106 protein-coding genes, 3 rRNA genes, 3 pseudogenes and 1 riboswitch (1 of these 113 cut by a window edge) are annotated in these 112216 nt (G+C 70.7%); of the genes and pseudogenes, 57 read left to right on the plus strand and 55 right to left on the minus strand.

Features of this window, described 5'->3' with window-relative positions; translation table 11 throughout:
• Positions 1–107: 107 nt before the first annotated feature.
• Positions 108–1331, minus strand: coding sequence for an IS110 family RNA-guided transposase (locus K9S39_RS33310; RefSeq protein WP_248861321.1), 1224 nt, complete (start codon positions 1329–1331; stop codon positions 108–110).
• Between the two features lie 383 nt (positions 1332–1714).
• On the opposite strand from K9S39_RS33310, the gene K9S39_RS33315 reads away from it, so the two are divergent.
• The 6 genes from K9S39_RS33315 to K9S39_RS33340 all read left to right on the plus strand — a co-directional run bounded on the left by K9S39_RS33315 (position 1715) and on the right by K9S39_RS33340 (position 6305).
• Entirely contained in the window at positions 1715–2035 is a 321-nt protein-coding gene (locus K9S39_RS33315) for a DMT family transporter (protein WP_248867035.1), read from the plus strand.
• Positions 2035–2580 carry a TetR/AcrR family transcriptional regulator gene (locus K9S39_RS33320; RefSeq protein WP_248867036.1) on the plus strand — a complete coding sequence of 182 codons (546 nt, stop codon included), beginning with the start codon at positions 2035–2037 and terminating at the stop codon, positions 2578–2580. Before K9S39_RS33315 ends, K9S39_RS33320 begins: the two co-directional genes overlap by 1 nt.
• 124 nt (positions 2581–2704) lie before the next feature.
• Entirely contained in the window at positions 2705–3712 is a 1008-nt protein-coding gene (gene dapD / locus K9S39_RS33325; RefSeq protein WP_248867037.1) for a 2,3,4,5-tetrahydropyridine-2,6-dicarboxylate N-succinyltransferase, read from the plus strand.
• 374 nt (positions 3713–4086) lie between these two features.
• Complete coding sequence (locus K9S39_RS33330) at positions 4087–4326, plus strand: hypothetical protein (protein ID WP_248867038.1); 240 nt, start codon at positions 4087–4089, stop codon at positions 4324–4326.
• The gene (locus K9S39_RS42525; protein WP_319949597.1) at positions 4323–5177 is read left to right on the plus strand and encodes a hypothetical protein; all 855 of its coding nucleotides are present in this window, start codon (positions 4323–4325) and stop codon (positions 5175–5177) included. Before K9S39_RS33330 ends, K9S39_RS42525 begins: the two co-directional genes overlap by 4 nt.
• Before the next feature lie 63 nt (positions 5178–5240).
• Positions 5241–6305 carry an EI24 domain-containing protein gene (locus tag K9S39_RS33340; protein ID WP_248867039.1) on the plus strand — a complete coding sequence of 355 codons (1065 nt, stop codon included), beginning with the start codon at positions 5241–5243 and terminating at the stop codon, positions 6303–6305.
• 86 nt (positions 6306–6391) lie between these two features.
• Here K9S39_RS33340 and K9S39_RS33345 read toward each other — a convergent pair whose 3' ends face one another.
• Positions 6392–6538 carry a hypothetical protein gene (locus K9S39_RS33345; RefSeq protein WP_248867040.1) on the minus strand — a complete coding sequence of 49 codons (147 nt, stop codon included), beginning with the start codon at positions 6536–6538 and terminating at the stop codon, positions 6392–6394.
• Positions 6539–6652: 114 nt separating this feature from the next.
• Complete coding sequence (locus K9S39_RS33350; protein ID WP_248867041.1) at positions 6653–8491, minus strand: endonuclease/exonuclease/phosphatase family protein; 1839 nt, start codon at positions 8489–8491, stop codon at positions 6653–6655.
• 224 nt (positions 8492–8715) lie between these two features.
• Between K9S39_RS33350 and K9S39_RS33355 the strand changes: the two genes are divergently transcribed.
• Positions 8716–10242: a cytochrome P450 gene (locus tag K9S39_RS33355; RefSeq protein ID WP_248867042.1), complete on the plus strand. Its 1527-nt coding sequence runs from the start codon at positions 8716–8718 to the stop codon at positions 10240–10242.
• Positions 10243–10490: 248 nt separating this feature from the next.
• Positions 10491–11969, plus strand: coding sequence for an alkaline phosphatase PhoX (locus K9S39_RS33360; RefSeq protein WP_248867043.1), 1479 nt, complete (start codon positions 10491–10493; stop codon positions 11967–11969).
• Here the strand turns inward: K9S39_RS33360 and K9S39_RS33365 are convergent.
• From K9S39_RS33365 to K9S39_RS33380, 4 genes are all read right to left on the minus strand, one after another.
• Positions 11941–13035 carry a class I SAM-dependent methyltransferase gene (locus K9S39_RS33365; RefSeq protein WP_248867044.1) on the minus strand — a complete coding sequence of 365 codons (1095 nt, stop codon included), beginning with the start codon at positions 13033–13035 and terminating at the stop codon, positions 11941–11943. The two genes, K9S39_RS33360 and K9S39_RS33365, sit on opposite strands and share 29 nt — an antisense overlap.
• Positions 13036–13335: 300 nt before the next feature.
• A complete protein-coding gene (locus tag K9S39_RS33370) occupies positions 13336–14607 on the minus strand; it encodes a TerD family protein (protein ID WP_248867045.1) in 1272 nt (423 codons plus the stop codon).
• A 98-nt stretch (positions 14608–14705) separates the two neighbouring features.
• Entirely contained in the window at positions 14706–14978 is a 273-nt protein-coding gene (locus K9S39_RS33375; protein WP_248867046.1) for a GlsB/YeaQ/YmgE family stress response membrane protein, read from the minus strand.
• Positions 14979–15095: 117 nt separating this feature from the next.
• Positions 15096–15908 (minus strand): NAD-dependent epimerase/dehydratase family protein, encoded by an 813-nt coding sequence (locus tag K9S39_RS33380; RefSeq protein ID WP_248867047.1) that lies wholly within the window; start codon positions 15906–15908, stop codon positions 15096–15098.
• A 344-nt stretch (positions 15909–16252) separates the two neighbouring features.
• Between K9S39_RS33380 and K9S39_RS33385 the strand changes: the two genes are divergently transcribed.
• Entirely contained in the window at positions 16253–16582 is a 330-nt protein-coding gene (locus K9S39_RS33385) for a hypothetical protein (protein ID WP_248867048.1), read from the plus strand.
• Positions 16583–16656: 74 nt separating this feature from the next.
• On the opposite strand, the pseudogene K9S39_RS33390 reads toward K9S39_RS33385, so the two are convergent.
• From K9S39_RS33390 to K9S39_RS33415, 7 genes and pseudogenes are all read right to left on the minus strand, one after another.
• Positions 16657–17310 (minus strand): annotated as a pseudogene (locus K9S39_RS33390) (class F sortase); the annotation flags it as partial.
• A 113-nt stretch (positions 17311–17423) separates the two neighbouring features.
• On the minus strand, positions 17424–18035 hold the full coding sequence (locus tag K9S39_RS33395) for a hypothetical protein (protein ID WP_248867049.1): 612 nt from the start codon (positions 18033–18035) through the stop codon (positions 17424–17426).
• Positions 18036–18333: 298 nt separating this feature from the next.
• Entirely contained in the window at positions 18334–19074 is a 741-nt protein-coding gene (locus K9S39_RS33400; protein ID WP_283113140.1) for a response regulator transcription factor, read from the minus strand.
• Complete coding sequence (locus K9S39_RS42205) at positions 19071–19199, minus strand: hypothetical protein (RefSeq protein ID WP_283113141.1); 129 nt, start codon at positions 19197–19199, stop codon at positions 19071–19073. Before K9S39_RS42205 ends, K9S39_RS33400 begins: the two co-directional genes overlap by 4 nt.
• Positions 19200–19283: 84 nt before the next feature.
• On the minus strand, positions 19284–20471 hold the full coding sequence (locus K9S39_RS33405; RefSeq protein ID WP_248869075.1) for a sensor histidine kinase: 1188 nt from the start codon (positions 20469–20471) through the stop codon (positions 19284–19286).
• 44 nt (positions 20472–20515) lie between these two features.
• The gene (locus K9S39_RS33410) at positions 20516–20671 is read right to left on the minus strand and encodes a hypothetical protein (RefSeq protein ID WP_248867050.1); all 156 of its coding nucleotides are present in this window, start codon (positions 20669–20671) and stop codon (positions 20516–20518) included.
• Positions 20672–21129: 458 nt separating this feature from the next.
• Positions 21130–21900, minus strand: a complete 771-nt coding sequence (locus tag K9S39_RS33415) for an IclR family transcriptional regulator (RefSeq protein ID WP_248867051.1) — start codon at positions 21898–21900, stop codon at positions 21130–21132.
• A gap of 46 nt (positions 21901–21946) precedes the next feature.
• On the opposite strand from K9S39_RS33415, the gene K9S39_RS33420 reads away from it, so the two are divergent.
• Complete coding sequence (locus tag K9S39_RS33420) at positions 21947–23824, plus strand: aldehyde dehydrogenase (NADP(+)) (RefSeq protein ID WP_283113142.1); 1878 nt, start codon at positions 21947–21949, stop codon at positions 23822–23824.
• 7 nt (positions 23825–23831) lie between these two features.
• On the plus strand, positions 23832–24377 hold the full coding sequence (locus K9S39_RS33425; protein WP_248867052.1) for a GNAT family N-acetyltransferase: 546 nt from the start codon (positions 23832–23834) through the stop codon (positions 24375–24377).
• Here K9S39_RS33425 and K9S39_RS33430 read toward each other — a convergent pair.
• Both K9S39_RS33430 and K9S39_RS33435 read right to left on the minus strand, forming a co-directional pair.
• A complete protein-coding gene (locus tag K9S39_RS33430) occupies positions 24328–25008 on the minus strand; it encodes a class I SAM-dependent methyltransferase (protein ID WP_248867053.1) in 681 nt (226 codons plus the stop codon). The two genes, K9S39_RS33425 and K9S39_RS33430, sit on opposite strands and share 50 nt — an antisense overlap.
• A 69-nt stretch (positions 25009–25077) precedes the next feature.
• Positions 25078–25401 carry a nuclear transport factor 2 family protein gene (locus tag K9S39_RS33435; RefSeq protein ID WP_248867054.1) on the minus strand — a complete coding sequence of 108 codons (324 nt, stop codon included), beginning with the start codon at positions 25399–25401 and terminating at the stop codon, positions 25078–25080.
• Between the two features lie 378 nt (positions 25402–25779).
• Between K9S39_RS33435 and K9S39_RS33440 the strand changes: the two genes are divergently transcribed.
• The gene (locus K9S39_RS33440) at positions 25780–26862 is read left to right on the plus strand and encodes an aminotransferase class V-fold PLP-dependent enzyme (protein WP_248867055.1); all 1083 of its coding nucleotides are present in this window, start codon (positions 25780–25782) and stop codon (positions 26860–26862) included.
• Positions 26863–27069: 207 nt separating this feature from the next.
• Here the strand turns inward: K9S39_RS33440 and thpD are convergent, their stop codons facing one another.
• The 4 genes from thpD to ectA all read right to left on the minus strand — a co-directional run bounded on the left by thpD (position 27070) and on the right by ectA (position 30495).
• Positions 27070–27969 carry an ectoine hydroxylase gene (gene thpD / locus K9S39_RS33445; RefSeq protein ID WP_248867056.1) on the minus strand — a complete coding sequence of 300 codons (900 nt, stop codon included), beginning with the start codon at positions 27967–27969 and terminating at the stop codon, positions 27070–27072.
• A gap of 112 nt (positions 27970–28081) precedes the next feature.
• Positions 28082–28486, minus strand: coding sequence for an ectoine synthase (locus K9S39_RS33450; protein WP_248867057.1), 405 nt, complete (start codon positions 28484–28486; stop codon positions 28082–28084).
• Positions 28487–28532: 46 nt separating this feature from the next.
• On the minus strand, positions 28533–29801 hold the full coding sequence (gene ectB, locus K9S39_RS33455) for a diaminobutyrate--2-oxoglutarate transaminase (RefSeq protein ID WP_248867058.1): 1269 nt from the start codon (positions 29799–29801) through the stop codon (positions 28533–28535).
• Between the two features lie 127 nt (positions 29802–29928).
• On the minus strand, positions 29929–30495 hold the full coding sequence (gene ectA, locus K9S39_RS33460) for a diaminobutyrate acetyltransferase (protein ID WP_248867059.1): 567 nt from the start codon (positions 30493–30495) through the stop codon (positions 29929–29931).
• Positions 30496–31010: 515 nt separating this feature from the next.
• On the opposite strand from ectA, the gene K9S39_RS33465 reads away from it, so the two are divergent.
• Together K9S39_RS33465 and K9S39_RS33470 are read left to right on the plus strand one after the other, a co-directional pair.
• The gene (locus tag K9S39_RS33465) at positions 31011–32102 is read left to right on the plus strand and encodes an amidohydrolase family protein (RefSeq protein WP_248869077.1); all 1092 of its coding nucleotides are present in this window, start codon (positions 31011–31013) and stop codon (positions 32100–32102) included.
• A 275-nt stretch (positions 32103–32377) separates the two neighbouring features.
• On the plus strand, positions 32378–33538 hold the full coding sequence (locus K9S39_RS33470) for an SCO1860 family LAETG-anchored protein (protein ID WP_248867060.1): 1161 nt from the start codon (positions 32378–32380) through the stop codon (positions 33536–33538).
• A 168-nt stretch (positions 33539–33706) separates the two neighbouring features.
• Here K9S39_RS33470 and cobC read toward each other — a convergent pair whose 3' ends face one another.
• The 8 genes from cobC to K9S39_RS33510 all read right to left on the minus strand — a co-directional run bounded on the left by cobC (position 33707) and on the right by K9S39_RS33510 (position 43426).
• Positions 33707–34834, minus strand: a complete 1128-nt coding sequence (cobC, locus tag K9S39_RS33475; protein WP_248867061.1) for an Rv2231c family pyridoxal phosphate-dependent protein CobC — start codon at positions 34832–34834, stop codon at positions 33707–33709.
• Positions 34818–35759 (minus strand): sirohydrochlorin chelatase, encoded by a 942-nt coding sequence (locus tag K9S39_RS33480; RefSeq protein WP_248867062.1) that lies wholly within the window; start codon positions 35757–35759, stop codon positions 34818–34820. Before K9S39_RS33480 ends, cobC begins: the two co-directional genes overlap by 17 nt.
• Positions 35760–35913: 154 nt before the next feature.
• The gene (locus K9S39_RS33485) at positions 35914–36387 is read right to left on the minus strand and encodes a cobalamin biosynthesis protein (protein WP_248867063.1); all 474 of its coding nucleotides are present in this window, start codon (positions 36385–36387) and stop codon (positions 35914–35916) included.
• Positions 36388–36479: 92 nt separating this feature from the next.
• Positions 36480–37931 carry a cobyrinate a,c-diamide synthase gene (locus tag K9S39_RS33490; protein ID WP_248867064.1) on the minus strand — a complete coding sequence of 484 codons (1452 nt, stop codon included), beginning with the start codon at positions 37929–37931 and terminating at the stop codon, positions 36480–36482.
• Positions 37925–38524 carry a cob(I)yrinic acid a,c-diamide adenosyltransferase gene (gene cobO / locus K9S39_RS33495; RefSeq protein ID WP_248867065.1) on the minus strand — a complete coding sequence of 200 codons (600 nt, stop codon included), beginning with the start codon at positions 38522–38524 and terminating at the stop codon, positions 37925–37927. The genes K9S39_RS33490 and cobO overlap by 7 nt, the downstream gene beginning before the upstream one ends.
• Entirely contained in the window at positions 38524–40695 is a 2172-nt protein-coding gene (locus K9S39_RS33500) for a putative cobaltochelatase (protein WP_248867066.1), read from the minus strand. The genes cobO and K9S39_RS33500 overlap by 1 nt, the downstream gene beginning before the upstream one ends.
• Positions 40695–42428, minus strand: coding sequence for a cobyric acid synthase (locus tag K9S39_RS33505; protein ID WP_248867067.1), 1734 nt, complete (start codon positions 42426–42428; stop codon positions 40695–40697). The genes K9S39_RS33500 and K9S39_RS33505 overlap by 1 nt, the downstream gene beginning before the upstream one ends.
• Positions 42425–43426: a cobalamin biosynthesis protein gene (locus K9S39_RS33510; RefSeq protein ID WP_248867068.1), complete on the minus strand. Its 1002-nt coding sequence runs from the start codon at positions 43424–43426 to the stop codon at positions 42425–42427. Before K9S39_RS33510 ends, K9S39_RS33505 begins: the two co-directional genes overlap by 4 nt.
• Before the next feature lie 164 nt (positions 43427–43590).
• Positions 43591–43744, minus strand: a riboswitch (cobalamin riboswitch).
• A 208-nt stretch (positions 43745–43952) separates the two neighbouring features.
• Here K9S39_RS33510 and K9S39_RS33515 point away from each other — a divergent pair.
• The 3 genes from K9S39_RS33515 to K9S39_RS33525 all read left to right on the plus strand — a co-directional run bounded on the left by K9S39_RS33515 (position 43953) and on the right by K9S39_RS33525 (position 45999).
• Complete coding sequence (locus K9S39_RS33515; protein ID WP_248867069.1) at positions 43953–44408, plus strand: hypothetical protein; 456 nt, start codon at positions 43953–43955, stop codon at positions 44406–44408.
• A 184-nt stretch (positions 44409–44592) separates the two neighbouring features.
• Positions 44593–45162 (plus strand): substrate-binding domain-containing protein, encoded by a 570-nt coding sequence (locus K9S39_RS33520; RefSeq protein WP_248867070.1) that lies wholly within the window; start codon positions 44593–44595, stop codon positions 45160–45162.
• Positions 45163–45501: 339 nt separating this feature from the next.
• Entirely contained in the window at positions 45502–45999 is a 498-nt protein-coding gene (locus K9S39_RS33525; RefSeq protein ID WP_248867071.1) for a type 2 periplasmic-binding domain-containing protein, read from the plus strand.
• Between the two features lie 91 nt (positions 46000–46090).
• Here the strand turns inward: K9S39_RS33525 and K9S39_RS33530 are convergent, their stop codons facing one another.
• Positions 46091–46336 carry a hypothetical protein gene (locus tag K9S39_RS33530; RefSeq protein WP_248867072.1) on the minus strand — a complete coding sequence of 82 codons (246 nt, stop codon included), beginning with the start codon at positions 46334–46336 and terminating at the stop codon, positions 46091–46093.
• 23 nt (positions 46337–46359) lie between these two features.
• A complete protein-coding gene (locus K9S39_RS33535) occupies positions 46360–47640 on the minus strand; it encodes an inorganic phosphate transporter (RefSeq protein ID WP_248867073.1) in 1281 nt (426 codons plus the stop codon).
• 505 nt (positions 47641–48145) lie between these two features.
• On the opposite strand from K9S39_RS33535, the gene K9S39_RS33540 reads away from it, so the two are divergent.
• The 3 genes from K9S39_RS33540 (at position 48146) to K9S39_RS33555 (ending at position 51952) form a co-directional block, all read left to right on the plus strand.
• The gene (locus tag K9S39_RS33540; protein WP_248867074.1) at positions 48146–48814 is read left to right on the plus strand and encodes a class II aldolase/adducin family protein; all 669 of its coding nucleotides are present in this window, start codon (positions 48146–48148) and stop codon (positions 48812–48814) included.
• Positions 48815–48968: 154 nt separating this feature from the next.
• Positions 48969–50096: an alpha/beta hydrolase gene (locus K9S39_RS33545; RefSeq protein WP_248867075.1), complete on the plus strand. Its 1128-nt coding sequence runs from the start codon at positions 48969–48971 to the stop codon at positions 50094–50096.
• Positions 50097–50509: 413 nt separating this feature from the next.
• A complete protein-coding gene (locus K9S39_RS33555; protein ID WP_248867076.1) occupies positions 50510–51952 on the plus strand; it encodes a hypothetical protein in 1443 nt (480 codons plus the stop codon).
• 167 nt (positions 51953–52119) lie between these two features.
• On the opposite strand, the gene K9S39_RS33560 is transcribed toward K9S39_RS33555, so the two are convergent.
• A complete protein-coding gene (locus K9S39_RS33560) occupies positions 52120–52539 on the minus strand; it encodes a VOC family protein (protein WP_248867077.1) in 420 nt (139 codons plus the stop codon).
• Positions 52540–52850: 311 nt separating this feature from the next.
• Between K9S39_RS33560 and K9S39_RS33565 the strand changes: the two genes are divergently transcribed.
• The 3 genes from K9S39_RS33565 (at position 52851) to K9S39_RS33575 (ending at position 55900) form a co-directional block, all read left to right on the plus strand.
• Positions 52851–54449, plus strand: a complete 1599-nt coding sequence (locus K9S39_RS33565) for an ABC-F family ATP-binding cassette domain-containing protein (RefSeq protein ID WP_248867078.1) — start codon at positions 52851–52853, stop codon at positions 54447–54449.
• Between the two features lie 336 nt (positions 54450–54785).
• Positions 54786–55007 carry a helix-turn-helix domain-containing protein gene (locus tag K9S39_RS33570; RefSeq protein WP_248867079.1) on the plus strand — a complete coding sequence of 74 codons (222 nt, stop codon included), beginning with the start codon at positions 54786–54788 and terminating at the stop codon, positions 55005–55007.
• Between the two features lie 113 nt (positions 55008–55120).
• Positions 55121–55900, plus strand: coding sequence for an enoyl-CoA hydratase/isomerase family protein (locus tag K9S39_RS33575; protein WP_248867080.1), 780 nt, complete (start codon positions 55121–55123; stop codon positions 55898–55900).
• 254 nt (positions 55901–56154) lie between these two features.
• Here the strand turns inward: K9S39_RS33575 and K9S39_RS33580 are convergent, their stop codons facing one another.
• On the minus strand, positions 56155–56883 hold the full coding sequence (locus K9S39_RS33580) for a hypothetical protein (RefSeq protein WP_248867081.1): 729 nt from the start codon (positions 56881–56883) through the stop codon (positions 56155–56157).
• A gap of 186 nt (positions 56884–57069) precedes the next feature.
• Between K9S39_RS33580 and K9S39_RS33585 the strand changes: the two genes are divergently transcribed.
• The 5 genes from K9S39_RS33585 to amaP all read left to right on the plus strand — a co-directional run bounded on the left by K9S39_RS33585 (position 57070) and on the right by amaP (position 59543).
• Positions 57070–57531 (plus strand): Asp23/Gls24 family envelope stress response protein, encoded by a 462-nt coding sequence (locus tag K9S39_RS33585; protein ID WP_248867082.1) that lies wholly within the window; start codon positions 57070–57072, stop codon positions 57529–57531.
• A gap of 36 nt (positions 57532–57567) precedes the next feature.
• Positions 57568–57765 carry a hypothetical protein gene (locus K9S39_RS33590; protein ID WP_248867083.1) on the plus strand — a complete coding sequence of 66 codons (198 nt, stop codon included), beginning with the start codon at positions 57568–57570 and terminating at the stop codon, positions 57763–57765.
• A 6-nt stretch (positions 57766–57771) separates the two neighbouring features.
• Entirely contained in the window at positions 57772–58164 is a 393-nt protein-coding gene (locus K9S39_RS33595) for an Asp23/Gls24 family envelope stress response protein (RefSeq protein ID WP_248867084.1), read from the plus strand.
• 99 nt (positions 58165–58263) lie between these two features.
• The gene (locus K9S39_RS33600; protein WP_248867085.1) at positions 58264–58929 is read left to right on the plus strand and encodes a DUF6286 domain-containing protein; all 666 of its coding nucleotides are present in this window, start codon (positions 58264–58266) and stop codon (positions 58927–58929) included.
• 8 nt (positions 58930–58937) lie between these two features.
• Positions 58938–59543, plus strand: coding sequence for an alkaline shock response membrane anchor protein AmaP (gene amaP / locus K9S39_RS33605; RefSeq protein ID WP_248867086.1), 606 nt, complete (start codon positions 58938–58940; stop codon positions 59541–59543).
• A 195-nt stretch (positions 59544–59738) separates the two neighbouring features.
• On the opposite strand, the gene K9S39_RS33610 is transcribed toward amaP, so the two are convergent.
• The 6 genes and pseudogenes from K9S39_RS33610 to K9S39_RS33635 all read right to left on the minus strand — a co-directional run.
• Positions 59739–60494, minus strand: coding sequence for an SDR family oxidoreductase (locus K9S39_RS33610; protein WP_248867087.1), 756 nt, complete (start codon positions 60492–60494; stop codon positions 59739–59741).
• A 113-nt stretch (positions 60495–60607) separates the two neighbouring features.
• On the minus strand, positions 60608–62380 hold the full coding sequence (locus tag K9S39_RS33615; RefSeq protein WP_248867088.1) for a glycoside hydrolase family 15 protein: 1773 nt from the start codon (positions 62378–62380) through the stop codon (positions 60608–60610).
• Positions 62381–62435: 55 nt separating this feature from the next.
• Positions 62436–63251 (minus strand): SURF1 family cytochrome oxidase biogenesis protein, encoded by an 816-nt coding sequence (locus K9S39_RS33620; RefSeq protein WP_248867089.1) that lies wholly within the window; start codon positions 63249–63251, stop codon positions 62436–62438.
• A gap of 116 nt (positions 63252–63367) precedes the next feature.
• Positions 63368–63601: a hypothetical protein gene (locus tag K9S39_RS33625; protein WP_248867090.1), complete on the minus strand. Its 234-nt coding sequence runs from the start codon at positions 63599–63601 to the stop codon at positions 63368–63370.
• Between the two features lie 62 nt (positions 63602–63663).
• Positions 63664–64713 carry a DEDDh family exonuclease gene (locus tag K9S39_RS33630; protein ID WP_406708061.1) on the minus strand — a complete coding sequence of 350 codons (1050 nt, stop codon included), beginning with the start codon at positions 64711–64713 and terminating at the stop codon, positions 63664–63666.
• Positions 64714–65010: 297 nt separating this feature from the next.
• Positions 65011–65556, minus strand: a pseudogene (locus K9S39_RS33635) (TetR/AcrR family transcriptional regulator C-terminal domain-containing protein); the annotation flags it as partial.
• 188 nt (positions 65557–65744) lie between these two features.
• Here K9S39_RS33635 and K9S39_RS33640 point away from each other — a divergent pair.
• Entirely contained in the window at positions 65745–66674 is a 930-nt protein-coding gene (locus K9S39_RS33640) for a sterol desaturase family protein (protein WP_248867092.1), read from the plus strand.
• 32 nt (positions 66675–66706) lie between these two features.
• Positions 66707–67396 (plus strand): lysoplasmalogenase, encoded by a 690-nt coding sequence (locus K9S39_RS33645; protein ID WP_406708180.1) that lies wholly within the window; start codon positions 66707–66709, stop codon positions 67394–67396.
• A gap of 51 nt (positions 67397–67447) precedes the next feature.
• Here K9S39_RS33645 and K9S39_RS33650 read toward each other — a convergent pair whose 3' ends face one another.
• A complete protein-coding gene (locus tag K9S39_RS33650) occupies positions 67448–68962 on the minus strand; it encodes a S8 family serine peptidase (RefSeq protein WP_248867094.1) in 1515 nt (504 codons plus the stop codon).
• 220 nt (positions 68963–69182) lie between these two features.
• Entirely contained in the window at positions 69183–69377 is a 195-nt protein-coding gene (locus K9S39_RS33655; RefSeq protein WP_248867095.1) for a hypothetical protein, read from the minus strand.
• A 197-nt stretch (positions 69378–69574) separates the two neighbouring features.
• Here K9S39_RS33655 and K9S39_RS33660 point away from each other — a divergent pair, with 197 nt between their 5' ends.
• From K9S39_RS33660 to moaA, 3 genes are all read left to right on the plus strand, one after another.
• Complete coding sequence (locus K9S39_RS33660) at positions 69575–69919, plus strand: DUF485 domain-containing protein (protein WP_248867096.1); 345 nt, start codon at positions 69575–69577, stop codon at positions 69917–69919.
• Positions 69916–71553 (plus strand): solute symporter family protein, encoded by a 1638-nt coding sequence (locus tag K9S39_RS33665; RefSeq protein ID WP_248867097.1) that lies wholly within the window; start codon positions 69916–69918, stop codon positions 71551–71553. Before K9S39_RS33660 ends, K9S39_RS33665 begins: the two co-directional genes overlap by 4 nt.
• 185 nt (positions 71554–71738) lie before the next feature.
• Positions 71739–72728: a GTP 3',8-cyclase MoaA gene (gene moaA / locus K9S39_RS33670; protein WP_248867098.1), complete on the plus strand. Its 990-nt coding sequence runs from the start codon at positions 71739–71741 to the stop codon at positions 72726–72728.
• Positions 72729–72767: 39 nt separating this feature from the next.
• On the opposite strand, the gene K9S39_RS33675 is transcribed toward moaA, so the two are convergent.
• Positions 72768–72998, minus strand: coding sequence for a hypothetical protein (locus K9S39_RS33675; protein ID WP_248867099.1), 231 nt, complete (start codon positions 72996–72998; stop codon positions 72768–72770).
• 229 nt (positions 72999–73227) lie between these two features.
• Positions 73228–73590 (minus strand): DUF3099 domain-containing protein, encoded by a 363-nt coding sequence (locus K9S39_RS33680; RefSeq protein ID WP_248867100.1) that lies wholly within the window; start codon positions 73588–73590, stop codon positions 73228–73230.
• 214 nt (positions 73591–73804) lie between these two features.
• Between K9S39_RS33680 and K9S39_RS33685 the strand changes: the two genes are divergently transcribed.
• The gene (locus K9S39_RS33685) at positions 73805–74083 is read left to right on the plus strand and encodes a GlsB/YeaQ/YmgE family stress response membrane protein (RefSeq protein WP_248867101.1); all 279 of its coding nucleotides are present in this window, start codon (positions 73805–73807) and stop codon (positions 74081–74083) included.
• Between the two features lie 114 nt (positions 74084–74197).
• On the opposite strand, the gene tyrS is transcribed toward K9S39_RS33685, so the two are convergent.
• The 3 genes from tyrS to K9S39_RS33700 form a co-directional block, all read right to left on the minus strand.
• Positions 74198–75601: a tyrosine--tRNA ligase gene (gene tyrS, locus K9S39_RS33690; protein ID WP_248867102.1), complete on the minus strand. Its 1404-nt coding sequence runs from the start codon at positions 75599–75601 to the stop codon at positions 74198–74200.
• 159 nt (positions 75602–75760) lie between these two features.
• Positions 75761–77209, minus strand: a complete 1449-nt coding sequence (locus tag K9S39_RS33695; protein ID WP_248867103.1) for a metallopeptidase TldD-related protein — start codon at positions 77207–77209, stop codon at positions 75761–75763.
• 103 nt (positions 77210–77312) lie between these two features.
• Complete coding sequence (locus K9S39_RS33700; protein ID WP_248867104.1) at positions 77313–78872, minus strand: TldD/PmbA family protein; 1560 nt, start codon at positions 78870–78872, stop codon at positions 77313–77315.
• 230 nt (positions 78873–79102) lie between these two features.
• On the opposite strand from K9S39_RS33700, the gene fabG reads away from it, so the two are divergent.
• The 3 genes from fabG (at position 79103) to K9S39_RS33715 (ending at position 81077) form a co-directional block, all read left to right on the plus strand.
• The gene (gene fabG, locus K9S39_RS33705; protein ID WP_248867105.1) at positions 79103–79807 is read left to right on the plus strand and encodes a 3-oxoacyl-[acyl-carrier-protein] reductase; all 705 of its coding nucleotides are present in this window, start codon (positions 79103–79105) and stop codon (positions 79805–79807) included.
• A gap of 5 nt (positions 79808–79812) precedes the next feature.
• Positions 79813–80583, plus strand: a complete 771-nt coding sequence (gene fabI / locus K9S39_RS33710) for an enoyl-ACP reductase FabI (RefSeq protein WP_248867106.1) — start codon at positions 79813–79815, stop codon at positions 80581–80583.
• Between the two features lie 143 nt (positions 80584–80726).
• Positions 80727–81077: a hypothetical protein gene (locus K9S39_RS33715; protein ID WP_248867107.1), complete on the plus strand. Its 351-nt coding sequence runs from the start codon at positions 80727–80729 to the stop codon at positions 81075–81077.
• Here K9S39_RS33715 and K9S39_RS33720 read toward each other — a convergent pair.
• Positions 81055–81738, minus strand: coding sequence for a FadR/GntR family transcriptional regulator (locus tag K9S39_RS33720; protein WP_248867108.1), 684 nt, complete (start codon positions 81736–81738; stop codon positions 81055–81057). The two genes, K9S39_RS33715 and K9S39_RS33720, sit on opposite strands and share 23 nt — an antisense overlap.
• A gap of 61 nt (positions 81739–81799) precedes the next feature.
• On the opposite strand from K9S39_RS33720, the gene K9S39_RS33725 reads away from it, so the two are divergent.
• The 4 genes from K9S39_RS33725 (at position 81800) to K9S39_RS33735 (ending at position 84803) form a co-directional block, all read left to right on the plus strand.
• A complete protein-coding gene (locus tag K9S39_RS33725; RefSeq protein WP_248867109.1) occupies positions 81800–83173 on the plus strand; it encodes a CynX/NimT family MFS transporter in 1374 nt (457 codons plus the stop codon).
• A 508-nt stretch (positions 83174–83681) separates the two neighbouring features.
• Positions 83682–83798 carry an SGM_5486 family transporter-associated protein gene (locus K9S39_RS42210; protein ID WP_283113144.1) on the plus strand — a complete coding sequence of 39 codons (117 nt, stop codon included), beginning with the start codon at positions 83682–83684 and terminating at the stop codon, positions 83796–83798.
• Between the two features lie 188 nt (positions 83799–83986).
• Complete coding sequence (locus tag K9S39_RS33730; protein ID WP_248867110.1) at positions 83987–84196, plus strand: hypothetical protein; 210 nt, start codon at positions 83987–83989, stop codon at positions 84194–84196.
• Positions 84197–84284: 88 nt separating this feature from the next.
• The gene (locus K9S39_RS33735) at positions 84285–84803 is read left to right on the plus strand and encodes a SixA phosphatase family protein (RefSeq protein WP_248867111.1); all 519 of its coding nucleotides are present in this window, start codon (positions 84285–84287) and stop codon (positions 84801–84803) included.
• A 595-nt stretch (positions 84804–85398) separates the two neighbouring features.
• Here the strand turns inward: K9S39_RS33735 and serB are convergent.
• Positions 85399–86646 (minus strand): phosphoserine phosphatase SerB, encoded by a 1248-nt coding sequence (gene serB, locus K9S39_RS33740; protein WP_248867112.1) that lies wholly within the window; start codon positions 86644–86646, stop codon positions 85399–85401.
• A 777-nt stretch (positions 86647–87423) separates the two neighbouring features.
• Here serB and K9S39_RS33745 point away from each other — a divergent pair.
• Entirely contained in the window at positions 87424–89937 is a 2514-nt protein-coding gene (locus K9S39_RS33745) for an ABC transporter ATP-binding protein/permease (RefSeq protein WP_248867113.1), read from the plus strand.
• A gap of 101 nt (positions 89938–90038) precedes the next feature.
• Here the strand turns inward: K9S39_RS33745 and K9S39_RS33750 are convergent, their stop codons facing one another.
• Complete coding sequence (locus tag K9S39_RS33750) at positions 90039–90770, minus strand: transglycosylase SLT domain-containing protein (RefSeq protein ID WP_248867114.1); 732 nt, start codon at positions 90768–90770, stop codon at positions 90039–90041.
• Positions 90771–91085: 315 nt separating this feature from the next.
• A complete protein-coding gene (locus tag K9S39_RS33755; RefSeq protein WP_406708181.1) occupies positions 91086–91733 on the minus strand; it encodes a nitroreductase family protein in 648 nt (215 codons plus the stop codon).
• A gap of 52 nt (positions 91734–91785) precedes the next feature.
• Here K9S39_RS33755 and K9S39_RS33760 point away from each other — a divergent pair, with 52 nt between their 5' ends.
• From K9S39_RS33760 to K9S39_RS33780, 5 genes are all read left to right on the plus strand, one after another.
• Positions 91786–91923, plus strand: a complete 138-nt coding sequence (locus K9S39_RS33760) for a hypothetical protein (RefSeq protein WP_248867116.1) — start codon at positions 91786–91788, stop codon at positions 91921–91923.
• Positions 91924–91993: 70 nt separating this feature from the next.
• Positions 91994–93139: a GAF domain-containing sensor histidine kinase gene (locus K9S39_RS33765; RefSeq protein ID WP_248867117.1), complete on the plus strand. Its 1146-nt coding sequence runs from the start codon at positions 91994–91996 to the stop codon at positions 93137–93139.
• On the plus strand, positions 93132–93779 hold the full coding sequence (locus K9S39_RS33770; RefSeq protein ID WP_248867118.1) for a response regulator: 648 nt from the start codon (positions 93132–93134) through the stop codon (positions 93777–93779). The genes K9S39_RS33765 and K9S39_RS33770 overlap by 8 nt, the downstream gene beginning before the upstream one ends.
• 176 nt (positions 93780–93955) lie before the next feature.
• A complete protein-coding gene (locus K9S39_RS33775; RefSeq protein ID WP_248867119.1) occupies positions 93956–94357 on the plus strand; it encodes a chaplin in 402 nt (133 codons plus the stop codon).
• 60 nt (positions 94358–94417) lie between these two features.
• Positions 94418–94657, plus strand: coding sequence for a chaplin (locus K9S39_RS33780; RefSeq protein ID WP_248867120.1), 240 nt, complete (start codon positions 94418–94420; stop codon positions 94655–94657).
• A gap of 139 nt (positions 94658–94796) precedes the next feature.
• Here the strand turns inward: K9S39_RS33780 and K9S39_RS33785 are convergent, their stop codons facing one another.
• Positions 94797–95603, minus strand: coding sequence for a hypothetical protein (locus K9S39_RS33785; protein WP_248867121.1), 807 nt, complete (start codon positions 95601–95603; stop codon positions 94797–94799).
• 107 nt (positions 95604–95710) lie between these two features.
• Here K9S39_RS33785 and K9S39_RS33790 point away from each other — a divergent pair, with 107 nt between their 5' ends.
• The 4 genes from K9S39_RS33790 to K9S39_RS33805 all read left to right on the plus strand — a co-directional run bounded on the left by K9S39_RS33790 (position 95711) and on the right by K9S39_RS33805 (position 98872).
• Complete coding sequence (locus K9S39_RS33790; RefSeq protein WP_248867122.1) at positions 95711–96502, plus strand: ABC transporter ATP-binding protein; 792 nt, start codon at positions 95711–95713, stop codon at positions 96500–96502.
• A gap of 69 nt (positions 96503–96571) precedes the next feature.
• The gene (locus K9S39_RS33795) at positions 96572–96982 is read left to right on the plus strand and encodes an NfeD family protein (protein ID WP_248869078.1); all 411 of its coding nucleotides are present in this window, start codon (positions 96572–96574) and stop codon (positions 96980–96982) included.
• A 104-nt stretch (positions 96983–97086) separates the two neighbouring features.
• The gene (locus tag K9S39_RS33800; protein WP_248867123.1) at positions 97087–98019 is read left to right on the plus strand and encodes an SPFH domain-containing protein; all 933 of its coding nucleotides are present in this window, start codon (positions 97087–97089) and stop codon (positions 98017–98019) included.
• An 85-nt stretch (positions 98020–98104) separates the two neighbouring features.
• Positions 98105–98872, plus strand: a complete 768-nt coding sequence (locus K9S39_RS33805; protein ID WP_248867124.1) for a sulfite exporter TauE/SafE family protein — start codon at positions 98105–98107, stop codon at positions 98870–98872.
• Between the two features lie 30 nt (positions 98873–98902).
• Here the strand turns inward: K9S39_RS33805 and K9S39_RS33810 are convergent, their stop codons facing one another.
• From K9S39_RS33810 to K9S39_RS33820, 3 genes are all read right to left on the minus strand, one after another.
• Positions 98903–99409: an HNH endonuclease gene (locus K9S39_RS33810; protein WP_248867125.1), complete on the minus strand. Its 507-nt coding sequence runs from the start codon at positions 99407–99409 to the stop codon at positions 98903–98905.
• A 424-nt stretch (positions 99410–99833) separates the two neighbouring features.
• Positions 99834–100373 carry a YbhB/YbcL family Raf kinase inhibitor-like protein gene (locus tag K9S39_RS33815; protein ID WP_248867126.1) on the minus strand — a complete coding sequence of 180 codons (540 nt, stop codon included), beginning with the start codon at positions 100371–100373 and terminating at the stop codon, positions 99834–99836.
• A 42-nt stretch (positions 100374–100415) separates the two neighbouring features.
• A complete protein-coding gene (locus K9S39_RS33820; RefSeq protein ID WP_248867127.1) occupies positions 100416–101198 on the minus strand; it encodes a sporulation protein in 783 nt (260 codons plus the stop codon).
• 188 nt (positions 101199–101386) lie between these two features.
• Here K9S39_RS33820 and K9S39_RS33825 point away from each other — a divergent pair, with 188 nt between their 5' ends.
• The 6 genes and pseudogenes from K9S39_RS33825 to K9S39_RS33850 all read left to right on the plus strand — a co-directional run bounded on the left by K9S39_RS33825 (position 101387) and on the right by K9S39_RS33850 (position 109810).
• Complete coding sequence (locus K9S39_RS33825) at positions 101387–102037, plus strand: DNA-3-methyladenine glycosylase (RefSeq protein ID WP_248867128.1); 651 nt, start codon at positions 101387–101389, stop codon at positions 102035–102037.
• A 618-nt stretch (positions 102038–102655) separates the two neighbouring features.
• A 16S ribosomal RNA gene (locus tag K9S39_RS33830) occupies positions 102656–104184 on the plus strand.
• 306 nt (positions 104185–104490) lie between these two features.
• Positions 104491–107611: ribosomal RNA gene (locus K9S39_RS33835) — 23S ribosomal RNA — on the plus strand.
• Positions 107612–107722: 111 nt separating this feature from the next.
• Positions 107723–107839 (plus strand): 5S ribosomal RNA (gene rrf / locus K9S39_RS33840).
• The 16S, 23S and 5S rRNA genes sit together here, the layout of an rRNA operon.
• 126 nt (positions 107840–107965) lie before the next feature.
• A pseudogene (locus K9S39_RS43400) lies at positions 107966–108604 on the plus strand (tetratricopeptide repeat protein); the annotation flags it as partial.
• A gap of 351 nt (positions 108605–108955) precedes the next feature.
• Complete coding sequence (locus K9S39_RS33850) at positions 108956–109810, plus strand: tetratricopeptide repeat protein (protein WP_406708182.1); 855 nt, start codon at positions 108956–108958, stop codon at positions 109808–109810.
• A gap of 88 nt (positions 109811–109898) precedes the next feature.
• Here the strand turns inward: K9S39_RS33850 and K9S39_RS33855 are convergent, their stop codons facing one another.
• Positions 109899–111122, minus strand: a complete 1224-nt coding sequence (locus K9S39_RS33855) for an IS110 family RNA-guided transposase (protein ID WP_248861321.1) — start codon at positions 111120–111122, stop codon at positions 109899–109901.
• A 238-nt stretch (positions 111123–111360) separates the two neighbouring features.
• Positions 111361–112216, minus strand: partial view of an IucA/IucC family protein gene (locus tag K9S39_RS33860; RefSeq protein ID WP_248867129.1) — the 3' end only. Its footprint extends 950 nt past the window's final position; 856 of the gene's 1806 nt are visible here — the last part of the coding sequence; its start codon lies beyond the right edge, outside the window; the stop codon is at positions 111361–111363.

Below are 112216 nucleotides of genomic sequence, written 5' to 3' on the forward strand. Positions count from 1 at the left end.
TTCATCTCCTCCTCAGTGGCCTTGTAGGACCGGATCAGCACTCCTCGCTGTCCTCGTCCAGCCAGATCGTCGGCGAGTCCGTGTCAGACACCCCATGTCGTTGAAGGTCAAGCGGCATGGGGTTGGGCGTGGTGCGACCATGCGGTCGCTTCGTCGTAGCGGGTTCGTGTTTTGAGGCAGCCGTGGAGGATGCCGACGAGGCGGTTGCCGACCTGTCGCAGGGCCGGGTTGTAGTCGATGTCACGGGCGCGTTGTTTGTCGTAGTAGCGGCGGGCGCCGGGGGACGCCCGCAGGGCGCAGAACGCCTGGCGCTGGAGGGCATCGGCGAGACGGTTGTTGCGGACGTATCGGGCCTGGACGGTGCGGCTCTTGCCAGAGGCCCGGGTGACGGGGCTGGTCCCGGCATAGTTCTTGCGTGCCTTCGCGGAGGCGTAACGGGTGGGATCATCTCCGAACTCGGCGAGCACCCGGGCCCCGGTGATCTCCCCGATGCCGGGCATCGAGAGGTAGATCTCAGCGTCCGGGTGCGCGAGAAAATGCGCCTTCACCTGCTCTTCCATCCCGGTGATCTGCTCGTTCAGCGCGATGATCAGCCGCGCGTGAGCGGTCACGGCTGCCGCGTAGGCTGCGGTGACCTGCCCGGGCAGGGCGAGCTGTCGCTCGCGGAGCGCGGCCTGGATGGTGGCCGCCTTCGCGTCGCGGTTGCGTCGGCGATGCCGGGCCAGGACGGCCGTGACCTGAGTGCGGGTCAGCTTCGCCGCCGTGGCCGACGTGGGCGCCTTGATCAGCAGTTCCATGGCGTCGGAGCTGGTCAGAGTCAGGTCGGCGTAGGCGGTCAGGGCGGCGGGAAAGTACTCGCGCAGCGTGCTGCGTAGCCGCTGGAAGGTGCGGGTTCGTTCCCAGATCAGGGTCTGGTGGGCGCGGGCGACGACCTTGACGGCCTGGGCCTGGCCGCTGTCTCCGGCCACCGGCCGCAGCTGGTCGCGGTCGATGCGGACCATGTCGGCGAGCGCGTGCGCGTCACCCTTGTCGCTCTTGGCCCCCGAGGAGGCGTACCGCTCCTTGAACCGGGCCACCTGCCGGGGATTGATCGCGTAGACCTGGTAGCCGGAGGCAACCAGGGCCTGGACCCACGAGCCCCGGTCGGTCTCGATCCCGACGACCACCTCCCCAGGATCCAGCTCACCGCCGTGACGGGCGATGAGTTCGTGGAGCCTGGCGATGCCGGCGACTCCTTCGGGCAGGTTCGCGGTGGCCAGCTTGCGGCCGGCCTCGTCCTGGAGCTCGACGTCGTGGTGGTCTTCGGCCCAGTCGTCACCGATCAGCAGCAACAAACCCTCCCCAAGTGTGTTCTCGTTGCGCGTCGTAGCCTGCGGAAGGCACGGCGCGCGGCCTAATGGATCCAGTGCTCACGCCCCGCGGGGCGGGCACGCCACCCCATCAGCGGTCTGGCCTCCCGGCCACCAGCAGGGGCACGGTCTGACACCAGAACTCGACTGCTTCCGGCGGCGATAGTGCTCACCTGCTGGCGGCTACGGAACCGAGCATTCCCCGGCCCCGTAGCTCCCATTAGGCGTGTTCGGGACGATCCCGAGAACGCCCAGGACGTGAACATCGCCGGGTATGGCCAGAAGCCCGGTACCCATGCCCGGCAAAGGGAGTCGGGTTACCGGGTTATGTACGCCCGTACGCAACCATGTGTACGCTCGTACACATGGTCTACGTGACGCTGGCAGGGGCGATACTTTCCGAGATTCTGGCGACCACCGCGATGAAGTACGGCGAGGGCTTCAGCCGGCTGTGGCCGTCGGTGGGGACCGCGGTCGGGTACCTGCTCGCGTTCGCGCTGCTGGCGCAGACGCCGAAGTCGATGAGTGTGGGGACCGCGTACGCCATCTGGTCCGGGGCCGGAACGGCCGTTGTCGCGGCTATCGGGATGGTGTTTCTCGGGGAGAGCACCAGTGCGCTGAAGATTCTTGGGGTGCTGCTCGTGGTCGCCGGGGTTGTGGTGCTGAATCTGGGCGGGGCGCACTGATGGGGCGGCGGCGGTACGACCCGGAGCGGCGGCAGAGGATCATCGATGCGGCGATCGCTGTGGTGGGGGAGCGGGGGATCGCGGGGCTGAGCCATCGGTCGGTGGCCGCGGCGGCGGATGTGCCGCTGGGGTCTACGACGTACCACTTCGCCAGCCTGGACGACCTGCTGGTTGCGGCGTTGCGGCAGGTCAACGGGGAGTGCGTGGCCGACTTCGCGCGCTGGGTGGAGCGGATGGATCCCGCGGTGCCGCTCGCGGACCAGGTGGCCGCGCTGGTCGAGGAGACGCTTGCCGGCGATCGCGCGCGGATGGAGCTGGAGTACGAGCTGTATCTGACGGCGCTGCGGCATGCGGCGGTGCGGCCGATCGCGGCGGAATGTCTGGATGAGATGGTGCGGGTGCTGGGCGCGAAGATCGGTGATCTGGCGACAGCGCGGGCCGTGGTGGCGTTCGTCGACGGGCTGGTGCTGCAGCATCTGCTCACCGGGCAGCCCTTTGACCGCGGCGCGGTGCGGACGGCGGCCGCGGGCTGGTCCGTCGGCTGAGTCCGGGCCGGTCGGTCGGCCGAATGCGGGCGGTGGGTCGGGTGGGTCCGGGCAGGCTGGGCGGCTGAGACCGGTCGCTGAGACCGGTTCGCATCGGCGGGGGCCCTCCGGTTAGGTTTCCAGCATGACCGATGCTGCTGTTTCTGCTATCCGCACCACCGGCGCCGTCGCCGCCGGGCTCGCCACCGTCACCTCCGACGGCACCGTTCTTGACACCTGGTACCCCAAGCCCGAGCTGGTCACCGTGGCCACCGAGGGCCCTGGCCCGGCCGGTACCGAGCGCTTGGACGACGAGCGCGCCACCGAGCTGCTGGGCGCCACCGTGCTCAAGGCGATCGGTCCCGACCCGATCCGTGATGTCGAGGTCGTCCCTGTCCGTACCGTCATCGCCTCCCTGGACGACAAGCCGCTGGACACGCACGACGTGTATCTGCGGCTGCATCTGCTCAGCCACCGGCTGGTCAAGCCGCACGGGCAGAACCTGGAAGGCGTCTTCGGGCTGCTGGCGAACGTCGCCTGGACCTCCCTCGGCCCGGTGGCCGTCGACCGGCTGGAGGAGGTGCGGCTCAACGCCCGCGCCGACGGCCAGCATCTCCAGGTCACCAGCGTCGACAAGTTCCCGCGGATGACCGACTACGTCGCGCCGGCCGGTGTGCGGATCGCGGACGCCGACCGGGTGCGGCTGGGCGCGCACCTCGCGGCCGGCAGCACCGTCATGCACGAGGGCTTCGTCAACTTCAACGCCGGCACGCTGGGCACCTCCATGATCGAAGGCCGGATCAGCGCGGGCGTCGTCATCGGTGACGGCTCCGACATCGGCGGCGGGGCCTCCACGATGGGCACCCTGTCCGGCGGCGGCAAGCAGATCATCTCGATCGGCGAGCGGTGCCTGCTCGGCGCCGAGTCGGGCATCGGCATCGCGCTGGGCGATGAGTGTGTGGTGGAGGCCGGTCTGTACCTGACCGCGGGCACTCGGGTCACCATGCCTGACGGCCAGATCGTCAAGGCGCTGGAGCTGTCCGGTGGTGACAACATCCTCTTCCGCCGCAACTCGACCACCGGCGCCGTCGAGGCCCGGCCGAACAAGGCGGCCTGGGGTGGGCTCAACGAGATTCTGCACAGCCACAACTGACAGCCGGGTGCGCGGCTGACAGCGGGATGCGCAACGGATAACGCGACGACCGGTGTGGCGGCTTCGCCGTGCCGCGCGGGTGTCGGGCGCCCCTTCATGGACCTGGTGACGGGTTGTGGAGGGGCGCTCTGCTGTGTGCCGGGTCGTTGTGCGGTTCATCTTCGGTGTCGCCTTGTCGGTGTCGGTGTCGGGTCCGTCAGGCCGTCCCGTCGGTGTCGTCCTGTCGGTGTCGCCCTGTCCCGTCGGCGTGCGCGGGCGTGGGACGGAGTGTGCCCCGGGCGCGGAGCGGTGGGCAGGATGCGCTGGTGCCAAGCGGGCCGGGGCTGGGCCACCATGGCGAGGTCGGTGTCCAACGGACCGTAACGGGAGGCGTCATGAGGCTCGGCAAACCACTCGCTGTGGGCATCGCGGAGGAACGGGACGCCGGGAAGCGGGACGCCGGGAAGCGGGATGCCGGGAAATGGGAAGCCGGGGAGGGGAATGCCGGGAAGTGGAACGCGGAGAAGTGGGGTGCCGACGGGGGCGAGGCCGGGGCGCGGGAGGCCGCCGGGGTGGTGTCCGCGGGGCCGGCAGCCGAGGGGCGTCTCGTCGTTGAGGCGTTGGCCGGGCGATGAGGCTGCGGCTGCCGAGGGAGCGTCCCGCCGAGCCGCCGCGCGGGTACAAGCTCGCCCATCCGGTGCTGTCCCATGATGGTGAACGGATCGGGTTCGCCGGAGTGTCGATCGGCGGCGTGGCCGCGTACGGCGTGCTCGACGAGGCGCGGTGTGTCTACGGCCGTCGGCATCGCAGCCCCGCGCTGCGCTGCGACTGCGGCTTCTACTGTCTGCACACGCTCGCCGACGCCCTGGCCCTGACCTGCGCCGATGCGAACCGTCGGGCGGCGCTCCTGGAGGTCACGGTGCTCGGCGTCTATATCCGCTTCGAGCGCGGGATGCGCTATGCGCGGCAGCGGGTGCGGGTGGTGCGTGTCGGGCCGTGCTGCTGCGGGCTGCCGCCGGAGGTCCTGGCGGACGCGGGCTGGGGCCGGGCGGGGTGGCAGGTGCTGACCGGGGCGTGTGCGGGCTGTGTGGCCGGGCGTGACACGGTGAGTTTCGCGGGGTTCGCCCGGATTGGTGGCGGGGGGCTGCGGGTGGTCCCCGGGCATCTTCAGGGGGAGGACGGCACCGGGCAGAGGGAGGGCGGCACCGAGCCTGGCGATGGGTCTGTTTTATGTGGCGGGCCCGGGCCGGACGCTGGGGGCGGCCTGTGCGCCGGGCCGGATGTCTGTTCTGGCGGTTCCATCGGCCTTGCCCCGTATACCGGCCCGTCCGCCGGTTCCGCCGCTCCCGCCGCTCCCACTGTTCCCGCCTGTCCCGCCACTCCCGCGCTACGCACCCTCGCCGGAATGACCGCCGAGGCGGCCCGTGAGCAGGCCCGGATCGACCGGTTCCACGGGCAGCTCGCGCGGCTGACCGGTGGGACGTAACGGATCCGCGTGTAGCTGGCATGCTCGTGACATCCGACCGCCGTCCGCCGTTAGGCTTGGCGCATGCGTGATCTTGTAGCGGGGATGCGGTACCTGGGCAAGGGCCAGCGGTGGGTCGCCGGGCACGGCCGGTGGTGGGGCTTCGGCCTGATCCCCGCCCTGATCACCCTGGTGCTCTACGCCGCGGCGCTCACCGTCCTCGCGCTCTGGTCCGGTGATATCGCCGCCTGGGCGACGCCGTTCGCGGACGACTGGGGCTCGCCCTGGCAGACGCTGCTGCGTGGGCTGTTCGTGGTGCTGCTGTTCGCCGGTGGGCTGATGCTGTCCGTGCTGACCTTCACCGCCGTCACCCTGCTGATCGGCGACCCCTTCTACGAGTCGCTGTCGGAGAAGGTGGAGGAGAGCGAAGGGCACTGCCCGGAGGGCCCGGACCGGCCGTTCTGGCAAGAGATCTGGATCTCGCTGCGGGACAGCCTCCATGTGCTGCTGCGGGCCGCCGGCTTCGGGGTCCTGCTGTTCGCCCTCGGGTTCGTGCCGGTCATCGGGCAGACCGTGATCCTGGCCATCGGCTTCTGTGTCTCCGGGTTCTTCCTCGCCGTCGAGCTGACGTCGGTGGCGATGCAGCGCCGGGACGTCCCGGTGCGCGAGCGGCTGCGGCTGCTGCGTGGTCGCAAGGCGCTCGCCATCGGCTTCGGCACCCCGATCGTGCTGCTGTTCCTCATCCCGTTCATCGCCGTGATCCTGATGCCGGGCGCGGTGGCCGGCGCGACGCTGCTCGTACGGGATCTGGTGCCCGGTCAGGAGCAGCCCCCGGGAGACGGCGAGAGCGGGAAGGGGCAGCCGGCGGTGCCGTACGGGCAGACCGCGCCGGGACCGGTGACGCCGGGGGACGTCGCGCCTGGGCGGACCGCGCCCGGGCACATCGCACCTGGTCGGGCCGCACCTGGTCAGCCCGCGCCCGGCGGCTTCGGCCCGGCGCCCGCGCCGTACCCGCCATACCCGGGACAGCCGCACCAGCCACCGCAGCACCAGCAGCCGCCACCGCAGCACCAGCCAACGCCGCACCGGCAGCAGCCCTCGCCGTACCCCCAGCACCTCCAGCCACCCCAGCCGCCGGCCGGCTGGTGAGCCACCCGGCAGCCGGGCAGCACACAGCGGAGCGGCCGCCGTCTACCGGTTCGGCGGCCGCTCCGGGCTCATGCGCCCATCACGCCTCAGTCGGGCATGGTGTGCGACCGGGGTTCCAGGTCCTGTGTCCGTTCGGCGGCGGACTCCTCGGACATCTTCTGCTTCCGCTCGCGGTCGGCGCGCTGCTTGGCGGCGCGTTCCTTGCCTGACTTACGGTTCTGCGATTTGGGCATGGTGCTTTTCCTTGTCCGGCCGACATGGCCTGCCTGCAAGTGCCTACCTGCTCAGTAGCGCACTCTCCGTGGGAGTGCGCGAGCTGAGCGTGGCCGGAAGGGTGACGGACCCCGTCACGGCCGGATGCGCAGCACCTGCGGGTCGTGGTCGCTGGCCTGGTCCGCGTACTCGGCGTTGATGTGGACGATGTCGTAGTCGGTACGGGCCAGATGGCGGCTGGTGAGCATGTGGTCCAGGACCTGGGAGTTGCCGTTGTAGACATAGCCGTAGCGCTCGGCGCGCGGCAGGCGGCCGACGAGGTCGGTGAGCACACCGCCGTCGGTCAGGGTCTTCAGGGCGGGGGAGAACTGGTAGTCGTTCAGGTCGCCGGCCACCACCACATCGGCCTTGGGGTCCTTGGCCAGCAGATCCTTGACGAAGGCGTTGACCAGCCGGGCCTGCGCGATGCGCTGGGTCTCGGAGGTCCTGGCCGGTGGCTGGAAACGGCTGTCCAGCCCCTGGTCGCCGCCCTTGGAGTTGAAGTGGTTGGCGACCACGAACACCCTGCTGCCCGGACGGCTCTTCAGCGAGAACTGGCCGACCAGCGGTTTGCGGCTGTCCTGCCATGCCTTGTCGGTGGGGGCGATCCGGCCGGGTGAGGCGGAGAGCGCGGCCTTGCCGTGGTCGTCGACGACCTGCACCGGCGTGGTGGCGTCGCCGCCCTTGACGTCCGTGAACGCCACCCGGTCGGGGTTGAAGAGGAACGCGACCCGGATGTTGCCGCCGGGCTGCCCGCCGTCCTGGCCGTTCACCGGGTCGATCTGCCGCCACTCGTACGCCGGGCCGCCGGCCGCCTTGATGGCGTCGGTGAGCTTCTTCAGGGTGGCCCCCGCGGAGACCACACCGTCGTCGGTGGCGCCGCTGTCGTCCTGCACCTCTTCCAGGGCGACGACATCGGGGGCGGCCAGGTTGTGCACCAGCCCCTTCGCCAGCCGGTCGAACTTGGCCTGCGGGGTGGTGGGGGCGAGGTTCTCGACGTTGTACGTGGCCACGGCCAGCTCGTCGGAGGTCTGCTCGCGGGTGGTCTCCGGCGCCGGGCCGTGGTCGGTGACCTTGCCCAGCTCGGTCGCCCGGAGGGTGTAGCCGCCGTAGTTGGTGTAGTCCAGGGGCCCGGCGGTGGTGCCGGTCAGCTCGTCGCCGACATCGGCCACCGGGAACGGCCGCTCCGCGGAGGGGATCAGGGAAGCGACCTTCACCCGGCCGGAGTTGGGGTCCCCGTAGGAGGCGTAGAGCGTGCCGCCGCGGACCGTGCGGTTGTGGTGCGGTTCGGCGGTGACCCACAGCTCGTGGTAGGCGCTGGTCGGGCCGACGACCGGGGCGTCCTTGACCGAGACCCGCATGCCCTCCAGGGACTCGTAGCGGTCCAGCGCGTACGCACGGGGGCGCAGCGGCAGCGACTCGATGTTCTCGCCGTCCGCCTTGGGGGCGTAACGGCCGGGAACCGACGCCGGGTTGAGGGTGAAGGCGGCCGGAAGCGGGGCGCCGGAGGAGGCGATCTTCCAGGTGGCGTCGGTGATCTGGGTGACGGACTGGAGGCCGGCGTCCTTGCCGCCGGGGTAGTACTCGCCGACCGTGCCGGCGAAGGTGATCGCGTCACCGACGTCGACCTTCGGCGTCTCCTTGCCGGTGAAGACGAAGACGGCCTCGCTGGTCGCCGCGTCGCCGTCCGGGTGCGGGTCCTGCACCCAGAAGCCGCGCGCCGAACCGTACCCCCGGACCGCGGTGACCGTGCCGGGGACACCGCTGACCTGCTTCCCGGCGAGCGGGGATATTCGGGTGGTGCCCTGGATGTGGTGGATCCGGGAGCCCGCGGCGGACGCGGACTGCGGGGCGGTGAGCAGTCCGGTGGCGAGGGCGGCACAGGCCACCGCGCCGACGGCGGCGGGCCTGCGGAGCGAACGACGGGACGGCATGCATGCCTCCGAGGGGGAGAGGGGGTGGGGGGTGAACCGGAAGAGGCGCGCACGTGCACCCGGCGGCCTCTACGCGCGTCAATCTCTTGTGCGGGCAAGGGAGTTGTCAAGGTTCGCCGGGCGACGGATGCCTGACGGGTGGGTGAACCGCCCGAGATACCCGGAATTCCGTCTACGCTGGGTCGTCGCACCAGCCGTAGTCCGTTCGAGGAGCTGAGCCCGAGATGTCCGCAGACCGCCCCACCCTGCCGCCGGTCCGGCTGCACTCCGAAGCGGAGCTGGCCCGGGACGTGCTGAGCGCGCCGCTGATGGCCAGGGCCGCGAAGCTCGCCCGCTGGGCCGAGCCGGGCGTTCCCGTCGGCGTCGGCGGGGAGCTCCTCCAGGAGCCGCTGGCCGCCGCCACCGAGCACCTCGGCCTGGCGGGCGACGAGGACGGCCCCGCGTACACGGCCGAGGCGTGGCAGCTGGCGGTGGACACCGGGCTGGTGGAGGTCGAGGAGACCGCCGAAGCGGCGGACGGCGAGACCGCCGACGACCTCCCGGACGACACCGCGGCCGGCACCGCCACCCCCGGCGAGGAGCTGCGCCTGCTCACCTCCGCCAGCCCGCAGGACGTCCTGGAAATCTGGCTCGGCGGCCTGGACACCGTGCTCGCCGACGCGGCCGCCCCCGACCTCTCCGGCATCGCCGAGCAGCTCGCCGACGGTGGCGAACTCGACCTGGACGCGATCGACTGGAACCCGGAGGAGGAGGCCGAGCTGCTGGACGGCATCCTCGGCAACCTCTATCTGCTGACCGCCCTGAGCGAAAGCCCTGACCAGGACGTTCCGCTGCCCGCCCTGGCCGCCTCCATGATCGTCCCGGACGATATGGACGAGCCGACCGACGACATCCTCGAAGAGGTCTCCGAGGCGATGATGCGCCTGGACGACCAGTTCCGGGTACTGGAGCCGATCGGGCTGGTCGCGTACCGGCCGGTGGACGAGGCGCTCATCGAGGAGCTGGACGAGGACGGCGAGACGGCGCTCCCGGGCTCCGGTCCAGAGGGGACACCCGGCGCGGAGCCGCTCGCCGACGAGGACGTCGCCCGTTACGGCCTGGTCCGTCTCACCCCGCTCGGCATCTACGCCGTACGCGCCCGCATGCTGGACGCCGGGGTGCACGCCCCGGCCGTCGGCGACCTCACCGACAAGGGCGCCGATGTCCTCCTCGACGCGCTGCCCGACTACCCCGAGGCGCTCGCCCAGGCCGAGTCCGAGCAGTGGCTCGCGGCCCGTACGCCCGTGGACGCCGCCCGGGATCTGCTCTCGGCCGCCCGCGGCGACGACGAGCGCGCCCCGCTGCGCCGGCTCGCCGCGCAGCAGACGCTCTCCCTGGTCACGCTGGACGCGGAGGCCGCACTGCGGGAGGTCCTCGACGACCGGCAGCTGGGCGGTCTGGCCCGGGTCTGGCTCGCCGAGCGGGCGGTCTCCGACATTCCCGAGCCCTCCCAGGACATGATCTTCTGGCTGACGGTGGACACCCTCGCCGCCCAGCTGGGCAGCGCGGACGACGAAGCGGCCGCCGAGCTGCGCGACCTGGTCCGGGGCCTGACCGAGCAGCACAGCGGGTTCTTCGATGCGGCCTGGCGAGTGGACCACCCGGCCACCGCCGAGGTCCTGGAGGCCATGGGCCGGCTGCACCCGGACCGTAAGGCCGCCAAGGAGGCCCGTAAGGCCGCGTTCAAGGCGCGCTCCCGGCAGGGCGGCTGAGCTCGGGGCATCTCGGGTGTCTCGGGGGCGTCTCGGGCGTCCGCATCTCCGGGCGTCTTGGGGTCCGTATCCCGGGGTGTCCCGGGGGCGCCGCGGTCTCGGTTGCGAGTGGGGTCAGGGCCTGACCCATGCATGGGACAGGCCCTGACCGCTTCCTGGATGTCGGTACGCGTTCAACCGGAGTTCGAGGACGCGGGGAAGGGTTTCCGGCGCAGGCACAGGGGACCTCAGGCCATCCAGGAGATGACATGCCGCTCACCCGCAGAGACTTCGCCAAGCGTTCCGCCCTCGCCGGTGCGGGCGTGGCACTGGCCGGCAGCGTCGGGGTGCTGGCCACCGCGCCCGGAGCCATCGGCGGGGAAGCGACGGAGGGCGCCGACGACGGCACGGCGGACGGCACGCTCGGCTACGGCCCGCTGGTCCCCGACCCGGACGGCATCCTCGCACTGCCCGCCGGCTTCTCGTACCGGATCATCACCCGGACCGGTGTGACCAAGCTCGACAGCGGCGAGTCCACGCCCTCCAACCACGACGGCACCGGCACCTTCGAGGGCACCCGCGGCAGCACCCTGCTCGTCAACAACCATGAGCTGAAGGGCCCGCGCGCCGACTGGCCGCACCCGGTGCCGCTCGCCGAGGGACTCGTCTACGACCCGGCGGCGTCCGGCGGCTGCACCGTCGTGGAGGTCGCCAAGGACGGTACGCCGGTCGGCGAATGGGTCGGCATCGCCGGCACCTCCACCAACTGCGCGGGCGGGACCACCCCTTGGGGAACCTGGCTGACCTGCGAGGAGAACGAGGACAAGGCCGGCGAGCACGGCATGACCAAGGACCACGGCTATGTCTTCGAGGTCGACCCTTCCCCAGGCTCTCAACTGCGTTCGAGCAGGGGAGGCCCCAATGCCGTCGAGGCCGGCCGTGAGCCCAAGCCCCTCAAGGCGCTGGGCCGTTACGCCCACGAAGCGGTGGTCGTCGACCCCAAGCGCGGCCACCTCTTCCTGACCGAGGACGCCGACGAGCCCAACGGCCTCTTCTACCGCTGGAGCCCGCCGCAGGGCTTCCGGCACGGACGCGGCAAGCTGCGGACGCTGGCCGACGACGCCGGTGTGCTGGCCGCCCCCAAGTGCTTCGACTCCGGCGGCCGGTTCGTCGACGATCTGTCGCGCGCCACGAAGACCGGCACCGTCTACGGCGTCGACTGGATCGAGGTCCCCGACCGCGACGCCCGTACGACATCGGTGCGCAAGCAGTTCGCCGACGATGAGATCACCCGCGCCCGCAAGCTGGAGGGCATGTGGTGGGCGGACGGCGGTGCGTACATCGTCTCCTCCTTCGCCCGCGAGGAGAGCCCGGTCCAGCACGACGGGCAGGTCTGGTTCTACAACCCGTCGCGGCGGACCCTCACACTGAAGGTGCTGCTCGGCGTCAACCCGGACCCTGCCGAGGACGGCGCGCTCGACGGCCCCGACAACATCACCGTTTCCCCCTACGGTGGCCTGATCATCGCCGAGGACGGGGAGGGCGTCCAGCATCTCTTCGGGGCCACCGAGGACGGCCGGACCTACCCGATCGCGCGCAACGAGGTGAACGTCGGTACGGCCGAGGAGCCGGAGTTCGGCGAGTTCACCGGGCCGGTCTTCTCCCCGGACGGGCGGACGCTGTTCGCCAACATCCAGGATCCCGGGATCATGCTGGCGATCACCGGGCCGTGGAAGCGGCAGCGGTAGGGGTAGCGGAGGGGGTTCCGTCGGTGGTTTTCGCGGTGGTTTCCGAGGCGGTTTCGCCGGCCGGGGGCTCAGGGGCCGTTGCCGTGATGACGTAGTAGTCCAGGAGACCGGCCTTGTACGCCGTCAGATAGCGGCGCGCCCACTCGTCGCGGAGCTCCGGCTGCTGGGCCATATAGCGGTCGTACGGCTCCCAGACCGCGTCGCCGATCGCCCGCACCTGGACGTCCCTCAGGCCCGCCGTGACCAGCGCCGTGGCGACGTCATCGATCACATGGGGGACGTCCAGGCCGTCCGCGTACGAGGGCAGCAGCTCGGGCAGTGCGCGGGCGGCGTCGTGATCGCGGGCGAAGAACGTGGTCAGCGCCAGCCGGCCGTCCGGGCGCAGCACCCGCGCGGCCTCGCGCGCGAAGGCGGACAGATCGCGGAAGTGCTGCGCGGCCTCGACGGAGTAGAGACAGTCGATGGCGGCGTCGGGGAGCGGGATGCGCTGGGCGGCGCCTTGGATGAAGTCGAGGGGGGCGGGGGCTGCGTTGGGCCCGGTGGAAGGGCCGTTCCCGCTGGTGGTGCCGTTTCCCCCGTCGGGGGGTGAGAGCAGCGCCGCGTGGGTGCGGCGGGCGCGGGCGATCTGGTCCGGGTGGGCGTCCAGGCCGATGACCTTGCCCAGGCCGAATTCCTGGAGGGCCAGTACGCAGCCCAGCCCCCGGCCGCAGCCGACCTCCAGGGCGGTGCGGTCCTGCGGCCGGTCGAAGGTGCCGAGCACCAGACGGTAGAGGTCCTGTTCGCTGCGGACGCGGTCGGCTTCGGTGAACGGGCGGTCGGCGATGTCGGGCAGCCGTGCCCAGTAGCCGAAGTTGATGAAGCCGCCGGCGAAGGCGGGGACGGTGCTGAGGTCGGCTTCGCCGTAGGTGATCGCTACCCGGTCGGGGAGCGAGTCCGCCTCCCCGGCGGTTGTCCGGCCGGGCGAGTCCGCTTCCGCGGCGGTTGTTCGGTCGGGGTGGTTCGTTCGGCCCGCGTCGTCGGTTCGGCCCGGCTGGCCGGGGGTGCCGGTCGGGGGCTGCTGCGTCATGGAACGCTCCTGGTGGTGTCGCTGCGCTCTGCCCGGGCCGACTTGGCTGCTTGCCGTTATCGGCCGGCCCCCGTGGGGGTTTCGATGTTCGCGGCACGTTGATCGCCACGTTATCGGCTGTCCCGCCGTTGTGCCTGCGGTGGGCTGTTGCCGCTGCGCGGGGCTGTTCGGCAGCGGTGCCGGGCTTACACGGCTCCGCCGCTACAGCCCGGCCCCTCCCGAGGGTGGTGGGGAGGGCGCGTCAGCCCCCACCGGCCTCCGCCCGTAGGCGTCTGCGGGCCGGTGGGGTTGCGCGCGGTGTCAGAGCGCCGCGGCCGCGGGCTTCTGCATGCCGCGTACGGTGCGTGCGTCGACGAATTCACCCATGGCCGTCATCTCCCATTCGCCGGAGAACTGGCGGATGAGCTTGACCATCATGACGCCGGTGCGCTGCTCGGAGTTGGTGAGGTCGAAGCGGACCAGCTCCTCGCCGGTCTGTGCGTCGGTCAGGCGGCAGTACGCCTTGGCGACATCCGAGAACTTCTGGCCGGAGAACGAGTTCACCGTGAAGACCAGGCCGGTGACCTGCGGCGGGAGTCCGCCGAGGTGGACGGTGATGACCTCGTCGTCGCCGGAGCCGTCGCCGGTGAGGTTGTCGCCGGAGTGCTGGATCGCACCGTTCAGGATCGACAGCTTGCCGAAGAAGCAGTTGTCGATCTTCTTGCGATCGGGGCCGTAGGCGATGACGGAAGCGTCCAGGTCGATGCTCTTGCCGCGGTACGCGGGCTCCCAGCCGAGGCCCATCTTGACCGAGGTGAGGACCGGCTGACCGCCCTTGACCAAGGAGACCGTCTGGTTCTTCTGGAGGCTGACGCGGCCCTTGTCCAGGTTGACCTTGCCGAGGGAGGGGAACGCCGGGCTGGGCTGGGTGGAAGAAGCAGCAGCGGCGGGGGTGGCGGGCTGGGCCGGGGGAGTGGCTGCCGGTGGCGGGGCGACGGGGGCGGGGGTGCCGGCGGGCGGGCCCCACTGGGCGGCCGGGGAGGGGGGCGGTGCCGCCGGAGGAGCCGGGGGTGTCTGGGGGGCGGCGGGGGCGGACGGCTCCTCGTCCACGCTGACGCCGAAGTCGGTGGCGATGCCCGCCAGGCCGTTGGCGTAGCCCTGGCCGACGGCGCGGACCTTCCACGCGCCGTTGCGGCGGTAGATCTCCATGACGATCAGCGCGGTTTCCGTGCCGAGCTGGGGCGGGGTGAAGGAGGCGATGACACCGCCGGTCCCGGCGTCGCGGACCGTGCCGGTCGGCTCGGTGCCGGCGAAGGTCGCGCCGGGGGCGTCCAGGCTGGCGGTGACGACGACCTTCTGGATGTCGTCGGGCACCGCGGCGGTGTCCACGGTGATGGTGTCGCCGGTGCCGCCGGCCGCGGCGGTGTGGGTCACACCGGGGCCGCTGGGCTGGTTGTAGAACACGAAGTCGTCGTCGGAACGCACCTTGCCGTCGGCGGTGAGCAGCAGGCCCGACACGTCGAGCCGCACGGGGGCGGTGACGTCCACCGCCACCCGCGCGGAGGTGAGCGGGAGGTTCGAGCCAGGAGTCATAACGGTCATGCCAGCAGTAACGAACGGCCCGCCTTTGCGGTTCCATTACCCGTACGCGGATGGCCGCCCGGTACGGAGGGCCGCCCGGTTCGGGGTGATCAGCGGCGTTCGCGTGAATTGCCGAACAGCAGCCGGTAGATGATCAGCAGCACCAGGGCCCCGGCGACCGAGGCGATCCACATGGACGGCTCGCCGAAGTCCTTCGGTATCGGGCGGTCCAGGAACTTGGTGGACAGCCAGCCGCCCATGAAGGAGCCCACGATACCGATCAGCGTGGTGCCGATGAGCCCGCCCGGGTCGCGTCCCGGCAGCAGGACTTTGGCGATGACGCCGGCGACCAGTCCCAGTACGAGCCAGCTGACGATGCCCATGATGCATTTCCTCGTTCCTGCGCGGTAGATGCGCCGCGCTATGTCTTCTCAAGACGCAGTCCGGCGGCGTGGAGTTCCGTGCGGAGGCGGAAAACCGCTGGTGCGGGCGGATTCGGTTCAGTGGGGCCAGCGGGGCGGATCGGTGCAGAACGCGCCGCCCAGGTGGGTGTGTTCCGGGTTGTCCCAGGAGAGTTCGCCCTGTGCGGCGATCAGTTGGGCGGCGTAGGTCTCGGAGTCGTCCTGGGGGTCGTAGCCGAGCGCGCGGGCGGTGGAGAGGTCCCACCACAGGCGGGTGTTGGCGGAGGAGGCGTAGGCGACGGTGTGGCCGACGTCCTTGGCGGTCAGGGAGGCGTGCAGCAGGCGGGCGCAGTCGGCCGGGCTCAGCCAGATGGAGAGCATGCGGACGCTGGTGGGTCGGGGGTAGCAGGAGCCGATGCGCAGCGAGGCGGTCTCGATGCCGTGCAGGTCCCAGTAGAGCGAGGCGAGATCCTCGCCGAACCCTTTGGACAGGCCGTAGAAGGTGTCGGGGCGGTGGGGTGTGTCGACGGGGATGGCGGCGGAGCCGTCCGCGGGGCGGGGAGTGAAGCCGACGGCGTGGTTGGAGGAGGCGAAGACGACTCGGCGTACGCCTTCCTCGCGGGCGGCTTCGTAGAGGTGGTGGGTGCCCTCGATGTTGGCCCGGAGGATCTGCTCGAACGGGGCCTCCAGGGAGATGCCGGCCAGATGGATGATCGCGTCGACGTCACGGACCGCCTCGCGCAGCGCCTTCCGGTCGGCCAGATCGGCGGTGATGGCGTCCGGTTCGCCGTCGATGGGCCGCTGGTCGAAGAGTCTCAGCCGGTATCCGTAGGGCGGCAGCAGCTCGCGCATCAGGGTGCCCACGCCACCGGCGGCTCCGGTGAGCAGGACGGTGCGGGGTGCTTCGGTCATGGGCGGGATGCTTCCGGGTGGGGCTGATGGTCGAGCTGCCGGGGTGCATGGCTGCATGGATGCAGGTGCGGATGGTGTTCAGATGAGTGGAACGCTAGAACGGTAGGGAGCCGGGTGATGGCGGGTCAAGAAGCTTGATTCACTGGGGAGAGGCGGTTGTGCGGTGGGGCTTCGTCGCCACTCCTCCGCCGTCTCCGCCTTCGCCCGGAGATCGCCCTCGCCTTCCGCCGCGCGCTGGACCCGGCGACGAGGCCCCTGCGTACCGGCGCGTTCCTCTACCCGTGAGATGCCGTCGGCGCCCCGGATGCCGCTCGCCGCATCGCCCGACTCGGGGATCCGTACCCTTGGGCGCCGCGCACCGCTGCGGCGCCGACGCCGGTGTGGATCCGGCGGACGTCCCCGCGCACGCCGACGGCGTGGTGGTCCCTGCACCGGTGACGCCGCGGCCCGCGCCGATGCGCCCGGCCCGCTCGGGGACGGCGATCCTCGCCGCCGATCTCACCGTCGTCTCCGGTCTCGGCGGCAGCCCCGGCACCCTCGCCGCCGATGCCGCCCACGCCGCCTCGCCGGGCGTGGGCGCACTGCGGCGCTACCACGCGGGCCTGGCGAGCGACCAGGATCAGTCCGCCGTACCGGCCGCGCTGCGCGACACCGCGGGGAACACCGCACGCTGAAACAGCCGGGCGTGCCGCGCCGGTCCGCTCGGTCCGCCCGGTCCGGTCGGCTGTGTGGAGGCGGCCGCGTCCGTGGCGCCGGTGAGATGTGCGAAGACGACGACATTGCCGAGGTATTCCTGCGTGTCGGCGTCGAAGTCGCCGCCGCAGGTGATCAGACGGAGTTCGGGCCGGTCGGCCTCCCCGTAGACCTTGTCGTCCGGGAAGTCCTCGCCGTCGTAGACCTCGACCGCGTCGACGGTGAAGACCGCCGTCCGGCCGTCCTCGCGCAGGATCTCGATGGGGCTGTGCTTCTTCAGGGAGCCCAGGCTGTAGAAGACGGCGGGCCCGGAGTGGCTGTCGACATGGCCGGCGATGAGGGCGGTGCCCCGGCTTCCGGGGGCGGCGCCGTCCTTGTACCAGCCGGCCAGGTTCTTGGTGGCGTCCGGTGGCGCGTCGAGGCTGCCGTCCGGGGTCAGGCCCAGCTTCATCAGGGGTGCGTCGATCTTCACGGACGGCACGGTGACCCGGACCGGCTCCGACGCGGGCAGTGGCGGGATGGCCGGTACGGCGGGTACCGCGGGCCGGGTGCCCGGCGGACCGGCGCCGAACCCCTGGGCGGCGGACGGCTGGGGCGGCGGTCTGGTCTCGGTGCCGTGGCTGAGCAGCCAGAGGCCGGTGGCCAGCGCGAGCGCGGTGATGCCGGCTATGACGGGTGTGCCGCCACGGGCGGGGCTGCGGGGTCCCATCGCTGTGCGCACTCCTCCCGGGAAGCGGGATTCGGTCCGCGGACCGGCCCCCCGGCTGCCTCGCAGGCATCCGGCCGTTGCTGCTCACGGCGGCCGGCCGGGGCAGGTCCCCCTCAGGAGCGGCCCCCCTCGCGACGGCGGCGCAGCATCCAGATGCCCCCGGCGACAGCGGCCATCACCAGGGCCGAGCCCGAGGCGATCTCGGAGGCGCTGGAGCTCTCGGCCGTGGTGCCGGCACCGGTCTTCGCCTTTCCCTTGGGCGCCGGGGTGGCACTGCTGCCGGCGGTGGCGCCCGGGGGGCCGCCCCCGGCGCCGTGCTCGCTCACCGTGCTGCCCTCGCCGCCCTTGGCCGTCTTGCCCACCTTGCTGATCTTGCTGACGCCGACGGTGCCGGTGAGCTCCTTGCCGTGGGAGCAGATACCGCCGAGGCCGTAGTTACCGGGCCGGGTGCCGGACGGAATCCGCAGCGTGCCCTGCACGTTCCCGGAGTGCGCCCGTCCCGTGGACGAGAGGTGGATGATGCCGGCGCCCAGCGCGCTCGCGTCGACCCTGGCCGAGCCGTTCTTCCCGCAGGCGTTGCTGGTCAGACTGACCGTGGAGCCCGCCGTGGCCGCGCCGGGGGAGGCCTCGATGGTGCCGAAGTCACCGGCGGACGCCGCGGTGGTGGAGAGACTTAGCGCGGCGACGGACAGCGCGGCACCGGTGAGTACTCGACTGGAACGCATGGTGACGAACCTCCACGAAGCGCGGACCGGGCACGCCGTTGTGCCACGAGAAGAGTTGACGGAGTTCCACGCTTCCTGATTCCGAGGTAAGCGGCCCGGCGCCGACCAAGCCTGCTGACATGCTGTCAGAACATGCCTCGCCGGTCGACGGCCGTCCCGCATCGCCAGGAAAAGGGCAGGTCGGGGCGGGATTTCCGGTGAGAGTCGGTAATCTGGCGCGTTGGGGTGATCGGGTGACGGGGTGTGGCGGTGCTGGGTTGCGTCGTGCCGGTCATCCCCCTGCCCAGGCCGGGCGTGCCTACCCCGGCCGTACGAACCCGCATTCGTACGCGGCGATCACCGCCTGGGTCCGGTCCCGCACCCCGAGCTTGGCCAGCACCCCCGCGACATGGGTCTTGACCGTGGCGGGGCCGACCCCCAGCCGGTCCGCGATCTCGGCGTTCGTCAGCCCGCCCGTCATCAGCCGCAGCACCGCGCCCTCCCGCTCCGACAGCCGGTCCCGCAGCGCCCGCGCCGCGTCGTCCGCCGCCCGCTCCCCGGCGTGCCGGGCGGCCAGCGCGCGGACCGCCGCCGGGAACAGCAGCGAATCGCAGCGCGCCACCAGCCGCACGGCCTGGACCAGCTCCTCCGCGCCGGACCGCTTGAGCAGAAACCCGCTGGCCCCGGCCCGCAGCGCGTCATAGACATAGGAGTCGTTCTCGAACGTCGTCACCACGATGATGCGGGGCGGCTCGGACATCCCGGCGAGCACCTGCTCGGTCGCACGGATACCGTCGATCTCAGGCATCCGGACGTCCATCAGTACGATGTCCGGGCGCAGTTCACGGATCAACGGCACCGCCTCCGCGCCGGTCGCCGCCTCGCCGATCACCTCCATATCGGCCTCCGCGCCGAGGATCGCGCGTAGCGCCGAACGCACCATCCGCTCGTCGTCGGCGAGGACGACACGGAGCGCGCGGGCGCCGCCGGCCCCGGGAGGCGGAACGGTTTCCGTACCCGTCGCGTCCGCCTGCTCGCCGTTGTTGCGCATCCCGCTCATTCCCGCTCGCCTGCCCTGTCCTTGCTGAGCTCGCTGTGTTTGCCGTGCTCGACCCGGTTGATTCGGTGGATCCGGCCGACCCGGTGGACCCGGCGGACCCGGGTCAATTCGGTGGACCCGGTCATCCGGCCCCCCGCCCTGTCCCACCCGGCCGACGATCGCCCGGCTTACCGTGCCGCCTGTCCCGCCCACGGTGCCGTCCGTCCCGCTCACCGCGCCGCCCCCAGCGGCAGCCGGGCGGTCAGCCGCCATACGCCGCCGCGCGCAGCGGCCGTCGCATTGCCGCCCAGCAGCCGGGCGCGCTCACCGATACCCCGTAGCCCGCGGCCCCCGCCCGTACGAGCCGCCGGGGCAGCGGCGTCCGCCGTATCGTCCACCGTCCGCTCCGCCGTCAGCGGGTTCTCCATGGTAAGCGTCAACTCCCCCTCATAGATGTGGAGTTGGAGCTCGACGTCCACCGGACCGGCATGCCGCAGCGCGTTGCTGAGCCCCTCCTGCACGATCCGGTACGCCTCCCGGGAGACCATCGGCGGCAGCCCGGCGCGGCTCCCCTCGATCGTTGTCCGGATGTGCAGACCCACCGCGCGGGTACGGTCGAGCAGCGTGTCCAGGCCGTCCAGGGTGGGCGCCGGAGCGGTCGGCCGAGCGCCGTCCTCCTCGCGCAACAGCCCCAGGACGGTGTCCAGTTCCGCGACCGCCTCACGGGTGGTCTCCTCGATGGCGGTCAGCGCCTGGCGGGCGAACTCCGGGTCCGCGTCCAGGACCCGGCGGGCCGCGCTCGCCTGGAGGGTGACGGCGCTGAGCGCGTGCCCCACGGAGTCGTGCAGCTCGCGGGCCAGCCGGTTGCGGGAGGCCAGATCGGCGGCCCGGCGCTCGGCGGCGGCCAGCTGGTCGGCGGGCGTCGGCCCCAGGAGCAGCGGTGCGCAGCGGGCCAGCAGCGCCCCGGCCGCCCAAGCGGTGCCGACCAGCAGGGCCAGCAGCATCAGACCGGCGAGCGGGCCGAGCGCACGGGGGACGGGCTGCCACCACCACAGCGAGGCGTACCGGTCGGGGCCGGAGTACGGCAGCGCCAGCAGCACGATCGCGGCCGGCGGTACGGCGAGCGTCATCCCGCTCACGGTCCCGCCGATGCCCACATGCATCACGAACCACAGCGCCGCACGCCGCCTGGCCGCCCACGAGTCGGCCGGCCCGTCGGCCAGCAGTTCCTCGGGCACACCGCACAACGACCGTACGGAGCCCACCGAGACCGGCCGCGCCTGCGGGACAAGCACCACCAGGGCGGCGAGCGGCAGCGCGCCGCCGAATGCCAGGAGCTGGGTCGTGAGATCGCGCCACGGATCGGCGCCGGGCACGATCAGCGAGAGAACGACCGTCATCAGCAGGAAGAACGGCATCAACAGCGCGCCGCCCTGCACCAGATGGCTCCAGCGCCCGACGATCAGTTGCACCGCGCGGCCTCGCGTTCGGCGAAGAAATGGGCATCGGCGACTGCCGCGAGTATTCCGACCAGCATCTGCACAGAGTAGGCCAGGCCCAACCAGGGCGTGGCGAGCCGCGGATCGACGGCGGGCACCGAGAGCGTGGTGAGCGTCATCCAGCCGCCCCAGCAGGCCGGCGCGCCCGAGCCGGTCCGGGCGGCGGCCGGCGGCAGCAGGAGCGGGACGTGGCGGCCGCGCCATCAGCACGGTCAGCGCGTTCAGCGCCATCAGGGAGTTGCCGTCCTGGCGCAGCGCGCTCGCCTCGGGAATGCCGATCCGGCTGCCCGCGACCCGGGCGGTCTTCAGCGAGAGGTAGGGGACGCAGGCGACCAGGGGGCCGCCCGGAGGAGGGAACGGGTGCGCTGCGCGGTCATGCCCTCAGACTTCCGGCGTCCCGGCCCGGCCGCCTCGCCCTCGGTGACGATCCTCCCCCCATTGCCTGAACGGCATGGGAGGTACCCCCATCGCCGGACGGGGGGAGCCGTACGACGGAAGCGGAGGAGAGGGTTCCGGGGCGGAGGTGGGGAGGGAGAGTCGGGATGCCGCCGGGCCGGACGCCGCGCCGGAAGGTGGCTCAGAGCCGCCGGGTGGCCAACGTCAGCCGGTCCCGCGCGTCGAACAGCGCGTCCCTGATGGTCTGTTCATGGGCCGGCGTGAGCCGTGCCACCGGCACCGAGCAGCTGATCGCGTCCCGCGCCGGGGTGCGGTACGGGATCGCCGCACCGAAACAGCGCAGGCCCAGCGTGTTCTCCTCGCGGTCCACCGCATAACCCCGCTCGCGCACCGTGTGCAGCTCCTCGATCAGCTGCTCGCGGTCGGTGATGGTGCGCTCGGTCAGCGCCGTGAGGGTGGGCGGCAGCAACGCGCGGACCTGGTCGTCGGTGTAGGTGGCGAGCAGCGCCTTGCCCAGCGAGGTGGAGTGCGCGGGCAGCCGGCGGCCGACCCGGGTGAACGGCCGCAGATAGTGCTGCGACTGGCGGGTGGCGAGATAGACGACATTGACACCGTCCAGCCGCGCGAGGTGGATCGTCTCGGTGGTGTCGTCCGCGAGCCGGTCCAGCGCCGGGCGGGCGGCGGCCACCACTTCGTCGCCGTCGATGTACGACGTGCCGACCAGCAGGGCGCGGACGCCGATGCCGTAGCGGGTGCCGGTGGCGTCCGTCTCGACCCAGCCCAGGTCGACGAGGGTGCGCAGCAGCATGTAGAGGCTGGACTTGGGGTAGCCGACGGCTTCCTGGACCGAGGCCAGGCTGTGCATGCCGGGGCGGCCCGCGAAGTACTCCAGCAACTCCACCGTCCGCACCGCGGACTTGACCTGCGATCCACCGGAATCGGCAGCTGACATCGCCCTTGACCCCTCTGCTCGGACAGTCATAGAGTCCCATATGTTCATGATCCGGGACGATGTTCAGCATATCGAACGCCGTACGGGCTGCGGCAAGACCGGGCACGCTCCGACCCGTCCCGGTCATACTCGATACGGCTCGATACGGCTCGGCTCGTACGGTCGGCACGGCATCGCCCGGGAGGAATGCACGGTGGCAGCAGAGGCAGCACCAGTCTGGAGTGTCGACCCCCGAACCGGGAAGCCACGCGAACAGGTTGCGGTGGAGTCCACAGCGGCCGAGGTGGACGCGGCGGTACGCACGGCGCACGCCGCCTTCGCCCCGCTCGCCGACCGCACCGTACGCGCCACCTTCCTGCGCCGCGCCGCCGGTCTGCTCGACGAGGCGGGCGAGGCGGTCATCGAGGCCGCCGACGCCGAGACCGCGCTCGGCCCCGGCCGGCTCACCGGCGAACTCGCCCGCACCACCTACCAGTTGCGGGCCTTCGCGGACGGTGTGACCGAGGGCGCGTTCCTCGACGTACGCATCGACCACGCCGACCCCGACCGCACCCCGCCACGGCCCGACCTGCGCCGCTACAAGATCCCGCTGGGCACCGTCGCGGTCTACGCCGCCAGCAACTTCCCGCTCGCCTTCTCCGTCCCGGGCGGCGACACCGCCAGCGCCCTCGCGGCCGGCTGCCCCGTCGTCGTCAAGGCGCACCCCGACCACCCCGCCACCTCCGAACTCTGCGCCGCGCTGCTGCGCCGCGCCGCCACCGACGTCGGCCTGCCCGAGGGGGTGGTGAACCTGGTGCACGGCTTCCAGGCGGGCATCGACCTGGTGCGCCACCCACTGATCTCCGCCGCCGGGTTCACCGGCTCGGTGCGCGGCGGCCGTGCCCTGTACGACGCGGCCGCGGCCCGCCCGCACCCCATCCCCTTCCACGGCGAACTGGGCAGCCTCAACCCCGTCGTGGTCACCGAGGCCGCGGCCGCGGAACGCGCCGAGCAGCTCGGCACCGGGCTCGCCGCCTCGATGACGCTCGGCGTCGGCCAGTTCTGCGTCAAGCCCGGCCTCGTCCTGGCACCGGCCGGCGACACCGGCGACCGGCTGCTGAAGTCGCTGACCGCCGCGGTCAGCGACACCGAGCCGGGGGTGCTGCTCGACCACCGGATGCGGGACGCGTTCCTCGACGGCGTCCGCACCCGCGCCGAACTCCCCGACGTCCAGGCGCCGGTGACCCCGGGCGCGGGCGGCGAACACACCGTCAGCGCGGGCTTCCTCACCGTCCCCGCCGCTCGCCTCGCCACCGAAGGGCCGCACGACCTCCTCCTGGAGGAGTGCTTCGGCCCGGTGACCGTCCTCGCCCGCTACACCGACGAGTCCGAGATCGGCGCCGTACTCGCCCGGCTGTCCGGGAATCTCACCGCGACGCTCCATCTGGGCGACGCGGAGAGCGCGGGGACCGATGCTGCCGTGGGTACGGAGAGCGCCGCGACCGGTGATGTGGCAGGCGACGCGGGTGACGCTGGGGATGGTGGTGACGGCGTCGGCCTGGGCGCCCGTGGCGCTGCGGACAGCAACGACGGCATCGGCCTGGGTGCCCGACTGCTCTCCGCGCTCACCCCGCTGGCCGGACGCATCGTGGTCAACGGCTGGCCGACCGGTGTCGCGGTAGCCCCCGCCCAGCACCACGGCGGCCCCTACCCGGCCACCACCTCCACCTCGACCTCCGTCGGCGGCACCGCCGTCGAACGCTGGCTCCGCCCTGTCGTCTACCAGGACACCCCGCCCGCCCTGCTCCCGCCCGAGCTCCGTGAGGACAACCCTCCCCCTGGGGGCACCTCCCGGCGTCAGCCGGGGGACTTCGGCCGGGGGGACCCCCATCTCGCTTCGCTCGGCCTGCCACGTCGTGTCGACGGCCGTGCCGAGGGCGCGTAGCGGCACCGTGCACTCCGCCTCCGGCCTCCGGGTCCGTGCCGCCACCCCCGCCGACCTGGAGACGATTGCCGCCGTGCACACCCGCGCCCGCGCGGCGTACGCCCGTGCACGGGTCCCGGACGCCCCCTTCGACGCGCCGGCCGAACACGCCCGCCGGCGCGCCGCCTGGGCACACGTCCTGGGCCGGGCCGACACCGCCGGCCTCTGCGCCGAACGCCATGGCACGGTCGTCGGCGTCGCCTCCTACCTCGCGTGCCCGGCCACCTGCGGCCACCGGCCGGCGGGCACCGTCACCCTGCAGCAGCTGCATGTCGACCCCGGCCACTGGGGCACCGGCGTCGGCCGTGCACTGCACACCGCCTGCCTGCACGCCTGGCGCGCGGCCGGCCACTCCCGTGCCGTCCTCGACGTGCTCTGGCACAACCACCGTGCCCGCGCCTTCTACGCCGGCCTCGGCTGGCGCCCCGCCCCGGACCGCCGCCCGGCCCCCGATGCCAGCCACCTCACGCTGGTGCTGCCCCTGGCCCCGGACGTCCCTCCCGCCGGGCGATGATCTGCAGCCGTTTCGCGGTGTGCCCGTTCAGCGTCGCGACCGACCCCACCCGCTCTCGCAGCACCGAGAACCCCGCCTCGCGCACCAGTCCCCGCAGCCGCTCCGGCGCATGATGGCGGAACACCCCGCCATCGGGCGTCGTGAACACCCCATAGATGCCGCACTCTTCCCGCCACCGCCCGTACCGCTCCTTGTGGTACGCGTCGTACTGCAGCGGCACATCGCTCAGATACAGCACCCCACCCGGCCGTACCAGCCGCCCCAGCTCCGCGACGATCGCCGACTGCGCCGCGTCCTGCGGAACGCACGTCAGCACCGCGAACAGCAGCGCCGCGTCAAACTCCGCGTCGTCGAACGGCAACGGGAAGTCCACCCAGCGCATCAGATCCAGCCCGGGGTGTTCGCGCCGCCCGCGCTCGATGAGTGCCGCCGAGACATCCACCCCGAGCAACGACCGATAACCGAGCCCGGCCAGCTCGGCCGTCAGCCGTCCGTAACCGCAGCCGTAGTCCAGCACCCGGGCGGTACGCGGCAGATAGCCGTCCAGCAATTCCGTATCGAGCGGATGGGTGAAGGTCTTGGCGGAACCGGTCGTTTCCCAGAAAGCGAGAAGATCCTGAGGTGAGGTCATAACGGGACCGTACGTCCTTGCCGTTATGTCTGTCCTGCTCTGCGCCTGTCTCGTCTGCGCCTGTCCTGTCTACGCCTGTCTCGTCTCGAAACGGATTACCTTGCCGTCCTGGACGGTGAACCGCCAGCGGGTGCGCATATCGCCCCAGGTGTCATTGCTGTAGCGGGCCAGCAGTGAAAGCCCGTCATCGGTCTCCGACTCCACCTCCATATGGCCGTTCGAGGAGAAGATCTCCTGCTCGGTCCACTGCCTCAGATCGCGGTCGGTACCGTCGTCGGACATCGTCGCATCCGGTGCCAGCGCGGCCTGGAAACCGCTGCGGTCATGGGCGTTGAGCGCGGTGACGAAGGCGCGTACAACGGGGTTGGTCAGGCTTTCGGCGGGAATGCTCACGACCATTCCTTCAATTCGGGGAGCGTTCGGGGAGGCTTTCGCGAAGGGTTCGGGAGGCTTTCCGGAATCGTTCGGGAGGATCCCGGGAATCCCCCTGGAAGAATCTTGGAGAATGTTCGGGAAGCGGGAAGCGGGAAGCGGGAAGCGGGAAGCGCGGGACAGGGAATCCCCGGCAGGATAATTTCCGGAGGGCTCCCGCCGGGCACCGGCGGCGTGTCGAGCGTGCCGCGGCGCTGCTGACGTCGCTTCCCCGCCGGGTGTTGAGGGAGCGTTGCCCCGTCCGCGTCCCCCGCTGACCTGCGCGGATAAGGGATGCTTGCGGAACGGCGAAGAGAATTTGTCATAGACGGGGAGCCGGACGCCGAGCAGAGTGGGGGCATGCAGCGACCTGAGCCATGTGCCTCACTCGGCGGGAGCGAATTCGCTCCCGAGACGACCTATCTGAATTCCGCCTCCAGCGGACTCCTCCCGGCCCGCACCGCCGCTGCCCTGCGCGCGGCCCTCGACGAATCCACCTCCTACGGCACCATGGGCCGCGACTACTTCGGTCCCGCCGCGGCCTCCCGGGCCGCCTTCGCCCGGCTGTTGGACGTCCCCGAGGAGCGGGTCGCCCTCGGCAGCTCGGTCGCGGTGCACTCCGCGTTCGTCGCCGGCACGCTCCCACCGGGCGCCGAAGTGCTGGTCCCGGAGGGTGACTTCAGCTCTCTGGTCAATCCGTTCGCCGCGCGCCCCGGCATCAAGCTGCGCACCGCGCCGCTGGCAGACCTCGCCGAGGCGGTGCGTCCCGGCACCGCGCTGGTCGCGTTCAGCGCCGTGCAGTCGAGGGACGGCCGGATCGCCGACATGGCCGCGGTACGGGAGGCCGCGCGGGCCCATGGGGCGCGTACCTTCCTGGACGTCACGCAGGCAGCCGGCTGGCTGCCGTTGAGCGTCGCCGGCTTCGACTACGTCACCTGCGGGGCCTACAAGTGGCTGCTGTGCCCGCGCGGCGCCACCTTCATGGCGTTCGGCGGGGACGCGGCCGAGGGCGGCGCCGGGGCCTGGCCGGACCCGCTGCACGCGGGCTGGGTGGCCGGTGAGGACTTCGACGAGTCCTGCTACGGCCCGATCCGCCGGCCGGCCACCACCGCCCGGCGCTTCGATGAACCGCACGCCTACTACGCGTACGTCGGCGCCCAGCACTCCCTCACCCTCATCGACGAGATCGGCATCGCCGCCATCCACGCCCACAACACCGCGCTCGCCGACCACTACCGGGCCGGTCTGGCCGGGCTCGGCCGCACCCTCGTCCCGGCACCCGGTTCGGCGATCGTGTCCACCCCGGGACTCGCCGGCGCGGAGAGCCGGCTGGCCGAGGCGGGCGTACGGGTCTCGGTGCGCGACGGGCAGCTGCGCGCGGCCTTCCACCTCTACAACTCCACGGATGACGTGGACCGGCTGCTGGGACTGCTGCGCCGGTAGGGAATGAAGTTCCCCTGAGCTCCGCGCGACCGGCGCTGCTTCTGCCGGTGTCGTGGCGTCTCGTTCCGTGCCGTGCTGGAAGGGGCTTCTGGTAGGGGGCCGCCATGCCGTACGTCCGCCTCGCGGCGCGGCCGCCGCACAGACCCACTGTGCGGCGGCCGCGCCACCGGTGCTTCCGCATGCCCTCAGGCCACGGGGTTCGTCGCCCTACTTCACGGGGGTGAAGTCCCGCGCGCCGATGTACTCCGGCCGCCGGACCGGCGCCGCGAACGGCTCCACCGCCGTGTTCTCCACGCTGTTGAACACGATGAAGACATTGCTGCGCGGGTACGGCGTGATGTTGTCACCGGAGCCGTGCATCGCGTTGCAGTCGAACCAGGTCGCCGAGCCGGCCTTGCCGGTGAACAGGCGGATGCCGTGCTCGTCCGCCATGTTCGTCAGGATCTTGTCCGACGGGATGCCCGCGTCCTGCATCTGCAGCGACCGCTTGTAGTTGTCCTTCGGCGTCTCACCCTCGCAGCCCACGAAGTGCCGGTGCGACCCGGGCATGATCATCAGCCCGCCGTTGGTGTCGTAGTTCTCCGTCAGCGCGATCGAGACCGACACGGTGCGCATGTTCGGCAGACCGTCCTCGGCGTGCCAGGTCTCGAAGTCGGAGTGCCAGTAGAAGCCCGAGGCACCGAAACCGGGCTTCACATTGATCCGTGACTGGTGGACATAGACGTCCGAGCCCAGGATCTGCCGGGCGCGGCCGACCACCCGCGGATCGGCGACCAGCTTGGCGAACACCTCGCTGATCTTGTGCACCTCGAAGACGGACCGGACGCTCTGCGACTTCGGCTCGACGATGGAGCGCGGGTTGGCGCGCATCGCCGGGTCGAGAACGAGCCGGTCCAGTTCGGCGCGGTACACCGCGACTTCTTCCGCCGTGAGCAGTTCCGGGATGGCGAAAAAGCCGTCGCGTTCGAAGTCGCTCAGCTCGGACGGCTCGAAGGGGCCGGCCGCTCCGGGCTGCGACCACACCACCGGGTCCTTCCGCGGGGTGATCACCTCAGCGGTCCCACGGGTCGGGTACAGGTCGGCGGTGCGCTCGGGTGCGGTGGTCATGGTGTTGCCTTCCTCTCCTCTCGTACGTGCTCTTCTTACCTGCGCGTGATGCGTGCCTTCCTCAGCTGCCGGACGGGGCAGCCGACTGCCGGACGGGGCAGACGGATGCGGCTCAGCCCAGTTCGGGCTCGGTGAGCAACGGGTAGACCCCGTTCTCGTCGTGGTCCTCACGGCCGGTGACCGGAGGGTTGAACACACACACGCAGCGGAAGTCCTGCTTGATCCGCATGGTGTGCTTCTCATGCCCGTCGAGCAGGTACATCGTGCCCGGCGTAATGGTGAATTTCTCGCCGGTCTCGTCGTTGGTGAGCTCGGCCTCACCCTCGACGCACAGGACGGCCTCGTAGTGGTTGGCGTACCACATCGAGGTCTCGGTCCCCGCGTACAGGGTGGTCTCGTGCAGGGAGAAGCCGACGCCCTCCTTGGCGAGCACGATGCGCTTGCTCTCCCATGTGCCGGACTGGGACTTGACGTGGCGGTCGGTGCCCTCGATGTCCTTGAACGAGCGGACGATCACGGTGAGTCGTTGCCTTTCTGTGAAACGGTCGGGAACTCCGCGCCGGTCAGGCGCAGTCGCGGGTCGCGCGGGCGAGGATCCGCAGACCCTCGTCCAGTTCCTCGGGGGTGGTCGTCAGCGCCGGGAGCAGCTTGACGACCTCGCTCTCCGGGCCGGAGGTCTCGATCAGCAGACCCAGCTCGAAGGCGCGCTTGGCGATCTTGTTGGCGAGGCTCTTGTCCACGCACTCCAGGCCCCACACCAGACCGCGGCCGCGGTACTCGGTGAAGGCCCCGGGGTGCTCCTCGACGATGGCCTTGAGGTGCTCCTCGACGATCTCACCCCGGGCCAGGGTCTGCTTCTCCATCTGGCCGTCGGCCCAGTACGTGTCCAGCGCGGCGGCGGCCGTGACGAAGGCCGGGTTGTTGCCCCGGAAGGTGCCGTTGTGCTCGCCCGCCTCCCAGACGTCCAGCTCCGGCTTGAACAGGGTGAGCGCGAGCGGCAGGCCGTAGCCGCTGATGGACTTCGAGACGGTGACGATGTCCGGCACGATGCCCGCCTCCTCGAAGGAGAAGAAGGCACCCGTTCGGCCGCAACCCATCTGGATGTCGTCCACGATCAGCAGCATGTCGCGGCGCTTGCACAGATCGGACAGGGCGCGCAGCCAGTCGGCGCGGGCGACGTTGATGCCGCCCTCGCCCTGGACCGTCTCGACGATCACCGCGGCGGGCTGGTTGAGGCCCGAGCCCTGGTCCTCCAGCAGCTTCTCGAACCACAGGAAGTCCGGGATCTGGCCGTCGAGGTAGTTGTCGAACGGCATCGGGGTGCCGTGCACCAGCGGGATGCCCGCGCCGGCCCGCTTGAAGGCGTTGCCGGTCACGGCCAGCGAGCCGAGCGACATGCCGTGGAAGGCGTTGGTGAAGGACACGATCGACTCGCGGCCCTTGACCTTACGGGCCAGCTTCAGCGCGGCCTCGACGGCGTTGGTGCCCGTCGGGCCCGGGAACATGACCTTGTAGGGCAGGTCACGCGGCCGCAGGATGATGTTCTGGAAGGACTCCAGGAACGCCCGCTTGGCCGTGGTGGACATGTCCAGGCCGTGGGTGACGCCGTCCCGCTCGATGTAGTCGATCAGGGCGCGTTTCAGCACCGGGTTGTTGTGGCCGTAGTTGAGCGAGCCGGCGCCGGCGAAGAAGTCGAGGTACGTGTGGCCGTCCTCGTCGGTCATACGGCTGCCCTGCGCGCGGTCGAAGACGGTGGGCCAGCCACGGCAGTAGCTGCGCACCTCCGACTCCACGGTCTCGAAGACGCTGAGGTCGGGCTGGGTGATAGTCACAGCATGCTCCAGGGAGATGAGTGCGAAAGAGGGGGGAAGACTGAGGGGGCCGATCGATGCCGGCCGCGTGGGGTGCGGGGACCCGTGGGTGCGCATGCGGCAGTACGGCCGCGGGGCACGCGGGACGTCACTGCCCGGTACCGGCCGGTACGTCGAACGGGCCGATGAGGTGCAGGACCTCCGGCTCGTGGCCCTGTTCCGGGAACAGTCCCGCGTCGAAGAGGACCTCACGGCCCAGTGCCACTCCGTGGCGCTCGGCGAACGACGCGAACAGCTGGTTCGAGGCGGCGTTGTCGGGCGTGATGGTGGTCTCGACGAATCTGATGCCCAGCTCATGCGTGGCGCGGGTGGTCAGCCCGTCCAGGAGTGCGGCCGCCAGCCCCTGACCACGGTGCGCGTCGTCGACGGCGACCTGCCAGACGACGAGTGTCTCCGGGCGGTCGGGGCGGATGTAGCCGGTGATGAAGGCGGCCGGCTCGCCCTCCGTGTCGCGGGCGACGACGGAGGTGGCGGCGAAGTCGCGACACCACAAGAGGTAGCTGTAGGAGGAGTTGAGGTCCAGCGCCTTGGAGTCGCGGGCGATGCGCCAGATCGCGGCTCCGTCCTCCACGCGTGGGGTGTCGAGCTTGAAGCCCTCCGGCAATTCTCTGATATCGGTGCGGGCACGTGCATGGTCTGCTTGTGCGGCGGTCATGGAAATCAAATTTACCCAGGGAAAAACGAAATTGCATCGCGGGCAGGGGTTACGCCGACGGCTTGGTTGTGTTATCGCGCGGGGGCGCCCGAGCGCGCGGATCCATCGCGGGATGTCCCGATTTGACCAGGAGATTCGGGGTGAAACGGACACATTGTGTAGTCGGTCACAGCTCCGTAACGTCATGGAGACGCGTCCGAATTACGGTACTTGACGCTAGCGAAATCTTGGCGTTTGAGGTGCGGAAAACCGGGCAGAAGAATACGGGAAGCTGTGCTTCTGAAGAATTGGGAATTCGCAAGTGGAAGGTCTCCCGGAAGGCATCCGGGAGAGAAAGCGGGGCGGCCGCGGGGGTTTCCGCGAAACGTCCGGGATAACGCCCGGGAAGCCGCAGAAGCGGCCCACGGACGGCGCGGAACCAGCCCCCGGGCGCTCGGTGGACCGCTGGGGGACGGCCGGGAGAAGGCCCTCTCCGCCCGCCGCGGCACCCGGCATACAGTGCCTGCATGACGTCCATGAGTGAGGGTGCGGTGCTGCACCTCAAGGGGAGGGTCCTACTCGGGCCGGACGACGTACGCGACGAGCTGTGGGTCGTCGGCGGTCGGGTGACGTATGAGCGGCCGGCCGGGGCGCGGGAGGTCACCACCGTCCAGGGCTGGGCGCTGCCGGGCCTGGTCGACGCCCACTGCCACGTGGGGCTGGACGCCCACGGCCCGGTGGACGACGCCACCAGCGAGAAACAGGCGCTGACCGACCGCGACGCGGGCACCCTGCTGATCCGGGACGCCGGATCGCCCTCGGACACCCGCTGGATCGACGACCGCGAGGATCTGCCGAGGATCATCCGCGCCGGCCGGCACATCGCCCGTACCAAGCGCTACATCCGTAACTACGCGCACGAGATCGAGCCGGAGGACCTGGTCGCCTATGTCGCCCAGGAGGCCCGGCGCGGCGACGGGTGGGTCAAGCTCGTCGGTGACTGGCTCGACCGCTCCACCGGCGATCTGGGGTTCTGCTGGCCGCGCGGCGCGGTCGAGGCGGCCATCGCCGAGGCCCACCGGCTGGGCGCCCGGCTCACCGCCCACTGCTTCGCGGAGGAATCCCTGGGCCCGCTCGTCGAAGCCGGCATCGACTGCGTCGAGCACGCCACCGGCCTCACCGAGGACACCATCCCGCTGTTCGCCGAGCGCGGGGTCGCGATCGTCCCCACGCTGGTCAATATCGCCACGTTCCCGCGCCTGGCCGACTCCGGCGAGACGAAGTTCCCGAAGTGGGCGGACCATATGCGGCGACTGCACGCACGCCGCTACGACACCATCGGGGCGGCCTACGACGCCGGGGTGCCCATCTACGCCGGTACGGACGCCGGCGGCTCGCTCGCGCACGGCCTGGTCGCCCAGGAGGTCGCCGAGCTGATGAAGGCCGGCCTCCCCGTCGAGGCCGCGCTCTCCGCGACCACCTGGGGTGCCCGGGACTGGCTCGGCCGCCCCGGCCTCACCGAGGGTGCCCCCGCCGACCTGGTGGTCTACGAGTCCGATCCGCGCGCGGACGTCCGGGTGCTGGCCGCCCCGCGCCGGGTGGTCCTGCGCGGCCGGGTGGTCGGCTGACGGGGCGTCATGCGTCTCGTCACCGCCCGCGTCCCGTCACCCGTCCCGTCAACACATGTGTCCCGCACGGTGGTACGGCTGTGACTGAGGGAAAGTCTCCTGCCACAGGAGTCGATTCAAGCCACAACACCAACTCATAAGAATGAATTTACCTTGTGAGGATGCGCGTTCCCCCAAAAGGTAGACACGATGTGCGCGTCAAGGCTGTTCGGCCCGCGCGATGTCCCCCATTGGCGCGCCGACGGCTCCGTTTCTCTCGTAAGGGTCCCACTCACGTGTCCACCAGCTCCAGCCATTCCTCCGGCACGCCCACGCGCCGTGCCTCCCGCCGGCTCGCCGCCACCTGGGTCGCCGCCTCCCTCACGGCCGGTCCCGCCGTACTGCTCGGCGCCGCTCCGGCGCACGCCACCGGCGACCACGGCACCTCCGGCGCGGCCATCCTGCGCGCCGACCTCAACGTCGGTCTGCTCCACAAGACGGCCGAAGTCCCGCTGAAGGCCACGCTCAACGAGGTGCACGCACCGGCCTCGGCCGAGAAGACCGCGCTCTCCGTCCAGCTGGACGGCGTCAACCACGGCAAGTCGTTCAACATGCTGCGCGCGAACGTCGCCACCGCGCGTGCCACTGCCGACGGCCACAAGACCGAGGGCTACGCCAACCTGGAGCACGCCGAGGTGCATCTCCCGGCCCTTGCGTCGCAGTCCCTGCTCGAGGTCAAGAAGGTCACCTCCAAGGCGATATGCACGGCGGGCGAGCGCCCGCGGGCCGAGTCGAACATCCTGGGCACCGTCCGCGTCCTGGGCAAGGAGGTCACCCTCCGCGCCGACGGGACGAAACAGGTCAAGGTGCCCGGTGTGGGCGAAGTACGACTCGACCTGTCCAAGAAGAGCGTCACCTCCAAGAGCGCCGCGGCCACCGCGCTCGATCTGAACGTCTCCGTGAACCCGCTCAAGCTCAACGTCGCGGACGTCAAGGGACACATCAAGCTCGCCGAGGCCAGCTGCACCACCGGCAAGGGATCCGGTGACGGCGGCACGTCCGGCGGCAGCGGCGGCCAGACGGGCGGCGGCAGCGGCGGTCAGACCGGCGGCGGCAGCGGCGGTCAGACCGGCGGCGGCAGCAGCGGCGGCAGCGGTGGTCAGGCGGGCGGCGGCAGCGGCGGTCAGACCGGCGGCGGCAGCGGCGGCAGCGGCGGTCACTCGTCCGGCGGCCAGACCGGCGGCAGCTCCGCCGGGCAGGCCTCCGGCGGGGCGTCGGGCGGCGGCAACGACACCCATCCGCAGACCGGCACCAAGCCCGCCGGCGACAACCTCGCCGAGACCGGCAGCAGTTCGGCCACCCCGTACCTCGCCGGTGGCGCGGCCCTGCTGCTCTTCGCGGGCGCCGGATCGCTCGGCTACGCACGACGCCGCCGCAACGCGGCACAGGGCGGCTGACCGACCCCGTACTCCGCGCCGGTGTCGTGGGGGCGCCGGACCCGCTGGGTACGGCCCGAGGCACGCCGTACGGCGTGCCTCACCCCTCGCCGGGGCCCCGTCGAAGCGTGGATCGACGGGCGCCCCGGCGGGGCCTCTCCGGTGCTTACAGGGCTGCCCTGTAAGGGACTACGTGGCCGGGCCCTGCTCCGCGAGGACGTCGGCCAGGGCGGCCACGAAGCGGTCGGTCGTGGCCCGGTCCCGGACCGCGAGCCGCAGCCAGTCCCGGCCCAGTCCCGGAAAGGTGTCGCCGCGGCGCGCCGCGAAGCCGCGGGCCCGCAGGCCGGCCCGCACCTCCGCCGCGCCCGGCAGCCGGATCAGCACGAACGGCCCCTCGGCCGGCCGGACGGCCCGTACCTCCGGGAACCCGTCCAGCCGGGCCAGCAGATGGGCCCGGTCCCCGGCGGTCTCCTCGGCCGCCGCGGCCGCCTCCGCCAGCGCCGCCGGCGCACAGCACGCCTCGGCCGCGGCCAGCGCCGGGCTGGACACCGGCCACAGCGGCTGCGCCCGTTCCAGCGCCGCGACGGTGCCGGGCGCGGCCAGCACATAGCCGATCCGCAGGCCCGCCAGCCCCCACGTCTTGGTGAGGCTGCGCAGCACGACCAGACCGGGCAGATCCGTCCGCCCGGCCAGCGACGCCCGCTCCCCGGGCACCGCGTCCATGAACGCCTCGTCCACCACGAGGGTCCGGCCGGGACGCGCCAGCCGGGCCAGCGCCTCGGCGGGATGCAGAACCGAGGTGGGGTTGGTCGGATTGCCGACGACGACCAGATCGGCGTCCTCCGGAACGGCCGCCGGATCCACCCGGAAGCCGTCCCGCTCACCGAGCAGCACCCGCGTCACGTCGTGCCCGGCGTCCCGCAGCGCCGCCTCCGGCTCGGTGAACTGCGGGTGCACCACCACGGGCCGCCGAGCCGGTACGGCCCGCGCGATCAGCACGAACGCCTCCGCCGCCCCCGACGTCAACAGCACCCGCTCGACCGGCAGACCGTGCCGTACGGCGACCGCCCGGCGTGCCGCCCGGCCGTCCGGATACGCGGCGAGACCGTCCAGCGACGCGGCGATCCTGGCCTTCAGCCAGTCCGGGGGAGTGTGGGCGCGGACATTCACCGCGAGGTCGGTCAGATCCGTCGAACCGCCTTTTGTGCCCCGGACTTCGGCGTCGCCGTGGTGTCGCAGGTCCGGCTCCGGGGGCTGCCCGGTCCCGTCGGACGGCGCCGGCTCCCGGAGCCGCGCGGGCTCAGCGGGCGTCGGCATGCTCACCGTGCCCCTCGCCGCCCGGCGCCCAGGCCCCGCTCCGCCCCGGTGCGCCGTCCGTTCCCCGGGTGTCCCCCTCGGCCGCCCGGTCCCCGTACGCCGCACCCGTCAGCAGCGGAACGCCCGCCACCATCTCCAGATAACGCTCCACCACGACCTCGGCCAGCTCCGCCCCCGGGCCGATCATTTCGGCGCCGTACACCTCGATCCCGGGATGCGCCGCGGCCCAGCCCTCGGTCTGCATACACAACCGCTCCAACAGATCGCCGGAGAAGAGGAAATAGGGCAGGACGACGATCCGCCGCGGGCCGACCGCACCGGGGGCACCGGGAGCCGCGGTGGCCAGCGCCGCACACCGGTCGAGACCGGCCGGCACATCCGGCCACGCCTGCGAGACGAACGCCGTCTCCACACCCGCGAAGCCGCGCCCTTCCCACAGCAGCCGCGCTGCCCGTGCCACCTCGGCGTTCGCCTGCGGCTCCGAGGCACCGCGCCCCACCAGCAGCACCGTCGTACGGGCCCGGTCCTCGGGTCTGCGGGCGCCACTGCCCAGCGCCGCCTCCACCCGTCGCTCCAGGGTGTCCAGCAGCCTCGGCCCCGGCTCCAGCTCGGCGGCGCAGGCCCAGCCCAGATCCGGATGGTGCTCCCGTGCCCGCTCCAGCGCCTCGGGCAGGGCATCCCGTACGGCCCCGGTCGGCGCCAGCAGCAGCGGCACCGCGGCGACCCGAGTGACGCCCCGTTCGACGAGCCCGGCGACGGCCTCGGCCAGCGGCGGCCCGGACGGCGCGAGGCCGAAGAACCCACCCGTGACGGGAACATCGGGATGCCGCTCGCCGACCGTGTGCACCAGTGCGCGCAGGGCCTCGGCCCCGCCTTCGTCGCGCGTGCCGTGACCGGCGATGAGCAGAGCGGGAGGGGTGGTCACGAGAACTCCTTGTACCGGGGTTTCGCTGTCGGGCGCGGCACCGGGCGACGGTGGCCGGCGCGGGGCGGAGTGGGAGGTCATGACGATATCCGCAGTGGCCGCGCGGGCGGTGGGCGCTCCCCCGAGTGAGGCCGGGCATAACCGAACTGTCGGGTCATACCCCGCCGGTGCTGGGAGCCGCACCGCCGGTTCCGGTGCCGGCTGTCGTTGCCGGGCCTTCCGCACCGCCGGTGGCGGTGCCTTCCGGACCGGTGGTGCCCGCGCCCTCCCGGCCTGCCGCCGCCGCGATGGCGCAGGTCGCCCCGGGCGGCCGGCCGTGCGGCGCCGACTTCCGCTTCCCGACGACCAGTTCGGCACCCGGCCCGGCCGCCAGCAGCGCCGCCGCCTCCGCCACGCTCGGCGTCCCCATGACATCCCGCGCGAACCGCGACGGGGCCGGCACCCGCACGGCCGCCAGAGCCTCGGCCGCATACGACAGCAACGGGACGCCCAACTGCCGCGCCACCCCGGCCAGCCCCGGCTCGGCCGCCTTGACGTCCACCGTCGCCAGCGCGGTCACCGCGGCCGGTGTGTGCCCGAGCAGCGCGAGGGTGTCCGTGACCAGCTCCAGCACCTCCGCCAGCGGCACGTCGCGGCACCCTCCGACGCCCACGACCAAACTCCCCCGGGGCCGAGAGCCCGGGGGAACCCCCTTCGTGTCGCCCTCCGCGTCCCGCCGGCTCATACGGCCAAGGCTCCCCGCCCGGGAGGCACCCCCAACGCCGCGCTCTCCACCAGCCGTCCCGCCAACGACGGCTCCGCTGCCCAGTGCACATGCAGATACGAGGCATGCACCCCGCCGCTGACGAAGCCCTCCACCCGCCGCGCCGGGTGCGTCACGCCCCACGCCGGGCCCTCGCCCGCGCCCGGTTCCAGCGTCGTGCGGTGGAACTCGTGGCCCCGTACCCGCGTCCCGGCCGTGGCCAGCGCGTTGTCCTCCAGCGCCACCGCCTCCCGGTAGCCGAGGGTGAGCCGCTCCGTCATCCGCGCGTCGGCGGGCAGCACCCCGCACATCGGCTTCCCGTCGAGCGACCGGGACAGATAGAGCAGGCCGGCGCACTCGGCGGCGACCGGCGCCCCGGAGGCCGCCAGCGCGGCCACCGCCGCCCGCAGCGGCACGTTCGCCGACAGATCCGGTGCGTACACCTCGGGGAACCCGCCGCCGATCACCAAACCCCGTGTGCCGGGCGGCAGTTGCTCGTCCCGCAGCGGGTCGAACGGCACCACCTCGGCGCCCGCCGCGGCCAGCAGCTCGGCGTGCTCCACGTACGAGAAGGTGAACGCGGCGCCGCCCGCGACGGCGATCAGCGGCCTGCCGGAGGATGTCGTCCCCGCGCCGGGACCCAGCTCCGCCGCCGCGTCCCACGGCGTGTCCGGCAGCTCCGGCGCGGTGCGCGCCAGCGCCAGCAGCGCCTCCAGATCGCAGCCCTCGCGCACCCGCGCGGCCAGTGCCGCCACCGACTCCAGCGCCTCCGCCCGGCGCTCGGCGACCGGCACCAGCCCCAGATGCCGGGACGGCGTACGCGCCTGCTCCGTACGCCGCAGCACCCCCAGCACCGGCACCCCGGAGGAGCCCAGCGCGTCCCGCAGCAGCTCCTCGTGCCGGTCCGAGCCGACCTTGTTGAGGATCACCCCCGCCAGCCGCACCTCCGGGTCCCAGGACGCGAATCCGTGCACCAGCGCCGCCACCGACCGGGACTGCGACGACGCGTCCACCACCAGCACCACCGGCGCCCGCAGCAGCTTCGCGACCTGCGCCGTCGACGACAACTCGCCCGCCCGTCGCCCACCACCACCCTTCGATGGACGCGCTTCGCGCGCAGTGACGGGTGCGGCACCGTCGAACAGCCCCATCACGCCCTCGACCACCGCGAGATCCGCGCCCGCCGCGCCGTGCAGGAACAGCGGGGCGATCCGCTCCGGACCGCACAGGTAGGCGTCCAGATTGCGGCCGGGACGGCCGGTGGCCAGGGAGTGATAGCCCGGGTCGATGTAGTCGGGCCCCACCTTGTGCGGCGACACCGACAGACCGGCCTCGGCGAAGGCCGCCATCAGCCCGGTGGCGACGGTCGTCTTGCCGCTGCCCGAGGAGGGCGCGGCGATGACGAGCCGGGGGAGCGCGGCACTCACCACTCGACACCCCGCTGGCCCTTCTGGCCCGCGTCCATCGGGTGCTTGACCTTCGTCATGTCCGTCACCAGATCGGCACAGTCCAGCAGCTCCTGCGGGGCGTTGCGGCCGGTGATGACGACATGCTGCGTACCGGGACGGTCCCGCAGCACCGACACCACCTCGTCGGTGTCCACCCAGCCCCAGTGCATCGGGTACGCGAACTCGTCCAGCACGTAAAGCCGGTAGGTCTCCTCGGCGAGGCAGCGCTTGACCTGCTCCCAGCCCTCCCGCGCCTTCTCCTCGTTGGACATCTCGCCGTCGCGCTGGATCCAGGACCAGCCCTCGCCCATCTTGTGCCAGTCGACGGTCCCGCCCTCGCCGGAGGCGCCCAGCACCTTCAGCGCGTTCTCCTCGCCGACCTTCCACTTCGCGGACTTGACGAACTGGAACACCCCGATCGGCCAGCCCTGGTTCCACGCCCGCAGCGCCAGCCCGAACGCGGCGGTCGACTTGCCCTTGCCGATGCCGGTGTGCACGAGCACCAGCGGGCGGTTGCGGCGCTGCCGCGTGGTGAGCCCGTCGTCCGGGATGACGCTCGGTTGTCCTTGTGGCATTACGCGGCCCTCCGTGTCGTGTGTGCCGTCCGTACATCGCGTACGAGCGCGGAGACGCTGTCCGCGCGCAGCTCGTCGAGGGTGACGGCGGTGCCCCGCAGCTCACCGGCCAGCTCCCGGGCCAGCCCCAGACGGACCGGGCCCGACTCGCAGTCCACGACCACCGAGGCGGTGCCCTCACCGGCCAGCAGCCGGGCCGCGCGGGAGGCCCGTACCACCGGCCCGCCCGTCGCCCGACCACCACCCCTGGCTGAGAGGCTGCGCCCCGCCCCTTCCGATCCGCCGGTGGCCCGCCCGTCCGTGACGACCACCAGCAGCGGCCGTCGCGACGGGTCCCGCATCCGCTCCACCCGCAGCACCTCATGGGCCTTCAGCAGCCCTTCCGCCAGCGGCGTACGGCCGCCCGTCGGCAGCCGCTCCAGCCGCGCCGCACCCGCCTCGACCGACGACGTCGGTGGCAGCGCCAGCTCGGCGCCCTGCCCGCGGAAGGTGATCAGCCCGACCTTGTCGCGCCGCTGATAGGCGTCGAGCAGCAGCGAGAGCACCGCGCCCTTGACCGCGCTCATCCGCTGCCGCGCCGCCATCGAACCGGACGCGTCCACGACGAACAGGACGAGATTGCCCTCCCGCCCCTCCCGGACCGCCTCCCGCAGATCGTCACGGCGCACCACGAGCCCCGGCCCGCTGCGGCGCCGCGCCCGCTGATGCGGCGCCGCGGCGTGCACGGTCGCCGCCAGGTGCAGCTTGCCCAGGGCGCCTCGGGGCCGGCGGGCCCCGGTCGTCCGGCCGTGCGCGGTACGCGCGCGCGACCGGCGGCCGTCCGCGCCCTCACCGAGTCCCGGGACGTCCAGCCGCCGGGTCTTGAACGGCTCCGCCGCGCCGACGGGCGCCCGCTCGCCGCCGGAATCCCCAGTCGGCTGCTCCGCGGGCTGTTCGGCGGGCTGCTGCCCGGGGGCCGGGGCGTCGGCGCCGGGCGTGTCCGCCGGGCCCTGGTCCCGCTCCTGGCAGGGCGGCGGCGCCTGCTCCGGCACGCCCTGCCGGTCGTCGTGCGGCGGCTGCCCGCCGGGGCCGTCCGGGCCGCCCTCGGGCCCGTCGCCGGGACCGTCCGGGCCGCCATCGTCCGGACCCTCCGGCTCCGGATCGTCGTCGCCGTCCGCGCCGTCGAACTCCTCCAGCGTCCGGTCGAGCTTGTCCTCGTCGAGGCCGGGCGCGTCGAAGGGGGCCCGCCGCCGCCGGTGCGGCAGCGCCAGCAGCGCGGCCTGCCGGACGTCCTCCGTCAGGACCTCGGTACGTCCCGCCCACGCGGCCAGCGCGGTCGCGGTGCGCGCCATCACGATGTCGGCGCGCATCCCGTCCACCTCGAACGCGGCACAGACCGCGGCGATCTGGCGCAGCGCCCCATCACCGAGCTCGACGGACGGCAGCAACTCCCGGGCCGCCACGATGCGTTCGCGCAGCGCGTGCTCCTCGGCCGCCCAGCGCGCCGCGAAGCCCGCCGGGTCCGCGTCGTATGCCAGCCGCCGCCGCACGACCTCCACCCGCCGGTCGGGTTCGCGCGAGGCCGCGACCTCGACCGTGAGCCCGAAGCGGTCCAGCAGCTGCGGTCGGAGCTCGCCCTCTTCGGGGTTCATGGTGCCGACGAGGAGGAAGCGCGCGGCGTGCCGTACGGAGACGCCTTCGCGCTCGACGTAGGAGGCGCCCATGGCGGCGGCGTCCAAGAGGAGGTCGATGAGGTGGTCGTGCAGCAAATTGACCTCGTCGACGTACAGGATTCCGCGGTGCGCGTCCGCCAGCAGCCCCGGCTCGAAGGCCTTGACGCCCTCGGCGAGCGCGCGCTCGATGTCGAGGGCGCCGACGAGACGGTCCTCGGAGGCGCCGACGGGCAGTTCGACCATGCGGGTCTGGCGGTTCTCATGGGCGTCCGGCTCGTGGGGCCCGTCGGGACACGCGGGGTCGGGCGCGGCCGGGTCGCAGGAGAAGCGGCAGCCGGTGACGACGGTGACGTCGGGCGTCAGAGCTGCGAGGGCGCGGACCGCTGTCGACTTCGCGCTGCCTTTCTCACCGCGCACGAGTACGCCGCCGACGGCTGGGGAGACGGCGTTGAGCAGCAGGCTCAGTCGCAGGTCGTCCGCCCCGACGATCGCCGTGAACGGGTAGGTGACCGAAGTCATCAACGGGTACCCCCTTCGAGGGAAGTGCTGTGATCGGGCGCGTCAGTGGCCGTGGGCTGTGCGAAGGTGCCGCCATGGGCCCCGCCATCGCGGGGATGTTCCGGGGACCGCCAAGAGCACGGAGGTACGGGATCTTTCGGCTCCGCGCACGCGGAGTTGCTCGGCAAGTCGGGCGCCCCCGGAGGAACGAACGGCAGCCCCTCCGGCACCCCCTTCTCGATCAGCCGCAACAGCGCGTCCGTGTCCGCGTGCTCCTCGATCAGATCGCCCAGGCGGTCCAGCTGCTCCTCGCGCAGTCTGCCGAAAGCGGTGTCCGGGGCCGGTACGAAGGCCCGGCCCGCGTCGGATGCGACCCGCCGCAGGAACGCCCGGCGGAAGTCGTCGCTCTCCAGGGAGCCGTGCCAGTGCGTGCCCCATACCGAGCCGACCCTGCAACCGTCGAGACCGTTTCCTCGGTCATCAGAGATGAACGTCTCGTCCCCGCCGGCCACTTCGGCCACGCCGTGGTGGATCTCGTATCCCTCGACTCGTTCGCCGAGCGCTTGGCCCACCGGTCTGGCGAGGCACTTCTCGCGGGCGAACCGCACCCGCACCGGCAGCAGTCCCAGCCCTGCGACCGTCCCCGCCCGCGACTCGACCTCGTCCTCGATGCGCTCGCCCAGCATCTGGAAGCCGCCGCAGATGCCCAGCACCGGACGGCCCTCGGCGGCCCGCCGGGCGACGGCGTCCGCAAGACCGCGCTCGCGCAGCCACTCCAGCGCCCGCACCGTGCCACGGGTGCCCGGCAGCACGACCAGGTCCGCGTCGACCAGCTCCTCCGGGCGGTCCACGAACCGCACCACCACGCCCGGTTCGGCGGCCAGCGCGTCCACGTCCGTGAAGTTCGACATCAGCGGCACGGCGGCGACCGCGACCCTGAGGACGTCCGCGCCATGCGGCGGGGCCACGACCGACTCGCGTACGGCGCCGCGCATCGACACCCGCAGGCCGTCCTCCTCGTCGATGCCGAGGCCGTGCTGGAAGGGCAGGACGCCGTACGTCCTGCGTCCCGTCAGCCCGCGCAGCATGTCGAGGCCCGGCTCCAGCAGCGTCACATCGCCGCGGAACTTGTTCACCAGATACCCGGCGACGAGGGCCTGGTCCTCGGGACCGAGCAGCGCCGTCGTCCCGAAGAAGGACGCGAAGACCCCGCCGCGGTCGATGTCGCCGACCACGACGACCGGCAGTCGCGCCGCCCGCGCGATACCCATGTTGACGATGTCGGTGCGCCGGAGGTTGATCTCCGCCGGACTCCCGGCCCCTTCGCAGATCACCGCGTCATACGTGCCCCGAAGCTCCTCCAGGCACTCCGCGACGGTGCCGAGCAACTGCTCCTGCCGGCCCGCATGGTAGCCGCGCGCACTCAACTCCCCCACCGGCTTGCCCAGCAGCACCACCTGGCTGCTGCGGTCGCTGCCCGGCTTGAGCAGCACCGGATTCATCAGCGCGGTCGGCTCCACCCGCGCCGCGGCGGCCTGCATCGCCTGGGCCCGCCCGATCTCCGCACCCTCGTGCGTCACGAACGAGTTCAGCGACATGTTCTGCGCCTTGAACGGCGCCACCCGTACGCCCTGCCGGACCAGCCAGCGGCAGATGCCCGCCGTGACCACGCTCTTGCCCGCGTCGGACGTCGTACCGGCGACCAGCAGGCCACCGCCGACGGCCCCGCCGGACCTCTTCCACCGCCCGTTCACCGGGTCCTCCTCGTCTGCCGGGAGCCCGCACCGGTGCTCCGCGCGGCGACGGCGGTCCGTCGCGCCGCGCCGACCGCCAGCCGGCCCGCGACCGTCGTCGCCAGCGCCAGCGCGCCCACCCGCCGCGAGAGCCGGACCGCCCGGTCGATATCGGATACGCCCGGCGGGCGCGCCCCGCCGTTGAGTACCGGACGGTGTTCCACCCGCCCGCCGTACGCCAGCGTGCCGCCCAGCCGTACGCCCAGCGCCCCCGCGAACGACGCTTCCACCGGGCCCGCGTTGGGGCTGGGGTGCGCGCTTCCGTCGGCCCGCCAGGCCCGCAGCGCGCCGCGCCGGTCGGGACCCGCGAGCACCGTCAGGGCGGCGGTCAGCCGGGAGCCGGGCCAGCCGACCACATCGTCGAGCCGCGCCGAGGCCCAGCCGAACCGGCGGTAGCGCCGCGACCTGTGGCCCACCATCGCGTCCAGGGTGTTCACCGCGCGGAACGCCACCATTCCGGGCACACCGCCCAACGCGCCCCACACCAGGGCGCCCACCACCGCGTCCGAGGTGTTCTCGGCGACCGACTCCACCACCGCGCGGGCCATCTGCGGCCCGTCCAGCGCCTGTGGATCCCGCCCGCACAGATGCGGCAGCCGTTCCCGCGCCACGTCCAGGTCACCCGCCGCCAGCGCACCGCCGACGGCGCGCGCCTCCCGGCCGAGCGAGGTGCCGCCCAGCACCGCCCAGACCGTGGCCGCGGTCAGCGCGACCCGGGCGCCGGGGCGGTGCCGCACCGCGCGGTGCAGCAGCGCGGCAGCGGCCGCAGCGCCGCCCGCGCAGAGCGCCGTGTGTGCCGCACCGTATCCGCGGTGATCGCGCCACAGCCGGTGCTCGACGGCGCCGGCGGCGCGGCCGAACGCGGCCACCGGATGGCCGCGCCGGGGGTCCGCCGCGAGCAGGTCGCCGAGAAAGCCGAGGGTCGCGCCGCACGCGTAGGCCGCGTGTTCGCCGCGCACCGGCTCAGACCGCCGTCCGGCCTCGGAGGGCCGCGGCGACGGCAGGGGGCACGCAGGTCAGAGCAAGGGGGACAGAAGCCAGAGCAGATCTCGAACTGCGGCCGGGCATGGGCGATATGTCCTCACTCAGGGTCCGCGCCCTGGCTCGACGTGTCGGCGACCAGAGTCTCCTGGCTCCCCGGATCGGCGTTTCCCCCGGCCTTCCAGTCCGTACGCACCCGGCCCCGCGGGCGGACGCGTGGCGGACCGTGGCCTTCGCTGGAGGAACGCTCCCCGGTGACAGTGGCGGGACCGCGCCGGATTCTCACCGGACTTCCTCAACTGTCGCCGAATGGCCCGGGCAGTCCACCACGGTCCGCGAAGGCCCGTCAACTCGCCCCTGACCTGCGACGCAGCCCTGTGACGGAAGGTGTGGCAGATGCCACAGGGTGGCGGTCGTGTCACGGAAGGGTGCCCACGCACCTGATTCCACGTCACTGTCGGTGCACGGCACGGCGAGGGGGCCGCGCCGGAAGGGGCCCGAGGGATGCCGCAGAGCGCTGACCGTCAGGAGATCCGCATCCGGATCACGGGTACGGACAATCCGCACCAGGACATCGAGGATCTCAAGGCGTGGCTGGAGCGCGAGCCTTGGCTGCGGCATCAGCCGCACGACTGGACGGTCCGGCCGGGGCCGGCGGACGCGGCACATGTCGCCGCGCGCGAAACGCGTCCGTCGAAGGGCGGTGCCGAGGAACTCAAGCGGGTGCTGATCGCTCCCGGCACCGATCTGTTGACAGATGACGAGGTCGTCATCTGCCGGCCCCAGGAGCCGTGGGAGCTGGAGCAGCGGCTGGACGCCGTCGCCCAAGAGGCGCGCGGACTGCTGCTGGTGCACTTCTCGGGGCACGGGTGGGTCGGCTCGGACGACGGCGATCTGCAGCTGATGGTCGGCGTCTCGGCCACCCGGCCCGCCACAAGACCGTCTCCTGGCAGGACATAATGCCGTCCTGCCTCGACAACGCGGCGGGCCGACCGGATCGTGTTCGTCCTGGAGTGCTGTTACTCCGGCAATGCCGACGAAACCTTCCAGTCCCGCCGTGAACCCATGTCGCTGCTGATGGCCGCGCAGCCCACCCGCCGTATCTTCAGCGGCGACGAACCGGCCGGCGGCAGCCTCTTCACCCGTGCCGCGGTGCCGATCGTGGAATGCGGCATGCGTCGACCCGCCGCACCGACCCGGACCGCGACCCGACCTGTGGATCCCCGAATCCACCGCCGACTACGAGGAGGCCCGCCGCGGGATCCCCGCCGACGCCTCCCCGGCGCCCCTGCGCAACACCGGCCCCGTCGCGTACTCCCCGCTGGTTGTCGGATTCCCGGCGGACGCGCGGCCGGCCGACGTCGAACAGGTCGGCGCCTCCTGGCGGGAGCTGCTCACCGGGAGCGACGGTGATCATGCCGCGCTCAAGCTGCTGCGCCCCAGCCCGGTGCTGTCCGGCACCGGCCTGCTGCACACCCTCGGCCTCTATCTCGCGGGTGACGGCTCCCGGATCGGCGCCGGGAGCACGCCCGACGCCGGGCCCGTCCGGGATGTCGAGGGGCGGCTCTCCGCCCCGGGCAGCCAGTACGCGGGCAGCACGGAACTGCTGTGGTCGCTGCGCCCGGAACCGTCGCCGACCGCACCGCGGGCGGCGACCAGGTGGCCCGAGTGCTGGACGGATATGACAAGGCGCAGAAGTCCAGCCAGGTGCTGATCCTCTTCGACGCCTCCACCTCCATGGCGGAGAGCGGCAGGATGCCGATCGCCCTCAGCGCGGCCGGCCGCGCCCTGGAGATGGTGGGCGCCCGCCACACGTACGGACTGTGGACCTTCCCGGCCCGCGGGCGGCCCACGGATCCCGCGGCGGTACGCCGGGTGGTGCCGCTCGGCACCGCCGACCCGGCCCCCGGCAAGGCCGCACTGGACCGGATCGCGAAGGGGGAACCGGGAGAACTCGTCGAGCACGGCGCCGCGATGGCGGAGGCGCCGACCACCGCCGTACGACGGGAAGAACGGCCGGAAGAAGGGCCGGACCCCGACCACGATGTACGGCATGGTCGCCCAGCTGCGCCCGTACGAAGGGCTCACCGTCAACACCCTGGAATCCGCCTGGGCCAACGGCGGCGACCGGGAGGCGACCAGCTTCACCAAGGGCGAGCAGGTCGGCACGCTCCAGCAGGGCGTCGCCGACATCAAGGACCGGCTGGACTCGATCACGCCGCACGAGGCCACCACGATGGACGAGACGGAGAGCCGCCGATGGTGCGCCGAGGGCCGCGCGGTGTTTATGCGCAACTGGCCGGTGGAGTACGCCTCGGTCGCCGAAAAACTCAAGCCGGGCGTCCCGCGGCCCACGGTGAGGCACCGGCCTACACCCGGACGCTGTACGCCGCGCTGCGCGGCCCAACCGCGCCCGCGCAGCGCCCACTACCAGACCTTCAGCAAGGTCGCGCAGATCCGGGTCCCGGAGTACCTCAACAGTCGCGGCGGCACGGCCATCGCGGACCCCTGGCGAAAAGAAGCGAACGAGGCGCTCAGTGGCCGCGGCTGACGCCGTGGTCCGCCGGTTCCCCCAAGCTCTCAAGGAGCAGGGGGAGCCCCACCGTCCGGTCGGTGCCTGCGCGTGCCACCTGCGGCTGTTGTCAGCCGGCGACGATCAGATAGATGCCGTACGCCACGGCCGCCGCGCACAGCGCGAAGGCCGCCGTAGCCCCAACCCGCGCGCCCACGCCGGGCGCGGTGGACGCCGCGGCGCCCTCTTTCCCGCCTTCCGGGGCGGGCTTGCGGGACGTGCCGACGATGCCGACGGTGAACAGGCCCACGATTCCGACCGTCACCGCGAAGCTGACGCCGAAGACCTGGCCGAGAGCTGCCCAGTCGATGCTCATATGTGTTCCTTAGATGAAGGCCGCTAGGGCGTGGCCGTCGCGGCCTCGGCGCGCCGGGCTGCCGGCGCGGTGGGGGTGGCGGCGCCGTCCGCCTCCGGTCCCGCGTCCGCCGCTTCCGGGGTACGGGGTGCCGGGATACCCGCCGGGGGAGGGGAGACGGCCTGCAGCGCGGCGGTCACCACACCGGCCGGCTCCGCGGCCGGGACCTCGTTGACATTGGTGTGGTCGACCGGCTTGCGCCGGGAGGCGACCCAGATCGCGCCGCAGACGGCGAGCCCGAGCACCGCGACCGTGGCCACGCCCCAGTCGCCCCGTCCGGCCAGGAAGGCGGCGCCCGCCGCGACCAGACCGGCGGCCGGCAGCGTCAGCCCCCAGGCGGCGACCATCCGGCCGGCCGTGGACCAGCGCACCACGCCGCCCTTGCGGCCCAGCCCCGAGCCCATCACGGAGCCGGAGCAGACCTGGGTGGTGGAGAGCGCGAAGCCGAGGTGCGAGGAGGCCAGGATGGTGGCCGCGGCGCCGGTCTGGGCGGCGAAGCCCTGCGGCGGCCGGATGTCGGTGAGGCCCTTGCCCATCGTGCGGATGATCCGCCAGCCGCCCAGGTACGTACCGAGCGCGATGGCGAGACCGGCCGAGACGATGACCCACAGCGGCGGGTCGGTGTGCGGGGCGACCACACCGCCGGTGATCAGCGCGAGCGTGATCACGCCCATCGTCTTCTGTGCGTCATTGGTGCCGTGGGCGAGCGAGACCAGGGCGGCCGAGGCGATCTGCCCGGCTCGGTAGCCCTTGGCGGTGTCCTTCTCGTCGCGGTTACGTGCCAGCCGGTAGGTCAGCCGGGTGGCCGCCATCGCCGCGAGTCCGGCGACGACCGGGGCCGCCACGGCCGGGATCAGCACCTTCATCACCACGGCCTCGCCGTGCACCCCGCTGGTGCCGACGGAGACCAGGGTCGCGCCGATCAGACCGCCGAAGAGGGCGTGGGAGGAGCTGGAGGGGAGTCCGGCGAGCCAGGTGAGCAGATTCCAGACGATCGCGCCGACCAGGCCGGCGAAGATCACTTCAGGTCTGATACCGGCGCTCTCATCAATGATTCCGCCGGAGATGGTCTTGGCTACCTCCACCGACAGGAACGCTCCGACGAGATTCAGTACCGCAGACATCGCCACCGCGGTCTTGGGTCGCAAGGCGCCGGTGGAGATGGTGGTGGCCATCGCGTTGGCCGTGTCATGGAAGCCGTTCGTAAAGTCGAACACCAAGGCCGTGACGATCACGATCCCGATGAGAAGCGTGATGTGTTCCATTCACCCAGGCAATCCGTTCGAAGTCAGTGGTCGCGGGGACCGTACGGAGGGTGGATGAACGGAAAGTGAACTGAAGCGGGCTCAGCGGTGACGCACCCGCACTGTTCACGCGGAGATGTCTCTCACGTCACTTGCCTATCACCCTGCGGCAACCTTCATCTGCTCCGCCGGTGGCCTGTTCCGGCGGTTCCCGTCGGTACGTTGCGGTTCCCGTCGTTGCGTTGTGGTGTTGATCACCGGGTGCGGGTGCGGGTGCGGGTGCGGGTGCGGGTGTCGGTGCCGCGCCGCGCCTTGAACGGCTGACCCGGGACCGCCGACCGGGGGGCGGCTCGTCTCCGCCTCATCGCCCCGACTGGCACGTCTGTCCCCATATGGGGGATTCCGGGGGGATGAATCCCCGGCGTACAGTGCCTCGGCCCGCCCGTACGGTGTCGCGCACCGCTTCTGTTTCTGCTCCGCCTATGCCGCCACCGCGCCCTATGCCGCCACCGCGCCGGAGGACACCATGAAGGACCCGTTCGACCGCCTCGCCGCCGTCTGGGACGAGCTGGTCACCACCGCCCGCCGAACGGTCACCGACGGCCTGGTGGTCGGCACGTCGGGCAATGTCTCGGTCCGCGTCAGGGACCTGGTCCTGGTCACGCCCAGCGGGGTCCGCTACGACCGGCTGGGACCGTCCGACACCACCGGGGTCGACCTCGACGGCAACCAGATCATCGGGCGGCTCCGGCCGACCAGCGAACTCCCGCTGCACCTGGCGGTCTACCGCAGCACCTCGGCCACCGCCGTCGTGCACACCCACGCCCCGCACGCCACGGCCGTCTCCACCCTCGTTCCCGAACTGCCGCCGGTCCACTACATGACCGCGGCGCTCGGCGGGCCCGTCCGGGTCGCGCCGTACGCCCTCTACGGCAGCGACGAACTGGCCGCGAACATGCTCGGCGCGCTGCGCGACCGCACCGCCTGTCTGCTCCAGAACCACGGCACCCTCGCCTACGGCGACAGCCTCGACCAGGCGCTGGACCGCACCGCCCAGCTGGAGTGGATGTGCCGGGTCTGGCTCACCGCCGCCTCCGTTCCCGGCCACAGCCCCAGCCTGCTGTCGCCCGGTCAGCTCGACGCGGCCGCCACCCGACTACGCGGCTACGGCCAGACAGGAGACGGTCTGGTCTGACCCCGGGGCACAGCGCCCGACCCCGGTCACAGCGCCCATGCCCGCCCTGACCGCATCCCTCCCGTGTCTCCCCCCTCGTCTCCCTCTCCTCTCCCCGTCACCCGCCCGCCGTCGTCCGCTGGCCGTGACCGGTGCACCTGCGCACACTGAGGAGGTGCGCCTGCGTACCGCGGCGGCCGCGGCCGCCACCACCGTCCTCGGTGCCGGGGCGGCCGCCGTGGCGGTCGGCCGGTACGCCAGCGACGTTGCCCTGAAACCCTCGTCCGACAACCCCTTGCCGGGCGACTCCCGTCTCACGGTGCACTCCGCCACCGATGACCTGATCACGCTGACCCGCAGCCTCGCCTCCCTGAGGCCCGGCGTCTACGGGCTGACCGGAGCGGGCTGCCATGCGGTGCTGGGCCCCGTCGTGCACGGCAGCCCGCACCCCGCCGACACGGTCGTCCGCCGGCTCACCCGGGTCACCCACGGCGTCCTCACACCGGGCGCCCGGATGCGGCTGACCCCCCAGGTGCACATCGGCAACCCCCGCGACGCCCTCGGCGCCGACTGCGCGGATGTCGACATCCCCGGTGAACTCGGCGCCCTCCCCGCGTGGTTCGTCCCCGGCGTCCGCGACACCTGGGTCATCACCGTCCACGGTCTCGGCACCACCCGCGAGCACCCGATGGTCATCATGCCGTTCCTGCGGCGGCACCACCTCCCCGTCCTCGACCTGGCCTACCGCAATGACCTCGGCGCCCCCCGCACCGCCGACGGCATCAACCACCTCGGCGACTCCGAATGGCGCGATCTGGACGCCGCCATCCGCTACGCGGTCCGCTACGGCGCCCGCGACGTCGTCCTGCACGGCTGGTCCACCGGCGCCACCATGGCGCTCCGTGCCGCCGTCAACTCCGCGCTGCGCGACCGGATCAGCGGGATCGTGCTGGACTCACCGGTCCTCGACCGGCATGCCACGATCCGCGCGCTGGCCGCCGCCCGGCGGGTCCCGCGCACCCTGCTGCCGCTGGTCGTCCGTGCCGCCAAGGGCACCACAGGAGTGCCCGTCGACGACCCGGCCGACGCCGTGGATCCCGCCCGGCTGACCGCGCCCGTACTCCTCTTCCACGGCCCGGACGACACCATCGCCCCCTGGACGGCCTCCCGCTCCTTCGCCGCCCGCCGCGCGGACCTGATCTCCCTTCAGCCGGTCCCGCACGCACCGCACGCCGCGATGTGGAACGCCGATCCGACCGGCTACGAAGAGGCGCTCCGCCGTTTCCTCACCCCCCTGATGTAGGAACCGCGCCCGGTACAAGAGCCGGTCCTGGTGCAGGGACCGGCCCTGATGGAGGAGCTGCCCCTGGTGCAGGAGCCGCCCCTGACGGAGGAACCACCCCTGGCGCACGAGCCGGCCCCGGTGCTGCAAGGACCGGCCCTGGCGGATGAGCCGGCCCTGATGTGGGAACCGGCCCTGATGCAGGAGCCGCCCCTGGCGCACGAGCCGACCCCGGTGCAGGAACCGCCTCCGAAGTGGTGGCGGATCCGGAGCGGGTGCGACGGCCCCCGCCGTACCACCGCGCCGATGACGCGCGGGCGTACAGGGGGACAACTCCCCACATCAGGGATGGGTCGCCGAGGTGCCGCGGCCCGCGGCGACCGCAAGCCGGGTTCCGATTGGGCTTTCGGGCTGTCAGCGGCAAGACTGCTCCTGTGACGTCCCGTACCCCGCGCGACTCCCGGCTCCGACTCGTCCCCCGTCAACCGATTGCCGCCGCCCGCGGGGCGGTGAGCACCCGGGCCGCCCGCCCGGCCCCCCGGCCGCCCGAGGGCACCCCGCCGCCCGCGGAACTGGCGCGGCAGGCCCGCGCCGTCCTGGCCGGCGCGGTCCGGCTGGCCCGCTGGGCCGACGGCGCCGGCGGCACGGTCGCGGGCCTGCGGGCCGGCCCGGACGGAGCGCTGCCGGCCGCCGACGTGGAACGCGCCGCCGCGGCCCTGGGGCTGACCCCGCGGCAGGTCCGCGTCGACTGGGACCGGGCCAGGCTCGCCGGACTCATCGAGCTGCACGACGGCATCGCCCGCCCCGGCTGGCGGCTGCGCGCCTGGGACCGCGATGACACCGCCGCACTGCGCGGCTGGGTCGCGCTCTTCGACGCCTGGTCGCTGGCCCGCCCCGCACCGGACGGCGCCGGACCCACCATCGTCGCCGAAGTCGTCGAGGCCGTACCGCAGTTGCTCTCGCTGCTGCATCTGTCGGCCGGACCCGTACGACTGCCGGTCCTGCTGGACATGCTCGACCAGCGCGTCGCCGAGCTGCGCACGGAACGCTGCGAGGTGCCCTACGGGCAGGACCCGGCCGCGGACACCGACGGAGCGGAGAGCGACGCCGCGGGGGCGTCGCTCTCCGAGCTCCTCGGCTGGGCGCTGGACGCCCTCACGACCGTGGGAGCGCTGGTGCCACCGGACGGCGCGCGCGACGGTGCGTACGAGGGCGGCCACGACGGCGCCGAGGCGCAGCTGACGCCGCTCGGCAACTGGTCGGTGTGGGTCAAGCTGGAGCAGATCTGTGTGGCCGCGCAGAGCCCGGCCGGCCATATAGAACAGTCGGCGGAGGCCATGCTGCGCGGCTGCGCCCGGCTGACCCCCGGCCCGGCCCGCACCGAATACCGCGCCTGGCTCGCCGCGCGCTCCGTCGGCGCGGCCGTCGAGGAGCTGCTGGCGGTGGCCCGCGGTGAGGACGCGCTGCTGCGCGGTCTGGCCTTCGAGGCGCTGCGCGCGGTCGGTGCCCCGGCCGCGCCCGCCGTCCGCGCGGCGGCCGGGGAGCCGGCACTGCGGCCGTACGCCCTGCTGTGGCTGGTCGAGCACGAGGGGGGCGACCCGGAGGAAGCGCCCGATGTGCTCACCCGCGAGGAGCTGACCTGGCTGTGGGTGGACACCGCGGCGGCCGTCGCGGACCACGGCGAGACCCAACTGCTGGTCCGGCACCTCGACTCGGCGGTCCAGGGCTCCGTGCCGCGGCTCCTGGCCGAGGTGCGCGCCGTCGGGCATCCGCGCACCGTCCAGGTGCTGGTCGCGCTCGCCGCGGCCCATCCCGACCCGGCGCTCGCCAAAGCCGTCCGCCGGGCCGCGTTCCAGGTCCACACCGGCGGCGCCTGAGCGGGGCGGTAAGAACGGCGGTGGGCGCATCGCTCCGACCACCGCGGTTACCGCTCCGACCACCGCGGTCATCGCCCTGGTCACCACGGTCATCGCCCCGGTCACCGGGGTCATCGGTCTCGTCGTTCCGGGCACCGGCCTGAGCCTCGCATCCTCGGGTACGAGGCTCAGGCCGAGGCGCCCGGAACATACGTCCCGAAGCTCCAGATGTTGCCCTCGCCGTCCCGAGCCATATAGTCCCGCGCGCCGTAGTCCTGGTCCGTGGGCTCCATCAGGATCTCCGCCCCGGCCGCCTTGGCCCGCTCGAAGTGCGCGTCGGCGTCCTCGACGACGACATAGACACCGGTCGGCCCGGCGTCGCCCATCGCCTCGTCGAAGGGGCCGCCGCGCCCTTTCGTGCCCAGCATCACCCTGCCGTTGCCGTACGCCAGCTCGGCGTGCAGCACCGTGCCGTCCCCGCTTTCGTACACCGCCTCCTTGGTGAAGCCGAAAGCCTCGGTCAGCAGCGTGATCGCGGCCGGGGCGTCGTGGTAGAGCAGCGTCGGGTAGATCGTGGGCGAACCGGAAGCCGGGGTCGCGGTGGTCATGACGGTCACCATCCCTGTGACGGGAGCAACGGACTTCATCCAGCGGCCTCTTTGAGACCTGCATCACAGTCTTGCAGCAGGGTCCGACAACGCATCCGCAGCCGCATCGGCGAGCGCCGTGCCAACCGCCGCGCTGAACACGGCGCAACGCGCCCCGCCGGGCCCCGTCTTCGGCGGGCGCCCGGAATAACTGCTTGCAGGGCACCGTTAGACTGCCCGTATGGCAGTTCTCCTTTGGGTTCATTAGCCGGCGTAGACCGCTCTCGGACCGTCCGTCCAACCCGCCGTCTTCCTGCCCTGGAGTTTTTTCCGTGATCACCGCCTCCGCCCTGGAGCTGCGCGCCGGCGCCCGGGTCCTCATCGAGTCCGCCTCCTTCCGTATCGCCAAGGGCGACCGCATCGGACTGGTCGGCCGCAACGGCGCCGGCAAGACCACCCTGACCAAGGTGCTGGCCGGCGAGGGCATCCCCGCCGCCGGCTCGGTCACCCGCGGCGGCCAGGTCGGCTATCTGCCGCAGGACCCGCGCACCGGCGACCTGGACGTTCTCGCCCGCGACCGCGTCCTCTCCGCCCGCGGCCTGGACACCCTGCTGCGCAAGATGCGGGAGAACGAGGACCGCATGGCGAACGGCAAGGGCGCCACGCGCGAGAAGGCGATGAAGAAGTACGAGCGCCTGGAGACCGAGTTCCTCACCAAGGGCGGTTACGCCGCCGAGGCCGAGGCCGCCACCATCGCCGCCGCGCTCAACCTGCCCGACCGTGTGCTCGGCCAGCCCCTGCACACGCTCTCCGGCGGTCAGCGCCGCCGTATCGAGCTGGCCCGGATCCTCTTCTCGGACGCGGACACACTGCTCCTGGACGAGCCGACCAACCACCTCGACGCCGACTCCGTCATCTGGCTGCGCGACTACCTCAAGTCCTACCGCGGCGGCTTCGTCGTCATCTCCCACGATGTCGACCTGGTCGAGACGGTCGTCAACAAGGTCTTCCACCTCGACGCCAACCGCGCGCAGATCGACATCTACAACATGGGCTGGAAGCTCTACCAGCAGCAGCGCGAGGCCGACGAGAAGCGCCGCAAGCGCGAGCGGGCCAACGCCGAGAAGAAGGCCGCCGCGCTCAACAGCCAGGCCGACAAGATGCGGGCCAAGGCCACCAAGACCGTCGCCGCGCAGAACATGGCCAAGCGCGCCGAGAAGCTGCTCGCCGGCCTGGAGGAGGTGCGGGTCGCCGACAAGGTCGCCAAGCTGCGCTTCCCGGACCCGGCGCCGTGCGGCAAGACCCCGCTGACCGCCGAGGGCCTGTCCAAGTCCTACGGCTCCCTGGAGATCTTCACCGACGTCGACCTGGCCATCGACAAGGGCTCCCGGGTCGTCATCCTCGGCCTCAACGGCGCCGGCAAGACCACCCTGCTGCGGCTGCTCGCGGGCGTCGAGAAGCCGGACACCGGCGAGGTCCGCGCCGGGCACGGCCTCAAGCTCGGCTACTACGCCCAGGAGCACGAGACGCTGGACCCGGACCGCACGGTCCTGGAGAACATGCGCTCGGCCGCCCCGGACATGGACCTGGTCGCCATCCGCAAGACGCTGGGTTCGTTCCTCTTCTCGGGCGATGACGTCGACAAGCCCGCCGGGGTGCTCTCCGGCGGCGAGAAGACCCGCCTCGCCCTGGCGACGCTGGTCGTCTCCTCCGCCAACGTGCTGCTCCTCGACGAGCCGACGAACAACCTCGACCCGGCCAGCCGTGAGGAGATCCTCAGCGCGCTGCACACCTTCACCGGTGCGGTGGTCCTGGTGACGCACGATGAGGGCGCGGTGGACGCGCTGTCACCGGAGCGCATCATCCTGCTGCCCGACGGTGTCGAGGATCTGTGGGGCCAGGACTACGCGGATCTGGTCGCGCTGGCCTGATCACGGCCGCTGATCAATGCCGTATGGATCATTCGGCCGACGCGTGATCCATCATCTGAGTGAGAACGGCTCGTACATCGGCGAGCCTGCGGCGCATGGCCGGGTCCTGTGGGGCCCGGCCGTCCCGTTTTCGGCGGGATATCCCCTGACCTGCCCATTCTCGAAGAAAGCGGCGTCCGGGCGGCCCGCGGGACAGCCGTAATCCGGAATTCCGGCCGCTGTCGCCCGGCCTCCGGCGGCAAAGGATGTCGTACTGACCCTGGAGAAGGGGTGGCCAGGAAGCCGGAGAGGGGTGATCATGAGAGTCCAGAGCGCACTTCCCACGAGGAGGCACGGGTGGCCGAGACTCTGAAGAAGGGCAGCCGGGTGACCGGCGCCGCGCGCGAGAAGCTCGCGGCAGACCTGAAGAAGAAGTACGACGCCGGAGCGAGCATCCGGTCGTTGGCCGAGGAAACCGGTCGCTCCTACGGGTTCGTGCACCGGATGCTCACCGAATCCGGTGTGGTCCTGCGCGGTCGCGGCGGAGCCACACGGGGCAAGAAGGCCGCCTCGGTCTGACGGTTCCGCGACTCCGAGCGCAGCGGTGCCCCCGGTCGGCCGAGCAGTCGGCCGGGCGGTTACCGTTCAGTCACTTACGTACGCGGAAGTGCTGGCTGACTCGGAGGCGCCCCATGACTCTGCTCGACAAGGACGGTGTGCGGCTCACCGTGGACGACGACATCGCCACGGTGACCCTCGCCAACGCGGCCAAGCGCAACGCGCAGTCGCCGGCCATGTGGCGGGCGTTGGCCGAGGCGGGTTCGCTGCTGCCGGGAAACGTACGGGTTGTCGTGCTGCGCGGTGAGGGCAAGTCCTTCTCCGCGGGCCTCGACCGGCAGGCGTTCACGCCCGAAGGGTTTCCCGGCGAGCCGTCGTTCATCGATCTGGCACGCGGTTCGGACGGTGACCTGGACGCCACCATCGCCGCCTACCAGGAAGCGTTCACCTGGTGGCGGCGGAACGACCTGGTGTCCATCGCCGCCGTGCAGGGGCATGCCATCGGCGCGGGCTTCCAGCTCGCGCTCGCCTGCGATCTGCGGGTCGTCGCGCAGGACGTGCAGTTCGCCATGCGCGAGACCAGCCTGGGACTGGTGCCCGACCTGACCGGTACGCACCCCCTGGTCGCGCTGGTCGGTTATGCCCGTGCGCTGGAGATCTGCGCCACGGGGCGCTTTGTGCGCGCCGACGAGGCCGAGCGGGTGGGCCTGGCCAATCTCGTGGTGCCCGTTGACGAACTCGACGGCGCGGTGGCGGACTTGGCGGCCGCGCTCATCGCCGCACCGCGCGACGCCGTCAACGAGACCAAGGCCCTGCTGGCCGGCGCCGCGGGCCGTACGTACGAGGAACAGCGCACCGCGGAACGCGCCGCGCAGGCGCGCCGGCTGCGTGATCTTGCGGGGGTGGAGGAGTAGGGGGAATCCCTGGGGTTCGGGGCACGACCCTTACGGGGTGTTCGAACGGATCCCCTAGGGGTGCGTGGGTGCCCTTGCAGGCCACAACGCGGCGGGCCCGGGGCGACATTCCCATGGTTCACCCCCGTGTTCGGTAAGTCGCCCGGTAAGTCGCCCCCAGGGCCTTTCCGGCCCTGGCCCACCGGAGTGGCCCTGGCCCACCGGACCGGTCCTGATTCACCCGATCGGCCCAGGCCCTGTCGTCGAACTCCCGTCTAGCCCCGTTCCACCGTCGTGACCAGCACGGTGACCGTCGGTGGTGCGGGCATCGCGGACGTCACCGCTGCCCGCACCGCGTTCGTGACGTCCAGGGCGCGATGGCCGGCCGTGGTCGCCAGCTGGATCAGGGCGTGCCCGTCGGTCAGGCGTACCGGGCGGGACCACCCGCCGAGCGCGGGGGCGAGGCGGGCCACGCCCGGGACGGCCAGGGCCGTGGTGGCGATTCCTTCGGGGCCGGCCTGGGGGGCTCCCGTCCGGCTGTCGGGGGAAAGGGGCGGGGCGTCAGAGGTTGTGGGCGGCGGGGGACCAGCTGCCCCGGCCGCCGCCGGCTCCTCCAAGAGTTCGGTGATCCGCAGGTCCACCGTGCTCACCACCAGCCCCAACTCGCGGTCCGACGCGGTCAGCAGCGCCGTGCGCAGTCCGTCGGCGATGGCGGGCAGCGGTCGGTCGGCGACGGCGGCGAAGTCGGCCTCGATCCGCAGGGGGCCGGGCGGCAGCGCGCTCGGGGGCGCCGGTACCGCCGGTTCCGGGGCGCTGGCGGGGTCCGCTACGGACACCCGCAGCGCGCCCAGCCGCACCCCGGCCCGTGACTCGACGGCCGTCCGCAGCACTGCCGTGGCCGCGTGCTCGGTGATCCAAGCTCCGTCCGCGGGCCCGCCGAGGGGCAGCACCCGGCCGATCCCGAGCTGCTGCCGCACTGTCTGTGCCAACTGGTTCGCGGCCACCGTGTGCCCCTTTCCCGGACTCTGCCCCCAGCCTGCCGCAGACCGGCCCGTACGGCAGGAGGTTGCACAACGGTGCCGGAACGGAGCACTCTGCTGCCGCATCCCGCGCGGGTCCGGATAACCGCACCTACTGTGGGGAACGGAGCGAGCAGCCCGCTTTTCCCCTCGCGGAAGGGACGAACGGCTATGACCGAGACCCAGCAGCAATCAGAAGCGAAGACGCTCGGCGGCAAACGGGGCGGCGGCGACCCCGCGTCCCGGGGGCGCACCACCATCGCCGACGGTGTCGTGGAGAAGATCGCCGGACTCGCGGCCCGTGATGTCGTCGGCGTGTACGCCATGGGCAGCGGCTTCGCCCGCACCCTCGGCGCCGTCCGGGAACGAGTGCCCGGCGGCGGTCGGACCGCCCCGGCGACCCGCGGGGTGAAGGCCGAGGTCGGCGAGGTGCAGACCGCGCTGGACCTGGGGATCGTGGTCGACTACGGCGTCTCCATCACCGATGTCGCCCGGTCCGTCCGGGAGAACGTCGTCGCCGCCGTGGAGCGGATGACCGGGCTGGAGGTCGTCGAGGTCAATATCGCGGTCAGTGACGTCAAGCTGCCTGACGAGGAAGATGAGGAAGAGGAAAAAGAACCGCGGCTTCAGTGACCGGAGTGGTACGGAGTGGCAGCGAAGGAGCGTGCGATGAGCATGGCCGTGGTCGGTCTCGTGGCCGGTATGGCGTTGGGCTTCGCCGGATACTTCGGCGGTTTCGGGGCCTTCGTCGTGGTGGCGGTACTGGGTGCCATCGGGTTCGTGGCCGGCAAATTCCTGGACGGCGATCTGGAGCCGGGCGATTTCTTCCATTCCCGCACCGGCGACCGCGACGACCGGCGGCGGTGAGTCCGGGTGCCAGCCGTCCGCCGGGACGCCGCCGTCCCACCCGTACCGGCGGGGGAGCGCGGCGCCACGAGGATCGCTGACCGGGTGGTGGCGAAGATCGCCGCCCAGGCGGCGCGCGAGGCGCTGCGCACGGCGGCCCTCAGCGCGCCCACCGACGCGCATGCGACGGTGACCGTGCACCGGCGGGACGGCCAGCGGCACTTCGGCGAGGCCCGGGTGCGGGTGGCCGTCGAACTGGGCTATCCGTCCGACATCGGTACGCAGTGCCGCGCTGTGCGTCGCCAAGTCGCCGAGCGGGTATGGGCGTTGGCGAGCATGGAGGTGCCCCACGTCGCGGTGGACGTCGAGCGTCTGCACTCACCGCTGCTGGACACCACGGACCGCGGGAGGGTGCGATGAGCGAGTGCAGCACGGGGGTCCCCCGGCCGGAGGCTGGGGGAGAAAGGTTGAGAGGTGCGCGCCTCGCGAATGCGGGGCCGGGCGAAGCGAGGCTTCGGCATGAGTGACGACGCGGAGCCGGCCGACACCCGGCGGCTGCCCACGCTCGACAAACGGCCGGACTCTACGGACGGGTGGGAGCAGTCGACATCGTCGGCGGCCCACGCCAGCACCGGGGACCACGACCGGGCCCGGCGGTTCTGGTCGGCCCGCCGGGTACCGGCCGCCCTCGTCGCCGGGCTGCTGCTCGGCGCCACGGGACTGCTGCTCTACGACGTGGCCGCGGTACGCACCGGCCGCCCCGCGATGTCCTGGCGCCGCTGGATCGCCGACCAACTGGCCACCCGGTCCCTCGACAGCGTGTGGCTGATCGCCGCCGCGGCGGCCGTGCTGCTCCTCGGGATCTGGCTGATCGTGCTGGCCGTCACCCCGGGCCTGCGCCAGGTGCTGCCGATGCGGCACACCACCCCCGGCATCCGGGCGGGACTCGACCGCTCGGCCGCCGCACTGGTGCTGCGCGACCGCGCCATGGAGGTCGCGGGCGTCCAGTCCGTACGGATGACCGTCACCCGCCGCAAGGCCACGGCCCGGGTCGTCTCGCACTTCCGCGAGCTGGACGAGGTCCGCGTCGACCTGGACGAGGCGCTCGCCGACGGTCTGCACGAGCTGGGGCTCGCCCACCGGCTGGGCCTGTTCGTCGATGTCCGGCGCCCGAGGAAGAGGTGAGCGAAACGATGCGTCAGGTCCTGAGGACCGTCAACCGGGTGCTGCTGGGCCTGACCGGCGTGGTGCTGGTGGGCACCGGAGGGACGGTGCTGTTCGGCGGGTTGGACCTGGCCGCCCGGTGGCACCTCGGTCTGCCCGAGGACTGGCCCTGGACCAGGCCCGACGACGTCCTGCTCAGCGAGGAGAACCGCACCCGCTGGACGGACACCGGCTGGTGGTGGCCCACCGTCATCGCCGCCCTCGCCGTCCTCGTCCTGCTCCTGCTGTGGTGGCTGTTGGCCCAGCTCCGCCGGCACCGGCTGAACGAGATCCTCGTCGACAGCGGTGACGGTGAGGGCGCCCTGATGCGCGGCCGGGCATTGGAAGCCGTCCTGGCGGCCGAGACGGAAGCGCTGGAGGGCGTGGACCGGGCCGGGGTACAACTGACCGGACGCCGGACGCAGCCGAGGGTGCGGGCCGTGCTGACACTCGTACCGCACGCCGACCCGGGCACCGTCCTGCTGCGTCTCGCGGACGAGTCGGTCGCGCACGCCCGTGCTTCGGCGGGGCTCGACCGGCTGCCGGCGGACGTCCGGCTGCGCGCGGTGGGCCACCGGGCGGAGCGGGTCAGCTAGCGGCCGCCGAGCGGGCGGCCGACGGGCCGACTGGGGCCGTCGGCCAGGCTCGCCCGGCCGCCCGGCACGCCGTCTGGCCCTGCCACGCCGTCTGGCACGGCCGCGCTGCCCCGGCCACTCCGTCACGCGTTCGCGCCTGCCGGCACCGGCCGCGCCTCCCGTCGCACCCGACGCCCCCGCCCCACCGGCCCCGCGTCAGAACCCGTGCCGGGCGCCGCCGTCCACCGGCACCATCACCCCCGTGACGTACGAGGCGGCCGGCGAGAGCAGGAACGCCGCGGCCCGGCCGAACTCCCCGGGCGTGCCGTACCGGCCCAGCGGAATCGACGCGGAGTTGCGGGCACGGGTGCCTTCCGGGTCCCCGGAGAGCGCGTCGAGCTGCGTCATCCGGTCGGTGGCGATCCGGCCGGGCAGCACGCCGATGACGCGGATGCCGCGCGGGCCCAGCTCGTTGGAGAGCGACTTCGCGAAGCCGGCGAGGCCGGGGCGGAGGCCGTTGGAGATGGTCAGGCCGGCGATCGGCTCATACACGGAGCCGGACAGCACAAAGCCGATCACGCCGCCCTCGTCCAGCTCGGCCGCGGCGGTGCGGGCCAGCCGTACCGCGCCCAGGAAGACCGACTCGAAGGCCGCCTGCCACTCTTCATCGGTGTTGTCGACGGCCCCGCCCGGCACAGGGCCGCCCACGCTGATCAGGACGCCGTCGAAGCGGCCGAACCGTTTGCGGGCCGCCGCCACCAGGCGCGCGGCGGCGTCCGGTGCGGCGTTGTCGGCGGCGACCCCGAGGGCGCGCTCGCCCAGCGAGGCGGCCGCCGTGACGGCGCTCTCCTCGCCGCGTCCGGTGACCACGACATTGGCGCCTTCGGCGACCAGTTCACGGGCGGTGGCGAACCCGAGGCCGCGGGTCGCTCCGGTGACGATGTACGTCCGGTCGGTGAGTCCAAGATCCATGGCCCTAGTCTGCCCCCGGGCCGTCCGGGCGAGTAGGCCCGGTGTCCCTTTGTCCGCCCGCAGGGCGGGGCTCGCCGGGAGGTGCCCCAGCGAGCCGGAAGGGCATACCGGGCTTACTCGCCCAGCAGTCCGAAGGCGGTCCCCACCAGGCCGACATGGCTGAATGCCTGCGGGAAGTTGCCCAGCTGACGCCGGGCGGCCGGGTCGTACTCCTCGGCGAGCAGCCCCACGTCGTTGCGCAGCGTCAGCAGCCGCTCGAACAGGGCGCGGGCCTCGTCGTGGCGCCCGGTCAGGGCCAGCGCGTCGGCCAGCCAGAACGAGCAGACCAGGAAGGCGCCCTCGCCGCCCGGCAGACCGTCGACCGACCGGCCCTCGGTGCTGTAACGGCGTACCAGACTGCCGTCGCACAGCTCCTGGCGCACCGCGTCGACGGTCCCGGTGACCCGTGGATCGCTGCCCGGCAGAAAGCCCACGCGGGGGATCAGCAGGGTCGCCGCGTCCAGTTCCGTGGAGCCGTAGGACTGGGTGAAGGTGCCGCGCTCGGCGTCGTAGCCTTGCTCACAGACCTCGCGGTGGATCTCGGCGCGCGTCGCCCGCCAGCGTTCGACGTGCCCGCGGAGCCTGGGATACGCCTCGACCGCGCGGATCGCCCGGTCCGCGGCGACCCAGGCCATCACCTTGGAGTGCACGAAGTGCCGGCGCGGCCCGCGGACCTCCCACAGTCCCTCGTCGGGTTCGCGCCAGGTGGACTCCAGGTAGTCCACCAGCGCGCGCTGGATGTTCCAGGCGTGCGGTTGCGGCGGCAGCCCGGCGGTGCGCGCGATGTGGAAGCAGTTCAGCACTGAGCCGTAGACATCGAGCTGGCGCTGCTCGACGGCGGCGTTGCCGATGCGTACGGGCGTGGAGGCGGCGTAGCCGGGCAGCCAGGGAACCTCGGCCTCCGGCAGTCGTCGCTCGCCGGCCAGCCCGTACATGATCTGCAGATCGTCGGGTGCGCCGGCCACCGCGCGCAGCAGCCAGTCCCGCCAGGCGCCGGCCTCCTCCAGATACCCGGCGGAGACCAGGGTGTTCAGGGTGAGGCTGGCGTCGCGCAGCCAGCAGTAGCGGTAGTCCCAGTTGCGGACGCCCCCGAGCTCCTCGGGCAGCGAGGTGGTGGGGGCCGCGACGATGCCACCGGTGGGCGCGTAGGTGAGCGCCTTGAGGGTGATCAGCGAGCGGATCACGGCGTCGCGGTACGGACCGTCGTAGCGGCAGCGCGCGGACCAGGCATGCCAGTCGTCCAGGGTGCAGTCGAGCGCCTCGAACGGGTCGATCCGGGATGGCCGGGGCTGGTGCGAGGGGTGCCAGGTCAGCACGAACGCGACGCGTTCACCGGCGGCGACGGTGAAGTCCGAGCGGGTGCTGAGGTCCTTCCCGTAGGTGCTGCACTGCTGCGGGGTGCGCAGCCACACCGAGTCGGGCCCGGCGATCGCGACCCGGGAGCCCTGGTCGTACCGCACCCAGGGCACCACCCGCCCGTAGTCGAACCGCAGCCGCAGCTCCCCGTGCATCTCGACGCTGCCGCGGACGCCCTCGACGATCCGTACGACGTCGGGCATCCGTTCGCGCTGCGGCATGAAGTCGGTGACCTTGACGCTGCCGTCCGGGGTCTCCCACACGGTGTCCAGGACGAGCGAATCGCCGCGGTAGGCGCGCCGCGGCCGGGCCTCGGCGGACCGGGGGGACAGCCGCCAGTGGCCGTTGTCGCGGCTGCCGAGGAGGGCGGCGAAGCAGGCGGCCGAATCGAAGCGGGGCAGGCACAGCCAGTCGATGGAGCCGTCGCGGCCGACGAGCGCGGCGGTCTGCAGATCGCCGATGAGCGCGTAGTCCTCTAGAGGTGGATGCACGCAGCGGATCTTCCCGGCGGGCGGGAGCGCTACGCGGTGCGGGCGGCTGTCCGGGCTACGGGGCCGGCGCCGCTTCGGCCGCTTCGGTCTCCGCCGCTTCCGGTGCCCGTCCCTCGGCGGACGCCGCCGCCCGGTCGCGGCGCTCGCGGCGTACCAGGACGACCCAGCCGACCGGCACGGCCGCCGCGAACAGCCACCACTGGATCGCGTACGCCATGTGCGGGCCGATGCTGTCGTGGTCCGGTTCGGGCACCAGCTCCGGCTTGCCGCCGGCCGGCTCGGGCGCGGTCTGCTCGATATAGCCGCCGAGCACCGTCCGGCCCAGCCGCTTCGCCTGCTCGGCGCTGTTGATCAGCATGACCTGGCGGGTGGGCAGGCCCTGGGTGTTCTTGATGCCGCTGTTGGCGGTGGTCTCGTCGGCCATCATCCGGCCGGTCACGGTGATCCTGCCCTTGGGGGCGGCCGGGACGCTGGGGAATTCGGTGAGGTCGTTGCCGGCCGCGATCCAGCCGCGGTTGACCAGGACGGTGCCGCCGTGGTCGAGATCCAGCGGGGTCACGACGTAGTAGCCGATGCTGTGCTCGTCGGCGGCGGTCCGCTGGCGGACCACGACCTCGTGCGCGGTGTCGTAGGTGCCGGTGGCGGTGACCGGGCGCCACATGTCGTCCCGGGGCAGCGTCCGGCCGGGGGACGTCAGATCCGTGACCGGGACCGGCTCGGCGGCCAGGCTGTCCGCGATGAGCCGGTTCTGCGCGACCCTGTGCTCATGGCGGTGGAACTGCCAGAATCCCAGCTCGATCATGACGGGGATCAGGACGAGGCCCACGAGGGTGAGGATCACCCACTGCCGGGACAACAGGAAGCGGTACACGGCTCGACGGTACCTGGGACGCGACGGTCCCCGGGCAGGGGGGCCTGCCCGGGGACCGTCGATCGGAGGGACGTCGTGCCGTGGCGCGACGTCCGGCGGTCGGACTCTCTCCGGTTTCAGACGTGATCGACGATGCCCACCTTTCCGTCCGCGCGGGCGCAGTGGGCACCGCAATAGAACTTCCCGTTGACCTCCGCACCCTGGCCGATGATCTGGCACCGACAGTGCTCACAGATCGGCGCCATGCGGTGAATGGCGCAGGAGAAACAGTCGAAGACATGCACCGCGCCCTGCGCATGCACCTCGAACGTCATGCCGTAATCGTTTCCGCAGACCTCACAACGTGCCATGCGCCACAGGGTGGGGGCGGGGCCGGGGCGGGGCGAGCGCCGAGGGGCGTGTTGGCCGGGCTTCACCCGGACGCAGGCGGCTGGGCTGGGGCGGCCGGCCGTACGTCCTGCAGCAGTTGCATGAAGGCCGCCTCGTCGATCACGACCGTGCCGAACGCGCGGGCCTTGGCGGCCTTGGAGGTCTGCGCGTCGGGGTCGTTGGTCACCAGCAGGCTGGTCAGCCGGGACAGGCTCGTCGCGACATGGAGCCCGGCCTCGATCGCACGGTCCTCCAGCAGCTCGCGGTCCACGGACGTATCGCCGGAGAAGGCGACCCGCATCCCCTGGACGAGCCGGCCGCCCGCCTCATAGCGCCCCGGGTTGGGATACGGGCACGCCGGGCGTTTGCGGGACGGGCGCCAGGAGGTGGGGCGGTAGGACGTCGCGGAGGAGTGCCGCCTGGGTGACGGGGTGTCCGACCACTCCGTCAACGGCTGGCAGCTCAGCAGCGGCAGCCGCAGCCGCTCCCGGGCGGCCCGCCGCAGGCTGGGACGGAACGCCTCGGCGAGCACCCGGGCGTCGTCCAGCGCGTGGTGGGCGTGCTGCTGCACGACGCCGTAATGGGCGGCGAGGGACGCCAGCTTGTCGTTGGGCAGCGGCAGCCGCAGCTCCTTGGAGAGCGCGATGGTGCACAGCCGCTGGCGGACCGGGGCGACCGCCGAGGCGCGGGCGTACTCACGGGCGATCATCGACCAGTCGAACATCGCGTTGTGCGCGACCAGCACCCGGTCCTCCAGGCGCTTGGACAGCTCCGGGACGATCTCCGGAAAGAGCGGGGCGTCGGCGAGCACCCCGCTGGTGAGACCGTGGATCCAGACGGGGCCCGGATCCCGCTGCGGGTTGACCAGGGTGTACCAGTGGTCCTGGACCGTGCCCTGTGCGTCGAGTTGATACACGGCGGCGGAGACGATGCGGTCGTCGCGGGCCAGGCCCGTGGTCTCCACGTCGACGACGGCGTATCCCTGGGGATAGTCGGACGGCCAGGGAGCCGGCGGCGTCTGCGGCCCCGGCTGCTGCCCGATCTTCGGCGCGATCGAGCGGTCTGCTGCCATGCGGTCTTCGAGCATAGTCACTGAGGATAAGGGCCACCACTGACAGCCACCGAACTGCGGTGGTTTCCCGCCGCGTTTTGCGTTGCGGTTTGCGTCGCGGGTTGCGCCGAATGTCGCGTGGCCGTTGTTTTCCGCCGCTTGTCTTTCGCGCCGCTTGTTTTCCCCGCCACCCACCCCCCTTCGGGGGTGGGCGGGTGTAGTGGTCTGGTTTCGCCTTCGGGTGGGGGCTGGTGTGGTGGCTTGGTTTCGCCTATGGGTGGGGGCTGGTGTGGTGGCCTGGATTCGTGGCCTGGCTCTACGCCGTGCCCGGCTCGCGTGCTACGCCGTGCCCGACCCGCCCCCACGCCCGCCCCCTCCCGCCCCCAGCAAGGACGTCACCAGCGCTTCGAGCGACACCAGGAAGAGCTGTTCGGCGTCGACGGGAGCGGCCAGCGCGCGGGCCAGTGCCGGATCCTGCCCGGCCGTGGGGGAGGCCCACAACTCACCCTCGCTGGGGCATTGTTCCGGCGAACGCTCGCGGTTGCGCTCGACCAGGACGAAGCCGACGACCTGGTACTGGATGGCGCGCACCATCTCGGCCGCCAGCTCCCCGTGCAGCCCCGCGGCGTGCGCCCCATGGACCAGTGCCCGTTGTGCGGGCAGGAACATCCGCTCCGTCAGACCGCGTTCGTGCACCATCGCGATCAGCTGCGGACGCTCGCGCAGCGCCGTACGCAGCGCGCGGCCGACCGACGAGACGATACGCGCGTGCGGTGTGCGCCCGGTGGGACGGATCGCGCCCATCTCCTGGACGGTGCGCTCCACCAGGGCGTCCAGCAGCGACTCGCGGTTGCCGATGTGCCAGTAGATGGAGGTGACGGCGGTACGGGGTGGCAGCGGCGCGGTCCCCAGGGCCTGTCCGGTGGGTCAGGGGCGGACAGGCCCTGACTCCCGGCCGTACCGGCCGTCGCTACCGGCGGTAAGCCGCCTCCGCGCCGCTGACACCCCGTCTCACATACTTCTCGGTAACAACCCCTAGCGGCACCGCTGTCACCGCCTTTATGGTGCGGGACATGCCGCACCTGCCCGATGTCGTGTTGTGGTCCGTACCGGCCTTTGTCCTGCTCACCGTGGTGGAGATGGTGAGCTACCGGCTGCATCCCGACGAGGACGCGGCGGGCTACGCAGCCAAGGACGCGGCCGCCAGCGTCGGCATGGGACTGGGCAGCCTGGTGTTCGACGCGCTGTGGAAGATACCGATCGTGGCGATCTACGCCGCGTTCTACGAGCTCACCCCGCTGCGCGTCCCCGTGCTGTGGTGGACCCTGCTGCTGATGCTGCTCGCGCAGGACTTCTTCTACTACTGGTCGCACCGCGGGCACCACGTCATCCGCATCCTGTGGGCCTGCCATGTGGTGCACCACTCCAGCCGGAAGTTCAACCTCACCACCGCGCTCCGGCAGCCGTGGACGACCTGGACCGTCTGGCCGTTCTACGTCCCGATGATCGCGCTCGGCGTGCACCCGGCGGCCGTCGCGTTCTGCTCCGGGGCCAACCTCGTCTACCAGTTCTGGGTGCACACGGAGCGGGTGGGCACACTGCCCCGGCCCTTCGAGTTCGTGCTCAACACGCCCTCGCACCACCGCGTCCACCATGCCTCGCAGGGCGGCTACCTGGACCGTAACTTCGGCGGCATCCTGATCATCTGGGACAGGATGTTCGGCTCGTTCGTCCCCGAGACCGAGCGACCGGTCTACGGCCTCACCAAGAACATCGAGACATACAACCCGCTGCGGGTCGCCACCCATGAGTACGTCGCCATCGCGCGCGACATACGGGCCGCGAGCAGCTGGCGCGAGCGCGTCGGGCGGGTGTTCCGCGGGCCGGGCTGGCAGCCGGCGATCAACCCCCTTGAGGCGGAGGGCCTTTCGGGGAGCGCGCCCACCGGTCCGGCCGGACGGCGGGGCAAGGAGCGCGCCGCCGTCGGGGAGCGCACCGCGTGACCCCTGCAGCACGTCGGCCGCGTATCGCGCGGATGCTGCTCCTCGCCTTCGCCGCGCCGGCCGCCGTCCACCTCGCCGGCCTCCTCGTGGCCACGGCGGCGGACGGCGGAGTCGCGGCCTTCGCCGACACCGCCGTCCACCTCACCAAACCCGCGCTGATGCCGTTGCTCGCCGGTCATGTTCTCGCGCGCGGCGGCCCGCCGCTGCTGGCCGGTGCGCTGCTCTTCGGCTGCGGCGGCGACACCTTCCTCCAGATCGGCGGCGACACGGCGTTCCTGCTGGGGATGGGCTCGTTCGCCGCCGGGCACCTCTGCTACCTGGTGCTGTTCGCCCGACACGGGGCACCCATCACCGGGCGGCGGTCCCGTACGGCCGCGGTCGCCGGTGCGTACGCCGCCGTACTGGCCGGCACCGTGGCGCTGCTGTGGCCGGACCTGCCGCCCGAACTGCGGATCCCGGTGGCGGGCTACAGCCTGCTGCTCACCACGATGGCGTTCGGTGCCCTCCGGGCGGGGCCGCGGGCGGCGCTCGGCGGGCTGCTCTTCCTGCTCTCGGACACCTTGATCGCCAGTGGGCTCGCCCACTGGCCGCAGCTGCCGGCACCCCAGTTCTGGATCATGCTCACCTATGCCGCGGCCCAGTTCGCCCTGGCCGAAGGGGTGCTGCGGGCCGCCGCGGACAGACCGGAGGGCCGGGCGGCGAACCACCCGGCCCTCCAGTGAAGTCACCTCACACGGCTTGCTTCGTCACCGATCGGGCCTACTTCTTCGCCGTCACTCCTTTACGGCGTCCAGCGCGTCGACGATGCCATAGCCGAAGTGGCTGTTGACATGCTTCGTGCCGGTGCAGGTGGCGTCGCCCTTGGGGCAGCCGGGGTTGTCCGCCTGCGCCTTGAGCAGCCACTGGATCTCCTGCGGGCTCGACTTCGGATGCGTGCTCTTCAACAGCGCCGCGACACCCGAGACATGCGGTGACGCCATGGACGTACCGGCCAGATAGGCCCAGTCGCCGCCCGGCATCGTGGAGAGGATGTTGCCGTTCTTGGCCGGCAGCTCCGGGACCTGCCTCCGGTCGCCGCCGGGGGCCGCCACATCGATCGGGCCGAGGCCGTAGTTCGAGTAGTACGACTTGAGCTTGTTGACGCCGGTCGCCGCGACGGTCACCGTGCCGGGCAGCTGGGCGGGCACGTCCCAGCACTTCTTCGGGTCGATGGTGCGCGAGGCCGGGGTCGAGTCGTTGGGGCTCGATGTGTCGACGAGCTCGTCGGCCGCCAGGTCGAGTCCGGAGTTGCCGGCCGCGGCGACATTGATCGCGCCCTTGCGCTCGGCGTACTTCGCGGCCCGGCCGACGGCGTCGACGATGGCGGCCTGGTCGGCCTCGTCCTTGCAGTTGAACATCCACGGGTCGACGTAATAGCTGTTGTTGGTGACCTCGACGCCGTGGTCGGCCGCGAAGACGAAGGCGCACACCACGCTCTCGGCGAAGAACAGGCTCGTCTCGGGCTCGCTGACCTTGATGGCGGAGATCTTCACGCCAGGAGCGACCCCCGCCACGCCGACGCCGTTGCGGGCCGCGGCGATCGAACCGGCGACATGCGTGCCGTGGTAGTCGTTCTCCGGGTCATAGGGGCGCCAGGAACCCTTGGAGGTATCGGCCACGCCGCCCACGCAGTTGGCGGACTGCTTGGCGGAGAAGTTGGGCTTCAGATCGGGGTGGGTGTCGTCCACGCCGGTGTCGATGACGGCGACGGTGACGTTCTTGCTGCCGGGGTTCACCGCCGCGGCCTTGTCGGCCTTGATCGCGGGCAGGTCCCACTGCAGCGACTCCAGCGGCTCCTGGCCGCTCGCCTTCGCCGCCGCACCGGCCGCCTTGAGCTGCGACTTCGGCAGGTCCATCTTCTGCGGCTTGCCGACGTCGGTGGTGCCGGACGGCTTGAGCGGCGCGGTACGGGTCGCACCCGCCGACTGCACACCGTCCACGCCCCGTAGGGTCGCGGCGAATCGGGGGTTGGCCGAGTGGACGACGATCACGCCTATCTGTTCATGAGCGGTGACCACCCTCCCGCCGGCCCTGGCTATCGCCTTCCTCACCTTGCCGACCGTGGCGTGGTCCGGCGTGGTGTTCACGACGTACGACAGCAGCGGGCCGTCGGTCGAAACGGCGGCCGCGGGGACGGAATCCGGGGAAGCGGCGGTGGCCGCGTTCGGGAGGAAGCCGAGGGATGCCGTCAGAGCCAGTCCGAGCGGTACGGCCAGCGCGCACGCCCGTCTGTATCGGGGATGTGCCATATGGGGGTACTCCACATCATCCGTGAGACCGCCCGTGCGCGGGTCGCGCACAGGCGGGTGCATGACACGTGAAGTTATCGGCGATCACTGAGGAACAGCAATGGAATGCGAGAAATTCCCCTTAGAGACCGCAAACTGATGTGTTGTCAATGAGGCCTTCCCCGTACGCGCACCGTGACGGGCGCCGGTGACGGGCACGCCCTCAGGGTGCTCGCGTGGCTCAGGACGGACGGCGCAGCGTGCCGATGCTCAGCGGCGGCAGCGCGATCCGGGGGCCGTACCAGCGACGCGGCTCCGCGCCGGCCGGTCGCCGTACCGCCGGGGCGACGGCGAGCGGGGCCGGCAGCCGCACGCTGCCGTACGGGCGCCGAGGGGAACCGGACGGCTGCGGGGCCTGCGAGGACGGCGGAGTCACACCCGGCTCAACGAAGCGCCCCGCGAGCGGTGGCGGTCGGTGCGGCCATTCCACCGGGTTCTTCCGTGTGGTTCTTGGGTTTTCAACCAACCTCCCCCTGTCGCATCGATTGCCGCCGCCCTACCATGCGTGATCCGGATCACTTACCCAGGCTTTATCGTCTCTTTCCACCAGCCCCCTACGCCTCAGGAGATGCCGTGAGCATCGCACCGCCCAAGGACTCGGGAACGCATGGGCCGCCCGACTACACCGAAGTGCAGTCGAGCGCGGAATTCGCCCGACTGCGCCGCGCGCACCGCTCGTTCACCTTCCCGCTGACCCTTGCCTTCGTCCTCTGGTACCTCGGCTACGTACTGCTCTCCAGCTACGCCGGGGGGCTGATGGGGCTCAAGCTCTTCGGCCATGTCAACGTCGCCTTCGTCCTCGGCGTCGCCCAGTTCGCCACGACGTTCCTGATCGCCTGGTGGTACTCCCGGCACGCCGCGAACAAGCTCGACCCCAAGGCCGAGGCCATCAAGTCCCGCCTGGAGGGCGACGCATGAACCTCACCCAGCAGCCCCTCGCGCTCCAGTTCGCGGCCGGCGGCGCGGGTGAGCACCGCCCGCTGATCATCACCCTGTTCGCGGTCTTCGTCGCCGCCACCCTCGGCATCACCGTCTGGGCCGGCCGGCAGACCAAGGGCGCGGACGACTTCTACGCCGGCGGCCGGCAGTTCAGCGGATTCCAGAACGGCCTGGCCATCTCCGGCGACTACATGTCCGCCGCGTCCTTCCTCGGCATCGCCGGCGCCATCGCCCTCTTCGGGTACGACGGCTTCCTCTACTCCATCGGCTTCCTCGTGGCCTGGCTCGTCGCGCTCCTCCTGGTCGCCGAACCGCTGCGCAACTCCGGCCGGTTCACCATGGGTGACGTCCTCGCCTACCGGATGCGGCAGCGCCCGGTCCGTACGGCCGCCGGCACCTCCACCATCGTCGTCTCCATCTTCTATCTGCTCGCCCAGATGGCCGGCGCGGGTGCCCTGGTCACCCTGCTGCTCGGCATCACCAGCGAGGCGGGCAAGATCCTGGTCGTCGTCATCGTCGGCATCGTGATGATCCTCTACGTCACCATCGGCGGTATGAAGGGCACCACCTGGGTCCAGATGGTCAAGGCGGTGCTGCTGATCGCCGGCACTCTGCTCATCACGTTCCTGGTGGCGGTCAAGTTCCACTTCAATATCTCCACGCTGCTCGGCGCCGCCGCCGAGAACAGCGGCAAGGGCGCCGCGTTCCTCGAACCGGGCCTGAAGTACGGCGCCTCCGCCACATCCAGGATCGACTTCATCTCGCTGGGCCTGGCCCTCGTCCTGGGCACCGCGGGCCTGCCGCACATCCTCATCCGCTTCTACACCGTGCCCACCGCCAAGGCCGCCCGTAAGTCCGTGAACTGGGCTATCGGCATCATCGGTGTCTTCTACCTGATGACCATCGCGCTCGGCTTCGGCGCCGCCGCCCTCATCAAGCCCGGCACCATCACGGCCTCCAACAAGGCGGGCAACACCGCGGCCCCGCTGCTCGCCCAGGAGATCGGCGGCGGCCCCGGCTCCACCGGCGGCGCCATCCTGCTCGCCGTCATCTCCGCGGTGGCCTTCGCCACGATCCTCGCCGTGGTCGCCGGCCTCACCCTCGCCTCGTCCTCGTCCTTCGCGCACGACCTGTACGTCAACGTCATCCGCAAGGGCAAGGCCACCGAGCAGGAGGAGGTCGGCGCGGCCCGCTGGGCGACCATCGGCATCGGCGCCGTGGCGATCATCCTGGGCGTCTTCGCCCGCGGCCTGAACGTCGCCGGCCTGGTCGCCCTCGCCTTCGCGGTCGCCGCCTCCGCCAACCTCCCGACGATCCTCTACAGCCTGTTCTGGAAGCGCTTCACCACCCAGGGCGCCCTCTGGTCCATCTACGGCGGACTCCTCTCCTCCGTCCTCCTGGTCCTCTTCTCCCCGGTGGTCTCCGGCAAGGAGAACTCGATGTTCCCCGCCGCCGACTTCGACTTCTTCCCGCTGGCGAACCCGGGCCTGATCTCCATCCCGCTGGGCTTCCTGCTCGGCTGGCTGGGCTCCCTGCTCTCCAGGGAAAAGCCGGACGCCAAGAAGTACGCCGAACTGGAGGTCCGCTCGCTGACCGGCACCGGAGCGCACTGAACCGTCCGGCTCGCGCTGACCCGTCCCTCACACGCTGAGCCATCCCCACAGTCCCCCGGGCGGGGTGGCGTCGTAGCTCTCTACGACGCCACCCCGCCCACCTCGTGCTTCTCAGACCTGCCTGCTGTCGTACCCATCGCGTAGTCTCGAAGAGAACTGATCCACCACTGCGGGCAGGGGGCCCAGTGCTCATCGACACCTACGGTCGCGTGGCCACCGACCTGCGCGTTTCGCTCACCGACCGCTGCAATCTGCGATGTACGTACTGCATGCCCGAAGAGGGACTGCAATGGCTCGCCAAGCCCGATCTGCTCACGGATGACGAAATCGTCCGTCTGATCGACATCGCCGTGCGCGACCTGGGGATAGAAGAGGTCCGCTTCACCGGCGGCGAGCCGCTGCTGCGCCCCGGTCTGGTCGGCATCGTCGAGCGCGTCGCGGCGCTCACCCCCCGCCCCGAGATGTCGCTGACCACCAACGGCATCGGCCTGCAGCGCACCGCCACCGCCCTGCGCGCCGCCGGCCTGGACCGCGTCAATGTCTCCCTCGACACCCTCCGGCCGGACGTCTTCCAGAAGATGACCCGCCGCAAGCGCCATGCGGACGTTCTGCAGGGCCTGGAAGCGGCCCGCGCCGCCGGCCTCACCCCGGTCAAGGTCAACGCCGTCCTCATGCCGTCCCTCAACGACGACGAGGCCCCCGCTCTCCTGGCCTGGGCGGTCGAGAACGACTACGAGCTCCGCTTCATCGAACAGATGCCGCTGGACGCCCAGCACGGCTGGCAGCGCGACGGCATGATCACCGCCGGCGACATCCTCGCCTCCCTGCGCACCCGCTTCGAGCTGACCCCCGAGCCCCAGGACGACCGCGGCTCCGCGCCCGCCGAGCGCTGGATTGTGGACGGCGGCCCGCACCGCGTCGGCGTGATCGCCTCCGTCACCCGCCCGTTCTGCCGTGCCTGCGACCGCACCCGCCTGACCGCCGACGGCCAGATCCGCACCTGCCTCTTCGCGACGGAGGAGACCGATCTGCGCACGGCGCTGCGCTCGGGCGCGCCCGACGCCGAGATAGCCCGCATCTGGAAACTCGCCATGTGGGGCAAGAAGGCGGGCTCCGGCCTGGACGACCCCTCCTTCCTCCAGCCGGACCGCCCGATGTCGGCGATCGGCGGGTAGCCCGCGTGGGGCCGGCTCGGAGTGCGCCGCGCCCAAGCCCTAACGCCCAGACGCCTCCCACTCCTCCAGCGTCACCACATCCTTCAGAAAGCCCCGCACGCCGAGGAACTGCGACAGATGCTCCCGGTGTGCGTCGCACGCCAGCCAGGTCTTCCGGCGGTCCGGAGTGTGCAGCTTCGGGTTGTTCCAGGCCAGCACCCATACGGCGGCGGCGCGGCAGCCCTTGGCGGAGCAGATGACGGCGCTGTCGGCGGAGTTCGGGGAGTTCACGCCTCAACCCTACGTCCCGTGACCGCGGACGCTGGGCCCTTCGACTGCGGACTTGGTCCTTCGGACATGACGACGCCGGGCAGCCACGGGGGGAGCCGCCCGGCGTCGGTCCGTCGCTCCGACGGGGGATGCGGAGCGCGTACGCAGTATGTCACGGGGAATGGTGCGTGGTGCACCGGATCCGCATGATTGATCTGAGCTTTTCTTGAGCTTTGCAGACCTGTAGGGGTCAGTTCTGGTCGCTCCGGGCGTCCGACGCGTCCGCGGCCTGCCCCTCCGGAACCGGTTCCGCATCTCCGCGGGGGAGCATCGGCCGGGGCGGTGTCGTCACGAACGTCGACGGCAGCGAAGGGACGTTCTCCCGGCCCGCGTTGGCGATGACGACCGCGATATAGGGCACCACCAGGCCCAGCACCAGCGTCGCAATGGCGACAGGACGCTCGATGTTCCACAGCACGACGGTCAGCACCACGGCCACCGTCCGCACCGCCATCGAGATCACATAACGGCGCTGCCGCCCCCGCACATCCTCCGACAGCCCTTGGCGAGCCCCTGTGATCCGGAAGGTCTCGCCGCCGGTGTGCTTCCGCATCACGTTCCACCACCTGGTCAGTCGCGCCGGATTCTCCCCGCTCTCCGGTCACCTTCCACGGTACGCCGCGGCTCCGCCGCCTTCGAGACCGGGTCGTGCCGCCGTACGGCCAGGTACCGCAGCACACCTTGCGTACGGCCCTGTCCCGCGTGCGCCGTAGGTGATGCGGAGCGACACTGACGGAGCACCCTTACGTGTTCGATCAGGAGGCGACATGACGTGGTTGTGGGCCATCATTGTGGGCTTGGCCCTGGGCCTGATCGCAAAGGCCGTCATCCCCGGCAAGCAGGCGATCCCGCTCTGGCTCACCGTGATCTTCGGCATGCTCGGCGCCGTCCTGGGCAACTGGCTGGCCACCGGCATCGGAGTCCGGGACACCCCGGGCATCGACTGGGTCCGTCACCTGCTGCAGCTCATCGGCGCCGTGCTCATCGTCGGGGTGGGTGACCGCCTCTGGGTGGCCCTACGGGGCACCAAAGGCCGGATCAGGTAGCGGCATCGGCCGGATCACCTGGAAACGGCGAGCCACGGCCGGGGCATCCAGCGGACACGAAAACACGCCGGTGGCCGGCGCGCAGCACGCGCCGGCCACCGTCACATCCGCGCATCAGCGCCCTTCGACGTGCGCCAGCTTCCGCCCGGCCTTCAGGTACACCGTCCCCGCCGCGCCCCCCAGCTTCTCGGCCAGCACCTCACCCAGCGGCCGCGCCGCATCCGCCTCGGCGAGCACCACGGTCTCCTGCCCCGCCTCGCCCTCCACGACCAGCCGCAGCGCGTTCTGCTTGGCCAGCCGCCGGGCGGCCGAAGCGCTGGGCGTGAACTCCAGCACCTGCGTCAGCACCGCAGCCACCGTCTCCGAGGAGTGCTCGGCGAGGTCCACCACCGGCAGCGTGCCGACATCCGCGAACGACTTCTTCGAGAATTGCGCGACGAACCCGGCCCGCGCCGCCATCGCCGCGTCCACGCCGTACAGCGCGGTGACGACCTCACCGGCGAGGACCTTCTTGAGGTCCATCGGGTGCAGCGACCGGTCCGTGACCCGGCCCAGGACCAGCTCGATCTCCTCGTCCGTCCACTCCGTCCACGCCTTGAGGTACGGCTCCATCAGCCGGTCCGGCACCGACATGATCTTGCCGAAGACATCGTCGGCGGGAGCGTTCAGCCCGACGTAATTGCCCTTGGACTTGGACATCTTGGCGCCGGTGCCGTCCGTGCCCTCGATCAGCGGCATGGTCACCACCAGCTGCGGCCGCTGCCCGCGCAGCTCCATCAGCTTGCGGCCCATCTGCAGATTGAGCAGCTGGTCGGATCCGCCCAGCTCCACATCGCACTCCAGCGCCACCGAGTCCAGACCCTGGGCGATCGGGTACAGCAGCTCGGTCATGGTCAGACCGGAGCCGGACGCGAGACGGTTGCGGAAGTCCTCGCGCTGCAGCAGCTGCGAGGCGGGCACCTGGGCGAGCAGGGCGAGCAGCTCGGGGAAGGTGTACGGCGCCAGCCACTCGCTGTTCTGCCGGAAGCGGACCTTCTCGAAGTCGAAGAAGGGACGCACCTGCTCGCGGTAGGTGGCGAGGTTCCGTGCGATGTCCTGGTCGGTCAGCGGCGGCCGCTCGGCGGTACGCCCCGACGGGTCGCCGATCTTCGCGGTGAAGTCACCGATGATCAGCGTGACGTCGTGGCCCAGCCGCTGGAACCGGCTGAGGATGATCAGCGGCACCGCGTGCCCCAGGTGCACATCGGTCGCCGTCGGGTCGATGCCCAGCTTGATGTGCAGACCCTTGCCCGCCGCGCGGCGCTCCTCGATGCGCTCGGCCAGCTTGTCCACACCCGGCAGGACCTCGACCGTACGGGACGCGATCAGTTCGGCCTGCTCCTTGGCGGGCAGGTCCGTCAGGTCGAGATAGCGCCGCGCGCCCGTCTCCTTGAGCAGCTCCTGGACGGTCGCGTCCGAGGAGAGGTCGGCGGAGAGCAGCGTGCTGGCGCGGGCGACGGATTCGCCGAGGCGTGTCATGGCGTTCCTGATCGATCGTTGTTCCCACAGGGGGAGGACAAGCGCCCAGTCTATTAGCCCCGGGCCCGCCGCCCGCCCCGCGCCCGTGCCGGAGCCGCCGCCCCGCTCATGCCGAAACTCCCCAGCCCCCGGCCGGGGGTACTCCCATGCCGTGCTCGCTCATACGCCCCGGCTGACCGAACTCATATTGAAGTCCGGGATACGCAGCGCAGGCATCGCCGCCCGGGTGAAGTAGTCGCTCCACTCGCGCGGCAGCGTGCGCTCCGTACGGCCCGCCTCCACCGCCCGGGACAGCAGATCCACCGGCGACTCGTTGAAGCGGAAGTTGTTGACCTCGCCGACGACCTCGCCGTTCTCCACCAGATAGACGCCGTCCCGGGTCAGCCCGGTCAGCAGCAGGGTCGCCGGATCGACCTCGCGGATGTACCAGAGGCAGGTCAGCAGCAGCGTGGGACCGTCATGCCCGGCGGCCGCCACCATCTCGTCCAGGGAACGTGAACCGCCCGCCTCCAGAAGGAGGTTGTCGACACCGGGCGTCACCGGGAGGCCGGTCAGCCCGGCGGTGTGCCGGGTGGTCACCAGCCGGTTCAGCACCCCGTCACGGATCCACTCGGTGGCCGGCAGCGGCAGCCCGTTGTCAAAGACGGACGCGTCGTCGCCGGAGGAATGCGCCAGCACGAACGGCGCGCACTCCAGGCCGGGCGCCCCCGGATCGCTGCGCAGGGTCAGCGGCAGCCCGGACAGCCGCTCGCCGAGCCGGGTACCCGCCCCGGGCCGCGCCGCCGCCTCTTCGTCCTCGCCGCCCGGCTTGGAGAAGACCGTACGGCCCTCGGCGGCGTCGCGGGCCGACGACGACCACAGCTGGTAGATCAGCAGGTCCGCGACGGCGGTCGGCGGCAGCAGCGTCTCGTAGCGCCCGGCCGGCAGCTCGATCCGCCGCTCGGCCCAGCCCAGCCGCCGGGCCAGCTCGGCATCCAGCTCCCGCGGGTCGACGTCGGTGAAGTCACGGGTCGCCCGGCCGGCCCAGGCCGAGCGTGCTGCGGCCGCGCCAGAACCTGCGGATTTGGCGTTCAGCTCCAGCGTCCCGGTGGGCTGGTCGTGCCGCAGCCGCAGCCCGGCCGAGGTGCCCAGATAGGACGAGACGATCTCGTGGTAGGCGAAGCCGTACAGCTCCCGGCCGCCCGCGCGGGCCTGCCGGAAGGACTCGCCGAGCGTCGGCGCAAAGCCCGCGAAGACCTCCGAGGAGGTCTCGGCGGGCGGGCCGGTGAAGTCGTCGGACGCCTTGGTGCCGGTGACCAGCGGCTGAGCGTCCTCGGCCGGACCCGCGTCCCGGGCCGCCGCCTCCGCGGCCCGTACCAGCGGCTCCAGATCGTCCGCGGTCACCGCCGAACGCGAGACCACACCGGACGCGGTGCCCTGCCCGCCGTCCACGGTCGCGATGACGGTCAGCGTCCGCCCACGGGTGACGCCGTTGGTGGTGAGCGCGTTGCCCGCCCAGCGCAGATTGGCGCTGGAGTGCTCATCGGCGATGACGACGCAGCCGTCGGCCCGGGAGAGCTCCAGGGCTCGCTCGACGATCTGGTGCGGCGGATTGCTCCGGGGACTCATCGGCCGGCCTCCTGCGTCGTGTGGGCTGTGCTGTCCGGGGGGACACTGCGGCCAAGTGCGGCTTCGCCGCGCGCCGGACCCCCGGCCGAATCCCGGCGACCGCTCATCGACCCGCCTCCTGCGTCGTGTTGAGAATGTTGACACCCTCGAAGAGGGCCGACGGACAGCCGTGTGAGACGGCGGCGATCTGCCCCGGCTGCGCCTTCCCGCAGTTGAAGGCGCCGCCCAGCACATACGTCCGCGGCCCGCCCAGCGCGGTCATCGAGCCCCAGAAGTCGGTGGTCGTCGCCTGATAGGCGACATCGCGCAGCTGCCCGGCCAGCCGCCCGTTCTCGATGCGGAAGAACCGCTGACCGGTGAACTGGAAGTTGTACCGCTGCATATCGATCGACCAGGAGCGGTCGCCGACGACATAGATGCCGCGTTCCACCCCCGCGATCAGCTCCTCCGTGGACGGCCCGTCCGGCGCCGGCCGGAGCGAGACATTCGCCATCCGCTGGACCGGCACATGGCCCGGCGAGTCCGCGAACGCGCACCCGTTGGAGCGTGGGAACCCCGTCAACCGGGCGATTCTGCGGTCGAGTTGATAGCCGACCAGGGTTCCGTCCCGGATCAGGTCCCAGGACTGCGCGGCCACCCCCTCGTCGTCGTAGCCGATCGTCGCCAGCCCGTGCTCGGCGGTCCGGTCGCCCGTCACATTCATGATCTCGGAGCCGTACGCCAGCTTCCCCAGCTGGTCGAAGGTGGCGAACGAGGTGCCCGCGTACGCCGCCTCGTAGCCCAGCGCCCGGTCCAGCTCGGTCGCGTGGCCGATCGACTCATGGATCGTCAGCCACAGGTTGGACGGATCCACGACCAGGTCGTACGTCCCGGCCTCGACGCTCGGCGCGCGCATCTTCTCGGCGAGGTACTCCGGGATCCGGGCCAGCTCACCGTCCCAGTCGTAGCGGCCGTCGGTCAGATACTCCCAGCCGCGGCCGACCGGCGGCGCGAGGGTGCGCATCGAGTCGAACTCGCCGCTCACCGGGTCCACCGCGACCGCCGTCAGCTCCGGATGCAGCCGCACCCGCTGCTGCGTGGTGCTGGTGCCCGCGGTGTCCGCGTAGAACTTGTTCTCCTGGACAGTCATCAGCGACGCGTCCGCGTGCGCCACGCCCGGCGCCGCCAGCAGCCGTGCGCTCCACTCCGCCAGCAGCCCGGTTTTCTCGGCGTCCGGCACGGAGAACGGGTTGATGTCGTACGAGGAGACCCAGGTACGGCCCGGGTGGGCCGGTTCGGGTGCCAGCTCCACAGCGTGCTCGTCCGAGCCCGCGGCCCGGACCACCTTTGCCGACAGCTTCGCCATCGCCACCGCCTGGGACGCCACCCGCGCCGCCGCGTCCATCGTCAGATCCACGCCGGACGCGAAGCCCCAGGCCCCGCCGTGCACCACCCGTACGGCATACCCGAGGTCGGTGGTGTCCGAGGTCGCGGACGTCCGTGCGTCCCGCAGCCGCCAGGCCGCGCTGCGCACCCGCTCCAGGCGGAAGTCGGCGTGTTCGGCGCCCAGCGCGCGGGCCCGCGCCAGCGCGGCATCGGCGAGCGCGCTCAACGGCAGCGCCAGGAAGGTCTCGTCAAGGGCATGGGGTGAAGCAGGCACAGCGTCCTCCCGTAGTCGGCGCATGCATCATGCCTTGTGGTGCCCGCCCGGCCCAGACGGCATGCGGTGCGGGGCGCGGTGCGTCCGCCACGTCCCGGACAGCGCGGATAAGCAGCACCCGGCGGGATTTCTGTGGGGACCCCACAGTGCGCGACGCGCGCGCCTGTCCGGCCTCGATTCCTCTTCCGGGCCGCGTGACCGATAGTTTCGTATCGAACGCAGTACGACGGACAGGAAACGGAAAGGGTGATCTCTTGAGCCGCTCGGTTCTGGTCACTGGAGGCAACCGCGGCATCGGCCTCGCCATTGCCCGAGCCTTCGCCGAGGCAGGCGACAAGGTCGCCATCACCTACCGCTCGGGCGAACCGCCCGCGGGGTTTTTGGCCGTGAGATGCGATATCACGGACACCGAACAGGTCGAGCAGGCGTACAAGGAGATCGAGGAGAAGCAGGGCCCGGTCGAGGTGCTGGTGGCCAACGCCGGTGTCACCCGCGACCAGTTGCTGATGCGGATGTCCGAGGAGGACTTCACCTCGGTCCTGGAGACCAACCTCACCGGCACCTTCCGGGTGGTCAAGCGCGCCAACCGCGCGATGCTGCGGGCCCGTAAGGGACGCGTCGTGCTGATCTCGTCCGTGGTCGGCCTGATGGGCGCCCCGGGCCAGGCGAACTACGCCGCCTCCAAGGCCGGTCTGGTGGGCTTCGCCCGCTCGCTCGCCCGGGAGCTGGGCAGCCGTAACATCACCGTCAACGTGGTCGCACCCGGCTTCGTCGACACCGACATGACCCGTGTGCTCTCCGACGAGCAGCGGGAGGGCATCGTCAAGCAGGTGCCGCTCGCACGCTATGCGCAGCCCGAGGAGATCGCTTCCTCGGTTCGCTTCCTGGCCTCCGACGAGGCCGCGTACATCACCGGAGCCGTCATTCCCGTCGACGGCGGATTGGGTATGGGTCACTGATCAGCATGAGTGGAATCCTTGCAGGCAAGCGCATCCTCGTCACGGGTGTCCTGACCGAGGCGTCGATCGCGTTTCAGGCGGCCAAGGTCGCCCAGAACGAGGGCGCCGAGGTGATCCTCACCGGCTACGGCCGGCTCTCCCTCGTCGAGCGGATCGCCAAGCGGCTCCCCAAGGAAGCCCCGGTCATCGAGCTGGACGTGACCAACCAGGAGCACCTGGACGGTCTCGCCGACAAGATCCGCGAGCACCAGGGCGAGGACGCCCGCCTCGACGGCATCGTGCACTCCATCGCCTTCGGCCCGCAGGGCGCCTTCAACTTCCTGGAGGCGTCGTGGGAGGACGTGTCGACCGCAGTGCAGGTCTCGGCGTACTCGTACAAGTCGCTGACCACGGCCTGCCTGCCGCTGATGCGGCACGGCGGCGCGATCGTCGGCCTCACCTTCGACGCCCAGATGGCCTGGCCGAAGTACGACTGGATGGGCGTGGCGAAGGCGGCGCTGGAGTCCACCAACCGCTACCTGGCGCGCGACCTCGGCTCCCAGGGCATCCGCTGCAACCTGGTGTCGGCGGGCCCGATCAAGTCGATGGCGGCCAAGTCCATCCCCGGCTTCGAGGAGCTGGCGGACGTGTGGAACCACCGCGCCCCGATCGGCTGGGACCTGGCCGACCCGGAGCCGGCCGGCCGTGGTGTCGTCGGCATGCTGTCCGACTTCTTCCCGCGGACGACCGGTGAGATCGTGCATGTCGACGGCGGTGTGCACATGATGGGCGCCTGACGCCGATCCCGCATCCGTACTGCCCGTCCCGGTCCGCCGGGGCGGGCAGAACGCGTTTTCGAGTCGAGAACCGGCGGGCCTCACCACACACTGGATGAGGTGTCCGGGACCCTCCCGGCCCATCGTGGGGAGGAGGTACCGGCGTGCCCATATCCCGACGCCGTACGGCAGCCCTGACGATCACTCTGGCCGCCTTCCTGGGGGCCACCGCGCCGGCCGTGCAGGCCGTACCGCCTGCCGCGTCCGACGATCCGCAGGAGCTGCCACACCCCCAGTGCCGCACCAAAGTCGTCGGCAGCACCGGCACCGCCAGCTGCTTCAACCCCAACGGCAACAACAGCAAGGTGCAGCTGCACATAGAGTGCAAGCGCTGGTACGACCCGGACGTGGACACCCGTGGCATGGTCGTCGGCCCCGCCCAGCACATCACCCTCGCCGGCCGCTGCTGGCAGGAGATCGCCGACCTCTGGGTCAGCGATGTTCCCGGAGGGTGAGGCGGCAGCCGAAGGGGTGCGCGCTCGCCTCGGCCGCGGCCCGTGCGCCGTCGCCCGTGCGGATCGCCTCCACGAGGCGGGCATGGTCCATGTGCGCCTCGGGCCGCAGCACCTCGCCGACATCGGCCCGCAGGAAGTCGCGCAGTACGCCCCCGAGGTCGGCGTAGATCTCGGCCAGGACGTCATTGTGCGAGGCCGCCACGATCGCCATGTGCAAGGTCGCGTCCGCCTCCACGAAGGCCACGGCATCGCCCGATGCCCACGCACTCTCGCGGCGCTCCAGCAGCGCGTCGATCTGCCGCAGGTCATGATCCGTACGACGCTGCGCGGCGAGCCGGGCGGCCGACGCTTCCAGGGTGCTGCGCAGCTCGGCGACATGCCGGGGTTCGGAGTCCGCGAACCGGCGGTTCATCACCCCCGCCAGCTCACTGGTCGCGACCACGTAGGTGCCCGAGCCCTGCCGGATGTCGAGCAGCCCGTTGTGGGCAAGCGCCCGGACGGCCTCGCGGACGGTGTTACGGGCCACCCCGAGCTGCTCGACGAGCGCCGGCTCGGTCGGGATGCGGGAGCCCACGGGCCACTCGCCGGAGGTGATCTGGGCGCGCAGTTGCGCGATCACCTGGTCGGCGAGCGCGGACCGGCGGGGGGAGGTCAGAGGCATGGCCGAGCTCCGGGCTTGACGACTGGACGGAGATTCATCCCATGATTCTATGATGGCGCCTATGGCAGACGAAGACCTCGCGACCCTCGGCCCCGCGGCCGAGCCCCTGACCCCCACCGCCTCACCGTCCGACGGCCTCGGACAGCCGCAACCGGATCCCGGGGGGACTCGGACACCCGCAGCCGGCTCCCGAGGAAACCGGACCCCAGAGCCTCCGGGTGCCGGGAACGCCGCCCGGTGGCTGCGGCGGCTCGTCATCGCCGGTCTCGTCCTCGCCGCGCTCAATCTCCGTCCCGCCATCACCAGCCTCGGCGCACTCCTGGAGGAGGTCCGCGACGGCCTCGGCATGAGCGGGACCGTCGCCGGGCTGCTCACCTCCGTACCGGCCCTGTGCTTCGCCGCCTTCGGCATCGCGGCACCCCGGCTGGCGAAGCGCTGGGGCCCCGGCACGATCGTCTGCGCGGGGATGGCCGCGATAGCCGTGGGCGTCGCGGTACGGCCGTTCGCCGGCGGGACCGGTGGTTTTCTCGCGGCCAGCGCGCTTGCCCTGGCGGGAATCGCGGTCAGCAACGTCCTGATGCCCGTCGTCATCAAGACCTGGTTCCCGGACCGGGTCGGCTCGATGACCGGCCTGTACTCCATGGCGCTGGCCCTGGGGACCTCGCTCGCCGCGGCGGTCACCGTTCCCATGACCGCCGCGCTGGGTGGCGGTTGGCGGAGCGGGCTCGCCGTGTGGGCGGTGCTCGCCGCCGTCGCCGTCCTGCCGTGGCTGGCGGTCGCACAGCGGCGCGGGTCCGCCGCGGGACCGGCCACCGGCGGTGAAGCGCCCGCCGTGGCACCCCCGGTACGGATCACCTCGTCGCCGACCGCCTGGGCGCTGGCGGTCTTCTTCGGGCTGCAGGCGACCGGTGCGTACATCACGATGGGCTGGATGCCGCAGATCTTCCGGGACGCCGGGGTCTCGGCCGGCACCGCGGGCGTACTGCTCGCCGTGACGATGGCGATGGGCGTGCCGCTCTCGTTCGTCCTGCCGCGGGTGGCCTCCCACATGCGGCACCAGGGACCGCTCGTGGTGGCGCTCGGCCTGTGCGGTCTCGCCGGCTACACCGGACTCTGGCTCGCCCCGGCTGTCGGCGCCTGGGCCTGGGCGCTGCTGATGGGCATCTCCAACTGCGCCTTCCCGCTGGCCCTGACCATGATCGGAATGCGCTCGTCCAGCTCCGCCGGCGTGGTCAAGCTCTCGGCCTTCGCGCAGAGCGTGGGCTATCTGCTCTCCATCCCGGGCCCGCTGCTGGTCGGCACGCTCTACCAGCACAGCGGCGGCTGGGGCGCGCCGATCGCACTGATGGCGGGGCTGATGGTGCCGCAGATCGTGGTGGGGGTGCTGGCGGGGAGGGACCGGAGGATTGAGGAGGAGGGGCGAGGAGGGGCGTGAGGAGCAGGGGGCGGAGGGGTGCAGAGGAGGGGGCGCTGCTCCGTATGGACTCGCTGCCTACCCGTGGGTTCTTGTGCCCGCTGCCTACCCGTGGGTTTGTTCTTCCCGCCGTCCGCCCGCGGTTGCTGATCCGGCCGCCTACCTGCGGGTTTGTTCTTCCCGCCGCCCGCCCTTGGGTGTGTTCTTCTCCGCTGCCGATTCTCGGGTTTCTGTTTTTCCCCGCCGCCCACCCCCCTTCGGGGGGTGGCGGGTGTAGTGGGGAGGTTTCCGCCTCGGGGGGTTGCGCGTCCAGGACGAAAAGCGGGAACCCCGGCCGGTACGCCCCACGTCCACGCCGGGCTTCCCGGCCCCGGCCCGACCCGGCCCCGGCCCGACCCGGCCCCGGACCTGGGCCGGCGCCGCCCCAAGGCGCCAGGCCCCCGGGCTCCGGGCTTCCGGGCCTCCAAGCCCCTCAGGGCCTCCCAGGACCCGGGCACGGGCGGCGGAGCCCGGGTGCGACACTGGGCGCATGCCAGTGCTCGAACCGAATCCGCAGGGTGGCCAGAAGAAGCTGCTCCTCGTCCTGGGCGCCATGCTCGGGGTGACCGTCGTCGTCGCGATCATCGCGAGTATCGCCGCGCCGTGACCGTGCCGCGGCGAGGTAGGGCAAACCCCACCATCCCCTAGGGGGAGTCTCAGGGTTAAGTAGGGGGCTTCCCGGATAGGAACCGCCGCCGGAGATCCGTAGCTTCGAAGTACACCGCACCGCCGCGGTGGGCGCGCCGCAGACCGCGGCCGTGCACAGTGCTTCGATCCGCCACGGAGGCGATCCCCATGTCCGCCGCGTTCAGCCGGTTGTCCGCTCCGAAGCGCCGGAGTCAGCGGTCGAGGCTGCCGTGGTGGGCGCTGGCCCTGCCGGTGCTCTCCTTCGCCGTTCTGCTGGTGCTCATATCGAGCCCTGCCGAGGCGAGCGCGGTGAGGGCCTCCCAGCGGCTCGCGCCGTTGCTGGAGTTCCTGGCCGGGATGGTCGGCGCGGGTTCTTGATGATCTCCCTCGCCCGCTTGTCACCCGGCAGGGGGGAGCGCCTCAACACCCCGCGCCGCGCGCCGCCTTTCGTGCGAAGCTGGGACGCATGAGCGTCGATACACCACGCCGGATTGTCCTTCTCCGACATGCAAAGGCCGACTGGTCGCAGGAGAGCGACCATGAGCGCCCGCTCGCCGAACGCGGCCGACAGGAGGCCCCGGTCGCCGGCCGCTGGCTGGCCGCAGCCGGGATCAACCCCGATCTGACCCTCTGCTCGACGTCACTCAGGACCCGCGAGACCTGGAAGCTCTTCGTCCACGAGCTCGCCCATCGGCCCAAGACGGTCTACGACGAGCGGCTCTACGAAGCCTCGCTCGGCGAGCTCCTCGCGCTCCTGAACGAAACCTCCGATGACATCGACGACCTGCTGCTCGTCGGACACAACCCAGGGATGCACGCCCTGGCCGACGCGCTGGCGGGTGAGGCTGATGATGATCTGCTCCCGCGGATGAACCGCAGCGGCTTTCCGACCGCATCGCTGGCGGTGCTGACATTCAACGGTTCCTGGAAGTCGGTCGAGCACGGCGTCGGCCGGCTGGTCGCGTACTGGACGCCGCACGGCTGAGCCGCCGCGTCCACCGACACCGCTACCGCCATCGCCGCCGACGCTGCAGCGGAGAGCCGCCCGCTCGCCGTTCGCGCACGCACCTGCAGACGGGGAGTACGCATCCGCAGGCGGCGAAGAGGGCCCAGGCATCGGCCGGGGCCCTTTCGTCGCTCCCAGCACGTAGCGCCGGCCGCGGCGGCTTGCCGCATGGATCGCCGACCCGCGGCCTTCGCCGTACGCAGTGGCCGGACCGCTTGCCGCTGGAGCCTCGGCCAGAGCCTTCGCCGTACGCAGCGTCGGCCGCACCGCTAGCCACGCACAGCGTCGGCGCCGGCGCTCGCCGAGCAACGGCACCAGCACGCGCACCGCTCGCCGCTCGCTTGCTACCGGGGTGAGCGTGAGCGGAAAGCGCTCCTTTGAGGCGTGCGGCGAGCGTGCGCCGGCGCTGCGTGCGGTGAGCGGTGATGTCAGCGCGCGCCGCACGCCGCCACAGCACCGCTCACCACTCACCGCGACGGCGCACGCGCCACCCGCACGCCGCCCCGGTACTGCTCACCGCACGCTGCGCCAGCGCCACCCGCACGCCGCAGCGCTCGCCCCGTGGCCGGGCCCCTCAGCGCTCGTGCGTGTCCGCCGCCTCGACCTCTTCCCGCGTGACGCCCAGCAGATACAGCACCGTGTCCAGGAACGGCACATTCACCGCCGTGTGCGCCGCCTCGCGCACCACCGGCTTGGCGTTGAACGCGACGCCGAGACCCGCCGTGTTGAGCATGTCGAGATCGTTGGCACCGTCCCCGATCGCGACGGTCTGATCGAGCGGCACCCCTGCCTCGTGCGCGAAGTCGCGCAGCAGCCGGGCCTTGCCCGCCCGGTCCACGATGTTCCCGGTCACCTTGCCGGTGAGCTTGCCGTCGTCGATCTCCAGCGTGTTGGCGGAGGCGAAGTCCAGCCCCAGCTCGTCCTTGAGCGCATCGGTGACCTGGGTGAAACCGCCCGATACGACGCCGACTTGGTAGCCGAGCCGCTTGAGGGTCCGCACCAGGGTGCGCGCCCCGGGGGTGAGCCGTACCTCCTTGCGTACGGCGTCCACCACGGACGCGTCCAGCCCCGCGAGCAGCTCGACCCGGGCGTGCAGCGACTGCTCGAAGTCCAGCTCGCCGCGCATCGCGGCGGCGGTCACCTCGGCGACCTCGGCCTCACAGCCGGCGTGCGCCGCGAACAGCTCGATGACCTCGTCCTGGATGAGCGTGGAGTCGACATCCATCACGACCAGCCGCTGGGCCCGGCGCTGCAGCCCGGCCGCGACGACCGCCACATCCACCCCGAGCTTGGCCGCCTCAAGCGCCAGCGCCGTCCGCAGGGTGTCCGTGGCTGTACCGGAGACCGCGAACTCGACCGCAGTCACCGGATACTTCGCAAGCCGGAAAATCCGGTCGATATTGCCGCCGGTGCCCGTTATGGCGGCTGCTATGGCAGCGGTCGACTCGGCGGTGAGCGGGTGCCCCAGCACCGTGACATGGGAGCGTCCACTGCCGCGCGGACGGTTGTCCCCCAGGCCGGAGATGATCTCCGCCTGAAGGTTCAGCGACTCGGCCCAGCTGTGCACGGTGGCCCGCAGGTCACCCTCGGAGGAGCCGGAGGTGCCATGGCGGGGGGAGGGGGCGGTGACCAGCGCGCACAGTGTGATGCGCCCCCGGGTCACGACCTGTTCGATGTCCACGACATCGACGGAGTAGGCGGCGAGGGTGTCGAAAAGACCCGCGGTGATGCCGGGCCGGTCCTTCCCGAAGATCTTCACGAGAAGGGTCGGTACATCGTCGCCCGGTACGGCGGTGGCAGGTGGGATCTGCGATGCGCTCATGGTGCCCTTACGGTAACCGTCCGGCGCGGACGGCCGTACAGGTGTCCGTGCTTCGGACCGGCGCCTCGTGCCGCCCGTCCCTGCTGCGGACCGGCGCCTCCTCCCGTCAGTATGTGCTCGCCTCCGCCCCCTCGCGAGCCCGGCACGCGGGCGGCCGCTCCACCGTCCACCGCCGATCGTTATGGAGTCGTGTCCGGACGCGTCAAGGCCGCCGATCAGGGCGGACCATGCGAATCTCCAATGCCCCTGCCTCCGTGGTGGGTTCGGGTACGCCGAGGCTGCCCGCCCGTCTGCCGTACAGGAGCGGAAGGGCGGCCCGGATGCCGGCTTGCCGGTGTAGCCGCACTCCCGTCGGCGTGGATGTCAATGCCGATTTTCGGCCGATTCACCCCGTGCACCGGAGATCACGGCTTCGCCGGACGGCGTCCACCGGCCCGCAGTGTCCCTTCCGTCGAAGGAGAGCCCCAGTTCAGAGCGGGCAGGACGGAGGGTGTGGGCGCGGGCGGGCGGAGGGGAACGTGTGTTTGTATGGGCATGCCAGGTCCCCCGTCGGAAGCGGCCCCGGACGCCCCGTCGCCCGGAACCTCCGCAATCATCCGATCCCTCCGGATCGGTGTGTCTTCCTGCTCTCCAGGGACGTTTGACGGGCGCCGACGGGAGACCTCGCAGCCCAACACCGTCCCGGTTTCCGGTCGGAGGGCCAAGCCTGAAATAGTTCCTCACGATGTTCGCCATCCCTAGACTTCCCATACAGGGCGTCACTCGGGGGACTATGTAATGGGGCGTGGAGTGCCTGAACTCGTACTGGAATTGAACGGAAGAACCTGGACGCTCGACCCGTCCCGGTCGTACAACGTGGGACGCGATCCGCAGGGCGACATGGTGCTCGACGATGCCAGGGTCTCCTGGCGGCACGCCACCGTGCGGTGGGCCGGCCGCGGCTGGATCATCGAAGATCACGGCAGTACCAACGGTACGTACGTCCAGGGCCAGCGGATCCACCAGATGGAGATCGCCCCCGGCTCGGTCGTGCACCTCGGCAATGCCACCGACGGTCCCCGGGTGAGCCTGTCGGCCGCCGGTGCGCCGGCCGCCGACGCCTACCACGCGCAGCCCGCGATGGCACCGCAGCAGCAGGGCTGGCAGGCACCGCCCGCCCAGCAGCAGCCCGGCGCCCAGCAAGGCTGGCAGGCGCCGCCGCAGGGCCGGCAGCCGCCGTACATCCCGCCCCAGCAGCCGCAGCAGGCCCAGCAGCCTCACCAGCAGGCCGCGCCGCCCCAGGGCGGCGACCGCAGCCCCACCACGTTCCACCGTCTCGACGCGGGCCGGGTGATGCGGATAGGCCGCGCGCTGGAGAACGAGCTGGTCGTCTCCGACCTCCAGGTCTCCCGTCACCACGCCGAGTTCCGGGCCACGCCCGACGGCCGCTTCGAGATCCGCGACCTCGGCAGCCACAACGGCACCTACGTCAACGGCCAGCCGGTCCCCAAGTCCGGTACGGCCCCGATCGGCCCGAACGACATCATCGGCGTGGGTCACTCCACGTTCCGGCTGGTCGGCGACCGCCTGGAGGAGTTCGTCGACACCGGCGAGGTCTCCTTCTCGGCCCGCCACCTCACGGTCACCGTCGACGGCGGCAAGCAGATCCTCAAGGACGTCTCCTTCGGCGTCCCGGAGAAGTCGCTGATCGCCGTCATCGGCCCGTCCGGATCCGGTAAGTCGACGCTGCTCAAGGCGCTGACCGGCTACCGCCCCGCCAACCAGGGCGATGTCCTCTACGACAACCGGAACCTCTACAAGCAGTTCGCCGAGCTGCGGCAGCGCATCGGTCTGGTCCCGCAGGACGACATTCTGCACAAGGAACTGACCGTCTCCAAGGCCCTCAAGTACGCCGCCAAGCTCCGCTTCCCCGGCGACACCGCGGAGTCCGAGCGCGAGGCCCGCATCGACGAGGTGCTGCGCGAGCTCAAGCTCGACATCCACAAGGACAAGAAGGTCACCTCGCTCTCCGGCGGCCAGCGCAAGCGGGTGTCGGTGGCCCTGGAGCTGCTGACCAAGCCGTCGCTGATCTTCCTGGACGAGCCGACCTCCGGCCTCGACCCGGGCATGGACCGCGATGTCATGCAGCTGCTGCGCGGCCTCGCGGACGACGGCCGTACGGTCCTAGTCGTCACCCACTCCGTCGCCGAACTCAGCCTCTGCGACAAGCTGTTGGTGATGGCGCCGGGCGGTGGCGTGGCCTACTTCGGTCCGCCCGAGGACGCGCTGAACTTCTTCCAGTACGACACCTGGGCGGATGTCTTCTCGGCCTTCGAGAACTACCGCGACTACGACTGGATGGGCCGCTGGCGCGGTTCCCCGCACTACCAGCTGTACGCCGCGGACATCGACGCCGTCGCCCCGCAGTCGGTGTCGGTCGAGCCGCCGCCGGCCCGGATGCAGAAGTCCCAGAGCTGGGGCTCGCAGCTGTGGACGCTGATGCGGCGCTATGTGTCCGTGCTCGCCTCCGACCGGGGCTTCCTGGGCCTGATGCTGATCCTGCCCGCCGTGCTCGGTGTGGTCTCGATGCTGATCCCCAGCGATTTCGGCTTCGCGTACGGACCGCTGAAGAAGGGCCGGACCAACCGCGACGCGAGCACGATCATGCTGATCCTCGCGGTCGGTATGTGCTTCTCGGGTGCGGCCAACTCGGTCCGTGAGCTGATCAAGGAGCGGGTCATCTACGAGCGCGAACGGGCCACCGGCCTGTCGCGGTCGGCGTATCTGATGTCCAAGGTGATCGTGCTCGGCGTCGTCACGGCCTTCCAGGGCCTGATCATCGCGGCGATCGGATTCTCCTTCCGGAACATGCCCGCCGAGGGCCTCATCGTGGAGAACCTCCCGGCCATCGAGATGGCGCTGTCGATCATCGCGCTGGGCTTCACCTCGATGATGTTCGGCCTGATCATCTCCTCGCTGGTCAAAACCGCCGAGAAGACCATGCCGCTGCTGGTCATGTTCGCCATCGTCCAGGTCGTCTTCACCGGCGTGCTCTTCCAGCTCTTCGACACCCCGGGCGTCGCCCAGTTCGCCTGGCTGATGCCGTCGCGCTGGGCCATCGGCGCGATGGGCGCGACCGCCGATATGAACACGCTGCTGCCGTGGGAGCCGGGCAACCCGGACCCGCTGTGGAAGCACCAGACCGGTGTGTACGTGATGGACATGATCATCCTGATCAGCCTGGGCGTCGCGCTCGCCTTCGTCGTCGCGCGGCTGCTGCGCCGCCACGAGCCGGAGGTCATGCGCAAGTAGCGCGGGCCACCGGAATGACACCGCCGAGGGGCGGCACCCGAAACCGCCGAAACCGGGTGCCGCCCCTCGGCGGTGTGTGCGGACGCGGTCCGGCCCAAGGCTCAGTAGGCCGAGTTGACGTTGTCCATCGAGCCGTAGCGGTGCTGCGCGTAGTGGCAGGCCGCGGTGATGTTGGCGACCGGGTCGTACGGGTCCCAGGACGTGCCGTCCACGTGGTACTGCTTGAAGGTCGGGTCGATGACCTGCAGCAGGCCCTTGGACGGGATGCCGTTCTGTGCGTTGATGTCCCAGAGGTTGATCGCCTTCGGGTTGCCGGACGACTCCCGCATGATGTTGCGGTAGATGCCGTCGTACGAGCCGGGGATGTCGTGCTTGTCCATGACGTCCAGCGCTTCCCGGATCCAGCCGTCCAGATTGTTCGGATACGTCTTCTTGGCGGCCGGCTTCGATGTCGGGAGGGCGGCGCGCTTGGCGGACCGGCTCGCGGCCTCCTTCGCCTTGCGCTCCTTCTCGGCCTTGGCCTTCGCGGCGGCGATGGCCTTCGCCTTGGCCTCGGCCTTCTTCTTGGCGGCGGCCTCGGCCCGGCCCTTCGCGGCGGAGCCCTCGGCCTGCTGGCCGATCGTGGCCTGCTGTGCCTTCGCGGCGGTGCCGACCGCGCTGAAGGCGAGCGGCTGCACGTTCTTGGGGGCGGTCGCTGCCTTGCGCTGCTCGGCGTCAGCACCCGGGACGACAGAGAAGACCAGAGCGGCGGCGCCGGCTGTGGCGACACCTGCGATGGAAAGCTTATGAGTCCGATTTAGGCGGTTATAGCCGAGAAGAGCGTGTTTAGGCATGGCAGGTCGACCTCTTCCAATGGGGAACCGTCGCAAGGGCCTCGGGTGGCGTTGAACGCCGGGTTCTTTCCGCGGCGCCGAGCGACGGGGCCATTCTTAGCGGCCGAAAAATCACCGGGCAAAGGAGCGAAATACGATCCGGGTTAGTGGAACCGGGTGGCCGGGAATTGCGTCCGGGGTGGGAACTTCCCAGCTCACGCCGTTCTTAACGGCCCACTAACGCGGGTCGTAAGTGACGTAGGTCCTATGCGCGGCGTCACATTGGGCAGAGGTTTATCTCGCCAGCTGTAATTGCAAATGCACAACCCGTAGAGGTCAGATTTCAACCAATACCTGGTCGAGAGATTTTCTGGTCAAATCGGGCACTTCGCAATTAGGTGCCGGATATCCCACCGGAATTACCGCGAAAGCTTTCTCATTGGCGGGCCGCCCCAGCACCTCCTGTAGGAACCGCATCGGACTCGGCGTGTGCACCAGCGCCGCCAGCCCCGACAGATGCAGCGCGGACAGCAGCATGCCGACCGCGATACCCACCGACTCGTCCACGTAGTAGTGCTTGCGCTTGCTGCCGTCCTCGCCCAGCCAGTGTCGCTGCTGGAAGACGACGATCAGCTGCGGCGCGTCCGTCAGGTGCGGCTTGACCTCGTCCGTGCCCAGCGGCCGCAGCGCCGCCAGCCACTCCTCGCCCAGTCGCCCCTCATAGGAGACGCGCTCCTCCGCCTCCGCCGCCGCCCGGATCCTGCCGCGCACCGCCGGATCTTTGACCAGTACGAACGTCCACGGCTGCTGATGCGCCCCGGACGGCGCGGTGGCCGCGCAGGCGATCGCGTCCTTCACCACCTGCTCCGGCACCGGATCGGCGGCGAACTGCCGGACCGTGCGCCGCTGGGCCATCCGCTCGCGCAGCTCGGCGGCGCGGACCAGCGACTCGTCGGCGGGCATCCGGGCGGGCCGGTACGGCATCGGGCGGTAGGGGGCGCCATGGGTGGGGGTCCACCTCTTCGTTGAGTGCGACATGCACCGAGTCTGGAACTCGGGACGGCAGTACGCGATGCGGATCCCCGAATTCACGCCACACGAGACGCTGCCCACCGCCGCGCCCCCCGTCCGCCTGGCCGCCCTCATCAGCAGCGCGACAGGGCGTTCGGCCTAGGCCCGGGGACGTAGGCGGGGGACGCCGGTGGACCGATACGGGCCGGTCACCCCGCCGGTACGGTGAAGCCATGACCAAGGGACCGAGCGCCGGGATCCCCGCGGTGAGCACCGCGATCCTGGCGATGAGCAGGCATCTTGAGGTGCGCGACGTCCTCAAGACGATCGTCGCCTCGGCCCGCGAGCTGCTGGACGCCGAGTACGCCGCGCTGGGCGTGCCGGACGATCACGGCGGCTTCGCCCAGTTCGTGGTGGACGGCGTCAGCGGCGAGCAGTGGAAGGCCATCGGCCCGCTGCCCCGTCAGCACGGCATCCTCGCCGCCATGCTGCACAACGCCACCCCGGAGCGCCTCGCCGACGTCCGCAAGGACCCCCGCTTCGGCGGCTGGCCCGAGGCCCACCCGGACATGTCCGACTTCCTCGGCCTGCCGGTCGCCGACGGCGACGAAATCCTCGGCGCCCTCTTCCTGGCCAACAAGCGCTGCCCCAAGCGGGACGGCCGCTGCGGCTTCACCGAGGACGACGAACGGCTGCTCGGCATACTCGCCCAGCACGCCGCCATCGCCCTGACCAACGCCCGCCTCTACGAGCGCAGCCGCGAACTCACCATCGCGGAGGAGCGCGCCCGGCTCGCCCACGAACTGCACGACGCGGTCTCCCAGAAGCTGTTCTCGCTCCGGCTGACCGCCCAGGCCGCCACCGCACTGGTCGACCGCGACCCGGCCCGCGCCAAGGGCGAGCTCCACCAGGTCGCCGCGCTGGCCGCGGAGGCAGCCGACGAACTGCGCGCCGCCGTCGTCGAGTTGCGGCCCGCGGCCCTCGACGAGGACGGCCTGATCGCCACTCTCCGCTCCCAGACCCAGGTCCTGGACCGCGCCCACACCGCACGCGTCACCTTCGCCGCCCAGGGCGTACGGGCGCTTCCCGCCGCCCAGGAGGAGGCGATGCTCCGGGTCGCGCAGGAGGCGCTGCACAACGCCCTGCGGCACTCCGGTGCCGAGCACGTCGAGGTGACCCTTGCCCGGAACGGCCAGGGAGCACGGCTGCGCGTCGCCGACGACGGCCGCGGCTTCGACCCGGGAGCCGTCCGCCGGGCCGGCCGGCACCTCGGCCTGGTCTCGATGCGGGACCGGGCCGGCGGCGTCGGCGGAAAGCTCACCGTGGAGTCGGAGCCCGGCCAGGGCACCGCTGTCGAGATGGAGGTGCCCGGTGGCTGACAGCGACCCGATCCGCGTACTGCTGGTGGACGACCACCAGGTCGTACGCCGGGGGCTGCGGACGTTCCTGGAGGTCCAGGACGACATCGAGGTGGTGGGGGAGGCGTCCGACGGCGCCGAGGGCGTCGGCGCCGCCGAACAGCTGCGCCCGGACGTCGTCCTGATGGACGTCAAGATGCCCGGCATGGACGGCATCGAGGCCCTGCGCAAGCTCCGCGAACTGGCCAACCCCGCACGGGTGTTGGTCGTCACCAGCTTCACCGAACAGCGCACCGTCGTCCCGGCCCTGCGCGCGGGAGCGGCGGGCTATGTCTACAAGGACGTCGACCCGGACGCGCTGGCCGGCGCCATCCGCTCCGTGCACGCGGGGCATGTCCTGCTCCAGCCCGAGGTCGCCGGTGCCCTGCTGTCTCAGGAGGAGGGCAACAACGGCCAGGGGCGCGGCACTTCACTCACCGAGCGGGAGCGCGAGGTCCTCGGGCTGATCGCGGACGGCCGCTCCAACCGCGAGATCGCCCGCGCGCTGGTGCTCTCCGAGAAGACCGTCAAGACGCATGTCTCCAACATCCTCATGAAGCTGGACCTCGCCGACCGGACGCAGGCCGCGCTGTGGGCCGTACGGCACGGAATCGGGGCCTGATCGGGGCCCGACGATCGTCCTGTACGACAATGCGTCAAGCCGAACGTCGACTTCCGATCAGAGATTCATACTGTCGTGTAGCTGTAGTCCGTTTGGCGTATCCCTCTTCGCGCCGGGCCGTTGTCCAGGGCAGTCGTGGCGGCTGGTCACGGCAACGGCAATGAGGAGCAAGAGAAGTGAAGAACATCAAGCGCGCAGCGGCCATCACGATGGCGGCGGGCGGTCTCGCCCTCGCGGGTGCCGGCGTCGCGGCGGCCGACGCCCCGCTGGCCAGCGGCCAGGCGGCGGGCTCCGCGGGCGTCCTTTCCGGCAACAACGTGCAGGCCCCGGTGGACGCCTCCACGAACGCCTGTGGGAACACCGTCAACGGCGTCGGTCTGCTCAACCCCACCGGCGGTCAGAAGTGCGCCAACTACACCCAGGGCGGCGCGGAGGGGCAGGCCGTGGCCTCCTCGGGCGTCGGCTCCGGCAACAACGTGCAGATCCCGGTGCACACCCCCGTGAACACCACCGGCAACAGCGTCAACATCGTCGGCCTGCTCAACCCCACCGGCGGCAACGTCAGCAGCAACTACTGAGGCGCCGGACCACTGTCATCTGCGGCCTGTGTCGCCGCGTAAGGAACTCACACTCACACCATGAACACCGTAAAGAAGACCGCCCTCGTCGTTGCCGGTGCCGGTCTGGCCCTCGGCGCCGCCGCCGGGTCAGCCTTCGCTCACGATGGCGCCAACGGCAATGCTGTGATGTCGCCGGGCGTCGGCTCCGGCAACAACGCGCAGGCCCCGGTGCACGTCCCCGTGAACGCCACCGGCAACAGCGCCAACGTCATCGGCGCCCTCAACCCCGCCTTCGACAACATCAGCTCGAACGGCTGAGGTTGTCCGGCGCAAGACCGAACAGCCCCCTGTGACCAGGGCTGTTCACCGAGAGGGGAACGCCGGGACCGCATATCCCCTCCCAAGGCCCCGCCGACCGTACTGCGGTTCGGCGGGGCCTTCCCCCGTCGGCACCTCGTCATCCCCGGCGACGCTCCCGTTCCTCCACCGCGGAGTTGTACGCCGCCACCTGCGCCCGCCGGGCCGTACGCTCCACCGGACGCAGCGCTTCGGCCCGCGCCGCGATCTCCGACGCGCTCACCGCACCGCCGTGCTCATCGCCGCCCTCCAGCGCGATGTCGATGAGCGCGCCCACCCGCTGCGCCAGCTCCAACACCCGCACGGCACGCGGCGGATAGCCGGGAGCCAGCACCTGCCGGCCGGCCTCCGCCCGCGCCCGGTACACCTCCAGGGCCGCCTCCGCAACCGGACCGGCCCCGGCCACATCCAGCTTCGAGAGCACCTCCGTCGCGTCCCGCAGCGCCTCCGCCAGCTCCCGCTCCGCCTCGCCCAGCGACGGCACATCGGCCGGCGGCGCGTCCCGCACCGGAAGGCAGTGCCAGACCACCTCCACATGCACATCGGGACCGCTGCCGCCCTCCGGCCCGGCCTCGTATATCTCCGGAACCAGTCCCACACCGGCCCCCGCGGCCAGCACCGCCTCCTCGGCCTCCAGCGCCCGCGCGTTGAATTCGGGCGGGCCGCTCAGCCCCAGCGGATGCCCCGGCGCCGGCAGCGCCACCCGCAGACCGACCGCCCCCAGCGCCCGCAGACGCCCCAGCGCGAGTGTCAGCCCGACCGGTGCCTCCTCCCCGGGCAGATCGGCCACGCGGTGCACCGCATCATCGTCCGCGATACGGTGCGCGGCTTCATCAGGTGAGACAAGTCCGGCCAATAGGGCATTTCCCCACGACGCCAGCCGTCCTGAACGAGGTTCATCGAGCATGCTCCCCAGCCTAGGGAACGGCACCGACACCGAGTGGCGTAGGTTTGCTGGGGGGATGCGCCGGCAGGCGCACGCGACGCCGAGATGCAATGGGAGACAACGCGCTCATGAGCGATGTACTGGAGCTGGTGGACGTATCCGTGGTCCGCGAAGGACGGGCTCTGGTGGAGCAGGTTTCCTGGTCGGTGAAGGAGGGGGAGCGCTGGGTGATCCTCGGCCCCAACGGCGCCGGCAAGACCACCCTCCTGAACGTCGCGTCCAGCTATCTCTTCCCGACCACCGGCGAGGCCACGATCCTCGGCGAGCGGCTCGGCAAGGTCGATGTCTTCGACCTCCGCCCGCGCATCGGCGTCGCCGGCATCGCGCTCGCCGACAAGCTGCCCCGCGGCCAGACCGTCCTGCAGACCGTGCTCACCGCCGCGTACGGCATGACCGCGCACTGGCAGGAGCACTACGACGAGGTCGACGAGCAGCGCGCCCGCGCCTTCCTCGACCGCCTCGGCATGACCGCCTACCTCGACCGGAAGTTCGGCACCCTCTCCGAGGGCGAGCGCAAGCGCACCCTGATCGCCCGCGCGATGATGACCGACCCCGAACTGCTCCTCCTCGACGAGCCGGCCGCGGGCCTCGACCTCGGCGGCCGCGAGGACCTGGTGCGCCGCCTCGGCCGCCTCGCCCGCGACCCGTACGCACCCTCGATGATCATGGTCACCCACCATGTCGAGGAGATCGCGCCGGGCTTCACCCATGTCCTGATGATCCGCCAGGGCAAAGTGCTGGCCGCCGGCCCGCTCGACCTCGAACTGACCTCCAGCAACCTCTCCCACTGCTTCGGCCTGCCGCTGATCGTCGAGCGCAACGGCGACCGCTGGTCCGCCCAGGGCCTGCCGCTGACCTGACACGGCTGACCGATCGCACCCTGTCCCGGGCCACCCCCGCGGACCTACCATGAACCCGTGGATCCATGGGTGTGGTGGCTGATCGCCGCCGTAGGGCTGGGTATTCCTCTCGTCGTGACCGCGATGCCCGAATTCGGGATGCTCGCGGTCGGCGCCGTCGCCGGTGCCGTCACCGCAGGAGCCGGTGGCGGCACCGTCCTCCAATTCCTCGTGTTCGCCGCCGTATCGGTCGCGCTGATCACCGTGGTACGCCCGATCGCCAAGCGCCACCGCGGCCAGGGCCCGCACCTGTCATCGGGAGTCGACGCGCTCAAGGGCAAGAGCGCCACGGTCCTGGAACGGGTCGACGCCGACGGCGGCCGGATCAAACTCGCCGGCGAGGTCTGGTCCGCGCGCGCCCTCGACTCCGGCCAGGTCTACGAACCGGGCCAGCGGGTCGACGTCGTCGAGATCGAAGGCGCCACCGCGGTCGTCATCTGACCCGAACGCACTACGCGACGCGTCACGACTCTGGAAGACTGATCAACCTGTAGAGCCGGTCGACCGCGGCCGGCACGGACGCAACGAAGGGCACGGGAGCCGCTGTGGAACCGATCATCATCGTCCTGATCATCCTGGTGGTGCTCGTGTTCATCGCACTCATCAAAACGATCCAGGTCATTCCACAGGCCAGCGCCGCCATCGTGGAACGCTTCGGCCGCTACACCCGCACCCTCAACGCCGGCCTGAACATCGTCGTCCCGTTCATCGACTCCATCCGCAACCGCGTGGACCTCCGCGAGCAGGTCGTGCCGTTCCCGCCGCAGCCGGTGATCACCCAGGACAACCTCGTCGTGAACATCGACACCGTCATCTACTACCAGGTGACGGACGCGCGCGCCGCGACGTACGAGGTCGCCAGCTACATCCAGGCCATCGAGCAGCTCACCGTCACCACCCTCCGGAACATCATCGGCGGCATGGACCTGGAACGGACCCTGACCTCCCGCGAGGAGATCAACGCGGCGCTGCGCGGCGTCCTGGACGAGGCCACCGGCAAGTGGGGCATCCGCGTCAACCGTGTCGAGCTCAAGGCGATCGAGCCGCCGACCTCCATCCAGGACTCGATGGAGAAGCAGATGCGCGCCGACCGGGACAAGCGCGCCGCCATCCTGCAGGCCGAAGGTGTCCGGCAGTCCCAGATCCTCACCGCCGAAGGTGAGAAGCAGTCCTCGATCCTGCGCGCCGAAGGTGAGGCCAAGGCCGCCGCACTGCGCGCCGAGGGCGAGGCCCAGGCGATCCGGGTGGTCTTCGAGTCCATCCACGCCGGAGACCCGGACCAGAAGCTGCTCTCCTACCAGTACCTCCAGATGCTCCCGAAGATCGCCGAAGGCGACGCCAACAAGCTCTGGATCGTGCCCAGCGAGATCGGCGACGCCCTCAAGGGCCTCGGCGGCGCCATCGGCAACTTCACTCCCGCTGGCGGCGGCATCCCCAAGCCCAGCACGCCGAACCGCGAAGCGCCCCCGATCGACTGACGCCCGCACCCCTCGTGCATGATCAGTGGTGGCCCCTCGACCTTCATGGCGGGGAGGCACACCCTGACCATGTGAGGAGATGGCCTTGTCCATCTGGGAATCCGTCGCAGTCTTCACCGCCGGCATCGGCGCCGGCACCATCAACACCGTCGTCGGCTCCGGAACGCTGATCACCTTCCCCGTGCTGCTGGCCGTCGGCCTGCCGCCCGTCACGGCCAACGTCTCCAACAGCCTCGGCCTGGTGCCCGGCTCGATCAGCGGCGCCATCGGCTACCGCCGCGAACTCGGCGGCCAGCACCGCCGCGTCCTGCGCTTCGGCGCCATCGCCCTCCTCGGCGGCCTGGCCGGCGCGATTCTGCTGCTCGCCCTGCCCCCCAGGGCCTTCGACACGGTCGTACCCGTCCTGATCGGCCTGGCCCTGGTGCTCGTCGTCGCACAGCCCCGGCTTTCCGCCGCGCTCCGCGCCCGCCACGAGCGGAACGGCACCACGGCCCATCGCGACGGCGGCATCGCCCTGCTCACCGGCCTCCTGCTGGCCAGCACATACGGCGGCTACTTCGGCGCCGCCCAGGGCATCCTCTACCTCTCCCTGATGGGCCTGCTGCTCCACGAGGACCTCCAGCGCGTCAACGCCCTCAAGAACGTCCTCGCCGCCCTCACCAACGGCGTCGCCGCGATCTTCTTCCTCTTCGTCGCGGAATTCGACTGGAGCGCCGTCCTCCTCATCGCTGTCGGCTCGGCCCTCGGCGGCCAGATCGGCGCGACGGTGGGCAGACGTCTGCCGCCCACCGTGCTGCGTACCGTCATCGTCGCCGTCGGCCTCGCGGCCATCGCCCAACTCATCGTCAGATAAGGCGCGTTGCGCGACGGGCGCGGTACGCGTTCAGGCCGGCAGCGCCGCCAGCCACGCCGGGAGCTCCTCCCGTACGGACACCCCGAGTGCCGAGACCATCGCATCCGCCGGCGTCGGCTCGAACGGCCGCCGCAGCAGCCGCATCCCCGCCTGCTCGGGTGTCCGGTCCGCTTTACGGTGATTGTCCTCGGTGCAGGAGGCGACGGTATTCAGCCAGGTGTCCCCACCGCCGTGCGAGCGCGGTACGACATGGTCCACGGTCGTCGCCCGCCGGCCGCAGTACGCACAACGGTGCTGGTCACGCGCCAGCACGCCCCGCCGCGTCCATGCCGCCCGTCTTCGGAACGGCACCCGTACGTATCTGCTGAGCCTGATCACCCGGGGCACCGGCACATCCACCGATGCGGCACGGATGCGCAGCCCCGGGTGCGCGTGCTCGACCACGGCCTTGTCCTGCATGACCAGCACCACCGCACGCCGCAGCGACACCGTCGACAGCGGCTCGAAGCTCGCGTTCAGAACCAGCGTCTCGCGCATCCCGACCACCTCCCGGACCCCGTTCGCCCCCGTGGCGAAGTGGCTCCACTGTGCAGTGGCAGGTATTTCCCGGACAACGCAATTTCCGTATGCCACAAGGGAAATGGAGAGTGAGCGCAAGGCGAAGAAGAGGTGAGGTGAGCGCCGGACCGTGAGGGCGCCTCGCGCATCGGAAACGGGTGCGCTCCGGATCCCGCCCCCGTGCAACACACGGGACCCGGAGCGAACGGCAGCCGACGCGGACACCCGGCACGAATCCGGGCTCCGGGTGGGGTGCCCTCGAGCCAACGGGGGAGCGGGACGACACACCTGCGCCCCGCCGCTCCCACCACTGCGGTACCAGCTGCCCGACGGCTTCGCAGCCCGTCAGCCGGATACCACTCTGCGTGCCAGAAGCGCCGGGGCGCAACGGAATTACGGGCGCTCAGCCCTCGGCGGGCACCTCGTACTCGGCGATCAGCTGAGCCCGCCCGATCGTGTGGAACCGCAGATTGAAGCCCACCACCGCGGGCGACGCATCGCCGTCAGGACCGAGCTTCTCCTGGTCCACCGCGTACACGGTGAAGACATAACGGTGCGGACCGTCCCCGGGCGGCGGCGCCGCGCCACCGAAATCCCGCGTCCCGTAGTCGTTACGGACATGCACGGCACCCTCGGGCAGCCCCTTCATGTCACCGGACCCGGCGCCGGCCGGCAACTCCGTCACCGACGCCGGGATGTCGAACAGCGACCAGTGCCAGAAACCACTGCCGGTCGGCGCGTCCGGGTCGTAGCAGCTCACGGCGTAGCTCCGTGTCTCCTCGGGGGCGCCCTCCCACCGAAGATGCGGCGAGGTGTTCCCCTCGGAGTAGACCTGGGCCGCCCCCAGCGTCCCGCCGGACGGCACATCCTCGCTCACCACCGTGAACTCCGGCACCGGCGGATGGAAATCGTGCGGGAGCGGTCGCCGCTTCAGCTCGGACACTTCGACACCTCCTGGTCGCTTGCTGACACTGTTCCGGCCAGGTTAGAGCCAGTTCCGCTTACCGCCGACCTCCGCCAGCCACTGGTTGAGATACGCAGCCCAGTCGGTGCCCTCGAAGTCGTCGAGGCCGATCGTGAACTGCCGGTACGAGTCCGAGCCCCCGGTGAACAGACCCGGCTTCTTGTCCATCTCCAGCACCACGTCCATCTCGTGGCCATCGGCGATGAACGACAGCTCGACCTGGTTCAGCCCGCGGTACTGCTGCGGCGCGTAGAACTCGATCTCCTGGTAGAACGGCAGCTTCTGCCGCGTCCCCCGGATGTGCCCCTTCTCCAGATCGGCGGACTTGAACCGGAATCCGAGCCGGCCGAACGCATCAAGAATCGCCTGCTGCGCCGGCAGCGGGTGCACATTCACCGGGTCCAGGTCACCGGAGTCCACCGCACGGGCGATCGCCAGCTCCGTCGTCACCCCGACGCTCATCCCCTTCAGATGCGTCCCGAGGAACGTGGTGATCGGCGTCTCCCACGGAATCTCCAAGCCGAACGGCACGGTGTGCGTGGCCCCCGGCTGCACCTGGAACGCGCCACCCACCTGCAGCCTGGTGAACTCGATGTTCTGCCGCTGTTCCCCGTCGTTGGTCTGCACCTCGACGACCGCCTGCAGCCCGACGGACAGCCCCTGGATGTCCTGCGCCACCTTCCCGCCCTCGATGCGCACCTCACCCTGCGCGACTCCGCCCGGGACGACGTTCTCCTCGAAGAGCACCGTCTCCACCGACGCGCCCCCGGCTCCCATGCTCGCCAGCAGCTTCTTGAACCCCATGCTCGTCCTCCCCAGGCGGAACGCCTGTGCTGTGTATTGCTCGCCGAGATATCGGCTTGATCCCTACGAATCGGCTTGATGCCTACGAACGCGAAACGGCGCCGGCCGGTTCCACCGCCACACCTTCCCAACCGGGGCACCCTCCTGGCCAGCCGCCCGCCCCTCCGGCTGCACTACCCTCGGGCCGCATGACCGACGTACCGGAACGTATGCCGCTCACCCGCGCCTTCTTCGACCGCCCCGTTCAGGACGTCGCCCCCGACCTTCTCGGCCGCACGCTCGTCCGCAACACCCCCGACGGTCGCATCGCGCTCCGCCTGACCGAGGTGGAGGCATACGACGGTGAGACCGACCCCGGCTCGCACGCCTACCGGGGCCGCACCGCACGCAACGCCGCCATGTTCGGCCCGCCCGGCCACGCGTACGTCTACTTCATCTACGGGATGTGGTTCAGCCTCAATCTGGTCTGCTGCCCCGAGGGGCAGGCGAGCGGCGTCCTGCTGCGCGCCGGCGAGATCCTCACGGGTGAGCACCTGGCATCCGGCCGCCGTCCCAAGGCCCGCAACAGCAATGAACTGGCCAAGGGCCCGGCCCGCCTGGCCACCGCCCTGGACATCGACCGCACCCTCGACGGCACCGACCTCTGCGCCGGCGGCAACACCCCCCTCTCCGTGCTGCACGGCCGCCCGCCCGCCCCCGACCAGGTACGCAGCGGCCCACGCACCGGAGTCGGCGGCGATGGGGCCGATCACCCCTGGCGCTACTGGATCGACGGCGACCCCACCGTCAGTCCGTACCGCCGGCACACCCCGCGCCGCCGTGCCGCCTCAGCAACTTGACTCCGCCATGACGAACGCCGTAACGTGGCCCGAGCCGCTGGACACGGGCAGCGCTACTCTGCGCAGACCGCCGGGCGGCGAAACCAACCACTACGGAAGCCTCCCTAATCGGGTCTTGTTTCGCGTTGCCGAAATTCGATCCTTACGGCCCGATTATGAGCCGCACGGGAAGACAGCTAAAGTAGTGGCCACGCCGAAAGGCGGCCCTCCGACGGGAAATCGGAACCGAATTCGGACCGCGACTTCCGAGAAGCGTGGAACGAAAAGGATCTGATAAAGTCGGAAACCGTGAGGAAGCCGAGAGGCGGAATCGCACCGGCGGAAATCAGGACCGCGAGGATCTGGTAGAGTCGGAAACGCAAGACCGAAGGGAAGCGCCCGGAGGGCCTGGTGAAACAGGCGCGAAGGAAGCGTCCGTTCCTTGAGAACTCAACAGCGTGCCAAAAGTCAACGCCAGATATGTTGATACCCCGTCTCCTCTTGTGGAGATGAGGTTCCTTTGAAAGCCCACTCCGCTTTTGTCGGGGTGGCACACACAGCGAGGATGCTGTGAACCACCGGATTATTCCTCTGGTGGTTCCGCTCAACGCGAGTGTTCGACCGGATATCCGGTACACATTCACGGAGAGTTTGATCCTGGCTCAGGACGAACGCTGGCGGCGTGCTTAACACATGCAAGTCGAACGATGAAGCCGCTTCGGTGGTGGATTAGTGGCGAACGGGTGAGTAACACGTGGGCAATCTGCCCTTCACTCTGGGACAAGCCCTGGAAACGGGGTCTAATACCGGATATGACACACGGCCGCATGGTCTGTGTGTGGAAAGCTCCGGCGGTGAAGGATGAGCCCGCGGCCTATCAGCTTGTTGGTGGGGTGATGGCCTACCAAGGCGACGACGGGTAGCCGGCCTGAGAGGGCGACCGGCCACACTGGGACTGAGACACGGCCCAGACTCCTACGGGAGGCAGCAGTGGGGAATATTGCACAATGGGCGCAAGCCTGATGCAGCGACGCCGCGTGAGGGATGACGGCCTTCGGGTTGTAAACCTCTTTCAGCAGGGAAGAAGCGCAAGTGACGGTACCTGCAGAAGAAGCGCCGGCTAACTACGTGCCAGCAGCCGCGGTAATACGTAGGGCGCAAGCGTTGTCCGGAATTATTGGGCGTAAAGAGCTCGTAGGCGGCTTGTCGCGTCGGATGTGAAAGCCCGGGGCTTAACTCCGGGTCTGCATTCGATACGGGCAGGCTAGAGTTCGGTAGGGGAGATCGGAATTCCTGGTGTAGCGGTGAAATGCGCAGATATCAGGAGGAACACCGGTGGCGAAGGCGGATCTCTGGGCCGATACTGACGCTGAGGAGCGAAAGCGTGGGGAGCGAACAGGATTAGATACCCTGGTAGTCCACGCCGTAAACGTTGGGAACTAGGTGTGGGCGACATTCCACGTCGTCCGTGCCGCAGCTAACGCATTAAGTTCCCCGCCTGGGGAGTACGGCCGCAAGGCTAAAACTCAAAGGAATTGACGGGGGCCCGCACAAGCAGCGGAGCATGTGGCTTAATTCGACGCAACGCGAAGAACCTTACCAAGGCTTGACATACACCGGAAAACCCTGGAGACAGGGTCCCCCTTGTGGTCGGTGTACAGGTGGTGCATGGCTGTCGTCAGCTCGTGTCGTGAGATGTTGGGTTAAGTCCCGCAACGAGCGCAACCCTTGTTCTGTGTTGCCAGCATGCCTTTCGGGGTGATGGGGACTCACAGGAGACTGCCGGGGTCAACTCGGAGGAAGGTGGGGACGACGTCAAGTCATCATGCCCCTTATGTCTTGGGCTGCACACGTGCTACAATGGCCGGTACAATGAGCTGCGATGCCGTGAGGTGGAGCGAATCTCAAAAAGCCGGTCTCAGTTCGGATTGGGGTCTGCAACTCGACCCCATGAAGTCGGAGTTGCTAGTAATCGCAGATCAGCATTGCTGCGGTGAATACGTTCCCGGGCCTTGTACACACCGCCCGTCACGTCACGAAAGTCGGTAACACCCGAAGCCGGTGGCCCAACCCCTTGTGGGAGGGAATCGTCGAAGGTGGGACTGGCGATTGGGACGAAGTCGTAACAAGGTAGCCGTACCGGAAGGTGCGGCTGGATCACCTCCTTTCTAAGGAGCACTTCTACCGGGTCTTTCGGGGCTTGGTCAGAGGCCAGTGCATCAGCGAGTGTCTGATGCTGGTTGCTCATGGGTGGAACGTTGACTATTCGGCGCACTTGGTTGGTTGTCACTAGTACTGCTTCGGCGTGGAACGTGGGGATTGATGAGGTGGGTCGGGCACGCTGTTGGGTGTCTGAGGGTGCGGACTTGATGTCTGGCCTTCGGGATGCCGGCCCCAGTGAACTCGTCTTGTGTGGCGGGGTGGTGGGTGGCTGGTCGTTGCTTGAGAACTGCACAGTGGACGCGAGCATCTGTGGCCAAGTTTTTAAGGGCGCACGGTGGATGCCTTGGTACCAGGAACCGATGAAGGACGTGGGAGGCCGCGATAGGCCCCGGGGAGCTGTCAACCGAGCTGTGATCCGGGGGTGTCCGAATGGGGAAACCCGGCAGTCGTCATGGGCTGTCACCCGCTGCTGAACACATAGGCAGTGTGGAGGGAACGCGGGGAAGTGAAACATCTCAGTACCCGCAGGAAGAGAAAACAATTGTGATTCCGGGAGTAGTGGCGAGCGAAACCGGATGAGGCCAAACCATGTGCGTGTGATACCCGGCAGGGGTTGCGCATGTGGGGTTGTGGGAGTTTTCTTGATCGGTCTGCCGGCCGGTCGGCGAGTCAGAAACCGTATGGGTAGGCGAAGGACATGCGAAAGGTCCGGCGTAGAGGGTAAGACCCCCGTAGCTGAAATCTGTACGGCTCGTTTGAGAATCACCCAAGTAGCACGGGGCCCGTGAAATCCCGTGTGAATCTGGCGGGACCACCCGTTAAGCCTAAATATTCCCTGGTGACCGATAGCGGATAGTACCGTGAGGGAATGGTGAAAAGTACCGCGGGAGCGGAGTGAAATAGTACCTGAAACCGTGTGCCTACAAGCCGTGGGAGCGTCGCACAGGGACTTGTTCCTTGTGTCGTGACTGCGTGCCTTTTGAAGAATGAGCCTGCGAGTTTGCGGTATGTTGCGAGGTTAACCCGTGTGGGGGAGCCGTAGCGAAAGCGAGTCCTAAGAGGGCGTTGAGTAGCGTGCCCAAGACCCGAAGCGGAGTGATCTAGCCATGGGCAGGCTGAAGCGCGGGTAAGACCGTGTGGAGGGCCGAACCCACCAGGGTTGAAAACCTGGGGGATGACCTGTGGTTAGGGGTGAAAGGCCAATCAAACTCCGTGATAGCTGGTTCTCCCCGAAATGCATTTAGGTGCAGCGTCGTGTGTTTCTTGCCGGAGGTAGAGCACTGGATAGGCGATGGGCCCTACCGGGTTACTGACCTTAGCCAAACTCCGAATGCCGGTAAGTGAGAGCGCGGCAGTGAGACTGTGGGGGATAAGCTCCATGGTCGAGAGGGAAACAGCCCAGAGCATCGACTAAGGCCCCTAAGCGTGTGCTAAGTGGGAAAGGATGTGGAGTCGCAGAGACAACCAGGAGGTTGGCTTAGAAGCAGCCATCCTTGAAAGAGTGCGTAATAGCTCACTGGTCAAGTGATTCCGCGCCGACAATGTAGCGGGGCTCAAGTACACCGCCGAAGTCGTGTCATTCATACAGGAGCCCTAACGGGTGTGTGGATGGGTAGGGGAGCGTCGTGTGCCGGGTGAAGCAGCCGTGGAAGCGAGTTGTGGACGGTTCGCGAGTGAGAATGCAGGCATGAGTAGCGATACAAGAGTGGGAAACTCTTGCGCCGATTGACTAAGGGTTCCTGGGTCAAGCTGATCTGCCCAGGGTAAGTCGGGACCTAAGGCGAGGCCGACAGGCGTAGTCGATGGATAACCGGTTGATATTCCGGTACCCGCTATGAAGCGTCAGCGCTGAGGCTGGTGATGCTAAGCCCGTGAAGCCGCCGTGGATCCTTCGGGTGAAGCGGAGTGGTGGAGCCGGTGAACCGAGCCAGTAGTAGGTGAGTGATGGGGTGACGCAGGAAGGTAGTCCATCCCGGGCGGTGGTTGTCCCGGGGTAAGGGTGTAGGTCGTGTGGTAGGTAAATCCGCTGCACATTTATGGCTGAGACCTGATGCCGAGCCGATTGTGGTGAAGTGGATGATCCTATGCTGTCGAGAAAAGCCTCTAGCGAGTTTTGTGGCGGCCCGTACCCTAAACCGACTCAGGTGGTCAGGTAGAGAATACCGAGGCGTTCGGGTGAACTATGGTTAAGGAACTCGGCAAAATGCCCCCGTAACTTCGGGAGAAGGGGGGCCATTTCTGGTGATGAGTTTTGCGCTCTGAGCTGGGGGTGGCCGCAGAGACCAGCGAGAAGCGACTGTTTACTAAAAACACAGGTCCGTGCGAAGCCGTAAGGCGATGTATACGGACTGACGCCTGCCCGGTGCTGGAACGTTAAGGGGACCGGTTAGTCAATCTTCGGGTTGGCGAAGCTGAGAACTTAAGCGCCAGTAAACGGCGGTGGTAACTATAACCATCCTAAGGTAGCGAAATTCCTTGTCGGGTAAGTTCCGACCTGCACGAATGGCGTAACGACTTCTCGACTGTCTCAACCATAGGCCCGGTGAAATTGCATTACGAGTAAAGATGCTCGTTTCGCGCAGCAGGACGGAAAGACCCCGGGACCTTTACTATAGCTTGATATTGGTGTTCGGTTCGGCTTGTGTAGGATAGGTGGGAGACTGTGATCTCTGGACGCCAGTTCAGGGGGAGTCATTGTTGAAATACCACTCTGGTCGTGCTGGATGTCTAACCTGGGTCCGTGATCCGGATCAGGGACAGTGTCTGGTGGGTAGTTTAACTGGGGCGGTTGCCTCCTAAAGGGTAACGGAGGCGCCCAAAGGTTCCCTCAGCCTGGTTGGTAATCAGGTGTTGAGTGTAAGTGCACAAGGGAGCTTGACTGTGAGACTGACGGGTCGAGCAGGTACGAAAGTAGGGACTAGTGATCCGGCGGTGGCTTGTGGAAGCGCCGTCGCTCAACGGATAAAAGGTACCCCGGGGATAACAGGCTGATCTTCCCCAAGAGTCCATATCGACGGGATGGTTTGGCACCTCGATGTCGGCTCGTCGCATCCTGGGGCTGGAGTCGGTCCCAAGGGTTGGGCTGTTCGCCCATTAAAGCGGTACGCGAGCTGGGTTTAGAACGTCGTGAGACAGTTCGGTCCCTATCCGCTGTGCGCGTAGGAGTCTTGAGAAGGGCTGTCCCTAGTACGAGAGGACCGGGACGGACGAACCTCTGGTGTGCCAGTTGTTCTGCCAAGGGCATGGCTGGTTGGCTACGTTCGGGAGGGATAACCGCTGAAAGCATCTAAGCGGGAAGCCTGCTTCGAGATGAGGGCTCCCACCCACTTGATGGGTTAAGGCTCCCAGTAGATGACTGGGTTGATAGGCCAGATATGGAAGCATCGTAAGGTGTGGAGTTGACTGGTACTAATAGGCCGAGGGCTTGTCCTCAGTTGCTCGCGTCCACTGTGTAGTTCCCGGGTTGCGAACAGTCGCACCGGTTGAACTAAGTTTCACTTAACTAACTGAAGAGTGTGCTTGTTCGCTTGAACCCGATAGGGTTTCGGTGGTCATCGCGTTAGGGAAACGCCCGGTTACATTTCGAACCCGGAAGCTAAGCCTTTCAGCGCCGATGGTACTGCAGGGGGGACCCTGTGGGAGAGTAGGACGCCGCCGAACAATCTTTCAAGGACCCTTGGTCCCAGCGTTCACGCTGGGACCAAGGGTCCTTTTTGTTTTGCCGTCGCGCGCCGAAGTCGTCGGTGCGCGAGAATGAATGCAGTACCGAAGACAGGAGTCACGTCGATGTCCACCAACTCTTCCGACGATCGTTGGGAGCGCCGACCGCAGCGGCGCGACGACGGTGACCGCGGTGGTTTCCGGCGTGATGATCGGGGGCCGCGGCGTGACAACGACCGTGGTGGCCGTCCGGCCGGCCGTGGCTACGGGAGCCGTGACAACCGTGGTGACGATCGCGGTGGTTACCGCCGCGATGACCGTCCGTCAGGCGGCGACCGGGGCGGGTTCCGTCGCGATGACCGTCGCGATGACCGGGGCGGTGACCGGGGCGGTTTCCGTAGGGACGATCGGTCGCGTGGGCCCCGTCGCGATGACGAGCGTGGTGGGTTCCGTCGGGATGAGCGGGGTGGAGAGCGTCCTGCGTTCCGTCGGGATGATCGGCGTGACGATCGTCGGGATGAGCGGTCGCGTGGGCCGCGGCGTGAGGATGAGCGCGGTGGTCGGTCCGGCGGTGGCCGCGGTGGTTACGGCGGGCGGGATGACCGCGGTGGCGACCGTGGTGGTTTCCGGCGTGAGGACCGGCGTGACGAGCGTGGTGGGTTCCGTCGGGGTGACCGGCGTGGGCCCCGTCGCGATGACGAGCGTGGTGGGTTCCGTCGGGATGAGCGGGGCGGGGACCGTCCTGCGTTCCGTCGGGGTGATCGGTGTGACGATCGTCGGGATGAGCGGTCGCGTGGGCCGCGGCGTGAGGATGAGCGCGGTGGGTTCCGACGCGATGACCGACGCGATGACCGACGCGATGACCGGCGTGACGACCGTCGGGAGGAGCGGCGCGGCCGTGGTGGCGAGCGCGGTGGTTTCCGGCGTGAGGAGCGTTCCGGTGGTGACCGGGGCGGCTTCCGGCGGGACGGGCGCAGGGATGAGCGCCAGGGCGGCGACCGGGGCGGTTACCGGCGGGATGACCGTGGGGGACGTCGGCCGTACGGTGGCGGGCGTGGGCGGGAGGACCGTCGGGACGACCGGCGCGATGACCGGCGGGACCGCGACCGGGAGCCGATCAAGCGGCTGCCGATTCCGGAGGACGTCACCGGTGAGGAGATCGACAAGGATGTGCGGCAGGAGCTGCTGAGCCTGCCGAAGACGCTCGCCGAGGATGTCGCCAGAAATCTGGTGATGGTCGCCAAGCTGCTGGACGAGGATCCGGAAAGGGCTTACGGGTACTCGCGGGTGGCACTGCGGCTGGCGTCCCGGGTCGCCGCGGTGCGTGAGGCCGCGGGCTTCGCGGCGTACGCGGTCGGCAAGTACAGCGAGGCGCTGGCCGAGTTCCGGGCGGCGCGGCGGATGACCGGCGGTGTGGAGCTGTGGCCCGTCATGGCGGACTGCGAGCGCGGTATGGGTCGGCCGGAGAAGGCGCTGGCCATGGCCGGTGAGCCGGAGGTGCAGAAGCTGGACCGGGCCGGGCAGGTCGAGATGCGGCTGGTCGCGGCGGGTGCTCGTCGGGACATGGGGCAGCCGGACGCGGCGGTGGTGACGCTGCAGGGGCCCGAGCTGGCGTCGAACGCCGTCCACCCGTGGACGGCGCGGCTGCGGTACGCGTACGCGGACGTGCTGCTGGAGGTCGGGCGCGAGGGCGAGGCGCGCGACTGGTTCGCCAAGGCACTGGAGGCGGACCAGGGCGGTGCGACGGATGCCTCGGACCGGCTTGCCGAGCTGGACGGCGTGGAGTTCACGGATGTGCTGGAGGAGTCCGAGGACGTTGACGTCGAGGAGGCGGGGGAGGCCGGCGAAGGTGATGAGGCGCCTGAGGCAGCTGTGCCGCCCGTCGAGGGGCATGACGATGTGACCGATGAGGTCATTGATGTCAATGATGTTGATGGTGAGGATGGTGCGGGGCGGTCCGAGAAGGGCTGACTGTGGTGATGTGACGGAGGGCGGGATCCCGGTGGGGGTCCCGCCCTCCGTCGTTTTTGGGGTGTCAGACACCCCATGTCGTTGAAGGTCAAGCGGCATGGGGTTGGGCGTGGTGCGACCATGCGGTCGCTTCGTCGTAGCGGGTTCGTGTTTTGAGGCAGCCGTGGAGGATGCCGACGAGGCGGTTGCCGACCTGTCGCAGGGCCGGGTTGTAGTCGATGTCACGGGCGCGTTGTTTGTCGTAGTAGCGGCGGGCGCCGGGGGACGCCCGCAGGGCGCAGAACGCCTGGCGCTGGAGGGCATCGGCGAGACGGTTGTTGCGGACGTATCGGGCCTGGACGGTGCGGCTCTTGCCAGAGGCCCGGGTGACGGGGCTGGTCCCGGCATAGTTCTTGCGTGCCTTCGCGGAGGCGTAACGGGTGGGATCATCTCCGAACTCGGCGAGCACCCGGGCCCCGGTGATCTCCCCGATGCCGGGCATCGAGAGGTAGATCTCAGCGTCCGGGTGCGCGAGAAAATGCGCCTTCACCTGCTCTTCCATCCCGGTGATCTGCTCGTTCAGCGCGATGATCAGCCGCGCGTGAGCGGTCACGGCTGCCGCGTAGGCTGCGGTGACCTGCCCGGGCAGGGCGAGCTGTCGCTCGCGGAGCGCGGCCTGGATGGTGGCCGCCTTCGCGTCGCGGTTGCGTCGGCGATGCCGGGCCAGGACGGCCGTGACCTGAGTGCGGGTCAGCTTCGCCGCCGTGGCCGACGTGGGCGCCTTGATCAGCAGTTCCATGGCGTCGGAGCTGGTCAGAGTCAGGTCGGCGTAGGCGGTCAGGGCGGCGGGAAAGTACTCGCGCAGCGTGCTGCGTAGCCGCTGGAAGGTGCGGGTTCGTTCCCAGATCAGGGTCTGGTGGGCGCGGGCGACGACCTTGACGGCCTGGGCCTGGCCGCTGTCTCCGGCCACCGGCCGCAGCTGGTCGCGGTCGATGCGGACCATGTCGGCGAGCGCGTGCGCGTCACCCTTGTCGCTCTTGGCCCCCGAGGAGGCGTACCGCTCCTTGAACCGGGCCACCTGCCGGGGATTGATCGCGTAGACCTGGTAGCCGGAGGCAACCAGGGCCTGGACCCACGAGCCCCGGTCGGTCTCGATCCCGACGACCACCTCCCCAGGATCCAGCTCACCGCCGTGACGGGCGATGAGTTCGTGGAGCCTGGCGATGCCGGCGACTCCTTCGGGCAGGTTCGCGGTGGCCAGCTTGCGGCCGGCCTCGTCCTGGAGCTCGACGTCGTGGTGGTCTTCGGCCCAGTCGTCACCGATCAGCAGCAACAAACCCTCCCCAAGTGTGTTCTCGTTGCGCGTCGTAGCCTGCGGAAGGCACGGCGCGCGGCCTAATGGATCCAGTGCTCACGCCCCGCGGGGCGGGCACGCCACCCCATCAGCGGTCTGGCCTCCCGGCCACCAGCAGGGGCACGGTCTGACACCAGAACTCGACTGCTTCCGGCGGCGATAGTGCTCACCTGCTGGCGGCTACGGAACCGAGCATTCCCCGGCCCCGTAGCTCCCATTAGGCGGTGGGGGCGTAAGGGGCGATGGGGTTGCGGAGGGTGCCGATGAGCTGGAGGGCGCCGGCCGGGTCCTGGAGGTCGACCATCTGCTGGTTGTTGCGCAGCTGGAGGCGGTTGAGGCAGGAGAGCGCGAACTCGTCGGTGAACATGTCGTATTGGGCGAACTTGTCGGTGAGGTGGGGGACGGACGCCTGGTAGTCGGTGACGCAGGCGGCGACCGTCCGCCAGAAGGTGTCCTCGTCGAGGATGCCGAGGTCGGCGAGGGTGCCGCTGAGGAAGCGGAAGAAGCAGTCGAAGACGTCGGTGAAGACGGAGAGGAGTTTCTTGTCCTCGGGGACGTCGGCGCGGATGCGTTCGACGGCGGGGGGCAGGACCGCGTCGGGGTCCATGACGGCGATCTCCTCCGCGATGTCCTTGAAGATCGCGCGCTGTACCACACCGTCCTCGATGACCAGGATGACGTTCTCGCCGTGCGGCATGAAGACCAGGTCGTAGGCGTAGAAGGCGTGGAGGACGGGGGTGAGGTACGCGTCGAGGTAGCGGCGGAGCCAGTCGGCCGGTTCGAGGCCGGATTCCTCGATGAGGGCGGCGGTGAAGGAATGGCCGTCGCTGTCGACATGGAGGAGGGACGCCATGGTGGCAAGGCGCTGGCCCGGTTCGAGGGTGGGGACGGGGCTTTCGCGCCACAGGGCGGCGAGCATTTTCAGGTATGGGGAGCCTTTGGCGGTGGCGGCCTCGTACTGCCGGTGGTGGTAGCCGATGGCGGCGCGCTCGCGGATGATCGAGAAGCGGGTGGCCTGGAAGGTGTCGTCGGCGGCGATGAGGCGGGCCAGCCAGTCGTTGATGGCCGGGGTC

It is taken from the genome of Streptomyces halobius (genome assembly GCF_023277745.1).
Classification (GTDB): Bacteria; Actinomycetota; Actinomycetes; order Streptomycetales; family Streptomycetaceae; genus Streptomyces; species Streptomyces halobius.

Excerpts from the sequence above, each read along its gene's own strand:
- K9S39_RS33430 (WP_248867053.1), bottom strand. The coding sequence starts at position 25,008 with ATGACCTCACCTCAGGATCTTCTCGCTTTCTGGGAAACGACCGGTTCC.
- K9S39_RS33720 (WP_248867108.1), bottom strand. The coding sequence starts at position 81,738 with ATGCCTCTGACCTCCCCCCGCCGGTCCGCGCTCGCCGACCAGGTGATC.
- K9S39_RS33535 (WP_248867073.1), bottom strand. The coding sequence starts at position 47,640 with ATGGAACACATCACGCTTCTCATCGGGATCGTGATCGTCACGGCCTTG.
- K9S39_RS33315 (WP_248867035.1), top strand. The coding sequence starts at position 1,715 with ATGGTCTACGTGACGCTGGCAGGGGCGATACTTTCCGAGATTCTGGCG.
- amaP (WP_248867086.1), top strand. The coding sequence starts at position 58,938 with ATGCGTCAGGTCCTGAGGACCGTCAACCGGGTGCTGCTGGGCCTGACC.
- K9S39_RS33790 (WP_248867122.1), top strand. The coding sequence starts at position 95,711 with ATGAGCGATGTACTGGAGCTGGTGGACGTATCCGTGGTCCGCGAAGGA.
- K9S39_RS33405 (WP_248869075.1), bottom strand. The coding sequence starts at position 20,471 with ATGCCGTTCTTCCTGCTGATGACGGTCGTTCTCTCGCTGATCGTGCCC.
- K9S39_RS33355 (WP_248867042.1), top strand. The coding sequence starts at position 8,716 with ATGTCCGCAGACCGCCCCACCCTGCCGCCGGTCCGGCTGCACTCCGAA.
- K9S39_RS33350 (WP_248867041.1), bottom strand. The coding sequence starts at position 8,491 with ATGCCGTCCCGTCGTTCGCTCCGCAGGCCCGCCGCCGTCGGCGCGGTG.
- K9S39_RS33695 (WP_248867103.1), bottom strand. The coding sequence starts at position 77,209 with ATGAGTCCCCGGAGCAATCCGCCGCACCAGATCGTCGAGCGAGCCCTG.
- K9S39_RS33525 (WP_248867071.1), top strand. The coding sequence starts at position 45,502 with ATGGTCGCCCAGCTGCGCCCGTACGAAGGGCTCACCGTCAACACCCTG.
- K9S39_RS33560 (WP_248867077.1), bottom strand. The coding sequence starts at position 52,539 with ATGACCACCGCGACCCCGGCTTCCGGTTCGCCCACGATCTACCCGACG.
- K9S39_RS33345 (WP_248867040.1), bottom strand. The coding sequence starts at position 6,538 with ATGCCCAAATCGCAGAACCGTAAGTCAGGCAAGGAACGCGCCGCCAAG.
- dapD (WP_248867037.1), top strand. The coding sequence starts at position 2,705 with ATGACCGATGCTGCTGTTTCTGCTATCCGCACCACCGGCGCCGTCGCC.
- K9S39_RS33590 (WP_248867083.1), top strand. The coding sequence starts at position 57,568 with ATGAGCATGGCCGTGGTCGGTCTCGTGGCCGGTATGGCGTTGGGCTTC.
- K9S39_RS33685 (WP_248867101.1), top strand. The coding sequence starts at position 73,805 with ATGACGTGGTTGTGGGCCATCATTGTGGGCTTGGCCCTGGGCCTGATC.
- K9S39_RS33465 (WP_248869077.1), top strand. The coding sequence starts at position 31,011 with ATGAGTGAGGGTGCGGTGCTGCACCTCAAGGGGAGGGTCCTACTCGGG.
- K9S39_RS33640 (WP_248867092.1), top strand. The coding sequence starts at position 65,745 with ATGCCGCACCTGCCCGATGTCGTGTTGTGGTCCGTACCGGCCTTTGTC.
- K9S39_RS33360 (WP_248867043.1), top strand. The coding sequence starts at position 10,491 with ATGCCGCTCACCCGCAGAGACTTCGCCAAGCGTTCCGCCCTCGCCGGT.
- K9S39_RS33735 (WP_248867111.1), top strand. The coding sequence starts at position 84,285 with ATGAGCGTCGATACACCACGCCGGATTGTCCTTCTCCGACATGCAAAG.
- K9S39_RS33755 (WP_406708181.1), bottom strand. The coding sequence starts at position 91,733 with ATGCCGTACCGGCCCGCCCGGATGCCCGCCGACGAGTCGCTGGTCCGC.
- K9S39_RS33330 (WP_248867038.1), top strand. The coding sequence starts at position 4,087 with ATGAGGCTCGGCAAACCACTCGCTGTGGGCATCGCGGAGGAACGGGAC.
- K9S39_RS33730 (WP_248867110.1), top strand. The coding sequence starts at position 83,987 with ATGTCCGCCGCGTTCAGCCGGTTGTCCGCTCCGAAGCGCCGGAGTCAG.
- K9S39_RS33320 (WP_248867036.1), top strand. The coding sequence starts at position 2,035 with ATGGGGCGGCGGCGGTACGACCCGGAGCGGCGGCAGAGGATCATCGAT.
- K9S39_RS33415 (WP_248867051.1), bottom strand. The coding sequence starts at position 21,900 with ATGTCAGCTGCCGATTCCGGTGGATCGCAGGTCAAGTCCGCGGTGCGG.
- K9S39_RS33370 (WP_248867045.1), bottom strand. The coding sequence starts at position 14,607 with ATGACTCCTGGCTCGAACCTCCCGCTCACCTCCGCGCGGGTGGCGGTG.
- K9S39_RS33410 (WP_248867050.1), bottom strand. The coding sequence starts at position 20,671 with ATGACGCTCACCACGCTCTCGGTGCCCGCCGTCGATCCGCGGCTCGCC.
- K9S39_RS33810 (WP_248867125.1), bottom strand. The coding sequence starts at position 99,409 with ATGCGCGAGACGCTGGTTCTGAACGCGAGCTTCGAGCCGCTGTCGACG.
- serB (WP_248867112.1), bottom strand. The coding sequence starts at position 86,646 with ATGAGCGCATCGCAGATCCCACCTGCCACCGCCGTACCGGGCGACGAT.
- K9S39_RS33725 (WP_248867109.1), top strand. The coding sequence starts at position 81,800 with ATGGCAGACGAAGACCTCGCGACCCTCGGCCCCGCGGCCGAGCCCCTG.
- K9S39_RS33765 (WP_248867117.1), top strand. The coding sequence starts at position 91,994 with ATGACCAAGGGACCGAGCGCCGGGATCCCCGCGGTGAGCACCGCGATC.
- K9S39_RS33440 (WP_248867055.1), top strand. The coding sequence starts at position 25,780 with ATGCAGCGACCTGAGCCATGTGCCTCACTCGGCGGGAGCGAATTCGCT.
- fabI (WP_248867106.1), top strand. The coding sequence starts at position 79,813 with ATGAGTGGAATCCTTGCAGGCAAGCGCATCCTCGTCACGGGTGTCCTG.
- K9S39_RS33665 (WP_248867097.1), top strand. The coding sequence starts at position 69,916 with ATGAACCTCACCCAGCAGCCCCTCGCGCTCCAGTTCGCGGCCGGCGGC.
- K9S39_RS33375 (WP_248867046.1), bottom strand. The coding sequence starts at position 14,978 with ATGGGCATCGTCAGCTGGCTCGTACTGGGACTGGTCGCCGGCGTCATC.
- K9S39_RS33365 (WP_248867044.1), bottom strand. The coding sequence starts at position 13,035 with ATGACGCAGCAGCCCCCGACCGGCACCCCCGGCCAGCCGGGCCGAACC.
- K9S39_RS33785 (WP_248867121.1), bottom strand. The coding sequence starts at position 95,603 with ATGCTCGATGAACCTCGTTCAGGACGGCTGGCGTCGTGGGGAAATGCC.
- K9S39_RS42210 (WP_283113144.1), top strand. The coding sequence starts at position 83,682 with ATGCCAGTGCTCGAACCGAATCCGCAGGGTGGCCAGAAGAAGCTGCTC.
- K9S39_RS33575 (WP_248867080.1), top strand. The coding sequence starts at position 55,121 with ATGACTCTGCTCGACAAGGACGGTGTGCGGCTCACCGTGGACGACGAC.
- cobO (WP_248867065.1), bottom strand. The coding sequence starts at position 38,524 with ATGCCACAAGGACAACCGAGCGTCATCCCGGACGACGGGCTCACCACG.
- K9S39_RS42525 (WP_319949597.1), top strand. The coding sequence starts at position 4,323 with ATGAGGCTGCGGCTGCCGAGGGAGCGTCCCGCCGAGCCGCCGCGCGGG.
- K9S39_RS33780 (WP_248867120.1), top strand. The coding sequence starts at position 94,418 with ATGAACACCGTAAAGAAGACCGCCCTCGTCGTTGCCGGTGCCGGTCTG.
- K9S39_RS33340 (WP_248867039.1), top strand. The coding sequence starts at position 5,241 with ATGCGTGATCTTGTAGCGGGGATGCGGTACCTGGGCAAGGGCCAGCGG.
- tyrS (WP_248867102.1), bottom strand. The coding sequence starts at position 75,601 with ATGACACGCCTCGGCGAATCCGTCGCCCGCGCCAGCACGCTGCTCTCC.
- K9S39_RS33420 (WP_283113142.1), top strand. The coding sequence starts at position 21,947 with ATGATCCGGGACGATGTTCAGCATATCGAACGCCGTACGGGCTGCGGC.
- K9S39_RS42205 (WP_283113141.1), bottom strand. The coding sequence starts at position 19,199 with ATGACCGGGTCCACCGAATTGACCCGGGTCCGCCGGGTCCACCGGGTC.
- K9S39_RS33540 (WP_248867074.1), top strand. The coding sequence starts at position 48,146 with ATGAAGGACCCGTTCGACCGCCTCGCCGCCGTCTGGGACGAGCTGGTC.
- K9S39_RS33610 (WP_248867087.1), bottom strand. The coding sequence starts at position 60,494 with ATGGATCTTGGACTCACCGACCGGACGTACATCGTCACCGGAGCGACC.
- K9S39_RS33745 (WP_248867113.1), top strand. The coding sequence starts at position 87,424 with ATGGGGCGTGGAGTGCCTGAACTCGTACTGGAATTGAACGGAAGAACC.
- K9S39_RS33625 (WP_248867090.1), bottom strand. The coding sequence starts at position 63,601 with ATGGCACGTTGTGAGGTCTGCGGAAACGATTACGGCATGACGTTCGAG.
- K9S39_RS33515 (WP_248867069.1), top strand. The coding sequence starts at position 43,953 with ATGCCGCAGAGCGCTGACCGTCAGGAGATCCGCATCCGGATCACGGGT.
- K9S39_RS33600 (WP_248867085.1), top strand. The coding sequence starts at position 58,264 with ATGAGTGACGACGCGGAGCCGGCCGACACCCGGCGGCTGCCCACGCTC.
- ectA (WP_248867059.1), bottom strand. The coding sequence starts at position 30,495 with ATGACCGCCGCACAAGCAGACCATGCACGTGCCCGCACCGATATCAGA.
- thpD (WP_248867056.1), bottom strand. The coding sequence starts at position 27,969 with ATGACCACCGCACCCGAGCGCACCGCCGACCTGTACCCGACCCGTGGG.
- K9S39_RS33680 (WP_248867100.1), bottom strand. The coding sequence starts at position 73,590 with ATGCGGAAGCACACCGGCGGCGAGACCTTCCGGATCACAGGGGCTCGC.
- K9S39_RS33530 (WP_248867072.1), bottom strand. The coding sequence starts at position 46,336 with ATGAGCATCGACTGGGCAGCTCTCGGCCAGGTCTTCGGCGTCAGCTTC.
- K9S39_RS33400 (WP_283113140.1), bottom strand. The coding sequence starts at position 19,074 with ATGAGCGGGATGCGCAACAACGGCGAGCAGGCGGACGCGACGGGTACG.
- K9S39_RS33395 (WP_248867049.1), bottom strand. The coding sequence starts at position 18,035 with ATGCGTTCCAGTCGAGTACTCACCGGTGCCGCGCTGTCCGTCGCCGCG.
- cobC (WP_248867061.1), bottom strand. The coding sequence starts at position 34,834 with ATGCCGACGCCCGCTGAGCCCGCGCGGCTCCGGGAGCCGGCGCCGTCC.
- K9S39_RS33760 (WP_248867116.1), top strand. The coding sequence starts at position 91,786 with ATGCACCGAGTCTGGAACTCGGGACGGCAGTACGCGATGCGGATCCCC.
- K9S39_RS33645 (WP_406708180.1), top strand. The coding sequence starts at position 66,707 with ATGCTGCTCCTCGCCTTCGCCGCGCCGGCCGCCGTCCACCTCGCCGGC.
- K9S39_RS33380 (WP_248867047.1), bottom strand. The coding sequence starts at position 15,908 with ATGACCGAAGCACCCCGCACCGTCCTGCTCACCGGAGCCGCCGGTGGC.
- K9S39_RS33650 (WP_248867094.1), bottom strand. The coding sequence starts at position 68,962 with ATGGCACATCCCCGATACAGACGGGCGTGCGCGCTGGCCGTACCGCTC.
- K9S39_RS33700 (WP_248867104.1), bottom strand. The coding sequence starts at position 78,872 with ATGCGCCGACTACGGGAGGACGCTGTGCCTGCTTCACCCCATGCCCTT.
- K9S39_RS33825 (WP_248867128.1), top strand. The coding sequence starts at position 101,387 with ATGACCGACGTACCGGAACGTATGCCGCTCACCCGCGCCTTCTTCGAC.
- K9S39_RS33500 (WP_248867066.1), bottom strand. The coding sequence starts at position 40,695 with ATGACTTCGGTCACCTACCCGTTCACGGCGATCGTCGGGGCGGACGAC.
- K9S39_RS33750 (WP_248867114.1), bottom strand. The coding sequence starts at position 90,770 with ATGCCTAAACACGCTCTTCTCGGCTATAACCGCCTAAATCGGACTCAT.
- K9S39_RS33820 (WP_248867127.1), bottom strand. The coding sequence starts at position 101,198 with ATGGGGTTCAAGAAGCTGCTGGCGAGCATGGGAGCCGGGGGCGCGTCG.
- K9S39_RS33585 (WP_248867082.1), top strand. The coding sequence starts at position 57,070 with ATGACCGAGACCCAGCAGCAATCAGAAGCGAAGACGCTCGGCGGCAAA.